The organism is Cobetia amphilecti, from assembly GCF_032923285.1.
Lineage (GTDB): Bacteria > Pseudomonadota > Gammaproteobacteria > Pseudomonadales > Halomonadaceae > Cobetia > Cobetia amphilecti.
In genome coordinates, this window is sequence record NZ_CP136695.1 from 3,168,826 (window position 1) to 3,284,168 (window position 115,343).

The 115,343-nt window shown below is 62.3% G+C and carries 96 protein-coding genes and 7 tRNA genes (2 of these 103 only partly in view); 34 read left to right on the forward strand and 69 right to left on the reverse strand.

Annotated features, from left to right (window positions below):
• Together R1T44_RS13495 and R1T44_RS13500 are read left to right on the forward strand one after the other, a co-directional pair.
• On the forward strand, nucleotides 1-1,463 hold the 3' portion of the coding sequence (locus tag R1T44_RS13495) for a sensor histidine kinase (protein WP_317292220.1). It extends 808 nt beyond the left edge of the window; 1,463 of the gene's 2,271 nt are visible here — the last part of the coding sequence; its start codon lies beyond the left edge, outside the window; it ends in the stop codon at nucleotides 1,461-1,463.
• A 105-nt stretch (nucleotides 1,464-1,568) separates the two neighbouring features.
• The gene (locus R1T44_RS13500; protein ID WP_317292221.1) at nucleotides 1,569-2,315 is read left to right on the forward strand and encodes a helix-turn-helix domain-containing protein; all 747 of its coding nucleotides are present in this window, start codon (nucleotides 1,569-1,571) and stop codon (nucleotides 2,313-2,315) included.
• A 123-nt stretch (nucleotides 2,316-2,438) separates the two neighbouring features.
• Here R1T44_RS13500 and R1T44_RS13505 read toward each other — a convergent pair whose 3' ends face one another.
• From R1T44_RS13505 to R1T44_RS13565, 13 genes are all read right to left on the reverse strand, one after another.
• Complete coding sequence (locus R1T44_RS13505) at nucleotides 2,439-3,662, reverse strand: glycosyltransferase (RefSeq protein ID WP_317292222.1); 1,224 nt, start codon at nucleotides 3,660-3,662, stop codon at nucleotides 2,439-2,441.
• A gap of 190 nt (nucleotides 3,663-3,852) precedes the next feature.
• Entirely contained in the window at nucleotides 3,853-5,139 is a 1,287-nt protein-coding gene (locus R1T44_RS13510) for a uracil-xanthine permease family protein (RefSeq protein WP_216060468.1), read from the reverse strand.
• Nucleotides 5,140-5,260: 121 nt separating this feature from the next.
• Nucleotides 5,261-5,890 carry a uracil phosphoribosyltransferase gene (gene upp, locus R1T44_RS13515; protein WP_043335602.1) on the reverse strand — a complete coding sequence of 210 codons (630 nt, stop codon included), beginning with the start codon at nucleotides 5,888-5,890 and terminating at the stop codon, nucleotides 5,261-5,263.
• A gap of 196 nt (nucleotides 5,891-6,086) precedes the next feature.
• Nucleotides 6,087-6,698 carry a sulfotransferase family 2 domain-containing protein gene (locus R1T44_RS13520; protein WP_317292223.1) on the reverse strand — a complete coding sequence of 204 codons (612 nt, stop codon included), beginning with the start codon at nucleotides 6,696-6,698 and terminating at the stop codon, nucleotides 6,087-6,089.
• Nucleotides 6,699-6,892: 194 nt separating this feature from the next.
• The gene (locus R1T44_RS13525; RefSeq protein WP_317292224.1) at nucleotides 6,893-8,086 is read right to left on the reverse strand and encodes a glycosyltransferase family 4 protein; all 1,194 of its coding nucleotides are present in this window, start codon (nucleotides 8,084-8,086) and stop codon (nucleotides 6,893-6,895) included.
• A gap of 92 nt (nucleotides 8,087-8,178) precedes the next feature.
• The gene (locus R1T44_RS13530; protein ID WP_317292225.1) at nucleotides 8,179-8,787 is read right to left on the reverse strand and encodes a sulfotransferase family 2 domain-containing protein; all 609 of its coding nucleotides are present in this window, start codon (nucleotides 8,785-8,787) and stop codon (nucleotides 8,179-8,181) included.
• A gap of 128 nt (nucleotides 8,788-8,915) precedes the next feature.
• Nucleotides 8,916-9,791, reverse strand: a complete 876-nt coding sequence (locus tag R1T44_RS13535; RefSeq protein WP_317292226.1) for a polysaccharide pyruvyl transferase family protein — start codon at nucleotides 9,789-9,791, stop codon at nucleotides 8,916-8,918.
• Nucleotides 9,775-10,458, reverse strand: a complete 684-nt coding sequence (locus R1T44_RS13540; protein ID WP_317292227.1) for a glycosyltransferase family 25 protein — start codon at nucleotides 10,456-10,458, stop codon at nucleotides 9,775-9,777. Before R1T44_RS13540 ends, R1T44_RS13535 begins: the two co-directional genes overlap by 17 nt.
• A gap of 39 nt (nucleotides 10,459-10,497) precedes the next feature.
• Entirely contained in the window at nucleotides 10,498-11,196 is a 699-nt protein-coding gene (ung, locus tag R1T44_RS13545; RefSeq protein WP_317292228.1) for a uracil-DNA glycosylase, read from the reverse strand.
• A gap of 1 nt (nucleotide 11,197) precedes the next feature.
• Nucleotides 11,198-11,695, reverse strand: coding sequence for a xanthine phosphoribosyltransferase (gene gpt / locus R1T44_RS13550; protein ID WP_043335607.1), 498 nt, complete (start codon nucleotides 11,693-11,695; stop codon nucleotides 11,198-11,200).
• Between the two features lie 171 nt (nucleotides 11,696-11,866).
• Nucleotides 11,867-12,412, reverse strand: coding sequence for an adenine phosphoribosyltransferase (locus R1T44_RS13555; RefSeq protein WP_043335609.1), 546 nt, complete (start codon nucleotides 12,410-12,412; stop codon nucleotides 11,867-11,869).
• The gene (locus tag R1T44_RS13560) at nucleotides 12,412-13,713 is read right to left on the reverse strand and encodes an NCS2 family permease (protein WP_317292229.1); all 1,302 of its coding nucleotides are present in this window, start codon (nucleotides 13,711-13,713) and stop codon (nucleotides 12,412-12,414) included. The genes R1T44_RS13555 and R1T44_RS13560 overlap by 1 nt, the downstream gene beginning before the upstream one ends.
• A gap of 300 nt (nucleotides 13,714-14,013) precedes the next feature.
• Nucleotides 14,014-14,625 (reverse strand): riboflavin synthase subunit alpha, encoded by a 612-nt coding sequence (locus R1T44_RS13565; RefSeq protein WP_317292949.1) that lies wholly within the window; start codon nucleotides 14,623-14,625, stop codon nucleotides 14,014-14,016.
• Between the two features lie 700 nt (nucleotides 14,626-15,325).
• On the opposite strand from R1T44_RS13565, the gene R1T44_RS13570 reads away from it, so the two are divergent.
• The 5 genes from R1T44_RS13570 (at nucleotide 15,326) to R1T44_RS13590 (ending at nucleotide 19,892) form a co-directional block, all read left to right on the forward strand.
• Nucleotides 15,326-16,369, forward strand: coding sequence for a methionine ABC transporter ATP-binding protein (locus tag R1T44_RS13570; RefSeq protein WP_284726837.1), 1,044 nt, complete (start codon nucleotides 15,326-15,328; stop codon nucleotides 16,367-16,369).
• Nucleotides 16,350-17,003: a methionine ABC transporter permease gene (locus tag R1T44_RS13575; RefSeq protein ID WP_107336314.1), complete on the forward strand. Its 654-nt coding sequence runs from the start codon at nucleotides 16,350-16,352 to the stop codon at nucleotides 17,001-17,003. Before R1T44_RS13570 ends, R1T44_RS13575 begins: the two co-directional genes overlap by 20 nt.
• A 160-nt stretch (nucleotides 17,004-17,163) precedes the next feature.
• Nucleotides 17,164-17,982: a MetQ/NlpA family ABC transporter substrate-binding protein gene (locus R1T44_RS13580; protein WP_317292950.1), complete on the forward strand. Its 819-nt coding sequence runs from the start codon at nucleotides 17,164-17,166 to the stop codon at nucleotides 17,980-17,982.
• A gap of 207 nt (nucleotides 17,983-18,189) precedes the next feature.
• Nucleotides 18,190-18,678, forward strand: coding sequence for a GAF domain-containing protein (locus R1T44_RS13585; RefSeq protein WP_131432461.1), 489 nt, complete (start codon nucleotides 18,190-18,192; stop codon nucleotides 18,676-18,678).
• 164 nt (nucleotides 18,679-18,842) lie between these two features.
• The gene (locus R1T44_RS13590) at nucleotides 18,843-19,892 is read left to right on the forward strand and encodes an alpha/beta hydrolase (RefSeq protein ID WP_317292230.1); all 1,050 of its coding nucleotides are present in this window, start codon (nucleotides 18,843-18,845) and stop codon (nucleotides 19,890-19,892) included.
• 84 nt (nucleotides 19,893-19,976) lie between these two features.
• On the opposite strand, the gene R1T44_RS13595 is transcribed toward R1T44_RS13590, so the two are convergent.
• The 6 genes from R1T44_RS13595 to glpK all read right to left on the reverse strand — a co-directional run bounded on the left by R1T44_RS13595 (nucleotide 19,977) and on the right by glpK (nucleotide 23,845).
• Nucleotides 19,977-20,053: transfer RNA gene (locus tag R1T44_RS13595), tRNA-Val, on the reverse strand.
• A 50-nt stretch (nucleotides 20,054-20,103) separates the two neighbouring features.
• Nucleotides 20,104-20,180, reverse strand: a tRNA-Val gene (locus tag R1T44_RS13600).
• A gap of 37 nt (nucleotides 20,181-20,217) precedes the next feature.
• Nucleotides 20,218-20,294 (reverse strand) — tRNA-Val (locus R1T44_RS13605).
• Nucleotides 20,295-20,651: 357 nt separating this feature from the next.
• Entirely contained in the window at nucleotides 20,652-21,254 is a 603-nt protein-coding gene (locus tag R1T44_RS13610) for an MIP/aquaporin family protein (RefSeq protein ID WP_317292951.1), read from the reverse strand.
• 333 nt (nucleotides 21,255-21,587) lie between these two features.
• A complete protein-coding gene (locus R1T44_RS13615) occupies nucleotides 21,588-22,310 on the reverse strand; it encodes an MIP/aquaporin family protein (RefSeq protein WP_052384798.1) in 723 nt (240 codons plus the stop codon).
• 2 nt (nucleotides 22,311-22,312) lie between these two features.
• The gene (gene glpK / locus R1T44_RS13620) at nucleotides 22,313-23,845 is read right to left on the reverse strand and encodes a glycerol kinase GlpK (RefSeq protein ID WP_131432463.1); all 1,533 of its coding nucleotides are present in this window, start codon (nucleotides 23,843-23,845) and stop codon (nucleotides 22,313-22,315) included.
• 471 nt (nucleotides 23,846-24,316) lie between these two features.
• Here glpK and R1T44_RS13625 point away from each other — a divergent pair, with 471 nt between their 5' ends.
• Together R1T44_RS13625 and glpD are read left to right on the forward strand one after the other, a co-directional pair.
• Nucleotides 24,317-25,108: a DeoR/GlpR family transcriptional regulator gene (locus R1T44_RS13625; protein WP_317292231.1), complete on the forward strand. Its 792-nt coding sequence runs from the start codon at nucleotides 24,317-24,319 to the stop codon at nucleotides 25,106-25,108.
• A 610-nt stretch (nucleotides 25,109-25,718) separates the two neighbouring features.
• Entirely contained in the window at nucleotides 25,719-27,221 is a 1,503-nt protein-coding gene (gene glpD, locus R1T44_RS13630; RefSeq protein ID WP_317292232.1) for a glycerol-3-phosphate dehydrogenase, read from the forward strand.
• Nucleotides 27,222-27,326: 105 nt separating this feature from the next.
• On the opposite strand, the gene R1T44_RS13635 is transcribed toward glpD, so the two are convergent.
• Nucleotides 27,327-28,718, reverse strand: a complete 1,392-nt coding sequence (locus tag R1T44_RS13635) for a class II fumarate hydratase (RefSeq protein ID WP_153636255.1) — start codon at nucleotides 28,716-28,718, stop codon at nucleotides 27,327-27,329.
• Nucleotides 28,719-29,365: 647 nt separating this feature from the next.
• On the opposite strand from R1T44_RS13635, the gene R1T44_RS13640 reads away from it, so the two are divergent.
• A complete protein-coding gene (locus R1T44_RS13640) occupies nucleotides 29,366-30,685 on the forward strand; it encodes an FUSC family protein (RefSeq protein WP_317292233.1) in 1,320 nt (439 codons plus the stop codon).
• Nucleotides 30,682-32,388 carry an L-aspartate oxidase gene (gene nadB / locus R1T44_RS13645; RefSeq protein ID WP_317292234.1) on the forward strand — a complete coding sequence of 569 codons (1,707 nt, stop codon included), beginning with the start codon at nucleotides 30,682-30,684 and terminating at the stop codon, nucleotides 32,386-32,388. The genes R1T44_RS13640 and nadB overlap by 4 nt, the downstream gene beginning before the upstream one ends.
• A 53-nt stretch (nucleotides 32,389-32,441) precedes the next feature.
• Here the strand turns inward: nadB and R1T44_RS13650 are convergent, their stop codons facing one another.
• Together R1T44_RS13650 and R1T44_RS13655 are read right to left on the reverse strand one after the other, a co-directional pair.
• Nucleotides 32,442-33,116, reverse strand: coding sequence for a hypothetical protein (locus R1T44_RS13650; RefSeq protein ID WP_317292235.1), 675 nt, complete (start codon nucleotides 33,114-33,116; stop codon nucleotides 32,442-32,444).
• 205 nt (nucleotides 33,117-33,321) lie between these two features.
• Complete coding sequence (locus R1T44_RS13655) at nucleotides 33,322-33,597, reverse strand: FAD assembly factor SdhE (protein ID WP_043335628.1); 276 nt, start codon at nucleotides 33,595-33,597, stop codon at nucleotides 33,322-33,324.
• A gap of 269 nt (nucleotides 33,598-33,866) precedes the next feature.
• Here R1T44_RS13655 and R1T44_RS13660 point away from each other — a divergent pair, with 269 nt between their 5' ends.
• The 3 genes from R1T44_RS13660 (at nucleotide 33,867) to lapB (ending at nucleotide 35,890) form a co-directional block, all read left to right on the forward strand.
• Entirely contained in the window at nucleotides 33,867-34,163 is a 297-nt protein-coding gene (locus tag R1T44_RS13660) for an integration host factor subunit beta (protein ID WP_043335630.1), read from the forward strand.
• A gap of 242 nt (nucleotides 34,164-34,405) precedes the next feature.
• The gene (locus R1T44_RS13665) at nucleotides 34,406-34,711 is read left to right on the forward strand and encodes a lipopolysaccharide assembly protein LapA domain-containing protein (protein ID WP_054555462.1); all 306 of its coding nucleotides are present in this window, start codon (nucleotides 34,406-34,408) and stop codon (nucleotides 34,709-34,711) included.
• Nucleotides 34,712-35,890, forward strand: coding sequence for a lipopolysaccharide assembly protein LapB (gene lapB, locus R1T44_RS13670; RefSeq protein ID WP_043335632.1), 1,179 nt, complete (start codon nucleotides 34,712-34,714; stop codon nucleotides 35,888-35,890). It begins immediately after the preceding gene.
• A gap of 147 nt (nucleotides 35,891-36,037) precedes the next feature.
• Here the strand turns inward: lapB and R1T44_RS13675 are convergent, their stop codons facing one another.
• On the reverse strand, nucleotides 36,038-37,501 hold the full coding sequence (locus R1T44_RS13675; RefSeq protein WP_317292236.1) for a sodium-dependent transporter: 1,464 nt from the start codon (nucleotides 37,499-37,501) through the stop codon (nucleotides 36,038-36,040).
• 448 nt (nucleotides 37,502-37,949) lie between these two features.
• Here R1T44_RS13675 and R1T44_RS13680 point away from each other — a divergent pair, with 448 nt between their 5' ends.
• Together R1T44_RS13680 and R1T44_RS13685 are read left to right on the forward strand one after the other, a co-directional pair.
• The gene (locus R1T44_RS13680) at nucleotides 37,950-38,603 is read left to right on the forward strand and encodes a potassium channel family protein (protein WP_043335637.1); all 654 of its coding nucleotides are present in this window, start codon (nucleotides 37,950-37,952) and stop codon (nucleotides 38,601-38,603) included.
• Nucleotides 38,600-39,994: a TrkH family potassium uptake protein gene (locus R1T44_RS13685; RefSeq protein WP_317292237.1), complete on the forward strand. Its 1,395-nt coding sequence runs from the start codon at nucleotides 38,600-38,602 to the stop codon at nucleotides 39,992-39,994. The genes R1T44_RS13680 and R1T44_RS13685 overlap by 4 nt, the downstream gene beginning before the upstream one ends.
• A gap of 124 nt (nucleotides 39,995-40,118) precedes the next feature.
• Here the strand turns inward: R1T44_RS13685 and ihfA are convergent, their stop codons facing one another.
• The 15 genes from ihfA to galE form a co-directional block, all read right to left on the reverse strand.
• On the reverse strand, nucleotides 40,119-40,484 hold the full coding sequence (gene ihfA, locus R1T44_RS13690; RefSeq protein ID WP_317292238.1) for an integration host factor subunit alpha: 366 nt from the start codon (nucleotides 40,482-40,484) through the stop codon (nucleotides 40,119-40,121).
• A 26-nt stretch (nucleotides 40,485-40,510) separates the two neighbouring features.
• On the reverse strand, nucleotides 40,511-42,895 hold the full coding sequence (pheT, locus tag R1T44_RS13695; RefSeq protein WP_317292239.1) for a phenylalanine--tRNA ligase subunit beta: 2,385 nt from the start codon (nucleotides 42,893-42,895) through the stop codon (nucleotides 40,511-40,513).
• Nucleotides 42,896-42,951: 56 nt separating this feature from the next.
• A complete protein-coding gene (pheS, locus tag R1T44_RS13700; protein ID WP_317292240.1) occupies nucleotides 42,952-43,971 on the reverse strand; it encodes a phenylalanine--tRNA ligase subunit alpha in 1,020 nt (339 codons plus the stop codon).
• 358 nt (nucleotides 43,972-44,329) lie between these two features.
• Nucleotides 44,330-44,683 (reverse strand): 50S ribosomal protein L20, encoded by a 354-nt coding sequence (gene rplT / locus R1T44_RS13705; RefSeq protein WP_043335644.1) that lies wholly within the window; start codon nucleotides 44,681-44,683, stop codon nucleotides 44,330-44,332.
• Nucleotides 44,684-44,728: 45 nt separating this feature from the next.
• Complete coding sequence (rpmI, locus tag R1T44_RS13710) at nucleotides 44,729-44,923, reverse strand: 50S ribosomal protein L35 (protein ID WP_043335648.1); 195 nt, start codon at nucleotides 44,921-44,923, stop codon at nucleotides 44,729-44,731.
• Between the two features lie 100 nt (nucleotides 44,924-45,023).
• Entirely contained in the window at nucleotides 45,024-45,563 is a 540-nt protein-coding gene (gene infC, locus R1T44_RS13715) for a translation initiation factor IF-3 (RefSeq protein ID WP_082388253.1), read from the reverse strand.
• A 34-nt stretch (nucleotides 45,564-45,597) separates the two neighbouring features.
• Nucleotides 45,598-47,496 carry a threonine--tRNA ligase gene (thrS, locus tag R1T44_RS13720; protein ID WP_043335653.1) on the reverse strand — a complete coding sequence of 633 codons (1,899 nt, stop codon included), beginning with the start codon at nucleotides 47,494-47,496 and terminating at the stop codon, nucleotides 45,598-45,600.
• Nucleotides 47,497-47,834: 338 nt separating this feature from the next.
• Complete coding sequence (locus R1T44_RS13725) at nucleotides 47,835-48,710, reverse strand: OmpA family protein (protein ID WP_043335655.1); 876 nt, start codon at nucleotides 48,708-48,710, stop codon at nucleotides 47,835-47,837.
• Between the two features lie 277 nt (nucleotides 48,711-48,987).
• Nucleotides 48,988-50,142 (reverse strand): amidohydrolase, encoded by a 1,155-nt coding sequence (locus R1T44_RS13730; RefSeq protein ID WP_284726848.1) that lies wholly within the window; start codon nucleotides 50,140-50,142, stop codon nucleotides 48,988-48,990.
• Between the two features lie 20 nt (nucleotides 50,143-50,162).
• Entirely contained in the window at nucleotides 50,163-50,675 is a 513-nt protein-coding gene (locus R1T44_RS13735; RefSeq protein ID WP_317292241.1) for a DUF2489 domain-containing protein, read from the reverse strand.
• 231 nt (nucleotides 50,676-50,906) lie between these two features.
• Entirely contained in the window at nucleotides 50,907-52,040 is a 1,134-nt protein-coding gene (locus R1T44_RS13740) for a glycosyltransferase family 4 protein (protein ID WP_284726850.1), read from the reverse strand.
• On the reverse strand, nucleotides 52,037-53,389 hold the full coding sequence (locus R1T44_RS13745; protein WP_153636266.1) for a UDP-glucose dehydrogenase family protein: 1,353 nt from the start codon (nucleotides 53,387-53,389) through the stop codon (nucleotides 52,037-52,039). The genes R1T44_RS13740 and R1T44_RS13745 overlap by 4 nt, the downstream gene beginning before the upstream one ends.
• A gap of 1 nt (nucleotide 53,390) precedes the next feature.
• Nucleotides 53,391-55,241 (reverse strand): phosphoethanolamine transferase, encoded by a 1,851-nt coding sequence (locus R1T44_RS13750; protein WP_284726851.1) that lies wholly within the window; start codon nucleotides 55,239-55,241, stop codon nucleotides 53,391-53,393.
• 79 nt (nucleotides 55,242-55,320) lie between these two features.
• A complete protein-coding gene (gene cysQ, locus R1T44_RS13755) occupies nucleotides 55,321-56,148 on the reverse strand; it encodes a 3'(2'),5'-bisphosphate nucleotidase CysQ (RefSeq protein WP_107336293.1) in 828 nt (275 codons plus the stop codon).
• 215 nt (nucleotides 56,149-56,363) lie between these two features.
• Nucleotides 56,364-57,386 (reverse strand): UDP-glucose 4-epimerase GalE, encoded by a 1,023-nt coding sequence (galE, locus tag R1T44_RS13760; RefSeq protein ID WP_043337279.1) that lies wholly within the window; start codon nucleotides 57,384-57,386, stop codon nucleotides 56,364-56,366.
• Between the two features lie 523 nt (nucleotides 57,387-57,909).
• On the opposite strand from galE, the gene R1T44_RS13765 reads away from it, so the two are divergent.
• On the forward strand, nucleotides 57,910-59,406 hold the full coding sequence (locus R1T44_RS13765; RefSeq protein WP_284726852.1) for an SLC13 family permease: 1,497 nt from the start codon (nucleotides 57,910-57,912) through the stop codon (nucleotides 59,404-59,406).
• Nucleotides 59,407-59,653: 247 nt separating this feature from the next.
• On the opposite strand, the gene gltS is transcribed toward R1T44_RS13765, so the two are convergent.
• Together gltS and R1T44_RS13775 are read right to left on the reverse strand one after the other, a co-directional pair.
• Entirely contained in the window at nucleotides 59,654-60,844 is a 1,191-nt protein-coding gene (gene gltS, locus R1T44_RS13770; protein ID WP_233593315.1) for a sodium/glutamate symporter, read from the reverse strand.
• A gap of 457 nt (nucleotides 60,845-61,301) precedes the next feature.
• Complete coding sequence (locus R1T44_RS13775; RefSeq protein ID WP_043331272.1) at nucleotides 61,302-63,026, reverse strand: 2-isopropylmalate synthase; 1,725 nt, start codon at nucleotides 63,024-63,026, stop codon at nucleotides 61,302-61,304.
• 557 nt (nucleotides 63,027-63,583) lie between these two features.
• Here R1T44_RS13775 and R1T44_RS13780 point away from each other — a divergent pair.
• Nucleotides 63,584-64,072: an Lrp/AsnC family transcriptional regulator gene (locus R1T44_RS13780; protein ID WP_279838497.1), complete on the forward strand. Its 489-nt coding sequence runs from the start codon at nucleotides 63,584-63,586 to the stop codon at nucleotides 64,070-64,072.
• Nucleotides 64,073-64,198: 126 nt separating this feature from the next.
• On the opposite strand, the gene hppD is transcribed toward R1T44_RS13780, so the two are convergent.
• Both hppD and R1T44_RS13790 read right to left on the reverse strand, forming a co-directional pair.
• On the reverse strand, nucleotides 64,199-65,278 hold the full coding sequence (gene hppD, locus R1T44_RS13785) for a 4-hydroxyphenylpyruvate dioxygenase (RefSeq protein WP_107336292.1): 1,080 nt from the start codon (nucleotides 65,276-65,278) through the stop codon (nucleotides 64,199-64,201).
• A 356-nt stretch (nucleotides 65,279-65,634) separates the two neighbouring features.
• Nucleotides 65,635-66,240, reverse strand: coding sequence for a LysE/ArgO family amino acid transporter (locus R1T44_RS13790; RefSeq protein WP_043331275.1), 606 nt, complete (start codon nucleotides 66,238-66,240; stop codon nucleotides 65,635-65,637).
• A gap of 135 nt (nucleotides 66,241-66,375) precedes the next feature.
• Between R1T44_RS13790 and R1T44_RS13795 the strand changes: the two genes are divergently transcribed.
• Entirely contained in the window at nucleotides 66,376-67,314 is a 939-nt protein-coding gene (locus R1T44_RS13795) for a LysR family transcriptional regulator ArgP (protein WP_284726853.1), read from the forward strand.
• Nucleotides 67,315-67,356: 42 nt separating this feature from the next.
• On the opposite strand, the gene argE is transcribed toward R1T44_RS13795, so the two are convergent.
• Together argE and fdhA are read right to left on the reverse strand one after the other, a co-directional pair.
• A complete protein-coding gene (gene argE / locus R1T44_RS13800) occupies nucleotides 67,357-68,595 on the reverse strand; it encodes an acetylornithine deacetylase (RefSeq protein ID WP_317292242.1) in 1,239 nt (412 codons plus the stop codon).
• A 231-nt stretch (nucleotides 68,596-68,826) separates the two neighbouring features.
• Nucleotides 68,827-70,035 (reverse strand): formaldehyde dehydrogenase, glutathione-independent, encoded by a 1,209-nt coding sequence (fdhA, locus tag R1T44_RS13805; RefSeq protein WP_054555477.1) that lies wholly within the window; start codon nucleotides 70,033-70,035, stop codon nucleotides 68,827-68,829.
• Between the two features lie 441 nt (nucleotides 70,036-70,476).
• Here fdhA and R1T44_RS13810 point away from each other — a divergent pair, with 441 nt between their 5' ends.
• Nucleotides 70,477-70,854, forward strand: coding sequence for a hypothetical protein (locus tag R1T44_RS13810; protein WP_043331278.1), 378 nt, complete (start codon nucleotides 70,477-70,479; stop codon nucleotides 70,852-70,854).
• A 540-nt stretch (nucleotides 70,855-71,394) separates the two neighbouring features.
• Nucleotides 71,395-72,573, forward strand: a complete 1,179-nt coding sequence (gene cfa / locus R1T44_RS13815; RefSeq protein ID WP_317292243.1) for a cyclopropane fatty acyl phospholipid synthase — start codon at nucleotides 71,395-71,397, stop codon at nucleotides 72,571-72,573.
• Nucleotides 72,574-72,619: 46 nt separating this feature from the next.
• On the opposite strand, the gene R1T44_RS13820 is transcribed toward cfa, so the two are convergent.
• The 4 genes from R1T44_RS13820 to R1T44_RS13835 form a co-directional block, all read right to left on the reverse strand.
• Entirely contained in the window at nucleotides 72,620-73,723 is a 1,104-nt protein-coding gene (locus R1T44_RS13820) for a DUF2955 domain-containing protein (RefSeq protein WP_284726856.1), read from the reverse strand.
• 9 nt (nucleotides 73,724-73,732) lie between these two features.
• Nucleotides 73,733-74,800, reverse strand: a complete 1,068-nt coding sequence (locus R1T44_RS13825; RefSeq protein ID WP_317292244.1) for an HlyD family secretion protein — start codon at nucleotides 74,798-74,800, stop codon at nucleotides 73,733-73,735.
• A complete protein-coding gene (locus R1T44_RS13830; protein WP_052384225.1) occupies nucleotides 74,797-75,318 on the reverse strand; it encodes a MarR family winged helix-turn-helix transcriptional regulator in 522 nt (173 codons plus the stop codon). Before R1T44_RS13830 ends, R1T44_RS13825 begins: the two co-directional genes overlap by 4 nt.
• 335 nt (nucleotides 75,319-75,653) lie before the next feature.
• Complete coding sequence (locus R1T44_RS13835; protein ID WP_043331281.1) at nucleotides 75,654-77,207, reverse strand: sigma-54-dependent transcriptional regulator; 1,554 nt, start codon at nucleotides 77,205-77,207, stop codon at nucleotides 75,654-75,656.
• A gap of 412 nt (nucleotides 77,208-77,619) precedes the next feature.
• On the opposite strand from R1T44_RS13835, the gene phhA reads away from it, so the two are divergent.
• The 3 genes from phhA (at nucleotide 77,620) to R1T44_RS13850 (ending at nucleotide 80,124) form a co-directional block, all read left to right on the forward strand.
• Complete coding sequence (gene phhA, locus R1T44_RS13840) at nucleotides 77,620-78,501, forward strand: phenylalanine 4-monooxygenase (protein WP_284726858.1); 882 nt, start codon at nucleotides 77,620-77,622, stop codon at nucleotides 78,499-78,501.
• Between the two features lie 89 nt (nucleotides 78,502-78,590).
• Nucleotides 78,591-78,929 carry a 4a-hydroxytetrahydrobiopterin dehydratase gene (locus R1T44_RS13845; protein ID WP_054555480.1) on the forward strand — a complete coding sequence of 113 codons (339 nt, stop codon included), beginning with the start codon at nucleotides 78,591-78,593 and terminating at the stop codon, nucleotides 78,927-78,929.
• Nucleotide 78,930: 1 nt separating this feature from the next.
• The gene (locus R1T44_RS13850; protein WP_284726859.1) at nucleotides 78,931-80,124 is read left to right on the forward strand and encodes an amino acid aminotransferase; all 1,194 of its coding nucleotides are present in this window, start codon (nucleotides 78,931-78,933) and stop codon (nucleotides 80,122-80,124) included.
• Nucleotides 80,125-80,261: 137 nt separating this feature from the next.
• On the opposite strand, the gene R1T44_RS13855 is transcribed toward R1T44_RS13850, so the two are convergent.
• The 4 genes from R1T44_RS13855 to R1T44_RS13870 all read right to left on the reverse strand — a co-directional run bounded on the left by R1T44_RS13855 (nucleotide 80,262) and on the right by R1T44_RS13870 (nucleotide 85,295).
• Nucleotides 80,262-81,488, reverse strand: a complete 1,227-nt coding sequence (locus R1T44_RS13855) for a LysR family transcriptional regulator (protein ID WP_284726860.1) — start codon at nucleotides 81,486-81,488, stop codon at nucleotides 80,262-80,264.
• 265 nt (nucleotides 81,489-81,753) lie between these two features.
• Nucleotides 81,754-82,137: a RidA family protein gene (locus R1T44_RS13860; protein WP_043331285.1), complete on the reverse strand. Its 384-nt coding sequence runs from the start codon at nucleotides 82,135-82,137 to the stop codon at nucleotides 81,754-81,756.
• 156 nt (nucleotides 82,138-82,293) lie between these two features.
• Nucleotides 82,294-83,553, reverse strand: coding sequence for a D-amino acid dehydrogenase (locus R1T44_RS13865; RefSeq protein WP_043331286.1), 1,260 nt, complete (start codon nucleotides 83,551-83,553; stop codon nucleotides 82,294-82,296).
• A gap of 410 nt (nucleotides 83,554-83,963) precedes the next feature.
• Entirely contained in the window at nucleotides 83,964-85,295 is a 1,332-nt protein-coding gene (locus R1T44_RS13870) for an MATE family efflux transporter (RefSeq protein ID WP_284726874.1), read from the reverse strand.
• A gap of 452 nt (nucleotides 85,296-85,747) precedes the next feature.
• On the opposite strand from R1T44_RS13870, the gene R1T44_RS13875 reads away from it, so the two are divergent.
• Nucleotides 85,748-86,710, forward strand: a complete 963-nt coding sequence (locus R1T44_RS13875) for a LysR family transcriptional regulator (RefSeq protein ID WP_317292245.1) — start codon at nucleotides 85,748-85,750, stop codon at nucleotides 86,708-86,710.
• A gap of 188 nt (nucleotides 86,711-86,898) precedes the next feature.
• On the opposite strand, the gene R1T44_RS13880 is transcribed toward R1T44_RS13875, so the two are convergent.
• Nucleotides 86,899-88,626 carry a putative bifunctional diguanylate cyclase/phosphodiesterase gene (locus tag R1T44_RS13880; protein WP_284726862.1) on the reverse strand — a complete coding sequence of 576 codons (1,728 nt, stop codon included), beginning with the start codon at nucleotides 88,624-88,626 and terminating at the stop codon, nucleotides 86,899-86,901.
• A 731-nt stretch (nucleotides 88,627-89,357) separates the two neighbouring features.
• Here R1T44_RS13880 and queC point away from each other — a divergent pair.
• Genes queC through R1T44_RS13900 form a run of 4 tightly spaced genes read left to right on the forward strand, consistent with a single transcriptional unit; the run spans nucleotide 89,358 to nucleotide 91,985 of the window.
• The gene (gene queC, locus R1T44_RS13885) at nucleotides 89,358-90,101 is read left to right on the forward strand and encodes a 7-cyano-7-deazaguanine synthase QueC (protein ID WP_284726863.1); all 744 of its coding nucleotides are present in this window, start codon (nucleotides 89,358-89,360) and stop codon (nucleotides 90,099-90,101) included.
• On the forward strand, nucleotides 90,101-90,793 hold the full coding sequence (queE, locus tag R1T44_RS13890; protein ID WP_284726864.1) for a 7-carboxy-7-deazaguanine synthase: 693 nt from the start codon (nucleotides 90,101-90,103) through the stop codon (nucleotides 90,791-90,793). Before queC ends, queE begins: the two co-directional genes overlap by 1 nt.
• Before the next feature lie 8 nt (nucleotides 90,794-90,801).
• On the forward strand, nucleotides 90,802-91,701 hold the full coding sequence (locus tag R1T44_RS13895; RefSeq protein WP_279832544.1) for a 6-carboxytetrahydropterin synthase: 900 nt from the start codon (nucleotides 90,802-90,804) through the stop codon (nucleotides 91,699-91,701).
• Nucleotides 91,698-91,985 carry a YkgJ family cysteine cluster protein gene (locus R1T44_RS13900; RefSeq protein WP_052384229.1) on the forward strand — a complete coding sequence of 96 codons (288 nt, stop codon included), beginning with the start codon at nucleotides 91,698-91,700 and terminating at the stop codon, nucleotides 91,983-91,985. Before R1T44_RS13895 ends, R1T44_RS13900 begins: the two co-directional genes overlap by 4 nt.
• A gap of 28 nt (nucleotides 91,986-92,013) precedes the next feature.
• Here the strand turns inward: R1T44_RS13900 and R1T44_RS13905 are convergent, their stop codons facing one another.
• The 3 genes from R1T44_RS13905 to R1T44_RS13915 form a co-directional block, all read right to left on the reverse strand.
• Nucleotides 92,014-93,258, reverse strand: a complete 1,245-nt coding sequence (locus tag R1T44_RS13905) for a CobW family GTP-binding protein (RefSeq protein ID WP_284726865.1) — start codon at nucleotides 93,256-93,258, stop codon at nucleotides 92,014-92,016.
• 224 nt (nucleotides 93,259-93,482) lie between these two features.
• The gene (locus R1T44_RS13910) at nucleotides 93,483-94,634 is read right to left on the reverse strand and encodes an iron-containing alcohol dehydrogenase (RefSeq protein ID WP_284726866.1); all 1,152 of its coding nucleotides are present in this window, start codon (nucleotides 94,632-94,634) and stop codon (nucleotides 93,483-93,485) included.
• A 405-nt stretch (nucleotides 94,635-95,039) separates the two neighbouring features.
• On the reverse strand, nucleotides 95,040-96,038 hold the full coding sequence (locus tag R1T44_RS13915; RefSeq protein ID WP_043331293.1) for an NADP-dependent oxidoreductase: 999 nt from the start codon (nucleotides 96,036-96,038) through the stop codon (nucleotides 95,040-95,042).
• A 264-nt stretch (nucleotides 96,039-96,302) separates the two neighbouring features.
• Here R1T44_RS13915 and R1T44_RS13920 point away from each other — a divergent pair, with 264 nt between their 5' ends.
• Nucleotides 96,303-97,259 carry a LysR family transcriptional regulator gene (locus R1T44_RS13920; RefSeq protein WP_284726867.1) on the forward strand — a complete coding sequence of 319 codons (957 nt, stop codon included), beginning with the start codon at nucleotides 96,303-96,305 and terminating at the stop codon, nucleotides 97,257-97,259.
• A 246-nt stretch (nucleotides 97,260-97,505) separates the two neighbouring features.
• Here the strand turns inward: R1T44_RS13920 and R1T44_RS13925 are convergent, their stop codons facing one another.
• The 10 genes from R1T44_RS13925 to R1T44_RS13970 form a co-directional block, all read right to left on the reverse strand.
• Nucleotides 97,506-99,320 carry a SurA N-terminal domain-containing protein gene (locus R1T44_RS13925; RefSeq protein WP_284726868.1) on the reverse strand — a complete coding sequence of 605 codons (1,815 nt, stop codon included), beginning with the start codon at nucleotides 99,318-99,320 and terminating at the stop codon, nucleotides 97,506-97,508.
• Nucleotides 99,321-99,597: 277 nt separating this feature from the next.
• A complete protein-coding gene (locus R1T44_RS13930; RefSeq protein ID WP_043331296.1) occupies nucleotides 99,598-99,870 on the reverse strand; it encodes an HU family DNA-binding protein in 273 nt (90 codons plus the stop codon).
• A 177-nt stretch (nucleotides 99,871-100,047) separates the two neighbouring features.
• Nucleotides 100,048-102,456, reverse strand: coding sequence for an endopeptidase La (gene lon, locus R1T44_RS13935; protein WP_107336273.1), 2,409 nt, complete (start codon nucleotides 102,454-102,456; stop codon nucleotides 100,048-100,050).
• A 232-nt stretch (nucleotides 102,457-102,688) separates the two neighbouring features.
• Nucleotides 102,689-103,978, reverse strand: a complete 1,290-nt coding sequence (gene clpX, locus R1T44_RS13940; RefSeq protein ID WP_043331299.1) for an ATP-dependent Clp protease ATP-binding subunit ClpX — start codon at nucleotides 103,976-103,978, stop codon at nucleotides 102,689-102,691.
• An 84-nt stretch (nucleotides 103,979-104,062) separates the two neighbouring features.
• Nucleotides 104,063-104,683, reverse strand: coding sequence for an ATP-dependent Clp endopeptidase proteolytic subunit ClpP (clpP, locus tag R1T44_RS13945; RefSeq protein WP_043331300.1), 621 nt, complete (start codon nucleotides 104,681-104,683; stop codon nucleotides 104,063-104,065).
• Between the two features lie 123 nt (nucleotides 104,684-104,806).
• Nucleotides 104,807-106,159, reverse strand: coding sequence for a trigger factor (gene tig, locus R1T44_RS13950; RefSeq protein ID WP_284726869.1), 1,353 nt, complete (start codon nucleotides 106,157-106,159; stop codon nucleotides 104,807-104,809).
• Between the two features lie 315 nt (nucleotides 106,160-106,474).
• Nucleotides 106,475-106,549 (reverse strand) — tRNA-His (locus R1T44_RS13955).
• Between the two features lie 68 nt (nucleotides 106,550-106,617).
• Nucleotides 106,618-106,692 (reverse strand) — tRNA-His (locus tag R1T44_RS13960).
• A gap of 94 nt (nucleotides 106,693-106,786) precedes the next feature.
• Nucleotides 106,787-106,863 (reverse strand) — tRNA-Arg (locus R1T44_RS13965).
• 86 nt (nucleotides 106,864-106,949) lie between these two features.
• Nucleotides 106,950-107,026 (reverse strand) — tRNA-Pro (locus R1T44_RS13970).
• A 642-nt stretch (nucleotides 107,027-107,668) separates the two neighbouring features.
• Between R1T44_RS13970 and folD the strand changes: the two genes are divergently transcribed.
• The gene (folD, locus tag R1T44_RS13975; protein WP_054555494.1) at nucleotides 107,669-108,538 is read left to right on the forward strand and encodes a bifunctional methylenetetrahydrofolate dehydrogenase/methenyltetrahydrofolate cyclohydrolase FolD; all 870 of its coding nucleotides are present in this window, start codon (nucleotides 107,669-107,671) and stop codon (nucleotides 108,536-108,538) included.
• 85 nt (nucleotides 108,539-108,623) lie between these two features.
• Complete coding sequence (mtnN, locus tag R1T44_RS13980; RefSeq protein ID WP_043331304.1) at nucleotides 108,624-109,334, forward strand: 5'-methylthioadenosine/S-adenosylhomocysteine nucleosidase; 711 nt, start codon at nucleotides 108,624-108,626, stop codon at nucleotides 109,332-109,334.
• A 120-nt stretch (nucleotides 109,335-109,454) separates the two neighbouring features.
• On the opposite strand, the gene cysS is transcribed toward mtnN, so the two are convergent.
• Both cysS and R1T44_RS13990 read right to left on the reverse strand, forming a co-directional pair.
• Complete coding sequence (gene cysS, locus R1T44_RS13985; protein WP_284726697.1) at nucleotides 109,455-110,837, reverse strand: cysteine--tRNA ligase; 1,383 nt, start codon at nucleotides 110,835-110,837, stop codon at nucleotides 109,455-109,457.
• A gap of 202 nt (nucleotides 110,838-111,039) precedes the next feature.
• The gene (locus tag R1T44_RS13990; protein ID WP_279839363.1) at nucleotides 111,040-112,719 is read right to left on the reverse strand and encodes a glutamine--tRNA ligase/YqeY domain fusion protein; all 1,680 of its coding nucleotides are present in this window, start codon (nucleotides 112,717-112,719) and stop codon (nucleotides 111,040-111,042) included.
• A gap of 238 nt (nucleotides 112,720-112,957) precedes the next feature.
• Here R1T44_RS13990 and R1T44_RS13995 point away from each other — a divergent pair, with 238 nt between their 5' ends.
• Nucleotides 112,958-113,452, forward strand: coding sequence for a peptidylprolyl isomerase (locus tag R1T44_RS13995; protein ID WP_043331309.1), 495 nt, complete (start codon nucleotides 112,958-112,960; stop codon nucleotides 113,450-113,452).
• Between the two features lie 152 nt (nucleotides 113,453-113,604).
• Nucleotides 113,605-114,378, forward strand: a complete 774-nt coding sequence (locus tag R1T44_RS14000) for a UDP-2,3-diacylglucosamine diphosphatase (RefSeq protein ID WP_054555497.1) — start codon at nucleotides 113,605-113,607, stop codon at nucleotides 114,376-114,378.
• A 101-nt stretch (nucleotides 114,379-114,479) separates the two neighbouring features.
• On the opposite strand, the gene R1T44_RS14005 is transcribed toward R1T44_RS14000, so the two are convergent.
• Nucleotides 114,480-115,343: the 3' portion of an ATP-binding protein gene (locus R1T44_RS14005; protein WP_317292246.1), read on the reverse strand. 375 nt of this gene lie beyond the right edge of the window; only the last 864 of its 1,239 coding nucleotides appear in the window; the start codon falls outside the window, past its right edge; its stop codon occupies nucleotides 114,480-114,482.

Genomic DNA, 115,343 nt, shown 5'->3' on the forward strand with positions numbered 1-115,343 from the left:
GTCAGGTGATCGGCAATGGCGAGCGCTATATCAATCGTGCCTTCGTGGTTCGTGACTGGTTCGTGGCCGCCTATGCCCCGCTGGATTCTCTGGATGGCCAGCGGATCGGCATGATCTACGCAGGCTACCCGCAGGCGCCCTACGCACGGCTCTATCGCGAGACGCTGACGCATATCAGCCTGGTGCTGATCGCGGTCAGTCTGTTGGGGGTACTGCTGGTGTGGAGCAGCATCGAGCGTCTGATGCAGCCGATCCGCCAGATACGCCGTGTGGTGCATGCAGTGCGTGATACCCCGTCCCAGGAGGGCTTGCGCATAGGCCCGCTGTCCTCTCTTGGGCCGGCGCAGCGGCACGGTGATGAGCTGGATGAACTGGCCGAGGAATTCGACGCCATGCTGGCGCGACTGGAAGCGCACCGCCACGAGATACAGCTCGCGGCCCAGACGCTGGAAGCCCAGGTGGAGGATCGCACCCGCGACCTGAGCGCCCAGACCGCCACGCTGCGCGAACGCAGTCAGGCGCTGGAAGAGCACGTCCGCCTGCTGCGCGAAGCGCGTGCGCGCCTGCTGACCCGCGAGAAACTGGCGGCGTTGGGCGAACTGACGGCGGGTATCGGCCACGAGATCAACAACCCCGCCGCGGTGATTCTCGGTCATGTCGAGTTGATCGAGGTGATACTCGGTGAGCAGGCCGAGCCGGTGCGCGAGGAAATCGCCACCATCATCCATCAGGTCGAGCGCATTCGCGCGCTGGTCGACAACCTGCGTCAGTACGCACGCGACCCGCTCGCCTCCAACGACATTGGCGACGGCAACTCACTGACGCCGTCACTCGGCGCGCCTCACCTCAGCCAGATTCATCCCGACGAGGCGATCCACAGTGTCGAGGTGCTGGTCAGGCACGCGCTGGATCATCACGGCCATCAATTGCAGCATGAGCTGGCGGCGACCCGCTTGATCGAGGCCGACCGCGCGCAACTGACTCAGGTGCTGGTCAACCTGCTGATCAACGCCATCGAGATGGCGCCTGTGCCGGATACGCTGTGCATCACCAGCCGTGATCGCGATGCGGCGCTGGCCGTAATGAATGGTGAGCCAAACCGCCGTCCGGATACGTCAGTCTCAGTGCCAGCAGCAGTGTCAGCGCCAATAGCGGAGCTCGCCCCCGTGGCGGGAGTCGAGATACGCGTCATCGATCACGGCGCTGGCGTGCCCGAGCACCTGAAGTCGCGCATCTTCACGCCCTTCTTCACCACGCGCGCCAATGGCTCGGGCATCGGGCTATCCGTCTCATCGGGCTTGATCACCCAGCTGGGGGGCAGGCTATGGCTGGAAGATACCCCCGGTGGCGGCGCCACCTTCTGCCTGTGGCTGCCGTGCATCGCACGCCGGCATCACGAGGATGATCAAGGGCGCCATCTGCTCGAGACGCTCAGCGCCGGGGGCAGCAGTCGCTCGCCTTGAGCAACACGCGGCTGATGAACACACCTGGGCGCGGCGAGGCGCACTGCCACGCACTCCCACCCGCGTGCTAGCCTGCGCGCATGCTCACTCAATCAGGCACCACTGATGTCGCACGATAGCTCCCCTACTGCCCCCGAACCTCTCACTGCCGGCAAGGCAGCGCAGTCCACTAACGGCCAGGAAATGGCAGACGAGGAAATGGCAGCGTCTCGCACGCTGGGCAAGCGGCTGCGCGAACTGCGCACGCGTCATGGCCTCTCGCAGCGTGAACTGGCCAAGCGCGCCCAGGTGACCAATTCGACCATCTCGCAGGTCGAGCAGGACGCGGTCAGCCCTTCCGTCAGCTCGCTGAACAAGATTCTCGAGGTATTTCCGATCTCGCTGAGCGACTTCTTCAGCGATGAGGTGCCCGTCGAACCCCCACGCATCCTGCGTGACAGCGAGCATGAACCGGTCGCGGGCTGTGGACCGGGACTCACGCTGCGGCGCATTGATCAATCCCTGCAGACATCGCCACAGCCCCAGATCGAGCTGGGCAGCCTCGCACCGGGGTGCAGCGCCTATCTGCAGGCCGCGCATGACAGCCTGGTGCTGGTGACGCACGGCGCACTGTGTATCGAGTTCCCCGCGACGGCGGCCTGCCAGGAGGCACTTCTCGAATGCGGTGATGCTGCGCGACTGCATGCCGGGGAGCGCTATCAACTGCACTGGCGCAAGCCGGCGGCGTCGCAAGCCGCCAGCCATGACCTCGTGCCCTCTGAAGTTATAAGCCGTGAAGTCACCCACCACGAGACCTCCGACGCTGCCGAGGCCCGAGACTGCCAGTGGCTATGCATCGCACAGAGTCGCTAGGCAGGCATTCGCTCGAGAGCTGCTCGACCCTCCAGCTCAACCCTGGCCAGCATTCCCCTGACCAGTAGGGCCTTGACCAGTAAGCCCCTGGCCAGCTCGGCCGAGTGGGCGTGAAGCGCGTCGCTAGCCTCTTGCAGCGCGGGAGTGAGACTGGCCCGCAGCATCAGGCGACTGCTCGCGCGCCTCATCCCAAGGGTCATTGGTGGCCGGCTCGGCCAGGAAACGCTCCACCATGGTGTGCGGGCAGAAATCTGCCAACCATTCCTCGCGAACCGGATAGCCCTCCTCTGCCAACAACTCGTTCATGCGTCGCGCGAGGCCTTCGGCGGAATGCGGCGCGATGGCGTGTTCCAGCTCGCCCTTGAGGATCTCGCGTATCCCGCCACGGCAATCCACCGAGACTACCGGTGTGCCGCAGGCCAGCGCCTCCATCAGCACGATACCCATGCCCTCGACACGCGAGCTGAGCACAAATAGCTTGGCGGCACGCATCCAGGCATAGGGGTTGTCACGCTGACCAGCGAAGATCACCCGCTCGGCGATGCCAAGCCTCTCAGCCTGGGCTTCCAGGGCTTCCCGGCAATTGCCCGCCCCCACGATCACCAGCGACTCCTTCGGATTGGCCAGGGCATAAGCCTCGAGCAACAGGGCGTGGTCTTTCTGCGGCACCAGACGCGCCACATTGAGAATGAAGGGCTCAGCGGGGATATCCGGCTCATCCATGGCGGCCTGCTTGCGGATCCGAGTGATCGGACAGGCATTGACGATCGTCTCGATATGCGCCGGCGTCACCCCATGCTGGCGAGCAATGTCACGAGCCCCTTGCGCCACATCCTCGGACACCGCCACCAGATGCTTGCCGTCCAGCAGGCAACGGGCAAACATGCGCTGCTTCCACTGCGGGCCGCTAAAGTTGACGCGATTTTCCAGCACGTAACGTGCACGGGAATCCTTGAAGCCCCACACCTGCTCGAAGGTTCCCAGGCCACGGAAGATGATGCGGTCAACCTTGCCGTGTTTCTGCTCGAATTCCTTGAGCCAAGCGGCGAATTCCTCGCCACCGGCCTTGCCGACCCACACGAAATTGGAGCGGCGGATGACGGGATTGAGCACCAGACGTGACGCCAGTGTCGTCAGGGCGCCGCCGACGGAACGCTGGACGCGCTGCTGAATCGGCACGATGTGCTGCTGGACGCTGGCATCCTGCGGTTCAAGCACCTGATCACGACCGCGCCAGATGACCATATGCGTCTCGTGGTCATTCGCGGCCAGACTGTCGGCAAGATTGACCGCCACTCGCTCCATGCCGCCCATTTTCAGGCTTCTCACTACGACCAGGGTACGCAAGCATCACTCCTTCGAATGTCCGCCAGTACCGCTTTGTGTCGCGTGCAAGGCATGCGAAAACGATAGCTGGCGTCTGGTGGGAAAACGAAAAATGCAACTCACATGTGCCAGTCACTCAGCACAGGAGAGTTGCATTTATCTGAACCGTCATTCGCGGAAATGTTCCCTGCGACCACTCATCAAATGGTAATCATTCTCCCTCTTTCGCCGGCGGCAGAATCAGGTTGAGCACGATGCCCAGAATGGCGGCCAGGCTCACGCCCTGCAGCGTGAACTGACCACCACCGACCTGCATGCCACCGATCCCGAATACCAGGATCAAGGAGGCGATCACCAGATTGCGCGGTGCGGTCAGTGAATCCCCCGCGCGCACCAGCGTGTTCATGCCGACTACGGCGATCGAGCCGAACAGCAGGCACATGATGCCGCCCATCACCGGCGTGGGAATCGTCTGCAGCACGGCGCCGACCTTGCCGATGAAGGCCAGCGAGATCGCGACACAGGCCGCGACCGTCATTACGCGCGGATTGAAATTGCGGGTCAGCATGACCGCACCGGTCACTTCGGAATAGGTGGTATTGGGCGGACCACCGAACAGTGACGCCGCCGACGTCGCCAGGCCGTCACCGAGCAGCGTGCGATGCAGTCCCGGCTTCTTCAGGTAATCGCGCCGTGTCACCGAGCCGATCGCCACCATGTCGCCGATGTGCTCGACGGCAGGCGCGATGGCGACGGGAATCATGAACAGAATGGCGGAAAATTCGAAGGTCGGCGCAGTGAAGCTAGGCAGCGCCAGCCACTCAGCGGCATGCACCGGCGAGAGGTCGATCACTCCCATCAGCAACCCCAGCACATATCCCGTCAGGATACCGCCGAGGATCGGCACCAGACGCAACATGCCACGCCCGAAGATCGACAGCACCAGCGTCACGCCAAGACTGGCCAATGACAATGTCAGCGCCTGAGCATGCGAGATGTTGTCGCTGAATTCGCCGGTGGCCATCTGCACCGCCGTCGGTGCCAGTGCCAGACCGATGACCATGATCACCGGACCGACCACGACGGCCGGCAGCAGGCGATGCACGATGCCGACCCCCTTGAGGCGAATGCATTGCGCCAGCAGCACATAGACCAGGCCCGCGACGAACAAACCGCCCATGGTGGCAGGAATGCCGAAGTTCGCGACCGAGCTCTGGATGGGCGCAATGAAGGCAAACGATGAGGCGAGGAAAACCGGCACGCTGGCCTTGGTCACGCACTGGAAGACCAGGGTGCCGACACCGGCCGTGAACAGGGCGACGTTGGGGTCAAGCCCGGTCAGCAACGGGACCAGCACCAGCGCACCAAAGGCGACAAACAGCATCTGCGCGCCGGTGACGAGAGTCGTCAGCGAGAACCCTTCCTGTTCCGGCAAGGGCACATGAGCAGACGACGCATGGGGAGAGGAGGTATCAGAGGACGGTGATGAAGACGACATGGCAGCACTTCTTTTCACGGGCGGAGGGGTCAACCGCCTGATCCTGACTGCTCAGACAGGTCAGACAGATACAAAAACGCCCCGCGCGGATGCGCAGGGCGTTGTCATCTCTGGCGGGCGCTCAGCGCGTGCCGAAGATCTTGTCACCGGCATCGCCGAGACCCGGCACGATGTAACCGTTCTCGTCGAGGCGGTCATCGACGGAGGCGGTGTAGATCTCGATGTCCGGGTAGGATTCCTGCACCTTGGCGATCCCCTCAGGCGCCGCGACCAGCACGATGACCTTGATCTGCTGGCAGCCCTTGGCCTTGAGCATGTCCAGCGTAGCGATCATGGAACCGCCGGTCGCCAGCATCGGGTCGATCACGATGGCCAGACGCTCGTCGAGATCTGACACGAACTTCTCGAAATACGGTACCGGCTCCAGCGTCTCTTCATCACGGTACAGACCCACGACGCTGATGCGTGCCGGGGGAATCAGGTCCGTCACGCCATCCAGCATGCCCAAGCCGGCGCGCAGGATCGGGACGATGGTCACTTTCTTGCCCTTGATGGTCTGGACATCCAGCTCGTTGCCGCTCCAGGCATCAATGGTGGTAGTTTCCAGCTCCAGGTCCTGGGTTGCCTCATAGGTCAACAGCTTGGCGACCTCACTGGCCAGCTCACGGAAGCTCTTGGTGCTGATGCCTGCTGCACGCATCAGGCCGAGCTTGTGCTGGACCAGTGGATGATTGATGGCATGGACGCTCATGGAAATACCTCTTGGGACAGAAGATGGTGCAAACGATACGCAGCACTACCCCCGCCGGCTCGGACGATAGCAGCGGGAAGGCTGGTAAATTGAGCGCATTCTAGCGGAAGCAGGCTTACAAGTTAAGGCTCTCGCCTTCAGGTTACAGCGGAGGAAGCGCCGCAAATGGACTGGCGACCTCCCGCCTGCCACTCATTCAAGGCGTGTAACCGAAGTTGACGAAATCCTGTGCATAGAGAATGGCCAGCTTCTCGCGGGTCGCCGCTGTCATGCCGGCCCCCGCCTCGACACTTCCCTTGTTGCGATGTGCAATCTCGCCGCTGATGCCCAGCTTGTTGGCAACCTGCTGGAAATCCTTGTCTAGGGTTTCGAAATGCCCCAGAAAATCCACCATCAAGGTCTCGTTTCCATCCATGACAAAAGAGGACTGCGAGAGAAACAGGAGGTGACTACGAAAAGCGCCTTGCCACAAACCACGTGCGACAAAATCATCAAAATCTGAATACTCTGCCATCTCCTTGGCAATGGCGAGATCCTGCTTGCCTTGATTGCCACCACTTAATATATAGCGATACGCTGACAGGGCACGATCGTAGGGATTTCTGACAAAAGAGAATTTGTAATAACGGGCGAATTTTCTGGAACTGGCTTTCTTGTAAACCTGCCAAGAGACATGATCTCGCCCTTTTTCCTTCGTCTTCCCCAAGGCGGCGAGGACCGATGTTCCGGCAGCCTTGGGAATATGAATGAAGATGCACTTGTTACGTGTAAAGTGTTTGCGATAAGGAAAGTCATTGCTTCGCCACATGATATCAACCCTGTTCTTGTGGTTCGTCACCTGCCACTGATGACAGCCCCCCAATGTACGAAAAATCCATTGTGGCTTCAGCTTACCGGAATAAAGTGCAAGGAAACTTCAGTACGCTCGTCAAAGGGCAATGGCGAGGCAAGACAGGCCGGCCATGAAGGTGGCTGACCTGTGGCCAATATCGCCAGCAATGGTTACCCAGCCACCACTTCAGCAATGAAGTCGCCTATACCCTGACAGTATTTCTGCTGGCAGAAATCTTGCGCAATGATCGCGCGCGCAGCTGCGCCCATCTCTCTGCGCTGCTGCGGACTTGCTGCCCATTGCTTAAGCACCTGAGCGATTTCACTCGGTTCGAGCACCTGTGCGACCACGATGGCGTCTTGCTCCGGGCTATAGACTCTGTCCGGGCCGGTAATGAAATCCTCGCCATAGACAGCCAGCGATTCGCGGGGCCTGCTTGGCGACAGAATTTCACCATTGACTCCCGAGGAGATCTGCTCCGGCAATCCATCCACATTACCGACGATGGCGGGCACACCATGCGCCAGCGCTTCCTGCACCACATTACCGAAGGGTTCACGCCAGGAAGGACACACGAAGGCATCAAGGGAGGAATAGAAGTCGCTCATGTCACTCAACAGACCACAGAAGTGAACACTCTCCTCGAGCCCCCATTTCACGACCAGTGACTTCAAGGCATCTTCCAATATCCCCTCGCCAGCGATCCAAAGCTCCGCATGGGGGACACTCGCCTTGAGCTCTCGCAATGCCTCGATGGCGATCACCGGTGCCTTGAGCCCGGTCAAACGACCTGCGAACCCGACCCTGAACCGCTCGTCCGGATGAGCGGAGGACACCTGCGGCAGCACGATGGAATTGCGCACCACCCGACATGGCAAGGACTCACTGATGCCAAGCGACAACTGCAACATGCGACTGGCCGCAAAGGAGTTGCAGATGATGCCATCGAGGCGCGAGAGATAGTCCGTGATATCAGAGGTGGGCTCCACGAACCAGGCAGAGCCATGCTCGTAGTGAATGAGGCTGATGTGATCAGGGAAATGCAGCGGATGGTTACGCAGCTTGTTCCACACCACGATTGCCTGCACCTCTTCGTCATCGAGCATGCGCGCCTGGCAGGTATCGCGGAGCCAGGGCAGCTGCCGCGGGAGCTTGATGCCGCAGTAACGCTTTATGTCGTGCACCCGACCTGTAAAGTCCGCATATTCAGGCTGCAGCATCAGATGAATTTCAGGCGTCTGCAGCAGCACATGATGGTCTCGCTCGCGTGCGGCCATACGAAAGAAATTGGTAAAGGTCTGCTCAGCCCCGCCCAGATTCTTGAGGCTGATGAGATGCCCCGCACGAGGCCCTTGCAATGTCATGGACACAGAAACTTCACTCATATTAAGATTAAAACATATTATCCTGCAATGAATAGCGCTGGCAGATTCATCATCGACGGTATTGATTCTAGCTATTCATAATTGAAATTATCAAAATCTCTTGAATAATGCTTACGAATGACATTGACAGTACTCTCATCACACTTTACTGAACGGCTAGTCAGCCATCGCTTGTTGTGCACTCGACCTTGTTTGATGCCGAGATGACTGAGAACATGACTTAAATTTTCCTCAAAATTCTCAAACCTACCCACATAGTCCATTATCACTCTATCATTATCATCAACAATGAAATATGACTGAGGAGTAAAAAGTGAATGAGATTTGAATTTTTCTTCAGTCAAGCCATTCAAGACGAATGCATCGAAAGTTGGATATTGCCGCAGCCCTTCAGATAACACTTTGTGACTCTGACTATGGTCACCAGTATGCCTTAAATACTGGTAAGCCGAAAACAATCTATCCAGTGGGTGACGAACGAAAGCGAACTTAAAATATTGATCGAAACGAGAAGGATCTATTTTCTGATAAAACCGGTAATCATGATACTTCCTCTTCTTAATGTACTCATCCCCCAGAGCCAAAAAGATAGATTCACTTCCTACCCTTGGCACTCCGACAAAGATACACTTATTCTTATTGAAACACCTTCGAAATTCACCACCTACTTTATCGCGCATTCCTCCCTCCTCATACCCGAGAAGAATATTCTCGCCTACAAAAAAGGAGGAATATTGCATAGAGCATGCAAGTACATACACATTACATTTCTAGCGAGAACAGTAAAGCATGATTGATCAATGCAAGCTTAGATTTGTTGCAAGGCTTTCTCAAAACTCTTGACTATATCCGACTGCAAGCTGCAGATGACATTAGGATCGATTTTATCCGCGTACCTATTGATATCGCCAGCATTTAACTCATTGAAAGAACAAAACCTCAGAGAAAAACTACGACCAACAGAGGAGAAATAATCATAGAACTTAAACTTCCCCCCAGAATGAAGAGGACCATCATAGAACCAGCAATTCGGGATTCCATAGGCATCCGCTATGATCAAGCCATGTAGACTCTGACTTACAATGATCTCACAGGATTTCATCTGAGTAACAATGGACTCCAGATTATCCGTACGAAAATCTATTATTATACTATTGCCTACACGTGCACACACATTTTTCCATTCCGGATTATCAATAGTGGAGATATGTGGAATAAATCCTATTTTATAAATCTTGTCTGGATCTGTGTCATAAATCAAAGGGAGCATGAGCCCTGGATCACCGACAGGGTATTCTTTTTCTCCCAATGAAGTGAGCACCTGCTGAGTCATATACCCACGTACAGAATGAATAACAACAGATTTGCCAAATGTCCTGCCCATTGGTTTCATTCGCTTGAATAAAGAGGCATGTTTGACATATGGAGAAATAAGCCCAGACCCTACAACATGGATCTTCCTATTTCGTAAGGAAATCGCTTTATTGTTGACGAGCTTATTTAAAATACTGCCAACAGAGATCAAGTCTGCCTCATCGACATTCGAGATAGAATGAGCGACATGAAACTTTCTATTCAAAATGATAGATGTGATTTCATCACCAAAATTACATCCACCATTCGCCGATCGCCACCAGTATGCTTTCAATTGACCATCTCCTGAAACATTAAAGCCATCGTCCACATAAGGTTCTCCACATATCCCTACGCAACGCTACTTCCTGCTTTCTTGAATTGAGATTCCAATACTCACCATCTTTGTAGCTGCCTCCCCCTTTCGTTTCAATTCGATAATCAGCGATATCACTTTTGACATCCGATTCGGGAAGCTGATCGCAAAAAAGAGGGTAAACAGCATAAGCCTTGAATTCAGTAGCGTAGAAACTATCCACCGCTTTTTTTGAATAAGGTTTATCAATGATCTTCTTCATGCCTTTACGAGACAGCATATAGGCATGGCCTCCCGTCAGCTTGGCTCTAACCACGCCCGCAAAAGGAATCAACCACATCCTTCCCAGCATGCCACCAAGATAAAAAATCTCCGGGTTTCGTATTTTCAAGAAACAATTGATACGTGCTATTACACTTTCAGTCGGCATAGTAAGAGTAGCATCATCTTCAAGGATCAAGACTCGTTGATACCCTCTTTCCATAGCCATTGCTGCACAGGCACGATGTGACTCGTAACATCCACGCTCAGGATTATCCACATCACGCTCGGCAAGATAAAACTCAATATCCAAGCCTAACGGCAAAAACTCTTTCTGTAGATGTTCCCGGCGGTCTTCCCGCTCTTTGAGGCTGATACAAAATACCCCATCCACCTCGAGTGTTTGTTGACTCTTGTTCATCCTTGGCGGCATTCCCTAGAAGCTTGTCACAATCAGATATTATAACTGCCAGTCGATCGGCTTTTTCCCACGCGCTTCCAGCCAGGCATTGGCCTGTGAGAAGTGGCGAGAGCCGAAGAAACCGCGGTGCGCTGCGAGGGGGGATGGGTGCGGCGCGTGGAGCACCAGGTGCTTCCGGGTGTCCACAGCGCGGGCCTTCTTCTGGGCATGACTGCCCCAGAGCAGAAAGACGACACCCTGACAGTGCTGGTTGATCACGTCGATGGCGCGGTCGGTGAATTGCTCCCACCCCTGCTTCTGATGCGAGGCGGCCTTTCCCTGCTCGACGGTCAGCACGCTGTTGAGTAGCAAGACGCCCTGCTTCGCCCAGCTTTCTAGGAAGCCGTGATCGACGGGTTCGACGCCGACATCGGTAGCCAGTTCCTTGTAGATGTTCTTCAGCGAAGGCGGCGGGCGCACACCGGGACGTACCGAGAAGCACAGTCCGTGCGCCTGGCCCGGGCCGTGATACGGGTCCTGCCCGAGGATCACGACCTTGACGTTGGAGAGCGGCGTCAGCCAGAAGGCACGGAACCAGTCATCGGAATGCGGATAGATGACCTTGCCGGCATCTTTCTCGGCGCGCAGAAAGTCGCGCAGACGCTGCATGTAGCCAGCCTGAAACTCTTGGCCAAGATGCGCCTGCCAATCGGCAGGCAGCACCTCGGAGCGGCCAGTCGCGGCAGTCTCCAACGGCATGTCAGCTATCGCTCTCTTGCTTCTTGAGCTGCTCGGCGATCGGCTCGACGTAGGCGATACCCATGTCCCACGGGAACTGGATCCAGCAGTTCTGCGGCACTTCGGTGATGAAGCCATCGACCAGCGGACGACCTTCCGGCTTGGCATAGACAGTCACGAAGTGCGCCTTGGGCAGCATGTCACGCACCGCACGTGCGGTATTGCCGGTGTCGACCAGGTCATCGACCAGCAGCCAGCCGTCACCGTCGTGGTCGACGCCCTTGACCACTTCCAGACCACCCTGCTCCATGTGGTCGTGATAGCTCTTGATGCACACGGTATCGATGTGGCGGATACCCAGCTCGCGGGCGATCAGGCCGGCCGGAATCAGGCCACCGCGGGTGATGGCGATGATGCCCTTGAAATCGCGACCGCTGAGGTCGTGACACAGCGCGCGCACATCACGGTGCAGCTGGTCCCAGGAGACGATGAAGTGGTCGTGGTAGCGTTCGGAAGACATGTGGGTCACTCGCAATGACGAAACAGAAGGAAAGCATGGTGGCTGGCGCGCCACCGCACAAGGGGAAGATCCACTCAGCCACGCCAGAACGCGGACAAGGGCCTCAGATTCGCTGCCCGCAGCAACGACGATGGCCCTGCCAGAAGACAGGGCCATCGCGTCAAGCCGGCATTACTCGGATTCGGTGAAGCTGCACGCCGCGAAGACACTGTGGCCTTCTTCACGAATGCGCGCGGAGCCGCCGATTTCCGGCAGGTCGATGATGGCTGCCGTCTCGACGACCACACCACCGGTGCGCTCGATCAGCTTGCAGGCCGCCAGCATGGTGCCGCCGGTGGCGATCAGGTCATCCATCACCAGGATGCGATCGCCTTCACGGAAGGCATCGGAGTGCAGCTCGACGGTGGACTCACCATATTCCAGCGAGTAGGTCTCGCTGATGGTCTTGAACGGCAGCTTGCCCTTCTTGCGCACCGGCACGAAGCTGCAGCCCAGCTCGTAGGCCAGCGGAGCACCGATAATGAAGCCACGCGCATCGATGGCGGCGATGGCGTCGATTTCCATCTCCTGATAGCGGTGCACGAAGGAGTCGATCAGCTTGCGGAACGCGGCGGAGTTCTGCAGCACCGGCGTGATGTCACGGAAGTTGACGCCTTCCTGGGGCCAGTCCGGCACGGTGCGGATGACAGACTTGATGTAGTCGCTGTAGATGCTCATTAGAGGGCTCCGTCGAGGAACAGGTATTTGCAGGCGAACAGGATGGCGAGAATCACCAGCCCCGGGCTCAGATCACGATAACGGCCGGAGAACAGCTTGATCACGGCGTAGCTGATGAAGCCCAGCGCGATCCCGTTGGCAATCGAGTAGGTCAGCGGCATCACCAGGGTGGCGATCACCACCGGTGCCGCTTCAGTAATGTCGTTCCAGTCGATGCGTGCCAGGCCGCCCGTCATCAGGCAGGCGACGTACAGCAGCGCACCGGCAGTGGCGAAGGCCGGAATCGAGGTCGCCAGCGGCGACAGGAACAGGCTGACGAGGAACAGGCCGGCTACGACTACAGCCGTCAGGCCGGTACGTCCGCCGGCGGCCACGCCGGTGGCGGATTCGATGTAGCTGGTCACGTTCGAGGTGCCCATGACAGAGCCGACCATGGTGGCGCTGGAGTCGGCCATCAAGGCCCGTCCCAGGCGCGGCAGGTGGCCACGCTCATTGGTCAGGCCAGCCTGCTGGGAGACAGCGATCAGCGTGCCCGAGGTGTCGAACAGATCGACGAACAGGAAGGCGAAGATGATCGACACCATGCCCAGATTGGAGGCGCCGGCGATATCGAGCTCTGCCAATGTCGGCAGCATGCTCGGCGGCATCGAGGCAAAGCCGTGGAAATCGTTGTTGCCGGTCAAGGTCGCCAGCAGCGTGACGAGCAGTATGCCGATCATCACCGCACCGATCACCTTGCGGTAGGACAGTGCGACGATCAAAAAGAACGAGAGCAATGCATACATGGCCGCCGGCGAGGACAGATCACCCAGCGTGACCAGCGTGCCCGGGGCGTCGACGACGATGCCACTGCCCTGCAGGGCGATGATCGCCATGAACAGGCCGATGCCCGCGGCGATACCGGTCTTCAGCGAGGCGGGAATGGCATTGATGATCCACTCGCGAATCTTGAAGGCGGACAGCAGGAAGAAGCTCACCCCGGACAGGAAGACCGCGCCCAGCGCGACCTGCCAGGGCACGCCCATCTGACCGGCGACCGTATAGGTGAAGAAGGCCGTCAGCCCCATGCCCGGCGCCAGCGCGATCGGGTAGTTGGCGTAGAGGCCCATGACCAGACAGCCGATGGCGGCCGCCAGACAGGTCGCGACGAACACGGCGCCGTGATCCATGCCGGTGGAGGCCAGCATCGAGGGAGCCACGAAGATGATATAGGCCATCGCGAGGAAGGAGGTAAATCCTGCGATGACTTCGGTACGCACATTGGTACCGTGCTCGGAGAGCTTGAAAAGACGTTCCAGCATTGAGGTAGCCCCTATCCTTGAGCAGTGCCTGTCCGGCAAGGCGCAGTGGTCGGTGATTGTCAGAATCAGCAGATCAAGACGAACTCGCTCGGACAGGTATGCCGCACAGGGCGTCGGATGAAGCTTTTCCCCTGTTCAGCCTGCCTGAACCACGATGCCCCGCCAGCGGCAGGGCATCGAAAGGCGCAACATGGTACCCAAAGGTCTGCAGCGAATCGAGCATTCCCGGCATATTTCCTGACCAGTCAGACGAGTTCTGGCGTCCTGCCAGTGAGTTGATCCGCTGCAGACCTGCAAGCCTCATGCCAGACGGGAGGCCATGACCCGCTCGACGGTCTCGACAATGGCCTGGGTCTGCGGGTCGACTTCAAGGTTGACCTGATCACCGACGGCGCGCACGCCCATCAGGGTGCGCTCGAGCGTCTCGGGAATCAGATTGACGCAGAAGCGTGTGCCCTGCACCTCACCGATCGTCAGGCTGACACCGTCAAGTCCCACATAGCCCTTGTCGAACAGAAAACGCATCAGCTCGGCCGGTGCCTGGAACCAGATACGACGATTGTCGGCGGTGGCCTCGATGGCATCGATGGTCACCATCGCCATCACGTGCCCGGACATCGAGTGCCCGCCGATCTCGTCGCCGAAGCGTGCCGCTCGCTCCACGTTCACGATGCTGCCCACCTCGAGTTCGCCCAGATTGGTCAGACGCAGCGTCTCGCGCATCAGGTCAAAGCTGGCCAGTTGACCCTCAAGTGCGGTCACGGTCAGACAGCAACCGTTATGGGCCACCGAGGCCCCCAGCTCCAGCCCCGCCTCAAACCCCGCCGGCAACCAGACCTGATGCGTGCGAAAGTCAGTGCGTTCTTCAATGGCCACCACTTCCGCCATGCCTTGTACGATACCCGTGAACATGCGTGATCTTTCCTTGCACTGCTGCTTCTTGCTGTCGAGAAGCCGTGAATAAGGGACGGCATGCAGCAGCGAGATGACCGGCATGCCCAGCCGAAATCCTAGCATGGTGGACTAGCCGTCGACATGCTGGCGTTGTCTGCCGTGGGAGTGCGCGGCGCTGCCGCCTTTGCCACCCGCTTCCCGTCTCCCGTATCCCGTATCCCACAACAGACGAGCACGGCTGCCACCGCGAACGTAGAGTAGCCAGAGCGGGCCACAACTCATGCCCGACTGACCGTCAAGACAGGCAAGCCGTCGATGCCTGTTGAAACCCGCGTCACGACAAGAGCCTTGTAAGAAATGGCTTACAGAGCGTATCGCCAAATTGCCATATTGAACGACAGTTCGAATAAACGTCCAGCGCAAGACCAAAGTCGTTGACACCCCCAAGGTGACTGATAGAATGCGCCTCAAATCTGTTTGGCGCCGATTTGTACCCGGATTGCGGGCGCCCACCACGAGAGCTGGTCTCACGGGGTGCAAGTTCTGCTAAAAGGGTGTGTCCAGCGTTGATGGCCACCCGTCTTGGGTGGTCTTTTTTCTCCCCACTGGATCGCTCCCCTCTTCGCTGTCTGCCATGTGCGCAGACGCCGGCAGAACGTTCTGTCCTCTACAGACCTTCGCCCGCAATCCGGTTGGTGCCTTAACCACTCGGACCCCCATGATCACACTCAAGAACGTCTCCAAGACTTACGGCAGTGGTGACAAGGCCGTGGTCGCGCTCAAGGATGCCAGCCTCACGGTTCCTCAGGGCGCCATTACCGGTGTCATCGGCCTGTCCGGTGCCGGCAAGTCGACCCTCATTCGCTGCGTCAATCTGCTCGAACGCCCCACTGCCGGTAGCGTCGTCGTCGATGGCCAGGAACTGACCGAGCTCGACGAGTCCGCCCTGCGCAGCGCTCGTCACCAGATCGGCATGATCTTCCAGCATTTCAATCTGCTCTCCTCACGCACAGTCTTCGCCAATGTGGCGCTGCCGCTGGAGCTGGCTGGCATCTCGAAGGACGAGATCAAAAAGCGCGTCGAGCCATTGCTGGAGCTGACCGGCCTGAGCGACAAGGCCGGCCAGTATCCTGCCCAGCTGTCCGGCGGCCAGAAACAGCGTGTGGCCATCGCCCGTGCGCTGGCCAGCCGTCCCAAGGTGCTGCTGTGCGACGAGGCCACCTCGGCCCTCGACCCGCAGACCACCGCCTCCATCCTTGAGCTGCTCAAGGACATCAACACCAAACTGGGCCTTACGATCCTGCTGATCACCCACGAGATGGAAGTGGTCAAGAGCATCTGTGATCAGGTCGCCCTGATCAGCGGCGGTGAACTGGTGGAAGTGGCCTCGGTAGGCGATTTCTTCACCGCACCGCAGACCCGCCTGGGCCGCGAGTTCCTCAACGACTTCCTGGAACTTGAGCCGCCACGCGCGCTGGTCGAGCGCCTCGAAGCCACCGCCGGCCCGCACACCCACCCGGTGGTGCGCCTGGCCTTCAGCGGCGACGCCGTCTCCACTCCGCTGATCTCGCGCCTGGCGCGTGAATGCCAGGTGGATGTCAGCATCCTGCAGGCCAAGGTGGAATCCATTCAGGACCGCACCCTGGGCCTGATGATCGCCGAACTGATGGGCGACAGCCGCCAGACCCGGCAAGCGCTCGATTATCTCGAATCCCACGACCTGAAAGTGGAGGTGCTCGGTCATGTCACCCGCACTGCTTGAACTCGTCCTGTCCTCCACCCTCGAGACGCTGTACATGGTCGCGGTGGCAGGCCTGATCTCCGCGGCACTCGGCATTCCCCTGGGCGTGGCACTCTACACCTCGCGCCCCGGCCAGATTCTCGCGCGCCCGGCACTCAACAGCGTGCTGAGCATCATCACCAACATCGGTCGCTCGGTGCCGTTCATCATCCTGATGGTGGCGATCATCCCGCTGACACGCCTGATCGCGGGCAGCTCGATCGGCACCAACGCCGCCATCGTGCCGCTGACCATCGCCTCGATTCCCTTCGTCGCCCGCCTGATCGAAGGCGCGCTGAATGAAGTCGGCCCCGGGCTGGTCGAAGCCGCACAGGCCATGGGCGCCACGCCGATGCAGATCATCACCAAGGTACTGCTACCGGAAGCACGCGGCGGCATCATCAATGGCCTGACCATCACCGTGGTGACGCTGATCAGCTATTCCGCCATGGCCGGCACCGTCGGTGGCGGCGGCCTGGGGGATCTCGGCATTCGCTACGGCTACAACCGCTTCGACCCGATGGTGATGCTGGTGACCGTGGTCATCCTCGTCGTCATGGTGCAGGGCTTCCAGAGCCTGGGCGACCATCTGGTGCGCAAGTCGAACCACAAGTAAGCGTCGCTCCATGAGCAGCGACAGATCTACAAGTGGCGTTCGATCTACAAATCACACGGCTTTCGGTATCGTGACGGCTCATCACCATGAGCCGTCACTCATAACATCCCGCGGACCCCGCCGGTCACGTCGGATCACAAGGAGAACATCGATGCGCAACATGCTGACCACGCTTTCTTCCCCGCTGCGCCTTGCCGGTGCCGCCACCCTGCTCGGCGCCACCCTGCTGGCAGGCTGCGGCAACGACGCGTCCGACGAGAATACCCTCAAGATGGGTACCGTCGCAGGCCCGGAAACCGAAGTGATGAAGGTCGCGGCCGAGATCGCCAAGGAAAAGTACGACCTGAACGTCGAGATCACCGAGTTCACCGACTACGTGTCTCCCAACGCCGCACTGGCCGATGGCTCTCTGGATGCCAACGCCTACCAGCACCAGCCGTACATGGAATCCATGGTGCGTGAGCGTGGCTACAAGTTCGCCAGCGCCGGCAAGACCTTCGTGTACCCGATCGGTGCCTACTCCGAGAAGTACGCAGACATCAGCGAACTGCCGGACGGCGCGACCATCGCCCTGCCGAACGATCCGTCCAACGAAGGCCGCTCCCTGATCCTGATGCACGACCTGGGCATGATTGAGCTGACCGACAAGGACAACCTCGAAGCGACCCCGATCGATGTCGCCAAGAACCCGCATGACTACCAGTTCAAGGAAATCGAGGCTGCCCAGCTGCCGCGCATCCTGCCGGACGTCGACCTGGCCTTCATCAACAACACCTTCGCCCAGCCGGCTGGCTTGAAGCCGGAAGACGCGCTGATCCGTGAAGGCGCCGAGTCTCCGTACGTCAACCTGATCGTCGTGCGTCAGGGCGATGAAGACAGCGAGAAGGTACAGAAGCTGGTCAAGGCCTACCAGACGCCGGAAGTCGAAGCCAAGGCCGAAGAGCTGTTCAAGGGCGCGGCGGTACCGGGCTGGAAGTAAGCCTCACCCCACGTCACTGACAGACGCCTGAACGCAAAGCGCCGACCACTGGTCGGCGCTTTTGCATCCAGTGGATGCACGCATCTCATCACGCCCAGCAGCCGGCGTAGTGCGAGAAGACACACGCGCAGGACACGCTTGAAACAGGCGACCCGCGACCGCATTCTTGCGCCATCTCGCCACCTTACCTATCCCTCAGGAGCCCTCATGGCCACTCGCCCCGACTATTCACTGCTGGCCCGCCAGCTGGATGCCATCCTCGATACCCGCGACTGGCTGACCAACGCCTCCCAGACGGCTGCCTTCGTCAACATGACGGTGGAGAACCTCAACTGGGCAGGCTTCTATGTACAACGTCAGCCGCAGATCCTGCACCTAGGGCCGTTCCAGGGTCAGCCGGCCTGCCACCCGATTCCCTTCACCAAGGGCGTGTGTGGCGCCGCCGCCACCGAGCGCACCACCCAGCGTGTCGCGGATGTACACGCCTTCCCGGGCCATATCGCCTGTGACGCCGCCTCGCGCAGCGAGCTGGTCATCCCGGTGCTCATCGAGCAGGACGGCCAGCAAGTGCTGTGGGGCGTGCTGGACCTGGACAGCCCTAGCCCCGAGCGCTTCGACGAAGAGGATCAGGCCGGCATCGAGCGCCTGGTCGAGATCTTCATCGCCTCCAGCGACTTCGACAGCGTTCCTGCCTGACAAACTGAGCGCCCGCCTGACAGACAGCCAGAACGTCAGCATCACGCTCTGCCGCCCGCCGTGCCACTCGCACGGCGGGCGGTTTGCGTTGTGGCCTTTCTGGCCTTGCACAGCCCCGTGCGAGATGACAGGTTAAGAGCTCTCGCCCCCGACAGGAGCCAAACATGTCATCCCGGTCGCCATCTCATCCCTCGCCGCACTCTACTTCGCCCTCCACATCATCCTCCACATCGCCCTCCTCCCCGGATTCGCCGCCCCCACACGCGGAGGCCTCGCTGCAAAATCACGACGAAGCGCATGCCGGCCTTGAGCGAGTCATCAAGCATCTTGAGCGTATCAAGGCCTTCACGGCGCGCACCGGCAATGACCTCGGTGCCAAGCGCACCCTGCTTGAGGCTTACTTCGCCGCCGACGCCAGCATTCTCGACACCGGCGTGACACCGCGTCTCGCGATGGTGCCGGGTGGCGAGGGAGAGCGTGTCTGTGAGGTATTGCCGGCACCCGATGACGCACCAGCGCGCCCGCGTCGCCTGCTGTATGTGCATGGCGGCAGCTGGATCGCAGGCTCGCCTGCCGGCCACCGTCCTCTGGCAAGCCGTCTGGGGCGAGCGGCACGCGCCGAGACCTACACCCTGGATTATCGCCTCGCGCCCGAGGCCGCCTTCCCGGCCGGCCTGCAGGACGTGCTGGCCGCGTGGCGCTGGCTGTGTGACGAATACCCGCAGGACCACCTGCTGCTGGCCGGTGACAGCGCGGGCGGCAACCTCACGCTGGCGGCCGTGAATGCGCTCAAGAGCGCAGGCGAGCGGCTGCCGGATGCGGTGATCGCCTTCTCGCCCGCCACGGACCTCAGCTGGGGCAGCGCCTCGCTGTCGCGCAAGGCCGAGGTGGACCCGATCCTCGATCCCAACCTGCTGCCCTTCGTGAGCATGGCCTATGTGCAGGACGGCACCGACATGAGCGATCCGCGCATCTCACCACTGGAGGGAAACCTGTTTGACCTGCCTCCGACGCTGATCCAGTGCGGCGAGGCGGAGATCCTGCTCGACGACAGCCGTCGCTACGCCACTCAGGCGCAGGACTGCGGCTCGCCCGTCACATTGAGTCTGTGGCCGGACATGCCACATGTGTTCGTCGGCTTCGCCCCGCTGCTGAGCGCTGCCAATGCCGCCCTCAAGGAAGCACGCGAATTCCTCGACGAGACGCTTGCCTGAGCGGCGCGCGCCAATCCCGCGGCAGATTTTCATGACACGCACACGAAAACGCCCGACTCGATGAGCCGGGCGTTTTCTGGAATCTGGTAGGACCAGGCGGATTTGAACCGCCGACCTCCACGATGTCAACGTGGCGCTCTAACCAACTGAGCTATGGTCCTGAAGTGTGGCAGATGACACAGGAACACTTGAAACATACCGTGGAACGGCTTGGTAGGACCAGGCGGATTTGAACCGCCGACCTCCACGATGTCAACGTGGCGCTCTAACCAACTGAGCTATGGTCCTGAATCAAGTGGCGTGATGTTGCCATCAGTGCCGATGCTGGTAGGACCAGGCGGATTTGAACCGCCGACCTCCACGATGTCAACGTGGCGCTCTAACCAACTGAGCTATGGTCCTATGTCAGCATGCTGAAATGCGAAGCAGTATGATGCGAAGTGCTTTGCCCTGTCAGCGAGGACGTATTCTACGCAACTCCCGTTATGATGCAACCCCCTGATGATAAAAAATTTTCTCGCCATTCCGCCTTGCCGTGATCAGGTAAAAAGAACGGACACAGAGCGGGCACAGATCGGCCGCGCGTGCAGCACGCAAGCGAGGCACGTCATCGCGGCCAGGCCTGAAAAGAACTCACCCGGTCTGATCTGATCTGATCTGCCCTGCTCTGCCCTACGCCGCCAGCCACTCTTGTCGAATGGCACAAGGTTGGCTGGCAGCGCACGGACACGACAATGACTGGCCGCAGCGCCTCGACGGCTAGAGGAAGACCCGACGCAGCACAGCTGCCAACACGGCCCCCAGCAAGGGTCCGGCGATCGGCACCCAGGCATACTGCCAGCCCGAACTGCCCTTGCCGGCAATCGGCAACACCCAATGCGCGATGCGCGGCGCCAGGTCACGCGCCGGATTCATCGCGTTGCCGGTCGGCCCACCCAGCGACAGGCCGATCGCCCAGACCAGCACACCAATCAGATACGGCAGCGCCTGATCGGTGATCAGCGCGCTGTCGACCATGCTGCCGATGGCGAAGATGAGCACCACCGTCGCGATCGCTTCACTGATGACATTGGCCGTCTTGTTGGCCACTGCCGGATCAGTACAGAAGACCGCGCGTTTGCGCAGCGGGTCTCGGGTCACCTCCCAATGCGGGTAATAGGCCGCCCACACCAGTCCCGCCCCCATGAAGCAGCCGAGCAGCTCCGCCAGCATCATCCTGGCGACCTTGAGCTCGTCGGTATGCACGCCCAGCAGGTATTTCGCGATCGTCACCGCCGGATTGAGATCGCCGTAGGGCGACCCTGTCGAGGTCGAGACCAGCACCCCGACCATCACGGCAAATCCCCAGCCGGCATTGATCATCAACCAGCTGGAACCCGCTCCCTTGGTGCCCCGAGCATCGCATTGGCGACCACGCCACCTCCCAGCAGAATCATGAAGGTAGTGCCCAGAAACTCGCCCGTCATGACGTCAGTCCACATCTTGATGACCTCCGCCACTTGCCCCCTGTCAGTCGTCTACCGCCACCTCTCGCCCACACGAACGCGCCCCATGACAATGGGTGACGCTATCGCCGGGTGATGGCAAAAAAAGCGGAGACCCGAAATGACTTCGCCCCGTCGAGGGACGGGGCGAAGTCAGGCTACAGTGCCACAGGAGCAGGGGGCTCCTCCAGCGGATTGCGGCAAGGATTTGTTACAGCAGCAGATGCCACATCGAGGCCGCGATCAAGGCACCCGCCAGGGGACCGGCGATCGGCACCCAGGCATACCCCCAGCCGGAGGCGCCCTTGCCGTGGATCGGCAACAAGGAGTGCGCGATACGCGGGCCCAGATCACGTGCCGGGTTGATGGCATAACCGGTCGCACCACCCAGCGAGAGGCCGATGGCCCACACCAGCATGCCGACCAGATACGGCAGCAGGCCAGCGCTGATGGTGCCGGAGCCGACGATGGCACCGATACCGAAGATCAGCACCACGGTCCCGATCACTTCGCTGAGCATGTTGCCCAGACGACACTCGACTGCCGGGTCCGTGCAGAACACCGCCCGCTTGAGGCCAGCATCGCTGGTGCGCTTCCAGTGCGGCAGATAGGCCAGCCACACCATCACGGCACCGGCGAAACAACCGAGCATCTGCGCGATGACATGCCGCGCCACATCCATGAGGGTGGCATGTACCCCGAGCAGATACTTGGCCAGCGTCACCGCCGGATTGAGGTCTGCCTGGGGCGAGCCGGTCGAGACGGCCACGAATACGCCGATCATCACGGCAAAGCCCCAGCCGGTGGTGATCACGATCCAGCCGGAACCATTGCCCTTGGTGTCAGACAACACCACATTGGCGACCACGCCACCGCCGAACAGGATAAGGAACAGACAGCCGAGAAACTCGCCTGTCATGACATCGGTCCACATGCTCAGTGGCCTCCGTCGCTTTTCACTCTTTCCACCGCTTCCAGCCAGCCGGCGTAGAGGCGCTCACGCTGCTCTTCCGCCATTTCCGGCGCGAAGGTACGCTCGCAATGCCACAGCTCGCTGATCTCATCCAGGCTTTCATACCAGCCGATATGCAGGCCAGCCAGATACGCGACGCCCAGCGCCGTGGTTTCCAGCACGCGCGGACGATCCACCTTCACGCCCAGCATGTCAGACAGGAACTGCATCACCCAATTGTTGCTGACCATGCCGCCATCCACGCGCAGATTCGCGCAGTTGATGGCCACGTCATCCAGCATGCACTCCTGCAGGTCACGCGTCTGATAGCACACCGACTGCAGGCCGGCCGCCACGATATCGGTGATGCCGGTGCCACGGGTCAGCCCCAGAATCGCGCCACGCGCCTGCGGGTCCCAGTGCGGTGCCCCCAGGCCAGTGAAGGCCGGCACCATGTAGACGCCGTGGTCGGCCTTGGCCGCACGCGCCAGCGGTTCGGTCTCGGAGGCATCGGAAAACAGCTTCAGGCCATCACGCAGCCACTGTACGGTTGCGCCCGCCACGAAGATGCTGCCTTCCATGGCATAGGTCGGCTTGCCATTGAGGCGATAGCCCACCGTGGTCAGCAGACGATTGCGGGACAGCTCCATCTTCTCGCCGGTGTTCATGATCATGAAGCAGCCAGTGCCGTAGGTGCTCTTGCTCATGCCGGGCGTGAAACAGGCCTGACCGACCAGCGCCGCCTGCTGATCGCCGGCCACGCCGCGAATCGGCATCGCCGCACCGAACAGCTGCGGGTCGGTGGTGCCGAAATCATCACTGGAATCCAGCACTTGCGGCAGCAGGCTTTCCGGGATACCGAACAGCTCCAGCAGCTCGCTGTCCCAGCACTGATCGACGATGTTGAAGAGGCAGGTACGCGAGGCGTTGGTGGCATCGGTGACGTGACGCTTGCCAGCGGTCAGCTTCCAGATCAGGTAGCTGTCGACGGTACCGAAGGCCAGCTCGCCCTTCTCGGCGCGTGCGCGAACGCCTTCGACATTCTCGAGAATCCAGCGCAGCTTGGTCGCGGAGAAATACGGGTCGATCAGCAGACCGGTCTTCTGCTGGATCATGTCACCATGACCGGCATCGGAAAGCTCACGACAGTACTCGTGGGTGCGGCGGTCCTGCCAGACGATGGCGTTGTAGACCGGCACGCCGGTCTCGCGGTCCCAGACGATGGTGGTCTCACGCTGGTTGGTGATCCCGATGGCGGCCACCTGCTCGGCGCCGACATTGGTGTTGATCAGCGACTGACGCACGGTGCGCTTCACCGACCCCCAGATATCATCGACGTTGTGCTCGACCCACCCGCTGTCCGGGAAATGCTGCGGGAATTCTTCCTGGGCCAGACCTGTCACCGTCCCTTCACGATCGAACAGGATGGCGCGGGAGCTGGTGGTACCCTGGTCGATCGCGAGAATGCGCGTGGGTCCATCGACGCGAGAGTCTTTCTCTGGCTTGGGGCTAGACATTATGACTGTCCTTGGCTTCGAGGCTGCTTCTGAGAGTACACGTCAGCGGAGACTGCGGTACTTCACTATATTGGCTCGGGTATCATGTGAGGGCGACAGGAGAAAGCGGGTTGGCTTTGTCCTCATCGCGCTTGGCAGGCGCAGCGAGAACACTTCCTCTTGAACCATCACAACCGAACACGAAATGTTCGTCTTCGAATATCGCTGCAAACGTTAGCGCCAAATGCGCGCTATCACAAACGTATTACCAATCAATATCATTGTACCTTGGTCTCATGCCCAATGCGCCGACATGGGCTGTTGCAGCTTGGCAACACCTTGACGCCATTCGTCAAATTGCACTGACGCCCCCCTGTTGGATTAGGATGTACCCTCACTGGACGACCCCACCCCCCAACGGCAACCGTGATGCGCGCTTCCTGACATGAAGTGAACTCACGATCCGCAAGCCGCTGACAACAAGAGAGCAGGATGATGCAGCCAAAGCGCCATCGCGCCATTGTCGAACTGATCACGCGTCAGGGATATGCCTCCATCGAGCAGCTGGCCAGTCACTTCGAGGTCACGCCGCAGACCATTCGTCGCGACCTCAATCAGCTGTCCGAGGCCGGCGCGCTCAAGCGCGTGCACGGGGGCGCGGGGCTTGAGTCCAGTACCGTCAGCACCGCCTACAGCACCCGCAAGACATTGAACCTGGGCGCCAAGCGGCGCATGGCGGCCGCCCTGGCCAGGCAGATTCCTGACCACGCCTCGCTGTTCATCAACATCGGCACCAGCAACGAGATGGTGGCCGAGGCGCTGTGTGATCACCACGGGCTTGAGGTCATCACCAACAACCTGAACGTGGCGGCCACCCTCCAGCACAAGGAGGATTTCAATGTCATCGTGGCCGGCGGCATGGTGCGTTCCCGCGATGGCGGCATCATCGGCGAGGCAACCATCGACTTCATCAACCAGTTCAAGGTCGACTTCGGGATCATCGGCATCAGCGGCATCGATGAAGATGGCTCGCTGCTGGAATTCGACTATCAGGAAGTGCGTGTCGCCCAGGCGATCATCCACAACTCACGCCAGGTCTTCCTGATCGCGGATCACTCCAAGTTCCAGCGCAATGCGGTCGTGCGCCAGGGCAACCTGAGTCAGCTCGATGCGCTCTTCACCGACATCCAGCCCCCGGAAAGCATCCTGACCCTGATGCGTCAGCACGAGGTCGCGCTGCATGTCGCCGGTGACGAGTCGCCGGGTGAGACTGGCGACGCTTGAGCTCCAGGCCGCGCCACCCAACCCACTAGTCGCCTCACCAACAAGTCATCGCGCAATCAGGTCATCGCGCAATCAGGGCCAGGCAATACGCCGTCGTGCAGCCTGGCCCGGCTCTCATCCCTTATCCCTCGCCCCCTTTTCCTTCTTGCCCCCTTTCCTTCTTTCCCCCTCGCCCCTTTTCCCCCTTTTGCCCCCTTTGCACCGATGAACCTCGCATATCACGAAAGCTGCCCAGCTGCTGACTGTGCGCTGCCCAGCGGCACCGCTTCGTCTCCGTATAACCTGTCAGGACGCTTGATCAGTCACTGCGGGCATCGTCTGCGCCGCCCGCGCGGCAACATGACAGCCAGACGCTTCATGAAAATGTCACGCCATGATCAGAGACTGAGAAAAAACACCGGCAAGACAACAGGTTGAATATCAGGCAATCCTCGGTTGCCAGACACTCGCCCAAATGATCACTTCCGAAAGCCATCAGCGCATAAGAATCCCCTTGATGTTCGACTTTTGCTAAGCTATGTTCACTTTCGAAAACCTAATTATCGCGCACCTTGCCGGTGCAGACTCATTCGCCCCACCCGGTAGCGCCGGGCACGAGCAGGAGCAGCCCATGTCCCGCGACAACGATGCACTTCTTGACCTCTTCATCATCGGCGGCGGCATCAATGGCGCCGGTATCGCCAACGATGCCAGCGGCCGCGGCCTGAGCGTGGCCCTGTGCGAGCAGAACGACCTCGCCAGTGCGACCTCCTCCGCCAGCAGCAAGCTGATCCATGGCGGCCTGCGCTACCTGGAGCACTACGAATTCCGTCTGGTGCGCGAAGCCCTGCAGGAGCGCGAGGTACTGCTCAAGAAGGCGCCGCATATCATCTGGCCGCTGCGCTTCATCCTGCCGCACCAGCCGCACCTACGTCCGGCGTGGATGATTCGCGCGGGTCTGTTCCTGTATGACCACATCGGCAAGCGCGAGACCCTGCCAGCCTCCAAGGGCCTCAAGTTCGGCGAGCAGAGCCCGCTGGTCAGCGAGATCAATCAGGGCTTCGAATACTCGGATTGCTGGGTCGATGATGCCCGCCTGGTCATCACCAATGCACTGCAGGCGCGCGAGCAGGGCGCCGAGATCATGACGGGCACCCGCTGTGTCGGCGCCCGCGATGTCGAAGGCCACTGGGAGCTGACGCTTGAAGATATCAGCAGCGGCGAGACCTTCATCCGCCGCGCACGCACCCTGGTGAATGCGGCAGGCCCGTGGGTGGAGTCCTTCATCAAGGGCGCCACCGAACGCACGCCGCGCTACGGCATCCGCATGATCCAGGGCAGCCACCTGATCGTGCCGCGCATCAACACCGACGACCGCGCCTTCATCCTGCAGAACAAGGACAAGCGCATCGTCTTCGTGCTGCCCTATCAGGAAGACTTCAGCCTGATCGGCACCACTGACGTGCGCTACAAGGGCGACCCCTCCGAGGTGGCCTGCTCCAGCGATGAGACCGACTACATGCTCGAGGTGGTCAACCATCACTTCAAGCGCAAGCTGAGTCGCGATGACGTGGTCTCGACCTTCTCCGGCGTGCGCCCGCTGTGTGACGACGAGTCGGCAGACCCGTCCGCGATGACGCGTGATTACACCCTGCACCTGGATGACAGCGGCGCACCGATGCTGTCCATCTTCGGCGGCAAGATCACCACCTATCGCAAGCTGGCCGAGTCGGCACTCGAAGACCTCAAGCCGCTGCTGCCGAGCATGGGCGAGCCGTGGACCCACGAGAAGGCCCTGCCCGGTGGCGATATCGAGAGCCGCGCAGCCTTCACCCGCCAGCTGCAGCGCGACTACCCGTTCCTCGGCGATGCACGCGCCCGACGCTTCGCCTCAAGCTACGGCAGCCTGTGCCTGCACTTCCTCGACGGCAAGAAGAGCGAGGCGGAGCTGGGCGAGGACTTCGGCGCCGGCCTGAGCGCCGCCGAGATCGACTACCTGGTCGAGCACGAATGGGCGCGTGAGGTGCAGGATGTCGTCTGGCGCCGCACCAAGCTGACGCTGCGCCTGAGCGATGAGCAGAAGACGCGCATCGGCGACTACCTCAAGGAACGCCTGCTGGCACGCGCCGCCTGATGAAAACCGGCTGAGCCAGCAGCAAAAGAAAGCCCGCCCCTCCGGCAAGGAGGGGTGGGCTTTTCGTTCAGGGACAGGCGGAAGTTTAGGTCATGTATTGACGACTTACTGGATACCGCCCGCCGTCAGCTTGGCCGGATCGAGCAGACGCTCCAGCTCCTCGCGTGACAGCTCAGTCTCTTCCTCGGCCACATCCAGAATCGGACGCCCGGCCTGATAGGCCACCTTGGCCACTCGCGCCGCCTCGTTGTAACCGATCACCGGATTGAGCGCCGTGACCAGAATCGGGTTCTTGGCCAGCGGTGCCTCGATGTTGTCCTGACGCACGTTGAAGGTAGCAATGGCCTTGTCCGCCAGCAGGCGGCTGACATTGGCACTCAGCGTGATCGAGGACAGCAGGTTGTTGGCGATCAGCGGCAGCATGACATTGAGCTGGAAGTTGCCGCTCTGCCCGGCGATGCCGATGGTGGCGTCATTGCCCATCACCTGCGCCGCCACCTGGGCGGCCGCCTCGGGAATCACCGGATTGACCTTGCCCGGCATGATGGAGCTGCCCGGCTGCAGGGCCTCAAGCTCGATCTCGCCCAGCCCTGCCAGCGGGCCGGAATTCATCCAGCGCAGGTCGTTGCTGATCTTCATCATCGCCACGGCGTAGGTACGCAGATGGCCGGAGAGCTCGACTGCCGTGTCCTGGGAGGACAGCGCCGCGAAGAAGCTCTCGGCGGGACGGAAGGCATGGCCGGTCTGGTGCGAGAGGCGGTCGGCGATGCGCTCGGCGAATTCCGGATGCGCGTTGATGCCACTGCCGACGGCGGTGCCACCCTGGGCGAGGCGCTCGAGGCGCGGCAGCACCTGCTCGATACGCTCGATGGCCTGCCCGACCTGCGCCTGCCAGGCGCCCAGCTCCTGACTCATGCGAATCGGCATTGCATCCATCAGGTGAGTGCGACCGGTCTTGACGACGTCGTCCACTTCAGAGGCCTTGCGGGAGATCACCTCATGCAGGTGGCGCAGCGCCGGCAACAGGGTGTCCGCGACTGCGATGACGGCGGACAGATGAATGGCCGTCGGGATGACATCATTGCTCGATTGGCCCATGTTGACGTGGTCGTTGGCGCCGACGGTCACGTCCTTGTCACCCAGATGCTGATTGGCAAGCTGCGTCAGCACCTCGTTGACGTTCATGTTGGTCGAGGTACCGGAACCGGTCTGGAAGACATCGACCGGGAATTGGTCGGCATGTTCGCCGTCGATGATCTGACGTGCCGCCTTGATGATCGCCTCGGCACGCACGTCATCCAGCAGCTCTAGGTCACGGTTGACCTCGGCCGCGGCCAGCTTGATACGCGCCACGGCACGAATGAAGGCAGCAGGCAACGGCTGGCCACTGACGGGGAAGTTGTCGACCGCTCGCTGAGTCTGGGCGCCATAGAGTGCGCTGGCCGGCACTTCGAGTTCACCCATGCTGTCGCGTTCACGGCGGGTCTGGCTGCTCATGCTTGTCTCCCTGTGCTGTTGCATATGACGTCGCACCTGGCTGGCGTCACTGATGGGCGGCTGGCAATAACGTGATCGATGACCTGATCGCCAGCTTCGATCCCCTGATGATCACTTGGGGACGTACAGGATACCAATCAAGCCACTTCATGAGAGTGATTATCAATAACAATCGCCATTTTTCGATCTTTCCCCTTGATGGTGCGCTCGAGTCAGTACTCACGCCTGCTTGCCCCTCATGCCTGCTTCCCACCCAAGGCCCTCTTACCAAGACCTCTTTCTGCGCTCTCTGTACGCATCTCTCGTTGCCTGCTCCTATTTGCCTATCCCTCTTGCCCCTTCTCTTGACCGGCCTTTCTTGCCCGCCATCCGGTCTCTGCCCTGAGCGCCATCAGTACATTCGCAGAGCAAGGGCGCAGCGCCACAGTGCGCCGCAAGGGCCTGAAAGCCTCTGGGACGACCTTGAGGGGTCGGTTACACTGTGCAGCGCTTCCACCATGGTCATGGCCCCCTTGGCCACGCCTCTTGAATCCTGTCGACGGAATGACCGCGAACCTGATGTCCACCTCTTCGCTGCTGAAACCCGCCGTGTGTGCGGTGCGCACCAACCCTCACTTCCTCGTGCCTGCCGGAGGGGAGATCGCATCATGAAATGGTTCTCGCACAACCCTTACTTCACCTATCTGCACCGCCAGCGCCTGCATATCCTGCGCGTGACCGTCGCCCTGACGCTGTGCTTTTCCATCATCGAACTGTTCAGCCTGCCGCACAGTTCCTGGGCATTGGTCAGCACCGTGATGGTCATGGGTAACCTGCCCCACGTCGGCGGTGTCATCGACAAGGGCTGGCAACGTCTGGTCGGCACCCTGCTTGGCGGCCTGTGGGGCCTGATATTGATTCTGGTCGCCGAGCCTCTGCCCGGCGTGGTGCCCTTCTGGAGCATCGTCGGCATCGCCCTGGCGCTGAATGCCACCTTCAGCAATCGCTATGGCTACAGCTCACTGCTGTTCTGCGTCACGCTGCTGATGGTGATCGGTGATGGCAATCATGATCTCGGCATCGGGCTATGGCGCGTCTTCAATGTGGTGCTGGGCACCCTGATCAGCATCGTGGTCAGCATGGTGCTGCTGCCCCAGAAGGCGACGGATGTCTTCCGCTTCCTGCTGGCCGACAACCTCGACAAGCTGGCACGTCTCTACCACGGCCATACCAAGGCCGAGCGTGAGGGCGTCAATGAAGGTCTCGCGCTGGTGCGTGCCACCTCGGCACAGCTGGTCAAGCAGCGCGGGCTGGTCGATGCCGTCGCTCAGGAAGGCCGTATCAATCGTGCCGACATCGAGGAAATCCTGTCCTTCGAGCGCCGCATGATCTCGACCATCGAGCTGCTGCAGGAAACCCACTGGAACACCCGCGAGGGGCATGAATTCATCGAGGGGCTGGATGGCCTGCGCGATGCCCAGCATCGTCTGGCCCGCGCCCTGGGGACCCTTGCCTTCCAGGTGCGCACCGGCCAGAGCATCGAACTGACGGTGACGCCCTTCGACCTGCAACGCTATGCCGATGTTCGCAATGTCGAGAGCCGCAACGGCCGCGCGCTGTTCAGTCCGGCAGGCTACCTGTGGCTCAACCGCGAACTGGCACGCTTGACCGAAGCGCTGGGCGAGCGTCTTGCCTTGCTGGAGCGCCTGCCGAGCCAGCGCCTGCAACGCCGCCTGCCGGGCCATGGCCTGATCAGTGATGCACGCCGTCTGTTCCTGCCGGAAGATCCGACACCGGGCGATACGGCAGCCCCCACCAGGCGCGAGAACAGCGCTGGCAAGCAACACTCTTCGGTCAGCGAAGCACCGGCCAGCAAAGCGCCGGCGAGTGATGACAGCAACAGTGACAACAGCAGCGATGAGCCAGACCGCCACGACAGGCACCAGCCGGACTCGGCCGGCAATGAGACTGCCAGGAAAGACACATGAACTCAGTATCCGGAGTGACTCCCGCAAGCCAGCATGACGTGCTGATCGTCGGTGGCGGCGCGGCAGGTTTGACCCTGGCACTCAGCCTCGCCAATCGCCTGCCCCCTAGCCCGCGCACCCGCCGCGTCACGCTGTTGCGTCCGGCGCGTGAGGCCCAGGGCGCCAGCCGCTGGGCACAGGGCGGTATCGCGGCAGTGCTGGCGCCCGAGGACGATGTGGAATCCCATGTCGCCGACACCCTGATTGCCGGCGATGGCCTGTGCAACGAGCGTGCGGTGCGCTTCACCGTCGGCCACTCGCGGGAGGCCATCGAATGGCTGATCGCGCTCGGCGTACCCTTCACCCCGGCCGACGCCGACGCCAGCTACCCCTTCCACCTCACCCGTGAAGGCGGGCATGGTCGCCGCCGCATCATCCACGCCGCCGACGCCACCGGGCGAGCGCTGCTCGATACGCTCAGCGCCCACGTCGAAGCCCACCCGAACATCGAGATTCTCGAAGACCTGCTGGCGGTCGACATCGCGGTCAATGCGGGTCGCGCCAGCGGTCTGTGGGTGATGGACGGCACGGGCCAGCGCCAATGGCTGGCAGCCAATGACCTGGTGCTGGCCACCGGCGGTGCCAGCGGCCTGTTCGCCCACGCCACCAGCCCGAGCGCCAGCGTCGGTGATGGCATGGCGATGGCGACCCGCGCCGGCGCCAGCCTGATGAACCTGGAGTTCCAGCAGTTTCATCCCACCTGCCTGTATGACCCCGATGGCACGCCCTTTTTGATCTCCGAGGCGGTACGGGGCGAAGGGGGACTGCTGCTGCGCCCGGATGGGCATCGCTTCATGGCCGATCATGATCCGCGCCTGGAGCTGGCGCCGCGTGATGTCGTGGCACGCGCCATCCTCGCCGAGATGCGCACGCACGGTCTCGAGCATGTCTGTCTGGATATCAGCGCGCTGGGGGCCGAGGCGATCGAACACCACTTCCCGACCATCGCCGAGCACTGCCTGGCACGCGGAATCGATATTCGTCATGCACCGATTCCCGTCGTCCCTGCCGCCCACTACAGCTGCGGCGGCATCGCCACCGGACTGGATGGCGCCAGCGACCTGCCCGGGCTATGGGCCATCGGCGAAGTCGCCTGCACGGGCCTGCACGGCGCCAATCGCATGGCCAGCAACTCGTTGCTCGAGTGCCTGGTGCAGGCGCGCGCCTGTGGTGAAGCACTTGGGCAGCCGCGCCGCGCAGACGAGCCACGCCTGATGAGCACGCTCGACTCGCTGATGCCGCAACACGCTGCCCTGCTCACACAGCTTGCCGACAATGGTCAGGTCTGGCGCTGCGTGATGCGCCTGAGCGCCGACGAGGCGCGCACGCGCCTGCACAGCTTGCGCCAGCTGATGAGTCTGCAAGCGGGGATCGAGCGCAGCCAGCACGGCCTGAGGGAGGCGTTGCAGCAGATAGCGCAGTGGGTCTCGCTGGAGGCGGGGCAAACGGTGGAGGCCGAGCAGCACAGGCAAGCTTCAGCGCCGTGTGCAGGGCTCGATCACCTTGCGCTCTATCAGGCCCTGACGCTGGCACCGCTGCTGCTGCTCAGCGCCCATCAACGTCATGAGTCACGCGGCCTGCACTTCATCCGCGACTTCCCGATGCCGGCGCCGCGTGCCCGCGATAGCGTCATTCGGCTCTCGGCCTTCGCTGCCGCAAGCTGAGCGGCTCTTGAGAAGGCTTATGCGAAGCCCCATGAAAAGGCCCATGAGCAGGCTTAGCGTGGGCGGGAGTCCTGGGCAGCGACGCGCCGCAGGGTCTCCAATGGCGGCGGCTGACGCGGCAAACCATGCGGCAAGGGCGGCCACAGCAACCACGGGCGCAGCTGGTGAAGGTCTTCGCTGGAGGCGCTATCCGGCCACAGCCATACCCGCTGCGTTTTCAGGTACTGCTGGCCCGCGCCCTGCGCTCTCAAGCCCTGTAGCCCCATCCCCTGTGGCCCCATCCCCTGTGGCCCCACCCTCTGTGGTCCCACCCCCTGTGGCCCGAAACCCTGCGGCGAGATCTCGAGCCCCAGCAGACGTGGTGAGCACCACAGACAGCGCACGTTGACGGGCTGCCAGCTGCGTGAGGCACCATCGGCCCACCACCAGCAGAGCTGCATCTCCGGGTGACGGTGGCGCGCCTCTGACGCAGGCGGGGTGTCGCTGACTTCGGTCTCGACTTCGCTCTCTGCTGCAGTCTCTGCTTCGCTCTCGGCTTCAGCCTCGTTCTCCGGCACTAGCGCCTGGCCACCGCTGGCAAGCGCCGCATCGGCGCAGAGGCTACCCCCAAGGGCCAGCCAGACTCGCGCATCGGGGTCCGTGAGGCGCCGCCGAGCCTGGCGCCACCATGACGCCAGCTCTGCGGCCTGCAGCAGCCAGCCCAGCCCCATCACGCTCAGCAGCGCCATGACGCCATCCGACAGCTGAGCGAGCCCCTCAAACGCACAATGCCCCGCCTCGAAAGGCAGGGCATTGCGTAGAAATTGCCACTGACAGGTCCACCACGTACTGACAAGGAACTGGCCAGTCGCCAGCTCGGCAAGCCAGACCCACAAGGCGAGACTCGCCACCAACAGCCCGACACGCAGGCTGGCGTGGGTCGCGAACGCCTGCCTAGAGGCCCTTGAACTGATCGCGCTCGCCATTCTCGGCATTGGCGATCACCATGTTGATCAGGCGCTGGTACTCGGCATTGCCGCACGGGTCGCGCTTCATCAGCCACACGAAGAGGTCCTGGTCCTCTTCGGCCAGCAGCTGCACATAGAGTGCCTTGTCATCTTCGCTCAAGGCGTCGAAACGCTGCTCCAGAAACGGCAGCAGCAGCAGATCGAGCTCCCACATGCCGCGACGCGAATGCCAATGAAGCCGCTTGCGAATCACATCTTCCATTGCCTGAACCTCAGTCGTCACATCAATGCGCGCAGTATACCCGAGGGGGGCGTCAGCGGCATCCGTTGACCCGTTGCTCGGGCAGGAATTGGCAATCCGTGCCGTGATCGGCAATGATGTCCCTAGTGCGTTGTTTTCTCAGGATTTGCCCATTATGCTGAGGAGATAACAATCACAAGGATGCGTGTGCCTGTCCGGTGACAAGAGGTCGCCCGGCTGCCGCATCACGAACGCCTTTCGCGAGAAAGGTGCAGGCATGGAGAGATCCGATGACCAAGTCCGAGCTGATCGAACAGATAGCCATGCGACAGCCTGAGTTGTCGCTCAAGGATGTAGAGGCCGCGGTTCGCATCATCCTCGATGATGTGACAGACGCCCTGGCCCACGGCGGTCGCGTCGAAATTCGCGGTTTCGGCAGCTTCTCGCTGCACTACCGTGAGCCACGACTGGGGCGCAACCCCAAGACCGGTGAGCCGGTGGACCTGGATGGCAAGTTCGTCCCCCACTTCAAGCCCGGCAAGGAGCTGCGCGAGCAGGTCGATGCCAGTCGCGCCCTGGGGTATTGACGACAGCGCGACTGATGACAGTGCCAAAGACGACGGCGCGGCTGACTGACAGCGTTGCCCGCAGAGGAAGACCCGGCGTGACGGGGCCGGCTGGCTCAGCGCCGGCCGACATCTGCTCAAGCCGTCATGCCAGAGACGACAGCCACCCACCTCACGGCGTCGCCGCCAAGACTCGCGCGATGGGCAGTGATACACTCGCTCCCAGATGATTCACGACTGCATTTCATGACAAGGAAACCGTTATGCGTTGGCTAAAAGGTCTCGTTCTGGCCGTGATCCTGCTGATCGTCCTGCTGGTCGGTATTCTCTTTGCCGTTCACAACCAGCAAGCCGTGCCCCTCGACCTCATCTGGGTAGAGCTGCCTGCTGCGTCCCTTTCCATGTGGCTGCTGTTCTCGCTGGCCGTCGGCGTCGTGCTTGGCATGGTCGCGATGACCGGCATGTACCTGCGCCTGCGCACGCTGTTGACCCGTGCCCAGCGCCGCAACCAGCAGCAACGCAAGGAACTGGACCAACTGCGCATCCAGGAGATCAAGGAAGTGGCATAAATGCCTGATCTGATATTGCTGGGATTGCTGATGGCGGCCATCGCCATCGGATTCTGGCTGGGGCGGCGTGATCGTCGCCCCGATGAACAAGCACCGGCTCCTGCCACCCTGTCCCGCGACTACTTCGTCGGCCTCAATCATCTGCTCAACGAGCAGCCTGATCGTGCCATCGAAACCTTCGTTCAGGCCCTGGAAGTCAACAGCGACACCGTCGATACCCACATCGCGCTGGGCAATCTCTATCGCAGTCGCGGCGAAGTCGATCGTGCCGTCAAGATTCACCAGAACCTGCTGGCCCGCCCTGCCCTGGATAGCGAACAGGGCGAGCGTGTCCAGCTGGAACTGGCCCGCGACTTCATGCGCAGCGGTGTCTATGACCGCGCCGAGAAGCTGCTGGAAACCCTCCTCAAGCAAGCGCAGCACGACAGCCATCGGCGTGCCGGCCGCCGCCTGTTGATCGACCTCCTCGAGCGGGAACGCGAATGGGAGGCCGCACTCGAAGTCGCCCACGCCATTCTGCGCCAGGAAGGCGGCATCCGCCGCGCGGCGGCCCACTGGCACTGCGAACTGGCCGCGCTGGATATCGCCGAAGGCAGCCAGGCGATGGCCCGCAAGCGCCTCAAGCAGGCGCTCTCCACCGATGAGAAATGCGTCCGCGCCAACTGGATGCTGGCCGAGATCGAATTCGATCATGCCAACTACAAGCAGTGCATCCGCCTGCTGCAGCGCATTCCACGTCAGGATACCGGCTTCACCCCCATCATCCTCGAGCCACTGGGCAACGCCTTTCGCATGCTGGATGACGAGAGTGGCCTGGTGCGCCTGTTGCATCAGGAAGTCGAGCGCGCGCCCTACACCACGACGGTCATCAGCCTTGCGCAATTGATCGAGCGCCGCGAGGGCGTCGAGGCAGCTGCCAGCTTCGCCAGCGAGCAACTGCATCGTCACCCCAGCCTGCGCGGCGTCGACTACCTGCTCGATCTCTACCTGCTGGATGCCGATGAGCGCGAGACCGAGCGTTTCAATCTGCTCAAGCGTCATACCCAGCAACTGATCCAGGCGCGTCCTCGCCATCGCTGTCATCGCTGCGGCTTCGAAGCCTCGATGCTGCTCTGGCAATGTCCGAAGTGTCGTCACTGGGGCACGGTCAAGCCGATCACCGGTCTGGAAGGCGAGTAACGGCGCCAGCTGGCAGACAGATACCAGCAGACAGACAGACCACAGATACCATAACGAAAAGCCCCCTGCAGCTCGCTGCAGGGGGCTTTTTCATGCCGCATTGATGACTACCAGGCTGACGCTATCGAACTGATGCCAGCGATCATATCAGCCCTGCTCGGCGGCACGCTCGCGCAGGCGTGGCGAGAGCAGCTCACCCACGAGACAGGCAGCCAGGATGACGGCCACGAAATACGGCCAGTCGCCGAATGACAGCTCTGCGACACCCAGGGCATCGACGAAGATCGCCAGGATGCAGACCGGGCTGACATAGCGAATCATGAACAGCCACAGACGATAGCCGGCATCGCTCAGATTCAGCTCATCGCGCAGCATGCTGCTCTTGAAGACGAACCCGGCCAGCAGCGCCATGGCGATGCCACCGATCGGCATCATCCAGCGCGAGGTCAGGTAATCGAGCCAGTCGAAGAAGTGCTTGCCGGCCAGTGTCCAATCCGCGCCGCGATTGAACGACAGCATCGCGAACATCGCCACCAGCCACAGCACGCTGCCAGCCAGCCATGAGGCCTTGATGCGGCTCATGTTGCGGTTCTCGCTCAGCCAGGCCACAGTCGCCTCGATCATCGAGATGGCGGAGGTCAGGGCGGCGATCGAGAGCATGGCGAAGAACAGCACCCCGAACAGCTGCCCGAAGGGCATCTGATTGAAGGCCACCGGCAGACTCATGAAGATCAGCCCCGGCCCGGAGGACGGGTCCATGCCATTGGCGAAGATGATCGGGAAGATCGCCAGTCCCGCCATCAGCGCCACCAGGGTATCGGCGATCGCCACCGTGAAGGTGGTGCGGGCGATGGAAGTGCCCGACGGCAGGTAGGAGCCGTAAGTGAGGATGGCACCGGAGGCCAGCGACAGGGTAAAGAAGGCATGCCCCAGCGCGGCCAGCACCCCTTCACTGCTCAAGCGCGTGACATCGAAATCGAACAGGAAGTGGAAGCCTGCCGAGAAGTTGCCCGAGGTCAGGGCATAGCCGATCATGATCAGCAGCATGATCACCATGCCCGGCATCATCCAGCGCACGCTCTTCTCGACGCCTTCCTGCACCCCTCGCCCGACGATCAGCATCGTCACCACCGTCACCAGCGTGGCCCAGCCACCCAGCGCCCAGGGGTTGGCGTTGCCGGCCTCGAAGATGGCGCCCAGCTCCGCGACGCTGTGTCCGGACAACGCGCCACTGGCCATCTTCCACAGGTAACTGAACGACCACCCCGCCACCACGACATAGAACGACAGGATCATGAAGCCGGCCAGCATCGCGATCCAGCCGAAGACCTTCCACAACGGACTGGCCCCCGCCTCACGCGCCAGATTGGCAATCGCCTCGATGGGGCTGCCGCGCCCGCGCCGCCCGAAGGCGATCTCCGCCATCATCACGGGTACGCCCACGGCGAGAATGCAGGCCAGATACACCAGCACGAAGGCGCCTCCGCCGTACTCACCGGTGATATAGGGAAACTTCCAGATATTGCCCAGCCCTACCGCGGAACCGGTAGCTGCAAGGATGAAGCCCCAGCGACTGATCCAGAGATTCTTGGGTTGCTGTCTTGCCGTCATGGAATACCTTACGAGTTATTGTTGTGAGCCAGTGGTGATCGACGCAACGCCTGGCCGCCTTGGGTGCTCACACAGACCATTTTACTGATATGAAGCAGGTTCGTCCGCGATTCCCATCGAAAATCACCACGATTCCCTCAGAATTCCTCTGCGAAAACGCCATCACCACACGACGGCAATCACTCTACATTAGATGCTTCAAATTGGTAACATTTGAAACGATGTCTGCCTCCCAGGCCTGACAAGCAACCTCGCCTGAGACGCACCGCGCCGCAAAAGGACCCGACATCACCGCATCACTGGAGTAGGCTCATTCAAGAGACGCAGACCAGAACGCTCTGGCTAGAGAGGGCTGGGCCAGAGAGTGCTAGGCCTGAGAGTGCCTGGCCAGAGGGCTTCTGGACAAAGAGCGTCTGGTCTCACCCAGCAGCGCAGACAAGGAGTCGTCATGCATCGTCAATTCGCGGTTATCGGACTGGGCTATTTCGGCAGCACCGTCGCGCGGGAGCTCAGGCGCCATGACCATGAAGTGCTCGGCGTGGATGCCGATGAGAAGCGCCTCAATGCCGTGGCAGACCTGCTCAATCAAGCCGTGATCGCGGACCCCACCGATGAACATGCCCTGCAGGAGCTGGGGCTTGAGCAGTACGACGCCGTCTTGATCGATCTGGCCGACTCGATGGAACAGAGCCTGATCTGCGCGCTGCTGGCCAAGGAGCTCGGCGCCAGGGAGCTGTGGGTCAAGGCCACCTCGGATGCACACCACAAGCTACTCAGTCGTCTGGGTGTCGATCACATCGTGCATCCGGAGTACGACCTGGGCGTGCGCGTTGCGGAAAGCCTCGCCTACCATGCCATGGTCGACTTCATCCATCTCGGCGATCACCAGTTCGTGGTCGAGCTGGAGGTCAGCGCACGACTGGGCGATGACTGCCAGCAGCTCGATCAGCTGCCCATCGATGACGACATCAGCGTGATCGCGCTGCGCAAGGGCAAGACTCTCGATCGCCAACCCTCCGGCAGCACGCGATTGGCCGCCGGCGACCACCTGGTCCTGATCGGCGAGCTGAGCGCGCTGCGCAAGCTGGGAGCGCATCTATGAGGCAGCGCTACCGGCGCTATCTCCGCCCCCTGACCCGCAGCCCACGCGGGCCCATCATCCATCTGTCGCCGCCGGAGATTCTGCTGAGCGGCTTTCTGGGCCTCGGCATGCTGGGCGCCTGCCTGCTGAAACTGCCCGGCATGCATCAGCAGGGCTTGAGCTGGCTGTCGGCGCTGTTCACCGCAACCTCTGCCGTCACGGTCACCGGACTCTCCGTCACGCCGCTCAGCGACTTCACCCTCGCGGGCCAGACCGTCGTGCTGATACTGATCCAGCTCGGCGGCCTCGGCTTCATGACCATCGCCGCCCTGTCACTGGTGATGCTGGGTCAGCGCCTGCCGATGCATCAGACCAGCCTGCTGCGCGAAGCGCTCAATCGCAGCAGCTCACGCGAGATAGGCCGCCTGCTCAAGATCATCACCGCCTTTGCGCTGACGCTCGAGCTGGCAGGCGCCTCCTTGCTGGCGTTGGACTGGGTGCCCGAGTACGGCTGGCAGGAGGGCCTCTGGCTGAGCCTCTTCCACTCGGTCTCGGCCTTCAACAATGCCGGCTTCACCCTGTGGCCGGACAGCCTGATGCGCGAGGCGGCCAACCCCCTGACCAGCGGCGTAATCGGCATTCTGTTCATGACCGGCGGCATCGGCTTTGCCGTCATCGGCGAGCTGCGCGAGCGGCGGCGCCAACATGGCTGGCGCGTATTGCTGCAGCCGTCACGCTTCTCGGTGCAGACACGCCTGGTGATCGAAGCCACCGTGGCGCTCAACCTGCTGAGTCTGGTGGTGATACTGGCGCTTGAATGGCGCAACCCCGGCACGCTGGGCGCCATGGCCAGTCACGGCGAACGCCTGCTCGCCGCTGCCTTCATGGCCATCACACCGCGCACCGCCGGGTTCAGCGTCATCGATTCCGCCGAGATGACACAAGCCTCGACCCTGTGGACCATGGCGCTGATGTTCATCGGCGGCGGCAGCGGCTCGACGGCCAGCGGCATCAAGCTGACCACCTTCGTGGTGCTGCTGCTGACCACACGCGCCTTCCTGCGCAGCGAGCCCTCCCCCACCCTGCATGGCCGCCGCATCGGCGATGACACCGTTTTCAAGTCGATCGCCGTGGCACCGGCGGCGATGCTGCTGATCTTCAGCATGCTGTTCGGCCTGACCATCACCGACCCGGACCACGCCTTCCTGTCGCTGGCCTTCGAGACCGTCTCGGCCTTCGGCACCGTCGGCCTGAGCCACGGCCTGACGCCCGAGCTCTCGCCCGGCGGGCAATTGCTGATCATCGCGACCATGCTGCTGGGCCGCACCGGGCCACTCGCCCTCGGCTACCTGCTGGCGACCCGCAGCCGCCCCGGCATCAGCTATGCGCGCACCGAGCTCTCGATCGGCTGAAGACGCACAGCGATAACACAAGAAACGACGCCTCAGAACGACGAAAGCCCCGACGCTGGGCGTCGGGGCTTTCGTGAGCATGGTCACCCGCTCAGGGAGCGGCGGGTGAGGTCAGGCAATGACCTCAGTGATCATCATCATGATCATCGTGGTCATCGTGGTCATCATGCTCTTCAAGACGCTGATGTGCGTGCGTCTCGCCGTCGTACTCATCCACTCGGGCCTTGAGCTTCTGACCTGGGCGGAATGTCACCACGCGACGCGCGGAGATCGGAATCTCCTCGCCTGTCTTGGGATTGCGCCCCGGACGTTCGCGCTTGTCACGTAGATCGAAGTTGCCGAAACCGGACAGCTTCACCTGTTCATTTTCCCGCAGGCAACCGCGAATCTCGTCGAAGAATACCTCTACCATCGACTTGGCTTCGCGCTTGGACATGCCGAGTTCTGCGTGCAGATGCTCGGCAAGTTCCGCCTTGGTCAACGCTCCCATGTCCGCTCCCTCGTTCAAGTGGCGACTCATGCTCTCAGCGCCGCCCCGAAACGTGTGTGGCCATCGGTGACGATCGCATCGACTAACTGATTGATTTCCTCATCATTCAGCGTGCGCGAAGGATGCTGCCAGGTCAAGCCCAGGGCGAGCGACTTGTGACCATCGGCTACCCCCTGCCCCTGATAGACGTCAAACAGGCGCAGGTCCGTCAGCCATTCACCGGCTTGCGAGCGGATGGCGTCGAGCAGCGACTGCACGTGAACGCCCTCTTCGACCACGAAGGCCAGGTCACGACGCACTTCCGGATACTTGGAGAGCGGCGCGAAGCGCGGCAGACGGCCTGCGCAGGCAGAGGCCAGCGTGATCTCGAACACGAACACCTCGACCTTCAGGCCAAGCTCGGCGCGCGCCGCCGGGTGCAGGGCACCCATCCAGCCCGCCGGCTCGCCATTGAAGAACAGCTGAGCGCACTGGCCCGGGTGCAGTGCCGGATGCTCGGCGGCTTCGAAGCGCCAGGCATCCAGATTGCCGCCCAGTGCCAGCAGTGCCTCGACATCGCCCTTGAGATCGAAGAAGTCGACCTTGTCACGACCGCCATTCCAGCCTTCCGGCAGACGTGCACCGGTGATCAGGCCGCCGATCATCGGCGTCTGCTCGAGGGAGTCCAGCTCACCACGGAACACAAGCCCGGTCTCGAACAGGCGCACGCGCGACTGCTGACGATTGAGGTTGTGGCTCAGCGCCTTGACCAGCCCCGGCAGCAGTGAGCTGCGCATCACGGCCATGTCGCTGGAAATCGGGTTGGCCAGTGCCGGCGCCACCCCTTGCGGGTCCAGCGTCTTCTGCAGCTCAGGGGCGACGAAGCTGTAGCTGATCGCTTCCTGATAGCCCCGCGCCACCAGCTGACGACGCAGGCTGGTCAGCGGCTGGGTGGTCTCATTGGCCACGGCCGGCGCCAGACGCGCGTTCGGGCGGCTGACCGGCAGATTGTTGTAGCCATGGATGCGCGCCAGCTCTTCGATCAGGTCAGCCTCGATGCTGACATCGAAACGCCAGCTCGGCACCGTCACCTGCCATTGGCTATCGCCATTCGCGGCGACCTGCATGCCCAGACGCTCGAGAATCTCGACGATCTCGTCATCCGGCAGCGCCATGCCCAGCGTGCGCTCGACACTGGCGCCGCTCAGGCTGACGACGGCGGCCTTGGGCAGCGCTGCGTCGCTGGCGACCTCGATGATCGGACCCGGCTTGCCGCCGGTGATCTCGAGCAGCAGGGCCGTCGCGCGCTCGATGGCATCACGCTGCAGCTGCGCGTCCACACCACGCTCGAAACGATGCGAGCTGTCGGTGTGCAGGCCGTAGCTGCGCGCCTTGCCAGCGACGCTCAACGGCGCGAAGAAGGCCGACTCGAAGAAGATGTCGCGCGTCTCGGCGTTCACGCCACTGCCTTCGCCGCCCATCACGCCAGCGATGGCCAGCGGGCCCTTCTCGTCGGCGATGACCAGGGTGTCGTCACGTAGCGCGACTTCTTGACCGTCGAGCAGCGTCAGCGGCTCTTCAGCGGCTGCCATGCGCACCTCGATGCCACCGTTCAGGCGTGCCAGATCGAAGGCGTGCATCGGCTGGCCGAGTTCGAGCAGCACGTAGTTGGTGACGTCGACGACGGGGTCGATGCTGCGGATGCCACTGCGACGCAGACGCTCCTCGAGCCACAGCGGCGAGGTCGCGGCGACATTGACGTCACGCACGACACGCCCCAGATAGCGCGGGCACGCCTCTGGCGCGCTGACGGTGACCGGGAAGGTATCGTCGATCTGGGCGGCGACCGGCTCGATGCTCGGCGCCGTGACAGCGAGACGGTTGAGCACGCCGACTTCGCGCGCCAGACCCTTGACGCTCAGGCAGTCGCCGCGGTTCGGGGTCAGATCGACCTCGATGGCGTTGTCGTCAAGATTCAGGAAGTCACGTGCATCACGGCCCACCGGCGCGTCCGCGGCCAGCACCATGATGCCGTCGGAGGCTTCGGCTTCCAGGCCCAGCTCGGAGGCACCACAGATCATGCCGCGGGATTCGACACCGCGCAGCTTGGCCTTGCGAATCTTGAAGTCGCCCGGCAGCTTGGCGCCGACCTGAGCGAAGAGCACCTTCTGGCCAGCGGCGACATTCGGCGCGCCACAGACGACCTGCACCAGCGCACCGCTGCCATCATCCACCTGGCAGACATTGAGGCGATCAGCCTCCGGGTGCGGTTGCTTGTCCTTGACCTCGGCCACGACTACACCGGTGAACTCACCGGCGACCGGTTCGATACCATCGACTTCCAGACCGGCCATGGTGACCTGATCGGCAAGCTGCTGGGTGTTCAGTTCCGGCGACACCCACTCACGCAGCCACTGTTCGGAAAATTTCATCTTGCTGTCCTGTTCCGTAAGTTCACGCCCTCAAGGCGCGATACGTGAATGAGTGCCTAGCTGAACTGGCGAAGGAAACGCAGGTCGTTCTCGAAGAACAACCGCAGGTCGTTGACGCCGTAACGCAGCATCGCCAGACGCTCCACGCCCATGCCGAAGGCGAAGCCACGGAAGCGCTCGCTATCGATACCGGAGTGACGGAAGACTTCCGGATGCACCATGCCGCACCCCATCGCCTCGAGCCAGCCGGTGTGGGAGCAGACACGACAGCCGTCACCGGCACACATCACGCACTGGATATCGACTTCAGCGGACGGTTCGGTGAACGGGAAGTAGGACGGACGGAAGCGGACTTCCAGGTCATCACGCTCGAAGAAGGCATGCAGGAATTCTTCGACGGTGCCCTTGAGGTCGGCGAAGCTGACATTCTCGTCGACCAGCAGACCCTCGACCTGATGGAACATCGGGGTATGGGTCAGATCGGAGTCGCAGCGATAGACGCGGCCCGGGCAGACGATGCGCAGCGGCGGCTCACTGGCCTTCATGCTGCGTACCTGCACCGGTGAGGTGTGAGTGCGCAGAAGACGCGTGGCATCGAAATAGAAGGTGTCATGCATCGCGCGCGCCGGGTGGTGCGACGGGATGTTCAGCGCTTCGAAGTTGTGATGGTCATCTTCGATTTCCGGCCCTTCTGCGACACCGTAGCCGATGTGCGAGAAGAAGCTTTCGATACGCTCAAGCGTGCGGGTGACCGGGTGCAGGCCGCCTACCGGCTCACCACGGCCCGGCAGGGTCACATCGACGCGCTCGGCGGCAAGACGCGCATTGAGCGCCGCCGTTTCCAGCGTATTGCGACGTGCATCCAACTCGCCACTCAGCAGCTGCTTGGCTTCGTTGATGGTCTCACCGGCCTTGGGACGCTCGTCGGGGGACAACTTGCCGAGGCCCTTGAGCAGTGCGGTGATCTCGCCCTTCTTGCCGAGAAAACGTACCCGTACCTCGTCGAGGGTCTGGACGTCTTCGGCCGCCTGGATCGCGGTGCGTGCTTCGTCCACCAGGGTGGAAAGATGTTCCATCCGTTCAGCTCCGATCGCTTGAGTCACTGGCGCGGCAATGTCCGCCACCAATGGAAGTCGCGCCGACCCGAAGGTCGGCAGGGAGAGCGCTCCGCCTGCGGTGAGTCACACAGACGATCGCGCCCTTGCCAGAGACCGGCCCACAACGCGGCCAATCCCGTTCATGTCGCTGCTGACCCACCGCCGTTTCTCTGACGGCAGGCCAAACAAAAACAGGGGAAGAGCGGCTGCTCTTCCCCTGTGACGTAACACGTCATCTCGATACCGCCTGAGTTGTCCAATGCAAGCATTCGACAGTCACGGCCCGATTCGCCACCTGAGCGGCTCGCCGGGTCTGGGCGACATCTGATCCGGTCACTTACTGAGCAGCCTTGGCCTTCTCGACGATGGCAGCAAAGGCAGCTTTTTCGTGAACCGCGATATCGGCGAGGACCTTGCGGTCGATCTCGATATTGGCCTTCTTCAGGCCAGCGATGAAGCGGCTGTAGGACATGCCATTGATGCGGGCCGCAGCGTTGATACGCGCGATCCACAGGGCACGGAACTGACGCTTGCGGACACGACGGTCACGGTAAGCGTACTGACCGGCCTTGATGACAGCCTGCTTGGCTACGCGGAAGACGCGTGAACGCGCTCCGTAGTAACCCTTGGCCTGCTTCATGATCTTCTTGTGACGGCGACGTGCGACGACGCCACGCTTGACGCGGGACATAGCGTACTCCTGATATTAAGAAAGTTGGACCGAGGTAAGGACGGCTTACAGGTTCGGCAGCATGCGCTGGATCAGCGCCTTGTCTGCAGCGTGAACCTGCTTCATGCCACGCAGCTGACGCTTACGCTTGGTCGACTTCTTGGTCAGGATGTGGCTACGGAAGGACTGCTTGTGCTTGAAGCCGTTGGCAGTCTTCTTGAAGCGCTTGGCAGCGCCGCGGTTAGTCTTGATCTTCGGCATGAGTATTAACTCCGCTCGGTTTCTTGAGAAAATCCAGGGCCGACAAAAAGAGCCACGCCCGCAGGCGTGCCCCTGATGTGTCCGTTTTACTGCCTATGGATCACTTCTTTTTCGGCGCGAGAATCATGATCATCTGACGGCCTTCCATTTTCGGGAAGGACTCGACGGTCACGAGCTCCGAGAGGTCGCCGGCGATCCGTTCCATCAGCTTGCGGCCGATGTCCTGGTGCGCCATTTCGCGACCACGGAAGCGCAAGGTTACCTTACCCTTGTCTCCGCCTTCGATGAAGCGAGTCAGGTTGCGTAGCTTGACCTGATAATCGCCTTCATCGGTACCAGGACGGAATTTAACTTCCTTGACCTGGATCTGTTTCTGCTTCTTCTTCTGCAGATTCTTCTGTTTCTTCTCGTCGAAAAGAAACTTGCCGTAATCCATGATCTTGCAGACGATGGGGTCGGCATTGGAAATCTGGACGAGGTCGAGCCCTGCCTCTTCGGCCTTGACAAGCGCATCTTTGGTTGACACTACGCCAACCTGCTCGCCATCTGCGTCGATGAGGCGGACTTCGTCCGCACGAATACGGTCATTGATGGGAGCCCGCTTTTCCTGGGGGCGTCCGCGCTGATTATTCCGCTTGATCGTTGCGTCTCCGTTTGGCTGAAATTCGTTACTGTCAGACCTGTTCTTCCTTCAGGCGTTCCATGAATTCTGAAACTTTCATGGTGCCGAGGTCTTCACCGGAGCGGGTTCTGACAGCTACTGCATCAGCTTCCACTTCCTTGTCGCCAACGACGATGAGGTAAGGAACCTTCTGCAGAGTATGCTCACGGATTTTAAAGCCGATCTTCTCGTTCCTCAAGTCTGCTTTGACACGGATGTCATGTTTCTCGAGGCGGGAGACCAGATCCTTGGCATATTCTGCCTGGGAATCCGTGATATTCATTACGACAACCTGCTCCGGGGCGAGCCAGAATGGCATCGCGCCTGCGTGGTGCTCGATCAGGATGCCGAGGAAGCGCTCGAAGGAGCCGAGAATCGCGCGGTGCAACATGACCGGCATGCGACGCTCTCCACTTTCATCGACAAACTGGGCACTGAGACGCTCAGGCAGATTGAAGTCGAGCTGTAGAGTACCACACTGCCAGACACGATTCAGACAATCTCGCAGAGAGAATTCAATCTTTGGTCCATAGAAGGCACCCTCACCCGGCTGCAGCTCCCACGGCAGGCCAGTCGCATCCAGTGCTGCCTGCAGGCCGGCTTCGGCCTTGTCCCACGCTTCCGGCTCACCGATGAAGGATTCCGGACGGGTGGAGAGCTTCAGCTCGACGTCTTCGAAGCCGAACTGACGGTAGACTTCCAGCGTCAGACGGATGAAGTCCTCGGCCTCGGACTCGACCTGATTCTCGGTACAGAAGATGTGGGCGTCATCCTGGGTGAAGCCACGCACGCGCATCAGACCATGCAGAGAGCCGGACGGCTCGTTGCGGTGGCAGGAGCCGAACTCGGCCAGACGCAGCGGCAGGTCACGGTAGCTCTTCAGGCCCTGATTGAAGACCTGGACGTGACACGGGCAGTTCATCGGCTTGACCGCGTACTCACGCTTCTCGGACTCGGTGGTGAACATCAGCTCGTTGTAATGTCCCCAGTGCCCGGACTTCTTCCACAGAGAAAGATCGACCACCTGCGGCGTCTTGATCTCCTGGTAGCCATTGGCACGCTGGATACGACGCATGTACTGCTCGAGCACCTGATACATGGTCCAGCCATTCGGGTGCCAGAACACCATGCCCGGCGCTTCTTCCTGCATATGGAAGAGGTCCAGCTTCTTGGCCAGCTTGCGGTGATCGCGCTTCTCGGCTTCCTCGAGACGCTTGAGGTAGGCCTTGAGCTGCTTCTTGTCCGGCCAGGCGGTGCCATAGATGCGGGTCAGCATCGGCTTGGTGGAATCACCACGCCAGTAGGCACCGGCCAACTTGAGCAGCTGGAAGTGCTTGAGGTGACGGGTATTCGGCACGTGCGGGCCGCGGCACATGTCGGTGTATTCTTCGTGGTGGTAAAGGCGGATGGTGTCGCCTTCGCCGATGCCCTCGATGATCTCCTGCTTGTACGGCTCATCGCGCTTCTCGAAAGCGGCCATGGCCTGGTCACGCGAGACATACTCACGCACCACATCGTACTCGCTGTCGATCAGCTGCTTCATGCGCTTCTCGATGGTCTCGAGATCTTCCGGGGTGACCGAGCGGCCAAAGTCGATGTCGTAGTAGAAACCGTCATCGATGACCGGGCCGATGGCCATCTTGGCCTCCGGGTAGAGCTGCTTGACGGCATGACCGATCAGATGCGCGCAGGAGTGACGAATCACGTCCAGGCCTTCCGCATCACGCGCCGTGAGAATGGCGACGTTGGCGTCTTCGGTGATCATGTCAGCGGCATCGACCTCGACGCCATTGATCTTGCCGGCCACACAGGCCTTGGCAAGACCGGGACCGATGGACTCGGCCAGCTGCATCACGGAAATCGGGGTATCGAAGGTACGCTGGCTGCCGTCAGGCAGAGTAACGATAGGCATGAAGAATTCCTTGCGTTCAGTGGTGGCCCTTACCAAGGGTCACGTGAAGCGAATTTGGCCGAACACGGGGCGTCGGCTCGAAATGGGGGCAATGACGATCACGCCCCTCACGCTACTGACCCCGGCCTACAATGCCTGGGGCGCCGCCCACTGCCCCATGATGATCGAGCGACCAGTCAGGGTGTGGACACATAACGCGGGAACATGAGCGAGGCAAGACCTTAGCAGCCCGTTCAAAAGTCGTAAAGATACGCTTGAGCCACTGAAGACCATGCACGACACGAACGCAGACGGGGCGCCCTGAGGCGCCCCGTCTGATTCAGCTTACCGCGTTCGGCTTACTTGACTTCAGCAAGCTCGACACGACGGTTTTCGGCACGGCCTGCAGCGGTATCGTTGCTGGCGACCGGCTGCTCTTCACCGTAGCCCACAGTCTGGATACGGTTGGCGCCAACACCTTCGGAAGCCAGGTAGGCCTTCACGGAGTCAGCACGCTTCTGGGACAGCTGCTTGTTGTAGGAGTCAGAACCCACGGAGTCAGTGTGACCTTCGACGCGAACGCGGACGTTCTCGTTGGAGACCAGCTTGGCCGCCACACCGTTCAGCACTTTCTCAGCGTTGGCAGTCAGCTTGGCGGAGTCGAACTCGAAGTTCACGTCACGCAGGACGAGGTCAGCGACGCAACCCAGTGCATTGACCTTGGCGCCGGCCGGGGTGTTCGGGCACTGGTCCTGGTAGTCCGGCACGCCGTCACCGTCGGAATCGAGCGGGCAGCCTTTCGCGTCAACAGTGACGCCGGCCGGAGTACCCGGGCACTGGTCCTTGTAGTCAGCAACGCCGTCACCGTCGGTGTCCAGCGGGCAGCCTTTCGCATCGACAGCGACGCCAGCCGGAGTACCCGGGCATTCGTCACGATCGTTCGGCACGCCGTCGCCATCGTCGTCCATGGACTTCGGAGCATCGTCAGCACACAGCAGTGCACCAGCAGTCGCGCCGCCGACAGCACCCAGAGAAGCGCCGGTGTCTTCGTCGCTGTCGCCAGAGACGCCGTAACCAATCCCGCCACCGATCAGGCCACCGGCCAGACCGCAGACGAACGGCTGGCTGTACCAGGGCTTCTCAGCAGATGAAGACTGGGAAGCAGAGCTTGCGCAGCCAGACAGGCCAACAACCAATGCAGAACCCAGAACCAGGCCAGTCGTAGATCTTTTCATGTAAGACTCCTTCTTAACACAGCGCAATATGTAACGAGGGTGTTACGTATCGACTCAGTATAAGAGCCGAACTCGTTACGATGAAAGGAATTTTATTCAAATCTTCCTTTAAGAAGAAAGCACATGCAGGTGCGTCCTTCCAGCTCTGATCGGGTCTGTTTCCCTTGAAAACGGTACCGATCCTCAGGCATACGGTGAAGGAAAACAGTGTTTTTTGCAACGTCGAAAAACTTTGACACTAACTGTATCAGAATGGCGACGCTGTAAAACCCCTGTTTTACTCTCTTTCAAGGTGCTGGCGAACCAGCCCCTCGAAAATCTCGACGCCGGGCGCCAACAGCGTATCAGGAAAATCGTAATCGGGGTGGTGAAGCCCCGGCATTTCCTCACCTGCGCCAAATGTGAACATGGCGGCGTGGCAATCACGTGCCAGCACGCCAAAGTCCTCGGACCAGCGATGTGCCTGAGGAAGTTCCACGCAATCAAGCTCTTGCTGTCGTGCCACGCGACGAATCATGTCGTTCGCTTCAGGCGAATTCCAGGTCGCATCGAAGGTGTCACACCAGTCCACATCGATGCCCAGACGGTCTTCTTCCGCCTCGCTGCGCGCCAGTGACACCGCCGCTTCGGCCAGCGCCTTCATCATGTCATCGCTCTCGGTGCGCAGGGTGACCATCACCTCGGCGTCGCCCGGTGAGGTGCCGAACGCGACCTCGCCCAGGCGCGCATGAATCAGGGTCACCATCGCAAGTCCGGTCTCATCGGCAAATTGCAACGGCAGACGCGACAGGCCTTGCATAATGCGACACATGGCCATCGCCGGGCTGCGACCATTTTCCGGGTGGGCCGCATGTGCACAGAGCCCGGAGAGCCGCACGATCATGCCGCGTGAGGCACAGGTGAAGGCATGGTCGCGCACGCTGACTTCCCCGAGGGGGCGCCCCGGCAGGTTGTGGCACGAATAGAGATAGTCCGGCTTGAGCGCGGCAAAGGCCTTGCTGCGCACGACGGCGCGCGCGCCTTCGCCGGTTTCCTCGGCGGGCTGGAACAGCAACACCACCTCGCCCCTGGCGACCGGAGACGCCGCCAGGCGCTGCGCCACGCCCAGCATCCAGCTCATGTGGCCGTCATGGCCACACAGGTGCCCGACATGCGGGTGACAGGAGGACCAGTCGCCGCGTGGTGCCTCATCGATGGGCAGCGCATCCAGCTCACAGCGCAGCATGACGCGCGGGCCTGGCTCGGCGCCGCGGAAGATGGCGGCCAGACCATGCCCACCCAGCCCGCTGACCACCTCGGCGCCGGCCTCCTCCATCCAGCCGGCGATGCAGGCCGCCGTGGCGGCTTCCTGTCCGGAGAGTTCCGGTGAGCGGTGCAGGGCGTGACGCAGCTCGGCCAGCGGCGTGCCCAGCAAGGAAAGTGTCGTGTTCATGCCTGCCTCGTGAAGACTCATCAGACGGCCTGCCCCAGATCTGCTGGCGAAGCGGGACGCTTGCACCCCAGGTAATGCTGATGCCAGAACTCCATGTTGCTCAGCACGCGACTCGCCGCCAGCTGCAGCGGCTCCGCCAGCGCTTCCTCGACGGCGATGCGCTCCTTGTCTTCGGCAAGGCGCTCACGCGGCGACAGCTCCTTGCGCGCCGAATGGGTGTGCAGGTGTGAGACCCGCCCATGCAGGACACCGAAGACCGAGAGCACGTCATCTTCGGCCAGCCTGGTATCGAGAATCTCGATCAACACCTTGCAGCGCAGACCGCCTTCCACCATGTCGACCTGCCCGGCCTGCATGGCGCGTGCGATGGCTTCGAGGCTTTCCAGGCAGTTGGCGCGCGCCTGGATGAGCTCTTGCTCACGACGCGCCTCACGCACCTTGACCTCGCGGCGCAGCTTGAGGGCATAGAACGCCAATCCCGCGATGATGATGATCGCGATGACGGCCAGAATGATGCTGATAGTCAGGGACATGCCTTTCTCCTGCGGTAAACAAGCCATGAGTATAGGGACTGCGCACGCGACACCCAAGGCGGGGCACTGCGACCGATGACCACGTAGCCCACCCTCGCCCACGCCTTGCGTCAACAAAAGGCCCCGCATCAGGGATACGGGGCCAGTCGTGTCATTCACTCTTGCACGCTTTTCTCTGTCGCACTCATGCTTCGTCCGGCACGCGAGCGATCAATCTGTCAGCGCAGATCTTCACCGCCCCGCCATCAAGGCCTCGAAGCTGGCCTTGAGCTTGAGATTCTGCGCCTGATGCGAGTAATTGCGTGCCAGGCTGGCCAACGCAGTGCTCAGCGCCTGCGTGTCGCTCTCGAGCAGATGGGTGCAGCGCTCGGCCCACTGCTGTGGCGTGGACTCTGCCGCCATGACCAGCTCAGGGTAGTCATCGAGCAGCTCAGCCGAGCCAACCCGCGCATTGAGCAGCACCGGCGCACCACAGGCCATCGCCTCCAGCGCGACACGCCCGAACTCCTCGATATGGGCCGGCATCACGAACAGGTCCAGCGCACCATAGAGCGTCTCGACCTCGGGAATGGTCGAGCGCCAGATCATGCGCTCGGCGATGCCCGCCTCCCTGGCCTGCTGCTGGTAAGGCGCGGCATCATCCTTGCCTACCACCAGGAAGCGATAGCGGCCCGGTGAGGCCTGCTCCATCAGCGCCGCCATCGCCACGAACCCGGCCACGTTGCGCTTGGTGAAGTTGCCGGATGACACCAGACCGACCAGCAGCTCATCTTCGGCCACGCCCAATGCCTCACGCTGGGCGGTGCGCCCTGCGCGCGCACGCTCGACCGTGAATTGCACCGGGTCATAGCCCGGGTAGCTGATCTCGATCCGCTCAGGCACGATACCGTAGCGCGCCATCAGATCCTCGCCCATCATGCGCGAATTGACCGCGACCTGACGGAACTTGCCACCCTTGAGCACGTGATCATGAATCGCCGCCACTTCGTGGTCGCGAGGCAGCTCACGGCCATGGATGCACTGCGAGGCAAGGTGCACGCAATTGTGCAGATAGACGGTATCCGGGCTTTCGCAGTCACCATGACTGATCAGCAGGTCGGGCGCATGACGGCTGGCCCAGGCCTGAACACGGCGATTGAACCAGAAACGTCGATACGCCCCCTTGAAGGGCCACCGCCACAGGCGCACCAGCTCCGCGCCGTGGGCGCGAGCCAGTTCAGGCTTGCCGCGCTCGGCGAGAATCACCACGCGATAGCCCAGCGCGCGCAACGCATCCGCCTGCTCGAAGGCATTGCGGCTGGCACCGGTGTTCTTCTCGACCTGACGAATGGCGATCGCGGCCAGCTTGCCTGCACCAGTGCTCACGACGCCTCCTGCACACGACGCATGGAGTCACCGCGACCGACCGCGTAGTACATCAGGCCGGCGGCCTTCATGGCGGCGGGCTCGAACAGGTTGCGGCCATCGACCACCACCGGGAAACCAAGCTGCGCCTTGAGCCACTCGCCATCCAGGGTACGGAATTCCTTCCACTCGGTGCACACCACCAGTGCATCGGCGCCCTTGACCGCCTGCTGACGATCCGCGACCAGCACCAAGTCGTCGCGCTCGCCGTAGATGCGGCGGCATTCCTTCATCGCTTCCGGGTCATAGGCCTGCACGGTCGCGCCAGCGGCCCACAGCGCTTCCATCAGCGTGCGGCTCGGCGCGTCGCGCATGTCATCGGTGTTGGGCTTGAAGGCCAGACCCCAGACGGCGATGGTCTTGCCCTTGAGGTCGCCATCGAAGGCCCGCGACAGCTTGTCGAACAGCGTGACCTTCTGGCGCTTGTTGACCGACTCGACAGCGGTCAGCAGCTCGGCGTCATAGCCGACCTGACTGGCAGTACGCGCCAATGCCTGGACATCCTTCGGGAAGCAGGAACCGCCATAGCCACAACCGGGATAGATGAAGTGGTAGCCGATACGCGGGTCACTGCCGATGCCACGACGTACTTCCTCGATGTCCGCGCCGAGACGCTCGGCCAGATTGGAAATCTCGTTCATGAAGCTGATCTTGGTCGCCAGCATGGCGTTGGCGGCGTACTTGGTCAGCTCGGCGGCGCGCACATCCATGAACATCAGCTTTTCATGGTTGCGGTTGTAGGGCGCGTAGCATTCGCGCATGCGCTCACGCACCTTCTCGGAATCGGTGCCGACCACGATGCGCGCGCCACGCGTGAAGTCCTCCAGCGCCGCGCCTTCCTTGAGAAATTCCGGGTTGGAACAGACATCGAAGTCGACACTTTCGCCGCGCTCGGCGAGCACTTCGGCGACTCGCGCCGTGACGCGGTCTGCCGTGCCCACCGGCACGGTGGACTTGTCGATGATGACCTTGTAGTCATTCATGTGCTCGCCGATGGTGCCAGCCACCGCAAGCACGTACTTGAGGTCGGCGCTGCCGTCCTCGTCCGGCGGTGTGCCCACGGCGATGAACTGCAGCACGCCATGCTCGACGGCCTGACGGGCGTCAGTGGTGAAGTTGAGACGGCCGGCCTCGACATTGCGCAGCACCATGCTCTCCAGCCCCGGCTCGAAGATGGGGATCTCGCCTTGCTTGAGGCCATCGATCTTGGCCGCATCAACGTCCATGCAGATCACGTCATGGCCGACATCGGCCAGACAGGTGCCAGTCACCAGGCCTACGTAGCCTGTTCCGAAGACAGTGATTTTCATGTCAGTCCTTGAGGGTTTCTGAAGGTAATGAAGCAGGTGACAAGGTGAACGCCGATGAATCCTCTGACGGCGTCACGCGGGAATCCGGTTGTGGGGCTTGCCCGTCGCGTTTCGCGCCCTGCCCGGACATGAACTCCGGGCGCTCCAGCAGCTCGGTGGTCGCCTCGACCGCTTCCTCGAGCTCTTCGGCACCCGGCGCGAGAGGTCGGGAAAGAAAGTCCGACGGCAGGGCTTCATAGAAGTTCAATCGCCCTAGCTGGTCCAGCACCGGATGACGCCCACGCGGCTGATAGCAGACCGCCCAGGGCGACAGGCACGGCTTGTCACCGGAGAAGCGGATACCCAGCCAGTCGCTGGCCAGATAGGGCAGGTCAAAACTGGCGAAAGGCTCATCGGCGTGCGAACGCAGGCGCGTCAGCTCGCGCGCGGGATTGGGCGCCTGCCCCGTCTGCCACAGCCACAGCGGAATACGGTACGGCGCCTGACTGGGGCGATCACCACCATGCACATAGGCGTCACTGAGCGGGTCATGCTCGAGGCCGTGGTCCGATAGATAGAGCACGCCAGCGGGTCGCCCTTCGAGGCGCTGGAAGACGCCCTCGATCACCTGATCCGTGAAGCGGATGCTGTCATCGTAGGCATCGGTCAGCGGTGAGCGGCTGTCCGGGGTCAGGAAATAGCGCAGTGAATCCGGGTACTGCAGGCTGGCCGGCGGGTGACTGCCGTAGAGATGCAGCACGATCAGCCGCGGCCCCTCGACCTCGCGCGCCAACGCCTCATCAAGCGCATCCAGCAAGCCATCGTCATAGTCGGTCATGATGGTGCGAGCGACATCGGCACGCTGGGCGATGGCGGTGATCCAGGTGCGCTCGGAGGTGATATCGAGCCCCTGGCGCGACAGCCACTCGGTATGATAGCCGGCCTGATTGGCCAGCGAGATCAGATTGGCGTCCAGGTAGCGCGGCGAGAAGGTTCGCGGGTCGGTCAGGCTGGCCAGCATCGGTACCGCCAGCACGGTCTGTGGCGCCGGCGCGATGGCCTGATCGAAGACCACCAGCTCGTCGCGACGCGCATCGAGATTCGGCGTCGTGGCGCGGGAATAGCCATACAGCGACAGCTGATCGCGGCGCTGGGATTCGCCGATGATCAGGACGAAGACGGCATCATCCGACACCTCGGGGCTGCGCGAGACGCCACCGAAATCATAGTCATCCGCCATCAGCGCCTTGTAGCGCTCCTTCTCCCACCAGGCATGCGAGGTGGTGGCCAGGTTCCAGCCCGGCGAGACCGACAGCGTCGTGATGGCCAACGGCACGCTGGCCCGCCCCCACTGCCAGCTACCGGCCAGCAGCATCAGCATCCAGAGCACGAAGGCGATTCCGCTGCGCCCACCCAGCCGGGCGCGAGCCAGCCCCGCCCCGAAGCGATTGCCCAGTGACAGCGCCAGCAGGAAGAATCCCAGCGGAACGATCAGGGCCAGCGGGAACTTGAACAGCATCGCCATCGATTCGCTGCGGCTGGTATCCAGCGAGCTGAGCGCAAAGGCCAGCCCATAGCGGGAATCGTAATAGACGGCGCTGACCACACTTGCGGAGAGATTGACGCCCAGCGCCGCCATCAGCCCCAGCGCCGGCCAACGCCAGCGCGGACGATGCAGCGCCGCCAGCAGACACGGCCACAGCAACAGATTGCCGAGCAGGATCAGGCCGCCCTCGAGCAGGCCGTGATAGATCAACGGCACCAGACTCGCCAGCAGGGCCAGCGTGATGGCGGAGATCACCCCGGCCCGCTTGCTCGCCTGATCGCTGCGCGCAAACAGGCGACGGACGAGGCGCTGCAGCAGGCCCTTCATGAACGTCCCCGCAACGGCATGAACGCTTCAGCCCTTAGGCGAGCCAGCAGATGCACGAGCCGTCGAGCCCCGGCCACCCTCAGACGTCCAGCGCCTGGCGCCAGCGACCATCCGCTTGGCCACAGGCGATGAAGAAGGGATTCACCAGCGTATCGCGGGCGTTGTAGTCCAGACGACGCGGCTGTGCGGGCAATGACTCGGCATCGAAGACCTGGCCGCCGGCCGCTTCCAGCACGGCCTGGGCCGCCGCGGTGTCCCACTCGCTGGTCGGCGCGTAGCGCGGATAGAGATCCGCATTGCCTTCCGCGATGCGACAGAACTTGAGCGAGCTGCCACAGCTGACGTTCTCCACCGGTGTCAGTCGCTCGATCAGCGCCGCCGTGCGCGCATCGAGATGCGACTTGCTGGCCACGACTCTCAATACCTCAGGCTCCGGGCTGACCGTGATCGCGACACGCCCGGTGGCGTCTTCCCGGAAGGCCCCCACACCGGCGAGCCCGCTCCAGGTCGTCTCCAGCACCGGCGCATCCACCACGCCCAGCACGCTGCGCGAACCCTGGATCAGTGCCACGTTGACGGTGTATTCACCGCTGCCGGTGACGAATTCACGCGTGCCATCCAGCGGGTCGACCAGCCAGAAGGTCTGCCAGTCACGCCGCGCCGCGATATCGGCCTTGTCGCTCTCCTCCGAGAGCACCGGAATCTGCGGCGTCAGGCGGGCCAGCCCCTCGACCAGCACATGATGCGCCGCCATATCCGCCGCCGTCACGGGGCTGTCATCCGCCTTGGCACGCGTGCCGAGCTCTCCCCCACGGGCAACGGCGAGTATCGCCTGCCCCGCTTCACGGCAAAGCTGTTCAATGGCCGTCAGCAGTTCAAGATCGAGGGTGACATCAGACTGGGTCATGGGGGTCTCGCAGAGAATTCGAAGGAGTCGACACGGGCCCTTCGGCCCGCCGTCATCATACGCAAAAGCGGCCGCGGATGCTGCCCGCGACCGCTTCGAGAGGTCTTCACACAAGCGCCGTCAACTCAAGCTCGGTCAATTCAAGCTTGGTCAACTCAAGCTCGGTAAACTCAAGCTCGGTCAACTCAGGCGCACTGACCCTGCAGCGTCAGTTTTCAGGCACTGCGATAGCCGTTGGGGTTGCGTGACTGCCAACGCCAGCTGTCGGCCATCATGCGGTCGAGACCCAGCTCGGCCTTCCACTTGAGCTCGCTGAAGGCCTTGTCCGGCTCCGCCCAGCACTCGGCGATATCACCGGCACGACGCGGTGCGATGCGATACGGCACCGGACGACCGCTGGCCTTCTCGAACGCCTTGACCATGTCCAGCACGCTGTAGCCGGTCCCGGTGCCCAGGTTGTAGGTGTGAACGCCATCCCGCGCATCACCGGCCAGGTAGTCCAGCGCCTTGAGGTGGCCATCGGCCAGGTCGACGACGTGGATGTAATCGCGCACCCCGGTGCCATCCGGCGTCGGGTAGTCATCACCGAACACGGCCAGTTCCTCGAGGCGGCCCACGGCGACCTGGCTGATATACGGCACCAGGTTGTTGGGGATGCCATTGGGGTCTTCGCCGATGGTGCCGGACTCATGAGCGCCCACCGGATTGAAGTAGCGCAGCAGCGCGATGCGCCAGCTGTCATCCGCGACGGCCAGGTCACGCAGCACTTCCTCCACCATCAGCTTGGAGCGGCCGTAGGGGTTGGTCGCGGAGGTCGGGAAGTCTTCACGGATCGGCGTGGAGGCCGGATCGCCATACACGGTGGCGGAGGAAGAGAACACGATACGCTTGACGCCGGCACGCGCCATGGCATCACACAGCACCAGAGTGCCGTTGACGTTGTTGTCGTAGTAGGCCAGCGGCTTGGCGACGCTCTCGCCGACCGCCTTGAGCCCGGCAAAGTGGACCACGGCCTCGATATCGTGACGCTCGAACAGGCTGTCGAGCAGCGCACCGTTGCGGATATCCCCTTCGACGAACGGCACTTCGCGTCCGGCAAGCGTCGCCACACGCGCAAGAGAGGCTTCACTGGCATTGGACAGGTTGTCCAGCACCAGCACCTGATGGCCGGCCTCCATGAGCGCCAATACCGTATGAGAGCCGATGTAGCCTGCACCACCCGTGACCAGAATCATCAATCATCTTCCTTGTGAAAGTAACGCGACAGTGGGCCACGCAGTTGTCCTGCGCTGGCCCTGTTCATGGCTGCTAACCCTACCTTCCAGCCCTTGCGCTCACAAGTCCACAGCCAACGACAGCGTCTGTCGCCAGACAGCAACCTGACCCGTGCAAGATGGCGTCACGCAGGGCCTGGCCCGAGGTGTGAGCGCCTCGGATCAAGCGTCGCGCTTGCGCGGCGTCAAGGTTTCACTTGCCGGAGTTTCAAAACAGGTAATGAAGGCTATTGAGCCGCGCCGCAATGCTGAGACAATGGCCGCGCCTTGCCGCCTGAGCGCCCGGCTGATCGACTCGCGAGCGGCTTTCTGACAAGGCAGGCAACATGACACGTCGTGCACGTCACCCCGACCGAGGATACATGCGCGACATGTAATGAATAACACCAACACGACAACTCGCCATCACCTACCATGACCCATACCAACAACACGATGACCACCATGATGAGGAAGCCAGTCGCCGACCGGCTTCTCTGGAGTCGACATGCCTGAGCAATCTCCCGATCAAGTCGCTGATCAATCCACTACGCCGCCACAAGCGCCACTCGCGGCGCGCATCGGCCTGATACTCGGACCCCTCCTGTTGCTGCTGACCTGGCTGACACCGGCGCCGGGTGACATGCCGGACAGCGCCTGGCTCTGCGTCGGCCTGGCCCTGCTGATGGCCACCTGGTGGGCCACCGAGGCCCTGCCGATTCCGGTGACCTCGCTGCTGCCCATCGTGCTGGTGCCGGCGCTTGGCATCGACGACATCAAGAGCACCACCGCCGCCTATGCCAACCCGACCATCTACCTGTTCCTCGGTGGCTTCCTGCTCGGGATCGCCATGCAGCGCTGGGACCTGCATCGCCGCGTGGCTCTGCATACGCTGAAGCTTGCCGGCCACTCGCCGCGCCGCCAGATCGCCGGCTTCATGATCGCCACCGGCTTCATCAGCATGTGGGTGTCCAACACCGCCACCAGCATCATGATGCTGCCCATCGGCATGTCAGTGATCAGCCTGATGTCCAGTGGTCAGGACGAGCGCGACAGCAATGACCCGGAACTGAAGCGCTACGCCGCCGCCCTGCTGCTGGGCATCGCCTATTCCGCCAGCCTCGGCGGTATCGCGACCCTGATCGGCACGCCGCCCAATGCCCTGCTGGCAGGCTACCTGTCCAGTGATCAAGGCATCGAGATCGGCTTCGCCCAGTGGATGGTCGTCGGCCTGCCGGTCGCCATCGCGATGTGCGCCATCACCTGGTGGTGGCTGACGCGCACGCCCTTCTCCTTCAAGTCCGAGACGGCAGACAGCGGCGAGATGATCAGCCGTGAGCTCAAGGCACTGGGCGCCATGAGCAGCGCCGAGAAACGTGTCGGCGTCGCCTTCCTGGTGGCTGCCCTGCTGTGGATGTTCCGTCCGCTGATCAACCAGATGGGCCTTGCCTGGCTGTCGGACACCGGCATCGCCATGGCCATCGGCGTGGGCCTGTTCGCCATTCCCTCCGGCACCTCACGCGGCCGCCGCCTGCTGGTGTGGGAAGACGCGCGTGATCTGCCGTGGGGCGTGTTGCTGCTGTTCGGGGGTGGTCTGGCACTGGCGGGCGTGATCAAGAGCTCGGGTCTCGCCGAGTGGATCGCCGGCCAGCTGTCGATGTTCAGCGTGCTGCCGCTCATCGGCCTGGTCGCCATCGTGGTCGTGGTGATCATCTTCCTGACCGAGGTCACCTCCAATACCGCGACGGCAGCCGCCTTCCTGCCGCTGCTGGGGGCACTGGCGCTGTCACTGGACATCGATCCGCTGCTGATCACCGTGCCGGCGGCCATCGCGGCCAGCTGTGCCTTCATGATGCCGGTGGCGACGCCGCCCAACGCCATCGTGTTCGCCACCGGCCACCTCAAGATCCAGACCATGATGCGCGCCGGCTTCTTCCTGAACCTGGCCGGTACCGTGGTCGTCACCCTGCTGGCCTATGGCCTGATCGTGGCACTGTGGGTGTAGAGGCAAGTGCTGACGCGGGGCCTGGAAGAGAGCGAAGGTGAAAGCGAAGGTGAGAACGAGGGCGAGAGCACAAGCGCCTGACGAGCTTCTCACCGCCCTTGAAGCCTGAGCCCTGGAAACCCGAGCCCTGGAAACCTGCAAGCCTCAGCCCCCCCGAAACGACAACGCCGGACTCCAATGGAGTCCGGCGTTGTCGTTCATGCCAGGCAGATTCTGCGGCTTCTCATCATGACACCTGCGGTCATGTTCAGAAGAAGCCGAGGAAGCCCTTGATGATCAGCGAGTTGGCGATATCGATCAGGAAACCACCCACCACCGGCACGATGATGAAGGCCAGACGCGACGGCCCGTGGTGCTGCGTGACCGCCTGCATGTTGGCGATCGCCGTCGGCGTGGCGCCCATGCCGAAACCACAGTTACCCGCGACCAGGACTGCTGCGTCGTAGTTCTTGCCCATCAGGCGGAAGGTGACCTGGGTGGTGTAGAGGAACACCAGCGCGACCTGTGCCAGCAGGATGGCCAGAATCGGCAATGCCAGATTGGCCAGATCCCAGAGCTTGAGCGTCATCAGCGCCAGCGCCAGGAAGATGGACAGGCTGATGTTGCCCAGCACATCCACGGCGTGGGTATTGAGGTGCTTGTCGCCGAAGGCGCGCACCACATTACCGATGACGATACAGCTGAACAGCACCCACACGAAGGTCGGCAGCGAGAAGGCGGTGCCCGAGGTGAGTGACTGCAGCTGCTGGCCACAGACGACCCCGAGCAGCAGCATGAAGAGTGTCTTCAGGGCATTGGCCGTATTCAGCGGGTGCTGGACTTCCGTCTCGTCATATTCGGAATCGCTGACCTGGGCGTTGATGTCCTGCCCTTCGCGCTTCATGCGATTGATCAGGAAACGCGCCGTCGGCCCACCGATCAGGGAACCGAACACCAGCCCGAAGGTGGCACAGGCCATCGCGACTTCCATCGCGCCATTGATGCCATATTCGTCGGCGAAGACGTTGGCCCATGCCGCGCCGGTACCGTGGCCACCGGACATGGTGATGGAACCGCCGAGCAGACCCAGTACCGGATCAAGACCGAACAGACTGGCAACACCGACACCCAGCAGGTTCTGCAGGATGAGCAGACCGATGACCAGCGCGAGGAACAGCACCAGCTTGCTGCCGCCGGCACGAATCATGCGAACGTCGGCCGACAGGCCAACGGAGCCGAAGAACAGCAACATGAAGGGAGTCTGGAGACCGCCGAAGAACTGGAACTCGTAACCCAGGCCACGCAGGCCGGTGACGATGATGGTAGCGATGAGGCCGCCGACCACAGGCTCGGGGATATTGAATTCGCGCAGCACGCGCACGCGCTCGACGATCAGATGGCCAACGACGAGGACAAGCGCCGCCAGCAACAGGGTGGTGATAGCATCAAGTTGAATCATGCGATACCGATGAGTAGTTGTGGATTGTTCTAGCGGACCTCCTGAACGAGAGGTGCACTGGCGATGCCCGATCAGAGCAGGGATGGGGACGCATCCATTATCTCTTCAATCAGGGGGTTTGCCTTTGCACCGCTTGGAATTGTTGTGTTCTCGAATCCGGTCTGCCACCAGATCGTTATCATTATGCGGGTGCAGCGATGATACGCAGGGTGGGCACCGGTGCAAGCCCGGATGTTGACTGAGTCGTCAACATCAGACAAAAGTCTATAGCGGCCTGGCGAGCATGACACGTATTTTCCACGCAAGCCTGCCCGCGTCAGCCCAGCAACGGCGGGCGTGAGCGCCAGCCGGGCAACTTCTGCCCTGCCACAGAACGCAAAGACCCCCGCTCTGATGAGCGAGGGTCTCGAGAGAGGCAAAAAAGCCCCTGATCAGTCACGCATGAGGCGTGTTGTCGTCAGACAGCGACCGGACCAGCTTCCTCGGCACGTTCCGCTTCGCTGCGTGCACTGCTTTCCAGGCCGCGATTGACCGCCGACAGCACGGCCTTGAGCGATGCGCTCACGGTATCGCCATCCTCGGCCATGCCGCAGACACGCTTGCCATCCAGGTTGAGCATCACGAAGGCCACCGCGACGGCATCGCTGCCTTCGCCGAGGGCGTGCTCACCGTAGTCCACCACGCTGACGGTGGAACCGGTGTGACGCTGCCAGGCATCCATGAAGGCGGAGATGGCACCGTTGCCTTCGCCGGCCAGCGCGATCTGCTCGCCCTTGTCATCTACCAGCGTCGCGGTGAGCTGCTCGGCCCCTTCACGATCCAGACGATAGCCCTTGAGACTCAGCGGCGCCTCACGCTTGAAGCTGGCATCGAGAATCGCGCGAATCTGGTCGCTGGACAGCTCACCACTGACCTGCTCGCTGGCCTTCTGCACGTGCGGCGCAAGCTCGAGGCTCATCCAGCGCGGCAGGCTGATGCCATGATCGCGCTCGAGCAGGAAGGCCATGCCACCCTTGCCGGACTGACTGTTGACGCGGATCACCGCCTGGAAGTCGCGGCCCAGATCCTGCGGGTCGATGGGCAGATAGGCGACCTGCCACGGCTCATCAGGCTGCTGCTTCTTGAGGCACTTGCGGATGGCGTCCTGGTGGCTGCCGGAGAAGGCGGTGTAGACCAGCTCGCCGACCCACGGGTGGCGCGGGTGAACCGGCAGATTGGTGCACTCGGTGTAGACCTGGATGATCTCGTCCGGGTTGGAGAGATCCAGCTCCGGATCGATGCCCTGGCTGTAGAGGTTCATCGCCAGGGTGATCAGGTCCATGTTGCCGGTGCGCTCACCGTTGCCCAGCAGGGTGCCTTCGATGCGGTCAGCCCCGGCCAGCAGGCCAAGTTCGGCGGCGGCAGCGGCGCCGCCGCGGTCGTTGTGGGTGTGCAGCGAGATGATCGCGCAGTCACGACGGCTCAGGTGCTTGATGAAGTACTCGACCTGGTCGGCGAAGTGATTGGCCGGGCCCACTTCCACCGTGGCCGGCAGGTTGAGGATGCAGCGTTTTTCCGGCGTCGGCTGCCAGACATCCATCACCGCTTCACATACCTCGACGGCGTAATCCATCTCGGTGGAGGTGAAGCTCTCCGGCGAGTACTGGAACACCCAGTTGGTGTCCGGGTAGCGCTCGGCGTAGTCCTTGACCAGCTGTGCACCCTCGACGGCGATGGCCTTGATGCCGTCACGGTCCATCTCGAACACCCGCTCACGCTGCACGGTGGAGGTGGAGTTGTAGACGTGAACGACGGCATCACGCGCGCCGACCAGTGATTCGAAGGTACGCGCGATCAGATGCTCACGCGCCTGCACCAGCACCTGGATGCTGACGCCTTCCGGGACCTGATCTTCCTCGATCAACCAGCGCACGAAGTCGAAATCGAGCTGACTGGCGGAGGGGAAACCGACTTCGATCTCCTTGAGACCGATCTTGACCAGCAGCTTCCACATCAGCTTCTTCTGCTCGACCGTCATCGGCTCAAGCAGCGCCTGATTGCCATCACGCAGGTCGACACTCGCCCATAGCGGCGCCTGGGTCACGGTACGCGACGGCCACTGGCGGTCGGTCAGTGCGACAGGGGTCACGGGGCGATATTTGGTGTGGTCGAAGGCAGCACTTGGCGTGGATGCAGCAGTCATGGTCGTGTCCTTGGCGGTCTGGGTGCGAAAAACCGACAATCGAGGCCCGATACGGGAGATCGATGGCACCTTTCGCACTCAACAGTGTCCCAATCGGGGCGCCTGAGTAAATGTGAGATGACGAAGGCGTGAAGGCCTTGCATCCGAAAGCTTGCCGTCAGCAGGGCAAGCAAGCAAGTCGGGGGCAGCGTAACGTCACTGCCCGCCGCAAGCTCCGGGACCGGATCACGGTCTCCAGCGCGGAGAGAAGGACGGTGGGATCACCACCAGAGCCCTTTCGGCAGCCTCGCTTCGATCAGAAGCCGACTGCGTTCCGCGTTCACCGGTTGCAAGAGGCGTGTCGCCAGCGCCGGTGGCTCATCCTGCTCAGGTCTGTCGTTCGCGTCGTGCGTCGTGTCATGCGACAGCCACGACCCGAGCGGGCGTCTTCATCGCTGAGCAGTGATTACAGTATATGCCGCATATCAGGGCGGACGATTGCGAAAACCACATGACATCGCCATCTTAAAAGCAGATTATTTCACCATTCACATCTTCACCGCTAATGGATTGCGAAAATGAGCCAGAATATTCCTCTCCCGACACTGGACCGCTTCGACCGTCGCATTCTTGACGAGCTTCAGCACTCGGGTCGCATCAGCAATCAGGAACTCGCGGAGCGCATCGGCCTGTCCCCGTCGCCTTGCCTGCGCCGAGTCCGTGCGCTGGAAGAAAGCGGCATGATCACCGGCTACCGCGCCCAGATAGATGCCCGCAAGCTGGGACTCAGCCTGATGGCGTTGCTGCATATCTCGATGGACCGCCACACCCCGGAGCGCTTCACCAACTTCGAGGACACCATCGCCGCGCTGCCCCAGGTGATGGAATGCCTGCTGATCACCGGCCAGGAAGCCGACTACCAGCTCAAGGTGGTGGTCAAGGACATGGATGACTATCACGACCTGCTGCTCAAGCAGATCACGCGGATCGAGGGGGTGACCGGCGTGCATTCAAGCTTCGTGCTGCGTCAGGTGATCGATCACCAGCGCGTCCCGACGACCTCCTGAGCCTGACTGCCTGAATCAAGACTTCAGCAACACGAAAGCCCCGTCGGCTATCACCGGCGGGGCTTTCATGTTGATGAGGATGCCATCGTGATCACGCGGTGATCAGGGCGTGCCGGAATGGGTGGATCACTCGGCGCTGATGATGCCGCGGCGGATCTGGTCTTCCTCGATGGATTCGAACAGCGCCTTGAAGTTGCCCTCGCCGAAACCATCGTTGCCCTTGCGCTGGATGATCTCGAAGAAGATCGGCCCGATCACCGTCTCGGTGAAGATCTGCAACAGAATGCCCTCCCCCGGCGCGCCATCGACCAGCAGGTTCAATGCCTTGAGGTCCTCGACATTCTCTTCGTGGTTGGGCACCCGCGCATCGACCTTCTCATAATAGGTGGCCGGCGTGGTCAGGAAGGTGACGCCATTGGCCTTGAGCGCCTTGACGGTGGCATGGATATCATCCGTCGCCATCGCCAGATGCTGGATACCCTCGCCATGGTATTCGCGGATGAATTCCGCGATCTGGGAGTCATCATCCGCTGACTCGTTGATGGGAATGTGCATCTTGCCGCACGGTGCCGTCATCGCGCGCGAGAAGAGCCCGGTCATCTTGCCTTCGATATCGAAATAGCGGATCTCGCGGAAGTTGGCGATACGCGCATAGAAGTCGGCCCACACATCCATCTGGCCACGCCCGACATTGTGGGTCAGGTGATCCAGCGTATGCAGGCCGACACTGTTGGCATTCTCGATTGCGCCGTCGATGGCGACGAAGTCGGTATCGTAGATCGAGCGCTCGCGGTGATGGTCCACGAAGTACAGCACCGAACCGCCGATGCCTTGCACCGCGGGGATGCCTACCTCGCCCGGCCCGACCGGATGCTCGACGCTGCGCGCACCGTGCGCCAGGGCGTAGCGATGCGCCTGCTCGGCATCCGCCACGCGCCAGGCCATCGCACAGGCACTCGGGCCGTGGATCGCCGCGAATTCCGCCGCCGGGCTGTTCGGCTCGGCGTTGAGCACCACATTGATGCCGTGCTGCTGGAACAGGAACACCTGCTTGGAGCGATGGCGACGGGTCTCGGTAAATCCGAGCTGGTTGAACAACTTGCGCAGGGCATCGATGCCGGCCGCATCCGGGGCCGTGAATTCGACGAACTCGAAGCCGTCCGTGCCGATGGGATTGTGCTGTTCGATACGCGCCGGTGCGTTCATGAGGGGCTCCTGAGTCAGGCTGCCGACAGGGCAGGCAAGGTAGAGAAAAGGCGGGCAACATCTTTCACGACAGGCGAACTCATCGCGCCTCGCCTGTCGTGTCCCGATTCCGTTATCGGAAATCTATGCCTTGCCTGCCGCCCTGCCCATGCGCCTTGCGCCCTCATTGGTGCCGTGTCCGGCCTCCCCTCACGCCAGACATGTAACGAAACCCTGCCATGGCGCTGACGGCCATCTCGACACTGCCCCCTCGGGGCGCTCCCTCTGCCGCCAGCGCCTGACACTGCGTCATGCTTTCTTTACACCTATCGGCGCGTCACGCCTGCTGTTGCCTCTTGCCCGTCTTGCGTTGGCCGCTAGAGCCAGGCACCGCTGCCCAGCTGCCAGGCCACCCACAGCAGAATCGTGGCGATGAAGGCCTCGATGACCTGCCAGGCACGCGGACTGGTCAGACGTGGTGCCAGCCAACCGGCACATGCCACCAGACCGAAAAACCAGCCGAAGGAGGCCAGGCTCGCCCCGACGATGAAGCTTTGCGGGGACGGCTGCTGCGCGCCGATCGCGCCCAGCATCACCAGCGTATCCAGATAGACCTGCGGGTTGAGCAGCGTGACGGCCAAGGTTGCCGCCAGCACCTTGCCGAGGTTGGCCTTGAGGGCGTTGCTGGCCGTCAGCTGGCCGCCAGTGCGCATGCGCCCCAACGCCTTGAGTGCCTGCCAGAGCAGAAACGCCACCCCGCCCCAGCGGGCAATGCTCATCAACAGCGGCGATTGCTGCATCAGCGCGCCCAGCCCGAGCACGCCGGCGATGATCAGCACGCCATCGCACAGCGCGCAGAGCCCCGCCACCCACCATTGATGCTCGCGCTTGAGACCCTGTCCCAACACGAAGGCGTTCTGCGCCCCGATGGCGATGATCAAGCCTGCGCCTACCCCTGCCCCATTGAAGAATGACCACCACATATCGCCTGTCCTTTCGTCGTGTCGTTGCCGTGACTGACGAGGTCTGCCACGGCTGTCAGTGCTGAGGCAGGCAGAGTACGCTAGGATGAATCCATCAAGGAAATTGATTCAGGGAATGGATCATAAGGAATACTGATGCTGGACTATAAACTGCTGGAGGCGCTGGCGGCCGTCATCGATCAGGCGGGCTTTGAACGCGGGGCGCGAGCACTGGGGCTGACGCAGTCAGCGGTCTCGCAGCGCATCAAGTTGCTGGAGGCACGGCTGGGGCAGCCGGTACTGGTGCGTACACCGCGGCTGGGGCCGACACCGCTCGGGCGGCGCCTGCTCAATCATGTCCAGCAGGTGCGTCTGCTGGAGCATGATCTGCTCGACCAGATTCCCGCCCTCGGCGAGAGCGAGCAGCGACTGCGCATCGCCATCAATGCCGATTCGCTGGCCACCTGGTGGCCGACCGTCACCGGCAGTTTCTGTCGCGAGCGTGACCTGTTGCTGGACATGCTGGTGGAGGATCAGGAAGTGGCGCTCAGGCGCATGCGCGATGGAGAAGTCGCGGGCTGCATCTGTGCCACGCCGCGCCCGGTGCAGGGTGCGCGCTCCCACCCGCTGGGCAGCATGCGCTATCGGGCGCTGGCCAGCCCGGACTTCGTGCAGCGCCATATCGCGAAGAAAGGCCACGCCATCCCGCCCCTTATGCCGGCCGAGACCCTGCGCAGCATGCCCGCCATCGTCTATGGCCGTGATGACCGCCTGCAGCACCGGCTGTTGTCGACCATGGGCTTCGATGAGCCCTTCCCCCACCACCTCTGCCCGTCGTCGGAGGGTTTCGTGCGTCTGGCCTTGAGCGGCATGGGCTACGGCATGATTCCCGAGCAGCAGGCGGCGCATCTGCTGGCCAGTGGTGAGCTGGTGGATATCGCGCCGAACCATGCCCTGGATGTGCCGCTTTACTGGCATCACTGGCGCCACGGTGGCAGCACGCTGGACAAGCTCACCGACCATCTGCTGCGGGAATGTGCCACGGTATTGCGCCCGATGCCGGAGCAGGAGACACCCCGCCCCGGCATGCTGTGAGAGCGCGTGTCAGTCATGCATCAGGCCCGGCAAAAAGGGGGCTCAGCCGCCCTGTTGCTCACGCACCAGCTGGGCCAGGAAGCGATCACAGGCCGCCAGCTGGCTGAGCTCGATGTACTCGTTGGCCTGATGCGCGACCCCGATGGAGCCTGGTCCGCAGACCACCGTCGGCCAGCCTTCGCTCTGGAACTGTCCCGCCTCCGTGGTGTACGCCACGGCCTCGCTGGGCCGCTCATCGCCCAGCAGACGCTGGCAGAGGCGAATGGCCGGATCCCGATCGCCATGCCCGAGTGACGGCACCGTTTCCACCGTGCGTTCGCTACGAATCGCCACTTCTGGCGCCCGCTCCCGATAGGGAGCGACCAGACGCTCGGCGTGGGCATCGATCTCCGCCAGCATCGCCTCGACATCCTCGCCCGGCAGATGGCGCAGCTCCCAGTCGAAGATGCACTCCCCGGCGGTGATGTTGACCGCCGTGCTCCCCTCGATGCGCCCGACGTGCAGGCTGGCGTGGGGCACATCGAAACGCTCGTCCAGATGACCGCAGTCGATGCGCGCCTGCATGCGATCCTCGATGAAGGTCACCATGCGCGCCGCCAGATGGATGGCGCTCACCCCCTGATAGACCAGGCTGGAATGCGACGGCTTGCCGGTCACCGTGGTGCGCAGATCGGTAATGCCCTTGTGGGCATCGACGATGGCCATCATGGTCGGCTCGCCCACCAGCACCGCCGCCGGACGCGGCAGGCGGTCACGCAGGCGCGCGATCATGCGCGGCGCGCCCAGACACCCGATCTCCTCGTCATAGGAAAAGGCAAGAATCACCGGCCTTTTCAGCGTGCCCGCACGCTGGGCATTCACCAGCGCCGGCACCGCCGCCATGCAGCAGGCGATGAAGCCCTTCATGTCGGCGGAACCGCGCCCATGAAGGCGACCCTCGTCCTCACGCAGCGTGAAGGGATCGCTGTCCCAGGCCTGACCCTCCACCGGCACCACATCGGTGTGCCCGGAGAGCACCACGCCGCCCTCGACCTCCGGCCCGATCACCGCCAGCAGATTGGCCTTGTCGCCGCCATCATTGTGGATGACCTCGGCACTGACACCGACCACTTCCAGGGCGTCGCGCAGGCAATGGATCAACGCCAGATTCGACTCGCGCGACACGGTATTGAAGCTGACCAGATGCGCCAGCCAGTCGCGGCTATTGGGCCAGTCGGAAAAATCGGCATGCTGTGGCATCAGGCTGGCGGTATTGGCGATGGGGGACGCTGAAGCGGACATGGGCATTCCTGTGCAGATACATCAGAGCGGAGAGCACCACGCGCAGCGCGCTGGCCTCATATGCCCACCGGTATAGCGCAGCGCCTCTTCGACAACAAGGGCCTGGCTGCAACATCCGCCTGGCAGGCACGCTTCAAAAAAGACGACGCTGCCACACCCGATGAAAGGGCGTGGCAGCGTCGTCTGTGGCGACAGAACTCCGCTACGGGCGGGAGTCAGCCCGTGATGGCATCAGGCGGCACGGCCGTTGCGCACCATGGCGTGGGGGTCGATGACGAATTTCTTGGCAGCGCCGCCATCGAAGTCCGCATAGCCCTGCGGCGCTTCTTCCAGACTGATGACCTGCACATTGACCGCATCGGCGATATTGACGCGCCCGAACAGGATCGCCTGCATCAGCGGGCGGTGATACTTCATCACCGGGCACTGGCCCGTGTGCAGCGAGTGGGACTTGGCCCAGCCCAGCCCGAAGCGCATCGACAGCGCCCCGACCTTGGCGGCCTCATCCTCGGCGCCCGGGTCTTCGGTGACATAGAGACCGGGGATACCGATCTGGCCGCCGGCACGCGTCAGCGCCATCGCCGAGTTGAGCACCGTGGCCGGCTGCTCGCGGCCGTGATCACAACCACAGCCATGCGCCTCGAAGCCGACGCAGTCGACGAAGCAATCCACTTCGCGCTCGCCGAGAATCACCTCGACCTTGTCTTCCATCGAACCTTCCTGACGCAGATCGATGGTCTCGCAGCCGAAGCTCTCGGCCTGCTGCAAACGCTCGGGGATCATGTCGCCGACGATGACACAGGCCGCACCCAGCAGCTGGGCGGACACGGCCGCCGCCAGCCCGACCGGCCCGGCACCCGCGATATACACCGTGGAGCCCGGCCCGACACCCGCGGTCACACAGCCGTGGAAGCCGGTGGGGAAGATATCGGACAGCAGCGTCAGATCACGGATCTTCTCCATCGCCTGGTCGGCATCCGGGAACTTGAGCAGGTTGAAGTCGGCATAGGGCACCATGACGTAATCTGTCTGACCGCCAGTCCAGCCACCCATGTCGACATAGCCGTAGGCCGCGCCGGGACGCGCCGGATTGACGTTCAGACAGATCCCCGTCTTGCCTTCCTTGCAGTTGCGGCAGCGGCCGCAGGCGATGTTGAAGGGGACCGAGACGATGTCACCGACCTTGATGAATTCCACATCGCGCCCGGCCTCGACGACCAGACCGGTGATCTCGTGGCCCAGTACCAGACCCTGAGGCGCCGTGGTGCGGCCACGCACCATGTGCTGATCACTGCCGCAGATATTGGTCGAGACGACCTTGAGAATGACCCCGTGTTCACATTTGCGATTTCCCAGCGCCAGGGTCGGATAGTCCAGTGATTCGACACTCACCTTCCCCGCTCCCTGGTATACGACTCCGCGATTGGCATTGGCTGACATGACGTGCTCCTGGCTGGCATGGGGTTTGGCAGGTGGCCAGCGTCAGGCAGACAAGCTGGCTTGCGCCGCCCGTCACTTTTCCTGCACCGGCCACCAGCCCCCGGTCGGTGGCGTCCAACCGGTAGGGCTTATGCAGACTAGGTCAGTTGTCACAGGTTGGCTGTCCAGATGAGGCATCGACATGCCTAAATGAGACAGTTCACGACCAAAGTGTCACTTCGGTTGCCCGCAAGCCCACGCGCCAGTGCCCCCGTGCCTCTGCTGTTGGCGGCAGGCGACAGCCAGCGTCGATGCATCTCGACACTTGAAGCACGCGCCCATACCCCCCAGTACTGATGTCAGCGTCATCTTGACGACAGATATTGCGACCCGAGCCCGTTTACGACGGCTCTGGAAGACAGCTTTGAACGACAGCTCTGAAAGACACTTCAAGGAGAGATCATGACCCTGACATCCAACGCCCTGCGCAATTCCTGCATGACCCTGGCCCTCGTCGGTTCCGCCTTCATCGCCGGTTGCGGCAACACCAGCGTGATCGAGAAGCAGGACACGCGCTACGAAGTCAGCGCCGTCGATGAAGACCGCGATGATGCCATCGCACAGGTCAAGGAACGCGCGCTCGAGGTGTGTGAAGAACAGGACCGCGACAAGTACGATGTGCTCGACTCGCGCGTCTTCGGCCCGCACGACGCCACCGCCAAGGCCGCCGATGGCAATGACCAGCTGGAAGGTGGCACCGTCAATGAAGACACCGAAATGGCTGCCGCCACCCATGAAGGCGAAGGCTACAAGGTCGTCTGGACCGTGCGCTGCCGCTGAGGCGTTCAGTCGTCAGGTAGCGTGACCTGACAGCGCGACCGAACGCGAAAGCGAAAGTCGCAACGACGGCGAAAGCGCAGCATCCGGCAGAAAGCCGCCCCCAGGGGCGGCTTTCTTGCGTTCCGACACCAGGCGAGGACCCAGGGAAACCGACACTGCGGCACTTGAGTTCCAAGGCCGCAACCATCGGTTGCCCCAGAAATCAGTCAATTGCGTCACCGCATTAGACGACTCTTGACTATGCTGAGATGAAAGCTGTCCCAGCGCCGCCCCTGATCGCCGCGTATATCTGGTGAAAAAAGTTGTTACCAGCCACCCGGCTTGCACGCTGGGGCGACTCGGACGCTAAACCTGCATGAGCCTGGTTGCATGAGGCACGCGACATGAACCTCGCTGCATGAACATCGCTGCATAAAGCTCGCGCATTGCCATGCGAGACGTTCGACAGCCCTATCGCCCGGGGACTGTCGATCACTGCCATACGCCATGACGAACCCATCAGGACTCTCTGCGCCCGCGCGCCGTCAAGGAGGCTTTTCCATGAGCATCGAACAACGCCTGGCCCCCGTTGCACTCCCCGACACCCGTCATCGACGCACCGTCGAACATCTGCTGGCAGGTTCCGGCGTCAGGCTCAACGGGCCCGATCCCTGGGACATTCGCGTTCGCCATCCGGACCTCTTCCGGCGGGTGCTGCAGCAAGGCAGCCTGGGACTGGGCGAGGCTTACATGGAAGGCTGGTGGGACTGCGAGCAGATCGACGAGATGATCTGTCGCCTGCTGCGACATGGCCTGGGCAGCCGCGCCCACACCACCAGCGAGCGCATCGCCTATCGGCTGCAGGCCGGGGTGATCAACCTGCAGAGCCGCCGCCGCGCCGGCGTGGTCGGCAAGGTGCATTATGACTTCGGCAATGACCTCTTCACGCGCATGCTGGATGACACCCTGTGCTACAGCTGCGGCTACTGGAAAGACCTGCCGGTGAGCGCGGAGAACCTGGGCAAGGCGCAACAGGCCAAGCTGGATCTGGTGTGTCGCAAGCTGGGGCTCACGCCCGGCATGCGCCTGCTGGATATCGGCTGTGGCTGGGGGAGCCTTGCCGCCTACGCCGCACGCCATTACGGCGTGGAGGTCGTCGGTATCACCATCTCCGCCGAACAGGCCGCGCTGGCGCGTGAGCATTGCGCAGGGCTACCGGTGGAAATCCTGCTCAAGGACTATCGCGACCCTGACTTCCGGCGCACGATTGGTAGCTTTGATGCCATCGCCTCGATTGGCATGTTCGAACACGTCGGCCACAAGAACTACGCCACCTACTTTGCCCATGCCGCGCACCTGCTGCGTCCCGGCGGACGCTTCGTGCTGCATACCATCGGCTCCAACCAGAGTGATATCTCGGCCGACCCCTGGGTCAACCGCTATATCTTCCCCAATGGCGTGCTGCCCAGCGCCAGTCAGCTGGTACGCGCCAGCGAAGCGCATCTGGTGATGGAGGACTGGCACAACTTCGGCGCCGACTACGATCCGACATTGATGGCGTGGCGCGCCAATCTCGACCAGCACTGGCATGAGCTGGCCGATACCTATTCACCGCGCGACAAGCGCATGTTCGAGTACTATCTCGGCGCCTGCGCAGGCGCCTTCCGCGCCCGCCAGCTGCAGCTGTGGCAGGTGGTGTTCACCCACGGCACCGCAGGGCGCTACGACGCGCCACGCTGATTTGCCGCTCGCGGGGCGCCGGCAGTCTCGACCGGCGACAACTGTCTCAAGCGGCGGAGCGAATCAGACGCGTCGCCGCGAAACGATTGAGCAGCGCATGCATCAGGTAGATCAGCAGCATCGCGCTGCAGACCGCGACCAGCACGGAGCTGGTCCGGTAGAGCGAGCTGTAGATCAGGTCCTTGTCGGGCGACATGTACTGGCCAAACAGGATCGCCATGGTGGTCATGGCGCCCAGACCCGCACCGGAGCCCACCCGCTCCATAACATGGTGGCGCGCGAACAGCATCAGGCTCAGCCAGAGCCCCAGCGCTACCAGCCACAGCAACGAATAGTGCGTCATCAACACCAGCTGGAGTGCCACCGCCACGTTGCAGCCCACCAACGTACCCGCGGCGCGCCGAATGCTGGCCTGAATGGCACCGAACCAGTTCATCGGAAAGAGAATCAGGATCGAGGCGATCTGCGCCGACAGCGAATCGCTCAGATCGAGCACCTGGAACATCACGTAGACCACCATCGCCACCGCGGTGGTCAACAGCACCTCGTGACGGCGATTGGATGGCGGCTTGGCGGGGCGTGACGGCGGCTGGCGCGGCGCCTTGTCCGGGAAGCAGTAATGCATCATGGCCACGATCGAAAGCGTGGTACCGCCACCGACGAAGTTGCACCACACCAGATCACTGATATCCGTGCTCGGGTAGCTGGCGAAATTCAGCTGCACATGCATGCCGACCACACTCAGGGCACCGAACAGGAACAATGGCCCGCGGCTCATGCAGTTGAACAGCACCAGCTGCATGCCAAGCACCAGCAGCAACATGATCGCCGGGTTGTCACCGAACAGGCCCTGCACGACGAGGGTGAAGGCGTTGTTGAGAAAGACGCTGGCCAGAAACTGCCGCGCGATGGAGGCGTTCAGTACCGGCACCAGGGCCAGCAGCAGAATCGGGTTGACCACGAAGAAGGTGCCGTAGGTCCAATCCATCCACTTGAGCAGCACGAAGCCCAGGGTGCCGCCGAAGGCGATCCGCAGGCACTGCTGGACATCGTTCTCGCTCAGGCGTGGCTCACTACCCTCGACGCGCGGCAAGGTCTCGCCACGTGTCCACAGACGGGACAGCCGGTCTCGCAATGCATTCGCCAACATGCCGCCGCCTCAATAGATGTAATGCAGCAGGCTGACCGCACGCGCCTGGGCATGCGCCAGCCAGCTGGCTGGTCCGGCCACGGGGAACAGCTGTACGGTGGCACGCGAGCCGGTCGGCAGCTGGCTGAGCGAGAGGCCATGAGCCCTCGGCATCACGAGATGGACGCGCATGCGCTGGGCATCACGCACCCAGCGATCGCTGTCCTCGGGGGCGGCCAGATAGCCATCGGCGTTGAGCTGACCCGCCTGTACGCCTGAATCCCGCGATGAAAGCGTTGCCGCGAAGACCCGCCCCGGCTGCGCATCGAAGATGATGCTTGCCTGATCGCCGATCGCGACGCGTGACAGAGACTTCTCGCGAAAGTCGGCAATGACATCGGCACGATCGGCCACGATGGCCAGCCGCGCCTGACCGGTGCTGGCGTAGGCACCGGCCACCAGTTGCATGTTGGACACCGTCCCGGCCTCGCGGGCGCGCACCTCGGTATAGGCCAGATCGAGACGCGCCTGCTCCAGCGCATTGCGCGCCTGACGCAGGCTCAGGTTATCGTCTCCCGTCAGGCCCCGCTGCACCTTGAGCGCTGCCAGATCGGCCTGATCGGCCCTGACCGTCGCCTGCGCGCCCTGATAGCTGGCACGTGTCTGATCGTACTGCTGACGCGAGATGCTGTGCGACTTGATCAACTGCGTGACGCGCGCCATCTCCAGCCGCTGCTCTTCCTCGCTGACACGGCTCTGCTCGAGCTGCGCCTTGGCCGCCAGAATCGAGGCATCCAGCTGTTGGTTGGCCTGAATGGCGGCTTCCAGCGCCAACTCCGCCTGCTGCACGGCCAGCTGATAGGGCTTTGCATCAATACGAAACAGCACATCGCCCGCCTCGACATGCTGGTTGTCGTGGACCAGCACCTCATCGATACGACCACTGACCCGCGATGCCACACTGACCACCGGGTGCATCACGCGCGCCTGGGACGTCATCGGCATCCACAGGTCCGCGATCAGGAAATACACGAAACTGAATACGGCGATCAGCAAGGCTCCCCGCACCCAGCGCCGAAAGCGCTGATCGGATGTCACCCCTGACGACTCCGCTGATATTCGGCCTGCGAGCGCGCGATGCTGGCGCTGGCATTGTCTTCGAACTGGAGCAGAGTGCGGGCGAAGGCATTGAGCGCTTCGTCATCGAAACCGACGTACAGCTCGGCACGCACTCGCTCGATGCGCTCCGTCAACTGGGTCAGGCACTGGCGGCCTTGCTCGGTGAACCACAGGCAACGCGCCCGCTTGTCGGTCTCGTGTGGCACGCGCGCGATCAGCTGCTGAGCCTCGAGCTGGTTGAGGGTGCGCGTCAGCGACGGCATCTCGATACCCAGCTCACTGGCCAGCATCTGTTGGGTACAGCCCTCGCCGAGCTTTTCCAGATGGACCATGACCGTCCAGCGCGATTCCGTCATGTCCAGGCTACGCACCGCGCTGGTGATGGCGGTGCGCCATAGACGGTGGACCCGGCCGACCTGGCCACCCAGCGAGGGCTTGATCTGCTCGTGAAACGGGATTTCCTGTGTCGAATCCGTCCCCGGAGAATGTGCGTTCATGTATCATCTCTCGACATGAAGGCTCCCATGACACTCCCCCTCATCGGTACTGAGCGGAAGACCCACGAGAGCCTTGATTGGTGCGGCGTCAGGGCGGCTGTTGCCGCCGATATCAGACGTCATCTATGTTAGCTTGCTAACAATATGAGAATCATACCCTTTATTAGCGAGCAAAACAATTCACCAATTCCGATATTCAAACACGCATTTAAGCGCCTCTCCGCTTCTGTCTTCTGACTTGTCTTCTTCCCCTTCTCCTCTTTCTACTTTTGCGGCTCGCCTGCTTTCCTCTCGCCCTGTTGCCTCTTCTGTCCCGCCATCACCTGCGCCGCGGCTCATTCCTGTGCGATGCCGTGACGCTTGAGCTTGTTGGCAATGGTGGTATGCGAGACCCCCAGACGCTTGGCCAGCAATCGGCTGGACGGATACTCGGGGTAGAGATGCGCCAGGATGCGCCGTTCGACCTCGTCATGGATATCGCCCAGGCTGCCGGTGAGGTCGATGTTGTCCAGCCCCTCATCACGCGCCTCGCCGGTCAGACGCAGATGCTGCGCCTCGATCACCTCGCCATCGCACAGCGAGACAGCCTGGAACAGCACGTTCTCCAGCTGACGCACGTTGCCCGGCCAGTGATAGCCCTGCAGGCGCGCCATGGCCTCGGGCGAGATATCCCGCACGCGAGCGCCGATCTGACGCACTGCGCGCTCGAGAAAATGCCGCGCCAGCTCCTCGAGCCCATCCAGACATTCCCTGAGCGGCGGTATCTGCACACACAGCACATTGAGGCGATGGAAGAGATCGTGGCGGAAGCGCCCTTCGCTGCACAGTGCCGGCAGGTCCTGTTGAGTGGCGCAGATCACGCGCACATCGAGGAAGGTTTCCTCATCGCTGCCGACGCGCCGGAAACCGCCGTCCTGCAAAAAGCGCAGCAGCTTGACCTGCATGCGCGGACTCATCTCGCCGACCTCATCCAGGAAGATGGTGCCGCCGCTGGTCAACTCCAGCAGGCCCAGCTTGCCCTCCGGCCGTGCGCCCTCGAAGGCGCCCGGGGCGTAACCGAACAGCTCCGTCTCGGCCATCGATTCCGGCAGCCCCGCGCAATTGAGTGCCATGAAGGGGGCCTGGCCACGGGGGCTAGCCAGGTGGCAGGCCCGCGCCAGCAGCTCCTTGCCGGTGCCGGTCTCGCCCTCGATCAGGAGCGGCGCATCCAGCGGTGCCATGCGGCGAGCCTCCTTGACCACCGCCGACAGCTGACGGCTCGCCTGGAATATCGCTTCGAAGCCACGCACCTCGGTGCGCTGGATCTGATAGATACGCGAGCCCAGGCGGTCTGCACGATGCAGGGTGACCACGGCGCCCGCCAGCGAGGCGACATCCTCGTTCTCGGTATGCAGTGGCGCGATATCGGCGAGGAAGGTCTCCTCCCCTACCCGCAGGCGCAGGCCATTGACGCGGGCATTGTTGCGCCTGATCAGCTCCGGCAGGTCGACATCCTGGACGTGACGCGTCAGCGCCAGCCCCGGCACCTCATCGATGCGCACCCCGAGCAACTTGCCCGCCGCGCGATTGGCCGCCACCACGCGCCCATCCATATCGATGGACATCACCGGGTCTGACAGCGATGACAGCAGTGCATTGAGCTCCAGATGGCGTCGCTCGGTGGGCATCAGGCTGACGCGACTGACCTTGAAGACCCCGGGAATCTCCTCGAGGGTCGGCTTCAGGGTCGAGAGCTGCATGCGCAGCATGTTGGGCACATGCAGATAGATGGAGTTGTTGGCCTCCCCGCCGACCTCGCCGCGCAGCACGTTGAGGCCGTAATCGGCAAAGGGGGCCAGGATGTCGCGCAGAATCCCGATTCGATTCTGGCAGGTCAGTTTGAGGCGCATGGCGTTCTCGGCATTGTCGTTGGAATTCTTGTTGGCATTGTCATCGAAATGGTGTCGCCGGCCTGGCGTCGCCGCTCGAGTGACGGACAGCTTGGCGACGGGCGGCTGAGTGACGTTAACGTAAGCGTTATCAAAAACGTCGTAAAGCATTCCTTACAAAAGACGGCGACACAGCAGTGCACGAGCGCCCGAATGGCACCGGATGCGCCCGATTACCGCTCCAGTGTCACAATTATGTGACAAGAACCGCGCCAACGCAGCGTTCTCTGCGGCGCAGAGCCACGCCTGACCACTGGTCAACGCCACCCGACAAGGCCTAGCGTTGTCATCGACATGCAAGGACTGGCATGTACGCCATAATGACAACACGGCAGCCTGCTCGGCAGCGCCGCCATCTGGTTGGGGAGGTTGCATGAACGCACCGCAGGGTCGTCATTGGCCACAGACATCCCAGGAAGCTCAGCCCGGCTCGCAAGCCAAGACCAAGGGCACCCGCTACGTGGCCCATGAGCCGGATGCCCGGGGCCGGATCCATTACAGCGATCAGGAAAACGCCACCTGGCAGACACTGATGGCGCGCCAGATGGCGCTGGTCGAGGGACGCGTCTGTCGCGAGTATCGGCAAGGGCTCGAGCGCCTTGCCCTGCCGGAGGACCGCATCCCCCAGCTTGGCGAGATCGATCGTGTCCTCGAGGCCACCACCGGCTGGCGAACCGCTCGCGTGCCGGCCTTGATCCCCTTCACGCGCTTCTTCGAGCTGCTCGCCGAGCGGCGCTTCCCGGTCGCCACCTTCATCCGCTCCCCGGAAGAACTCGACTATCTGCAGGAGCCGGACATCTTCCACGAGATCTTCGGCCACTGCCCGATGCTCACCCACCCCGCCTTCGCCGAGTTCACCGCCACCTACGGACGCCTCGGTCTCGCCGCCAGCAAGGAAGAGCGCGTCTATCTGGCCCGTCTCTACTGGATGACGGTGGAATTCGGCATGCTGCGCGAGACTCAACCCGATGGCAGTCGTGCGCTACGCCTCTACGGCGGTGGCATCATCTCCTCGCCGCGCGAGACCCGCTATGCCCTGGGCGAGCTTGCAGACAGTCTCGAGTGCCCCGTGCATCTGCCCTTCGATGCCGTCGAGGCACTGCGCACCCCGTATCGCATCGACATCCTGCAGCCGCTCTACTATGTCCTTGAGTCACTGGACGACCTGCATGAACTCGCCAGTCGCGACATCATGGCGCTGGTGCACGAAGCCATGGCACTCGGCCTCAAGGCGCCGCGCTTCGCACCACGTTGATCGCACCGTCGCTGATCGCACCGACGCCCTTGCCCCAAGGGGTACGCCTTTTCACCAGTCCCCTCTTTCCTCAAGCCGGAGATAGTGACATGACCGAACTCGCCAGACAGTCCTGTGAAGCCTGCAGCTTCGATGCGCCCAAGGTCAGCGATAGCGACATCGAGACGCTCAAGACCGCCATTCCCGAGTGGCAGTTGCTCAATCGCGATGGCATCATGCAACTGGAACGGTGCTTCACGTTCCGCAATTTCAAGCAGGCACTGGCATTCACCAATCGCGTAGGCGAGATTGCCGAGGAAGTCGGGCACCACCCGGCACTTCTCACCGAGTGGGGCAAGGTCACCGTGACCTGGTGGTCCCACGAGATGAAGGGTCTGCACAAGAACGATTTCATCATGGCCGCCAGAACCGACGAGGTAGCGAAATAAGATGTTCGAGCAGATTGCGCGTGTACCCGGGGATGCCATCCTCGGCCTGATCGAAGCCTTCAACAACGACACCAACCCGCAGAAGGTCGACCTCGGCGTGGGCGTCTATCGCGATGCCAACGGCAATACGCCGGTCATGCGTGCGGTCAAGCAGGCCGAGAACCGCCTGGTCGAGAATGAAGTCACCAAGACCTACATCGGCTCCCACGGCGACCCGCGCTTCGGCAAGGTCGTGCTGCCGATGGTGCTGGGCGCCGAGTCGCCGGTGCTGGCCGCCAATCGCGCCAGCGCCACCCAGGCGCCCGGCGGTACCGGTGCCCTGCGTCTGGCTGCGGACTTCATCGCCAGCAACCTCAAGGGCCGCGACATCTGGCTGTCCACCCCGACCTGGCCGAACCACCTGGGCATCTTCGACGCCGCTGGCGTCACGCGCCACAACTACCCCTACGTCGACGAGAACAACCGCCTCGACTTCGACGGCATGCTGGCGACGCTCAAGACCATCCCGGAAGGTGACGTGGTGCTGCTGCACGCCTGCTGCCACAACCCGACCGGTTTCGATCTGAGCCGCGAGCAGTGGGACCAGGTGCTGGAAGTCGTCCAGGCGCGCAAGCTGCTGCCGCTGATCGACTTCGCCTACCAGGGCTTCGGTGACGGCCTGGAAGAAGACGCCTACGGCGTGCGCCTGCTGGCCGAGAATGTCGATGACGCCATCATCACCAGCTCCTGCTCCAAGAACTTCGGCATCTACTGCGAGCGCACCGGCTGCCTGATCCTGATCGCCAAGGACGAGGAGAGCATGCTCGACGTGCGCTCCCAGGCCGCGATCACCGCGCGCGAGAACTACTCCAATCCGCCGGCACATGGCGGTGCGGTGGTCATCGACATCCTCGAGGACGACACCCTGCGTGGCGAGTGGAAAAGCGAGCTGACCGAGATGCGTGAGCGCATCAACGGCCTGCGTCGTGACTTCGTCGAGGCACTCAAGCCGTATGGTCTGGATGAGCAGTTCGCCTTCATTGCCGAACAGCGTGGCATGTTCTCCTACACCGGCCTTTCGCCGGAACAGGTCGATCGCCTGCGTGACGAGTTCGGCATCTACATGGTGCGCTCCGGGCGTGCCAACGTGGCTGGCTTCTCCACCGAGAACCTGCCCTACGTGGCCAAGGCCATCGCGACCGTCGTCAAGGGCTGAGCCCGAGCGAGCGCTGTCGTGAAAGACAAGAAAAACCCCGCCAATCGGCGGGGTTTTTCTTGAATGGTCGGTTGTCCGGCCTGTTGTCTGGTCTGCTCTCTACTCTGAGGCAAGGCTTCCGCCAGGCGCCTGCGCCATCAGCCTTCCTCGTCCGCCAGCGGCAAGCGAGCAAGACTCGCCGCCACCTCCTCTTCGAGCAGACTGATCAGCAGGGCCTGTACCACGTGCAGCGACTCCCCTTCCTCGGCCGTCGGCAACTGCCACTTGAGCTCCAGATAGCGCTCGCTGCGCATCGAGAGCGGCAGGCCGATCAGGTCACCTCTGGCATCCTCGAGCACCTGCAGCGCCGACAGCGCATCAATGATGGTGGCGGCACTGCCCGTGCGTGCCAGACGCCCGGCGCTGGCCGGAGTGGCGACTTCCAGCAGACTCGCCGGTGTCACACGCTCACGCTTGAGCAGACCCCTAATCAAGCGCCCCTGACTGCTGGTTTCCGGCAGGTCGATGAAGGGCCGTTCATTGAGGCGCGCAAGGGTCAGCGGCTTGTCCAGCAACGGCCAGCGTGAGGGCCACAGCAGCATCAAGGGCAGCTTCAGCGCGGGCGGTGCCTCGGCTTGCGCCTCGTCACTGGCCTCTTCACTTGTCCCGCTGCGGGAAGCGGTCCCTTCGGCATTGTGCGCATCATCCTCGACGTCAAACGGCAACTCCGGCGTATCCCCCAGCTCGGGCATGACAGCCTTGGCGGTAGGCTTTGCCTCGTCGTCATCGCCTTCGATGAGTGTCGTCTCCTCGCGCGCACGCTGACGCAGGCTGGCCTTGAGCTCGCGGGCGCGTGCCGCCGCGGTCTTGGCACGCTTGCCGCCCTGTGGCTCCGGCGGAGCTTCCAGGCTCACCGCCATCGCGACCCGCCCCTCGCGGATGGCGAGATCATGCTGCGACACCTCGAGCACTTCCAGACTTGGCAGCCACTCACTCAAGGCTTCACTGGCCGCGATGCGTGTCAGCCAACCGGCACTGAAGGCTTCCAAGCCAGGCGTGACCGCCAGCACGAGACGCGGACGCTTGCCGCTGCCCGGCCCGAAGGCCAGTCGCCTGAGCTCGGATTGAGCGCTGAACATCCGGGCGAGTGATGGCGTCAGGCGCTCGGCTTCCGGGGTCGGCACCAGCTTGCCGCCCTCGCGCAGAAACAACGAATAGCCCAGCGTCTGTTCGAGCTGTGCCAAGCCCCGCGAGACCACCGGCACGCTGATTCCCAGTTGCGCGGCACCGCCTTTCATCGAGCCACACTCGATCACCGCCCACAGCATTTCCAGCTGACGCAGCCGTATGCCGGGTTCACGGGTGCCTGTGTCTGACTGCGCCATGGTGTTGCTCCTTGAAGGGTTCGTCCGCGATGCTCCGAGAGTCAGCGCTGGTCGCTGGCTCATTTAGCCTTACGCTAATCATGCTGGCGCCAAATGTCACGCTCAAGCTGCCTGCAGGACGTCACGACCCCCTGAAACGACACTCCCCCCGCTGATGAATCAGCGAGGGGAGTGAGAGACAAGGTATCGATTCGCGCCAGTCGTTCGTTCAGACCGGCCACTGGTTCAGAGCGGCCGCTCGTTCAGTCCGACAATCGACGAGCGATCAGGAGAGTGCCAGTACACCTTCTGCTTCAAACAGCACGCCCTTGGGCAGCTCCTTGACGCCGACGGCCGCGCGCGCCGGATACGGCTGGCTGAAGTACTGCTCCATCAGCGTGTTGACCACGGCGAAGTTGCTGAGATCGGTCAGGAACAGATTGACCTTGACCAGCTGATCCAGGCTGCCACCGGAGGCTTCACACACCGCCTTGAGATTGCGGAACACCTGGTCTGCCTGGGCTTCAAAACCGCCTTCCACCACTTCCATGGTCGCCGGGTCCAGCGGGATCTGGCCGGACAGGAACACCAGATTACCCGTGCGCACCGCCTGGGAATACGGGCCGATGGCAGCCGGTGCGGACTCGGTAGAGATAATCTGCTTGGTCATGCGCAATTCCTTGTTCAATCAGTTGACGGAGAGACACTCGAAAAAAGACGACTACACGGCAGTACGCGCTGCCTGGCAGTCCCTGGCGCAGCCACTGACACTGATACAGACACTGCTCTGAGTATCAGGTCACAGACACAGACACTGCTCTGAGCATCAGGCAGCGTAGCGACCAAGACTGAGACCGTTGGGATCGATGGTGGGCTTGCGACCATCCACCAGGTCCGCCAACAGACTCGCACTGCCGCAGCTCATGGTCCAGCCCAGGGTACCGTGTCCGGTGTTCAACCACAGATTGTCGTACTTGGTGCCACCGATGATCGGCGTGGAATCCGGCGTCATCGGACGCAGGCCGGCCCAGAATTCCGCCCGCGCATAGTCACCGGCTTCCGGGAATACATCACGCACCACCATGTTGATGGTCGCACGGCGCTTCTCGATCAAGGAAAGATCGAACGAGGCCAGCTCGGCGGTGCCACCGACGCGGATACGGTCATCGAAGCGTGTCAGCGCGACCTTGAAGGTCTCGTCCATCACGGTGGACTGCGGCGCGGCATCGGCATTGATGATCGGCACGGTCAGGCTGTAGCCCTTCACCGGATAGATCGGCAGATCCAGATCCAGATCCCGCGCCAGGAACGGCGAGTAGCTGCCCAGACACATCACGTAGCTGTCGGCCGTCATCTCGCCACGGTCGGTGATGACCTTCTCGATGCGGCTGCCGCTGCGCTGGATGCGCTGAATGGTGGTATTGAAGACGAAATTGACGCCCAGGGTGTCGCGGCAGTAATCCGCCAGCCGATTGGTGAACAGATGGCAATCGCCAGTCTGGTCATCCGGCAGGTGCAGGCCGGCGATGAACTTGCCCGGCACGCGGGTCAGTGCAGGCTCCACCGTGGCGCAGGCGTCGGCGTCCAGCAGCTGATGGCGCACGCCACAGCCCGCCAGCACCTTCATGTCGCTCTGCACGGCATCGACCTGCGCCTGGGTACGAAACAGCTGCAACAGCCCCTTCTGGCGGTCTTCGTAGCGCAGTCCGGTCTCTTCGCGCAGGGCGTTGATGCAGGCGCGGCTGTACTCGGAGACCCGTACCATGCGCTCCTTGTTGACGGCATAGCGGTCGGCGTTGCAGTTGGCGAACATCTTGACCATGAACTTGGCCATCTGCGGGTCCATGCGCGGCTGGATCTTGAGCGGCGCATGCTCCTGGAACATCCACTTGACGGCTTTCTGCGGAATGCCCGGCGCCGCCCACGGCGAGGAGAAGCCGAAGGAGACCTGACCGGCGTTGCCGTAGCTGGTTTCCATCGCCGGGCTGGCCTGACGGTCGACGACCGTGACCTCATGCCCCTGACGCGCCAGATAATAGGCACTGGTGACACCGACGACGCCGCTACCGAGTACAAGAATCTTCATGTTGGCCTACCCCATGACTGCAAGCCGCGCCCCACGGCAAATGACAGGCGTATTCGCGCACTCGGCAGCGAATAAAGACGATGAAGGCCAACACCGGTCGACAAGGCGACTCGCAGTGGCTTGGCCTGAATGCATCCAGTATAGAGGCCCAAACCACGGTTAATATTCTGTTATGAGACCCTATATCAGAAAATAAGCAGGTAAATTTCGCATCATGGCAGTGATAAAAAACAAAAAAGCGGCCATTTTTGGAATGGCCGCTTTCGGTGCTTCTCAGCGGGACTGCTGACGGGGCTTCTGGCAAGGTCTATTGGCAGGGCCTCCAGCAGGACCTTCCGGACAGAATCTTCTGAATGGCGCCTGACATCTCAAGGGAGCGCTCGTGCTGGACGCCATGAGGGTCCGGGCGATCAGGTCGTCGCGACATAGGCATGGCGACGCACTGACTTGCCACGGTCGCCCAGGGCCTGACGATAGACGCGCCATGCCGCCACACCCGCCAGCAGGTTGCCGATCGCCGAACCGATGGCGACACCGCGCAGCCCATCCAGATGTGCCCCCAGCCATACCGCCGGCATGAAGCAGATGAAGAGACGCACGAAGGACAACGCCGTGGCACGCAGCGGCCACCCCAGCGCGTTGGCAGCCGACACGACCAGCATGCAGATACCGAGGAAGGAGTAGCTGGGCAACATCCACGGCAGCAGGACCGCCAGTGCCGCCGAGACCTCGTCACTGCCCACCAGCACATAGGCCAGCGGGGTCGCCAGCACTGCCGCGATGATGCCCAGCACCAGCTGCCAGATCACCACCACGCGGGCGGCCAGGTTCATCAGGCGGCGAATTTCCTGCCAACGGCCGGCGCCATAACAGCGCCCCAGCCACGGCGGCAGCGACATGGTCAGGGCCAGCACCACGATCAGCGAGAAGGTTTCCAGGCGTGAGGCGATCCCCCAGGCGGCCACCTCCGTCTGGCCCAGCCCCGCGACGATGGCGGTGACCAGCATCGCGGAGAGTGCCGGCATCATCTGGCACAGAATCGCGGGTATCGCGATTCCCGCCAGCTGGCGGCGCGAGGCCTGCCATTCGGCCCACAGGCCGCGATATTCCATCCAGTCACGGCGTGAGAGCTTGAATGCCGTGATGGCAAGCCCGGCCCCGAAGGAGAGTACGGTCGCCCAGGCAGCCCCCGCCAGACCGAAGCCGGGCAGCGGCCCCGCGCCGAAGATCAGCAGCGGGTCCAGCACCAGGTTGAAGACACTGGTCAGCAGCATCATCTCGCCCGGCAGACGCGTGTCGCCGTGGGCGCGGAACAGGCTGTAGAGCACATAGGCCATGGCCCCCAGCCAGCTGGCGATCAGCGACGGGCCCCAGTAGACCTCGATCAGCGTCATTTCAGTGGCGTTGGCACCCAGCAACTCGAAGGCCGGAACCCTGATGACCCACAACAGCAGCATCAGCAGTGCCATCAACACACCGGACCCCAGCAGCACCACACCGCCCAGGCGCCGGGCACGCGCCTCATCCTCGGCGCCCAGGGTGCGCGAGACGATCGCGGCGATCGCGATGCCCATGCCGACCTGCACCCCGATGATCAGAAAGGTCAGCGGGAAGGTGAAGGATTGCGCGGCCAGTGGCGCGGTGCCCAGGTGAGAAACGAAGGCGGCATCGACCAGGTTGAAGCCCAACAATCCCATGATGCCGAGTGTCATCGGCAAGGTGCTGCGCCACAGGCGTGACATCAGCTCACGCGTCGTCGGCGTTTCCGACGTTGGCGGGGTCGATGTTGCAGAGGCGTCGGTGGACATAGAAGAAGACATGAACTCACTCCCAGCATGTCGAGCATGACTGGTTGGATGAAGGTATAAGGCGTCGGAACACTTCCGTGACGCTGGAGGGATGATTCTAGGGATTTCGCCGGACCCCAGATAGGCTCAGTGGGACATGTCTTTGATGCATTGTCGGCAACAGGAAGAGCGAGAAACGCGTTGATGCGTGGTATTAGAGGAAACAGTGACCGTGATAAACTCACCTTGTCAGGGATTTCCGTCACCTGGATTCGTGATGATGACCCATGCAATGTCACCGATTATCGACTGCTACCGAAGTTGGACCGTCGCTTTATATGCACTGACTGCCTCACGGATGGCTGGCAGAGTGTTCCCCTCCCCATGGCATCACGAGAGGTCAGACCGTGGATAAAGCATCCCGTTTGTTGCTGTTTCTCGATGTGGTAGAAGCACAGAGTTTTTCCAAGGCGGCTGACCATCGTCAGGTCAACCGCTCGGTGGTCTCCAAGCAGATCAGCCGTCTGGAAGAAGAACTGCAGATTCGCCTGTTCAATCGCTCGACTCGCTCACTGGCCCTGACGGATGCGGGGCGCGAGATCCATCAGCACGCACTGCGTCTGCGTGAAGTGCTGGAAGATACCGACGATGTGGCCGGCGCCTATCAGGATGGCCCGCGTGGCATCCTGAAGATCACCAGCCCGAGCCACTTCGGGCGCACCTATGTCGCCCAGGCCGTGCGTCTGTACATGGAGCGCTACCCGGACACCCAGGTGGAAGTGCGCCTGGAAGACCACCTGACCGACCTGATCGGCGGCGGTTATGACCTGGCCATTCGCATGTCGGAGCTGGAAGACTCCAACCTGATCGCGCGTCCGCTGGCTGCACACCGTCACCTGATCTGTGCCTCGCCGGCCTTCATCGAGCGTCACGGCATGCCCCAGACCCCTGCCGATCTGACTGGCCTGCCGGCAGCGGTGTATTCGCGCGATGGCTTCATTCTTGATCGCCTGCGAGTCTGCACCGAGAGCGGTGTCGAGGAAAAGGTGGCGCTGGATTCGCGCCTCAAGGTCAACGATGCCGACGTGCTGATCGGCGCCATCAAGTCGGGCGCCTGCTATGGCATGGTGTCCGCGATCAACATCAAGGACGAGATCCTGAACGGCGAGCTGGTGCCGCTGTTGACCAACGTGCCGATGAAACCACTGCCTTCGATCCACCTGGTCTACCCGCACCGCCAGTACCTGCCGCAGAAGACGCGTCGCTTCAGCGATTGCCTGCAGGAGGTCGTCGGCACGCCGCCCGTCTGGGAGCAACGCATTCCGGGCTTCGAGAACATGTACGGCTACGGTAGCGGTTGCAGCGAATGAGACGTCGCCACGGCTCTCGAGTCTGAACGCAAGCCGCCACCTCCCGCGGCCACTGCCAGACTTGAATGCCCAGCATGAAAACGCCCGCCATGCAGAGTCACTGCGTGGCGGGCGTTTTCATTTCAGGCCCCTTTCATTTCAGGCCCCTTTCATTTCAGCGCCCTTCATCAAGCGCCCTCCAAAAGTACTCAGGGGCAGGGATGGATCGACGGCTTGCGCTTGAGCCACCCGACCAGCTCCGGCAGGCGCTTGGGCCGCGCATAGCGGAAACCCTGCACCAGATGGCAGTCCATCTCGACCAGCAGGCGCTCCTGCTCTGCGGTCTCGACACCCTCCGCCAGCACCTCCATGCCCAGGCTGTCGGCCAGCGAGATCGCGTGGGAGACGATGGCGCGGTCGCGGGCATCATGGTCAAGGCTACCGACGAAGCGCTGATCGACCTTGAGGCGGCAAGCACGCAGGTCGCGCACGTAGAGCAGTGACGCGAAGCCGGTGCCGAAATCATCGATCGCCAGGCGCACGCCGCGTTCGATCAGGCCGGTCAGTCGCTCCACGACGCGATCGAGATCCGGCACGCGTGAGGATTCGGTGATCTCAAGCTCCAGGCGTTCCGGCGCGAAGTCATGGCGCGCCAGAGCCTCCGAGACGCGCTCTGGGAAGCCGGGGTCACGAAACTCCTGAGCCGAGACATTGATCGCCACCGACAATGGCTTGCCGTTCGGCGTCACCAGATCACGCGTCGCCGAGAGGGCCGTGTCCATCACCCGCGCGCCGACGGTGCCGATCAAGCCGTACTGCTCCGCCAGCGGGATGAAGCGACCCGGCCCGATGGTGCCGAGCTCGGGGTGGTCCCAGCGCACCAGCACCTCGACGCCGACGGCCTCGCCACTGGCGAGGTCGAACTGGGGCTGGAAGGCGAGATCCAGCTCTTCGAGATGCTCGCGCAGGTCACTGGTCAGGCGATAGTCGTTGAGGTGCTGCATGTGCGCGCCGGGCGAGAACACATGCAGGGGGCCGCAGACATCGATGTCATCGTATTCCCCGTGCAACATGGCGAGTTCGGCCAGATGCATCAGGCGATGGGCACGCCGCGCGTGCTGTGGCGCCAGACTGATGCCGACCCGCGCCGTGACCGGCAGGGCCTTGCCATCCAGTCGCATCAGCATCACCAGCCGTTCGCACAGCTCGTTGGCACGCGCGATCAGGCTGGCCTCATCCCCGACGAAGAACAGCGCGAAGGCATTGCCCAGCGGGCGGCAGACCAGGGCGTCGCGATACTGCAGGGACATGGCTTCTGCCACCCGCTCCAGCAGCGGATCGATGCGTTCGGCACCGTGCGCCGAGTTGATGATTTCCAGATGGGTCAGCGACAGATAGATGATGCCTCCATCGATGCTGCCGTCGACGCTTTCTTCCAGCAGCAGTTCATCGATCTGGGCATTGAAGCGATCGCGCGACAGCAGGTTGATGGGCTGCAGGCGGCGCAGAGCGATCAAGACCTTGTCATCCACCCCGGCCGCACGGGCCTCCGCCAGCCCCGAGAACGGCGCCTTGAGGCGAACTCGCCGCTCGCTGACCGGCTCGAGACGCGGCCGCTCGGTGCCGAACAGCTCCTGCCAGCCACAGGTGTTGGCCACCAGACACTCGGCATCGAAGATCGCCATGCGCCACGGCAGATTGGCCTTCTGCACCAGCAGCCATTCTCCCAGCTCGCCGGTGATGCCCATCAACCAGAAGCCGGGCTGGCCGCTGATGCCACAAGGCTCCGGCTGCTTGGGCAGCGGGGATGGCAGCTCCGGCACCCTGTCTTCCTGTCGAGCGCGCGGCGACGTCCAGGCGAGTTGGCCGAAGCGGTCATGAATCCACAACGGCTCTTCGATGGACGACAGCAATTTGATCAAGATATCGAGAGGCACGCTCACTCCACCTGCAGTCATAAGGAAAATGGCTTGATGCCCCGCAAGGGCCGCCTGTCGCCAGTGATGCTGGCCGTTGGCTGGCGCAACGCGGGTAACACCGCCGGGACATGACACGTCATTCACGCTTCCGGCTGTTCTCGCGCTTATCTGCTTACACCTGCTTTCATTGTCGCCGCTGGCTGCCGCGAGGCCCGGGCCGCATGGCTAATGCGGCAATGTCCGGGCGCCCATGCTACTCCTCCTATGGACATCACCAGGTGCCAGACTGCTGCACTTTGACTCTTCTGATCGCCCTTTTGAGCACACACTTGAACGCCAGCGCCGCCCCGTCTCGCCTGTCACTTGACGCTGCTCCAGGCGCCATTGCGAGAGCCACTCCAAGCGCCATTCGGCAAGCCACTCAGCCGGCTCCTCAACCCGTCATCCCGAAGTGCGTGCCATCAGGCGAAGCACTAGGTGGACAAGCGTGCAGCACGCAGACGACTCTCTCTACGCTTCGCTAATACTCCGAGTCTATGCCAGCCTGTGGTGCGGGTACCAAGGCTATTTTCTCGCCGACTCAACGCTTGGCTGCCATGGCCGCTTCAGAACCTGGCGACAGGCGGTGTATCCGCGGCCCGCACCAGTGCACGAGTGGCATCAAGGCGTGTGGAAGAGTAGGATAGGCGCCCGTTTCGCCCGGACCGGATCCCGGGCGCCGAATCCATCGGTCAAAGAAATTCTCCGTCATGACTCTCAACGTCCAGAATTCCGCTGTACCCGCTTCTGCCTCCTCTGCAGAGCGCCCCCGCGCCGTCGTCATCTACTCCGGTGGCATGGACTCCTACACTGTCCTGCACCAGGCGCTGAAGGAAGGCTTCGAGGTACATGCCCTCTCCTTCCATTATGGCCAACGTCACTCGCGTGAGCTCGACGTCGCACGCCAGGTCTGCGAGTCGCTGGGCGTCGCCCACGAAGTCGTCGATATTCGCGCCATCCATGGCCTGATCGACAACTCCGCACTGACCAACAGTGACCAGGCGATGCCCAAGGCCGACTACGACGAGGCCTCCATGACCTCGACCGTGGTGCCCAACCGCAACATGATCCTGCTGTCACTGGCCATCGCCAAGGCCGTCAACATCGAGGCCGAGGTCTGCTTCTATGGTGCCCACGGTGGCGATCACGTGCTCTACCCGGATTGCCGTCCGGAGTTCGTCGACAAGATGAATGCCGTCGCCGCCATCGCCAACTTCTCCCCAGTCGAGATTCGCGCGCCCTTCCTGCACGCGAGCAAGGACGAGATTCTGGCCGCCGGCATCGCCATGCAGCTCGATTATGCCCAGACCTGGACCTGCTACGAAGGCCGCGAACTGGCCTGCGGGGAATGCGGCAGCTGCCGTGAGCGTCTCGAGGCCTTCGCCGCCCATGGGCTGAGCGATCCGCTCGGTTACGAAACGACCGACTTGGCCAAGGGCGCAGGCACTCTCTGATGTATACGATAAAGGAAGCGTTCTACACCCTGCAGGGCGAAGGTGCTCGCGCAGGGCGCGCCAGCGTGTTCTGCCGCTTTGCCGGCTGCAATCTGTGGAGTGGCCGCGAGCAGGACCGCGACACCTCGGTCTGCCGCTTCTGCGACACCGATTTCGTCGGCACCAACGGCCAGAATGGCGGCAAGTTCCGCACCGCAAACGCGCTGGCGGACTTTTTGGCCAGCCTGTGGCCGGAACACACCGGCATCGCCACGCCGTATGTGGTCTTCACCGGCGGTGAGCCGCTGTTGCAGCTCGACAGCGAGCTGGTGGACGCGATGCACGCCCGCGGCTTCGAGATCGCGGTGGAGACCAACGGCACCGTCGAGCCGCCTGTCGGCATCGACTGGCTGTGCGTCAGCCCCAAGGGCGCAAGCGAGCTGGTCCTCACCGGCGGCGATGAGCTCAAGCTCGTCTACCCGCAGCCGGAGGCCCTGCCGGAGCGCTTCGTCAGCCTGGACTTCGCGCACTTCTATCTGCAGCCACTGGATACCGCCGCCCTCGATGCCCTGCCCGCGCCTGCCGCAGCCCGCGAGCATTACCGCGAGGTGCTGGCGTCCGACACGCCGATGAACCAGTGCGTCAGCTACTGCATGCGCAATCCCCAGTGGCAGCTCTCGCTGCAGACTCACAAGATCAGTGGTATCGATTGATGACCGCAATGACTCCCAAGACCCTGTTCGTCAGGGCCCTCACCGCGGTGGATGCCTCGGTGTGGAGCAATACCCGCGGCCTGTACGGCATCAGCCAGCATCTGGACCTGGAGCTGGACGGCGCCGTCGGCCATGACGGCATGCTGTTCGACTTCGGCGACGTCAAGCCGTGGGCCAAGCGCATGATCGATCAGGACGCCGATCACACCCTGATCGTGCCCAGCCAGGCCGATGGCGTGAGCGTCACGGACTGCCCGGAAGGACTGTGCCTGCGCTTCACACAGCCCTACGCCATGGAAGTGCGCGGCCCGCGTCAGGCCTTCTGCCTGCTGCCGGTGACCGAGGTCACCACCGAGGTACTGGCCAATCACTTCGAGAAGCTGCTGACTCGCCGCCTGCCGCCGCGCGTCGAGGCGCTGCGTGTGCGTCTGCGAGACGAGACCATCGACGGCGCCGCCTACACCTACAGCCATGGCCTGCGTCATCACAGCGGCAACTGCCAGCGTATCGCGCATGGGCATCGCTCGCCGCTGATCATCGAGCGCAACGGGCTGCGGGACACGGCGCTGGAAGCCGAGTGGGCCGAGAAGCTCAACGACCGCTACCTGGCCGAGGAAGGCGATCTGATCGACCGCCCGGGGCGCGAGCTGGTATTCAGCTATGAAGCGCCGCAGGGGAGGTTCCGCATTCGTCTGCCGCGCAAGCAGGTCTGGCTGCTGCCGACACCGACCACCATCGAGTGGATCGCCGACTGGCTGGCGCGCCAGATCGCCCTCGACAGCGGTGACAGTATCCGTGTCGAAGCCTACGAGGGCATCAACAAGGGTGCCATCGCGCGCCATACCCCGCAGACGGCGCGTGAGCCGCTCGTCCTCCCCGAGCACGAAGACACGTCCGCCACCTCATGACGCAGACTGCCGCCCTTTCTGCAGATGCTGCCGCTCCCGGCTGTCGTGCCGGTTGCGGCGGCTGCTGCATCGCCCCCTCGATCTCGAGCCCGATTCCCGGCATGCCCAATGGCAAGCCGGCGGGGGTGCGCTGCGTGCAGCTGGATGACGACAACCTGTGCAAGCTGTTCGGCACGCCGCAGCGCCCGGCGGTGTGCGGCGACTTCGATTTCGATCACGAGCTGTGTGGCGATTCCCGCGAAGAGGCCCTGCGCCTGATCGGCGAGTGGGAGCGCCTGACGTAAGTAGCGCTTCCTGAGGGAGGTGCTCAGCTCACTCGCCGAAGAAGTTGAAGGGCCTGGCGGCGCCGTCGCTGCGACAGGCCAGCAAGGCCGCATTCAGCTGACGGGAATCCTCAAGCGGCAACGCAGCCATCATCCCTTCCTGCTCCTGCCCCTGCCCGCCCAGCGGTGCAATCAGTTCAAGCCGCGAATCCTCGCGCCAACTGGACGGCGCAAGCTCGGCACGCCCATTGGCGCGGTTATAGCTGCGCCAACCATCCTGGGTGTGAAAGATGCCCTTGATGCGCCACTCGCGCGGCAGGCCATCCAGCCACTGGGTCAGCTGATCGAGGTCGAACACCTCGCTTGCGGCGATTCGCCAGCCCAGACTGGCATGCTCAAGCCCCTCGGCCTGCTCGATCACCGGTGCGCCGGGCAATGGCATCATGTCTGAGGCGGACGGCTCAGCACTGGCCTGCGCCAGATGCGCTCTATCCCGCGCAGCGCGATGGGCGGCCGGCATGCTGATCTCGGGCTGGTCTTCACGCGCTGCGCTTACGTGATGAGCGTCACAGCCATGCCCGCCGCCCTGGCGCTGAGGCACGCGCTCTGCTGACAGCAGCCAATCGATCAGTGCGACCTCCTGACCGGCCATGCGGGCCTGCGGCGACTGGCTTTCGCCGTCGGCTCTGCCCAGCTCACCGACCCAGCGCTTGCGCGGCCACATCCCCGCCAGAAACTCATGCGCGGCCGCCAGCTGCTGCTCAGTCGCCAGATCACGCTTGCTGAGCACCACGCCGCCCGCCAGCGTCAACTGGTCCTGGAAGGTGCCGTGTTCGCGAGTGCGGGTATCGTCCAGTGCACGCGGGTCCAGCAGGGTGATGACTTCCTCAAGCGCAAGCGCCGAGGCCAGCCCTTCGCTGCGCAGCACATCGATCAGTCCCGCCGGATGGCCCAGCCCCGAAGGTTCGATGATCAGACGATCAGGTCGCGTCTGATGGATCAGACTGACCAGCCCCGCCTGCAGCACGAAGGCCAGCTGACAGCACAGACACCCGCCGGGCAGCCCCTTGACGCTGACATCCTCGCGCCCGGCAAACAGCGCCTGATCGATCCCCACCTGACCGAACTCATTGACCAGGATCGCCCAGTGCTCATCCGCAGGCTTGGCCGCGACCAATGCCTGGATGAAACTGCTCTTGCCCGTGCCCAGAAAACCGGTGATCAGATGCACCGGAATCGGAGCTGGTTCCGTCGGGGCGTCGCCGCTCCTGGCGCCGCGTGAAGCCACAGACATGCTGAAATCTCCGCAAGATGAAGGGCGTGCAAAAGGTTATAGAGTAACAAAAACCGGCCGGCGACGAAGTCTCGACAAGCGAATCCGGCTTTCTGGCGTGACGCGATCTGGCGGACGGCAAGCTGCAACAAGGGGGAGACAAGGAGGGAGATACGCAAAACCCCTCGCCACCAAGAGTGACGAGGGGTTTGAGGCTGACACTCGGCCCTGACTGACGCGTGCGATCAGGCAGCGCGGGTCAGGATACGACGCGCCACGTCCGGCGTGATATCGCCGTGCTCACCGATGGCGGTGAAGCCGTGACGGGTCAGGTTGTCGACCAGCTGATCGATGCTGTCGGCACTGATACCGGCTTCGCTCAACGACACCGGCGCACCCAGACGAGTGAAGAAGTCACGGGTCTTGTCGATGGCGGCGCGCGCAACGCTCTCCTCATCGCCCTCCAGCGCCCAGACACGACGACCGTATTGCGCCAGCTTGGCACGCTTGGCCTCGAACAATTCTTCCCACAGCGCCGGCATCACGATGGTCAGGGTGCGACCATGATCGACACCGTGCAGTGCGGTGATCTCGTGACCGATCATGTGGGTGGCCCAGTCCTGCGGCACGCCACGCCCGATCAGGCCGTTGAGGCCCAGATTGGCGGCCCACATGATGTTGGCGCGCACGGCCAGATCATCCGGCTGGCTCAGCACCTTGGGGCCTTCCTCGATCAGCGTCATCAGCAGCCCTTCGGAGAAACGGTCCTGCACCGGCGCATTGACCGGATAGGTCAGGTACTGCTCGCTGACGTGGATGAAGGCATCGACGACGCCATTCACGCTCTGACGCTCCGGCAGGGTCAGGGTGGTGGCCGGGTCCAGCACCGCGAAGCGCGGATAGGCCAGCTCGCTGAACATCGGCAACTTGTCGTGGGTCTCGTAGTTGGTGACCACGGCGTTGCCATTGGACTCGGAGCCCGTGGCCGGCAGTGTCAGCACCACGCCCAGCGGCAGCGCCGTCTCGGGGTGCTTGCCCTCGGCGAGAATCTCCCACGGATCACCGGCATGACAGGCGGCGAGCGCGAGGAACTTGCTGCCATCGGCGACGCTGCCACCTCCGACCGCCAGCAGATAATCGATCTTCTCGCGCTTGATGACTTCCAGGGCTTCGAGCAGGGTGTGATAGCTCGGGTTCGGCTCGATGCCGCCGAAGCTCCACCACTGACGGCCTTCCAGTGCGGCTTCGATCTGATCCATCACGCCGTTGCGCTTGATCGACCCGCCACCGTGGGTGACCAGCACGCGGGCATCCGCCGGAATCTCGTCACGCACCTTGGCGATCTGGCCGACACCGAAGTGCACGCGGGTCGGGTTCTGATAGGTAAAGTCCTGCATGATGCTCTCCTCGCGGAGTCAGGGGCGACACGGCTACATGAGGTGACAGGGCCGTGGTCAGGCGCCACCTGACACAGAGTGATATGTGGGCAAATGACAGATAAACGCGACGATGACGCCACCTGCCCACGAACGATGGTCTGCATTCTAGAGCAGTGACCAAGACCAAAGTAGAGCGCAGGTCGCACGTCTTTGGTTCGTGAGAGTCACCAATCCTGATGACCAGTGATATTTGATGACCAGTAATGCGTGATGAACAACGCCAGGCCACCCACGCAAAAGGCCCGCCGCAGCGAGCCTTTCGTGACTGCCTGAGCAGCGCGCATACGCGCGACGTCAGGTGTTCGGGTCTTCAGTCCGGATCTTCAGCAATGCTGTCGCAGCTCTCAGCACTCAGTTCTCAGATCAGAGACGCACCAGCATCTTGCCCTTGTTGCCACCCGAGAACAGCTTGAGGAAGGCGTCCGGCGTCTGCTCGAGCCCTTCTTCCACCGTCTCTTCGTAGTCGATATCGCCCTTGGCGACCTGCGGCCCTACCTCTTCGAGGAAGCGGCTGTAGTTCTGCCAGTGATCGAAGACGATGAAGCCTTGCATGCGCGCGCGGCGAATCAGGATCATCGAGATATTCGAAGGGCCAGGTGCCGCCTCGGTATCGTTGTAGCTGGAGATCATGCCGCAGACAGCGATGCGTGCGCCGACATTCAGGTTGTTCAGCGCCGCCACCAGGCAATCACCGCCGACATTCTCGTAGTAGACATCGAAGCCATCCGGGCAGGCTTCCTTGAGCGCCTTCGTCAGCTGCTCGGCATCCTTGCCCTTGTAGCTGACCGCCTTGACGCCCCGCGCTTCCAGCCAATCAAGCTTCTCCTGACTGCCGGCGATGCCGACGACAGTGCCGCCCTTGGCCTTGGCCAGCTGCACGGCAAGCGAGCCGACCGCACCGGAGGCCGCGCTGACCAGCACGTTATCGCCCTCTTTCATCTCGGCGATGATGTTGAGACCGGTCCAGGCGGTCATGCCCGGCATGCCCAGCACGCCCAGGTAGGCCTGCTCCGGCACCTCGATGCTCGGCAGCGGCTCGACCTGGTCACCAGAGAGCTGCGCGATGTCACGCCAGCCGCCCATGTGACGTACCTTGTCGCCGCTCTTGAAGCGAGAATCACGTGACTCGATCACTTCACCGACGGCTGCGCCCTGCAGCGGCTCATTGAGCTCGAAGGGGTCGATATAGGTCTTCACGCCGCTCATGCGGCCACGCATGTAGGGATCGACGGACAGCCAGCTGTTGCGAATGCGCACCTCGCCTTCGCCGAGCTCGCTCAGCTCCTCTTCGCGCAACTGGAACAGATCGCGTTCCGGGGTGCCTTTCGGATAGTCGGTGATCGTGTAATAGCGTGTCTGCATGCAATGCTCCTTGCGAATGATCTGGTCAAACGACATGTGATCAGAATCGTCATCAGGCCGCTGGCCCGTGGCCTCAACCCTGTGACGACTGGCCGCCGCAAACGTTGCTCGGCGACGAAGTGCTCCCAGATTACGCGCGCTCCCGATATCACACCAATGATAGAAACTGAATCCCGGTATGCATGAGGCTGATATCATGTGCGGTTGAAACTGCACACTTTCATCCCAGTGACTGGGCCGCCTCGCTACCGGGAACCACTTGCCATGCATCTGGCTGAACTTGCCCGCCATGATCTCAATACGCTGGTCGCGCTGCATGCGCTGCTGGAAACCCGCAGCGTGTCGCGGGCCGCTGAGCGGCTCAACCTGAGCCAGCCTGCGGTGTCTCGCACCCTGGGCCGGCTGCGCGAGGCCTTCGATGACCCCCTGTTCGTGCGCGCACAACGCGGTCTGCGCCCCACCGCCCGCGCAGAGGCCCTCAGACAGCCCCTCGCCCGCCTGCTGCAGGAGCTGGGTGCCCTGCTGGCACCGCCCGAGTTCTCGCCTGAAGATAGCCAGCGTCGCTTTCAGCTGGCCACCACCGATTACGGCATGCACGCCTTCGTGGCGCCCCAGATCGCCCCGCTGCACGAGCAGGCGCCCGGCATCCGTCTGGATATCCAGGCCTATGGCGGCAATGTCGAACAGCAGCTGGAAGAAGGCGGGCCGGAGCTTGCGATGTGCGTGCCCACCGCCAGGGTGCCGGCCGGCGTGCATGGTCGCGAGATCGGGGATGACCAGTTCGTCTGCGTGATGCGCCAGGACCATCCGCTGGCAGCGAAGGAGACCTTGAGCCTGGAGGACTTCCTCGCCGCCAGTCACCAATTGATCAGCATGGGTGGTGATGAGCGAGGCGCGGTGGACCTCAAGCTGGCGGAACTGGGACTGAGTCGTCAGGTCGTCATGCGCCAGCCCCATTTTCTGGCCGCCTTCAGTGTCAGCTGCCACAGCGACCTGCTGCTGTGCGTGCCGGGCTGTCTGGCCATCAGCATGCTCGATCAGCTGCCGCTGGCCCTGCGTCCGCTGCCCATCACCCTCAACCGCTTCTCCTACTGGCTGGTGTGGCACGAACGCCTGCATCATGACGCTGGCCACCGCTGGCTGCGCCAGACGCTCTCCACGGGCATTCAGGCCCGTCACCGCGAACTCTCCCAGCGCCTGCGTCAGCGGCTGGGCTCGTGACTTGATACAAGACTCGTGACCTGACACCAAGCTCGTGACCTGACACCACATCCGCACGTAGCCTCGCGGCCTGAGCTTCGATACCTGAGCCTGCGAGGCTTGAGCCCATTGGCTTGAACCCAATGGCCTGAACCAATGGCTTGAACCAAAAAAAGACCGCCACCCCAAGGGGTGACGGTCTCATTGGCAGGGAAAGCTGCCCACGCCAGCTGCCTGGCTCATTTGCGCTCGATCAGTTGCGCTCGATCAGTTGCGCTCGATCTCGGCACGCTCACGCAGAGATTCCTGCAGGCCCGTGACAGCGGCCTGAGCACGCAGACGCGTGGCCAGACGCGAGAGGAACTGGTCCATCTCGCCCGGCTTGGCCTCGCCGATCTCGGTCAGAGCGATCAGCGCGATGCCACCACTGAGCGACGCCTTGCCGTAGACCGGCTGGCCATCCTGCGGGTGCGCCAGCGTGAAGGCCTGCTTGACCAGACTCTGCGGCAGCTGGGTGCTGGCCTGACGGCTGACGTCATCAGCCTGCTGCCAGTCGATCCCCTCGAGTGATCCACCCTGACGCAGCGTCTCCAGACGCTTCTCGGCCAGTGCTTCGAGTGCCTTGGCAGTCTTGTCGGCCTTGGCTTCGCGCTGAACCTGCTGCTTGACCTCATCCAGCGCCAGCGTAGTGGCCGGACGCTGCTCGAGAACGCGCAGCACCAGACGACGGCTGTCATCCAGTTCGATGACGTCACTGTTGTAGCCCTCTTCCAGCACTTCGTCACCGAAGGCTGCCGCCATCACACCCGGCTCGGACAGCAGTTCGTCATCGTTTTCCTGCGCGACCCAGTCGGTCTTCTTCAGCGGCAGGTCCAGATCCTCGGCGACGCTGGCCAGATCATCCGCCGCGAAGCTCTCGTCCTTCAGCTGCTGCGCCTTCTCGTTGAAGGTATCGCGGGAAGCGGCCTGACGGGCTTGCGTCAGCAGCTCGTCGCGCATGTCCTCGAAGGGCGCGATGTCCAGACCGGTCACCTTGATCAGGTGCAGGCTGTCGCCGGTATCGACGATATCCGAGACCTGACCTTCATCCAGTGCGAAGGCCGCATCATCGAAGTCTTCACCGAAGATACCGCGGGTGATCACGCCAAGCTCACCGCCGTCCTCGGCCGTGGAGCTGTCTTCGGAGACTTCGGCCGCCACCTTGGCGAAGTCTTCGCCGTTGGCGAGTGCGTCACGTGCACCCTCGAGCTTGGCACGTGCCGCCGCATCATCGTCACCCTTCTCGACCATGATGTGCGCGATTTCCCGCGGCGCGTCGGCACGCTTGGCCGCATATTCGGCCTTGAGCGTGTCTTCGCTGATATCGCCACCGCTGGCCAGCTCGTTCTGGTCCAGCAGCACGTAGGCCAGCTTGACCTGTGCCGGGCGGCGGTAGTTGTCCTGGTGGCTGTCATACCAGGCCTTGAGCTCGTCTTCGCTGACCGTCACCGGCGCATCGAGGTCCGCACTGCTCAGCGTGGCATAGCGGAAGGTGCGCGTCTGACGCTGCAGCTGGCTGAGCCTCTCTTCTTCGCCCGGCAGCACGAAGGCACTGGCGGCAAAGCCGTCGGTCAACTGCTGGCGCAGGGTGTCGCTGCTCAGCTGCTGACGGAAGGAGGTGGGCGAATAGCCGGCGCTGGCCAGACGATTGCGGAACAGGTCGGCATCGAAGCGTCCCTTGTCGTCCTGGAAGTCCGGAATGCTCACGATCAGTTGATCGAGCTGCGCATCGGACATGTGCAGGCCGCCTTCCTCGGCGTATTGATCCAGCAGGCGGGAATCGATCATCTGGTTGATGATCTGATTGCGTGCTTCGCGCTCCTGTTCCGGCGCTACCTGGCCAGAACGGATGGCACGCTGGACTTCGGTTTCCACCGCCTGACGGCTGATGGTATCGCCATTGACCGTGGCCACGTCGTCACTGCTGGCAGTGAAGGCGCCAATGATCGACTCAACACCAAAGAAGGCAAAGGTGACGACAATGAAACCAACGATCGTCTTGGCCACCCAGCCATGCGACCGGTCTCGAATTCGTTGCAGCATGCAGGCCTCGAACTACAGGGATTGGAATGGCCACAAGGGCCGCGACTCAGTGACTGATGATTATACGCATGCCGCAGACAGATGCAGGTGACTTTGCACGACTGACTGACTCGCCAGGGTCTTCAAATGCTTGCGCCCTGCCGACATGGCCAGGTTCAGCCACAAAAAAAGCGCATCGCCAGGCGATGCGCTTCGATGTTCTGGTGCCGGTTCGGCAGTCATCAGACCACTCCCGAACCGGTACCGCGCCACCGGGTGCCTGCGAAGCAGGCAGACCTCAGTTGACGGCGTCTTTCAGTGCCTTGCCAGCCTTGAAGCTCGGCACCTTGGCAGCACTGATCTCGATCGGAGCGCCAGTCTGCGGGTTACGGCCAGTACGTGCAGCACGCTCCTTGACAATAAAGGTGCCGAACCCGACCAGTGCCACGGTCTCACCCTTCTTCAGGCTATCAGTGACGGTGTCGACCATCGCATCGAGTGCACGGCTAGCTGCTGCTTTCGGAATATCGGCAGATGCAGCAATGGCTTCGATCAGCTCGGATTTATTCACTCTTCACCCCTTGAATTTGCAAAAATTACCAGAAATCAGCGCGAAAATTACGGGTGCTAAACGCGATCGCGACGAAGCGGAGTTTATAGCAACGCCCTCAAACGACTGTCAAGCAACCTCACGCGCAAAACCGCACCACGCCGCCGTTTCGACAGCGGCATGGCCAAAAAAATCCCGTCAATGTGTACTGATCATTGTCTGACGACCACTGGCATCGTCTGAACGAGAATCGTCCTTCTCAGCAGTAGACTTTTCTGCTAGAGCCACCTCAAGCACTTCGTCGATCCAGCGCACCGGCCGAATATCGAGTGCATCCTTGATGGTGTCCGGCACCTCCTTGAGGTCACGGCGATTTTCCTCGGGAATCAGCACAAGCTTTATACCACCGCGTCGCGCCGCCAGCAATTTCTCCTTGAGGCCACCGATCGGCATGACTTCGCCGCGCAGGTTGACCTCACCGGTCATTGCCACGTCACAGCGCACGGGGCGTCCACAGTAAGCGGATACCATCGCGGTGACCATGGCAGCGCCCGCACTGGGGCCGTCCTTGGGCGTGGCGCCTTCCGGCACGTGAATGTGCAGGTCTTCCTTCTCGAAGCGCTCAGCCTCGATACCGAAGGCCTCGGCACGCGCACGCACCACGGTGTGGGCCGCACTCACCGATTCCTTCATGACGTCGCCCAGTGACCCGGTCTTGCTGACACGGCCCTTGCCCGGCGTGACGACAGACTCGATGGTCAGCAGCTCACCGCCGACGGAGGTCCAGGCCAGGCCAGTGACACGGCCGATCTGGTCCTCGGCATCGGCGAGGCCGAAGCTGTACTTGCGGACACCCGCGTAGTGTTCTACCTGCTCGGCCTCAAGGTGCATGGAAGACAGCGCACCCTCCTTTGCTTCGGCGACCACACGCTCACGCACGATCTTGCGGCAGACCTTGGCGAGCTGGCGCTCAAGTTCACGCACACCGGCTTCACGCGAGTAGTAACGGATCAGCTCGAGCACGGAGGCTTCGCTGAAGGTCAGCTCGCCCGGCTTCAGGCCATTGGCCTTGAGCTGCTTGGGCGCCAGGTAGCGCATGGCGATGGCCAGCTTCTCGTCTTCGGTGTAACCCGGCAGACGGATGATTTCCATGCGATCGCGCAGCGGCCCCGGAATGTTCATCGAGTTGGACGTACAGATGAACAGGGTCTCGGACAGATCGTAATCAAGCTCGAGGTAGTGATCGGCGAACTTGTCGTTCTGCTCCGGGTCCAGCACCTCAAGCAGCGCCGAGGCCGGATCACCGCGGTGGTCCATGCCCAGCTTGTCGATCTCGTCGAGCAGCACCAGCGGATTCTTCACGCCCGTCTTGGCCATGCGCTGGATGATCTTGCCCGGCAGTGCCCCGATATAGGTGCGACGGTGACCGCGGATCTCGGACTCATCGCGCACGCCGCCCAGCGCCATACGGGTGTACTGGCGGTTGGTGGCACGTGCGATGGACTTGCCCAGCGAGGTCTTGCCGACACCCGGCGGACCGACCAGACACAGCACCGGCCCCTTGAGCTTCTTGACGCGCTTCTGCACGGCGAGATACTCGAGGATGCGTTCCTTGACCTCATCCAGACCGTAGTGGTCCTCGTCCAGCACCTTGGCGGCGTGGTCGATGTCATGGCGCACACGCGTGCGCTTCTTCCACGGCACGTCGCACAGCCAGTCCAGATAGGTGCGCACCACGGTCGCCTCGGCGGAAGTCGGCCCCATCATCTTGAGCTTGTTGAGCTCCTGGGTGGCCTTCTCCTCTGCCTCCTTCGGCATGCCGGCGTCCTTGATGCGACGCTCGTACTGCTCGACCTCGTTGGGCACGTCATCCAGCTCACCCATTTCCTTCTGGATGGCCTTCATCTGCTCATTGAGGTAGTACTCGCGCTGCGACTTCTCCATCTGCTCCTTGACGCGGGTACGAATGCGCTTCTCGACCTGCAACAGGTCGATCTCCGCTTCGATCAGCGTCATCAGGTGCTCGATGCGGTCACGCACCTTGTCCATCTCGAGCAGCGCCTGCTTGTCATTGATGCCCAGCGACAGATGCGCGCTGATGGTGTCCACCAGACGGCTCGGGTCTTCAATGCCCTGCAGGCTGCCCAGCACTTCGTTGGGCACCTTCTTGGAGAGCTTCACATACTGCTCGAACTGGTTGAGCAGCACGCGCACCAGGGTTTCCTGCTCCCGCTCGGACAGCGGCTGACTGTCACGCAGGGCGACGTCGGCGATGCTGTGGCCGTCGTCGTGCAGACGAATCGCCTGGATATCGGCGCGCGAGCTGCCCTCGATCAGCACCTTGACGGTGCCATCGGGAAGCTTGAGCAGCTGCATGATGTCGGCAACGGTGCCGATGGCGAACAGGTCTTCCGCCGTCGGGTCGTCCTGGCTGGCTTCACGCTGCGCCGCAAGCAGGATCTTCTTGTCGCCTTCCATGGCCACTTCGAGGGCCTGGATCGACTTTTCCCGGCCGACGAACAGCGGAATCACCATCTGGGGATAGACCACCACATCCCGCAGCGGCAGCAGCGGAAGTGTCAGGGTCTGATCTTCGTTCTGCTCCATGGCAGACGTTCCTCGGTATTCTGTGGGTGGGCCGCCTCACACGGCACTTTGATACTGAGACCATGGGGGCAAGGTCATGATTTTGCAATGATCCCGACACGCCTGGCGGTAACTCAACGCTGAATGAAGCCGTGCGTGACCCGCGAATGCATCACAGTAAGGGTGGCTTGCGAGCGCAAACGCAACGGGGGGCCTTGCGGCCCCCCGTTGGTGCGACTCAGGCCCGGACGTTTCAGCCGTCCTTGCCGGCCACCTTGCCCTGACTCTCTTCGTTCTTGGAGTAGATCAGCAGCGGCTTGCTGTCGCCGGCAATCACCGACTCATCCACCACCACCTTGCTGACACTCTCCTCGGACGGGATGTCATACATGGTGTCGAGCAGCACGGACTCGAGGATCGAGCGCAGACCACGTGCGCCGGTACGACGCTCGATGGCCTTGCGAGCCACGGCACGCAGCGCATCTTCGCGCAGGTCCAGCTCGACATCTTCCATCTCGAACAGGCGCGAGTACTGCTTGACCAGCGAGTTCTTCGGCTCGGTCAGAATCTGCACCAGGGCATCTTCGTCCAGCTCGGTCAGTGTCGCGATGACCGGCAGGCGGCCAACGAACTCGGGGATGAGACCGAACTTGACCAGATCACCCGGCTCGACGTCTGCCAGCACGCGACCCACGGTCTTCTCGTCCTGCTTGCTCTTGACCTCGGCGTTGAAGCCGATGCCACCCTTCTCGGCGCGTTCGCGGATCACCTTGTCCAGCCCGGCGAAAGCACCGCCGACGATGAACAGGATGTTGCCGGTATTCACCTGCAGGAATTCCTGCTGAGGGTGCTTGCGACCGCCCTGCGGCGGCACCGAGGCAGTGGTGCCCTCGATCAGCTTGAGCAGTGCCTGCTGCACGCCTTCACCCGAGACATCACGCGTGATGGAGGGGTTGTCGGACTTGCGTGAGATCTTGTCGATCTCATCGATGTAGACAATGCCACGCTCGGCCTTCTCGACATCGTAATCGCACTTCTGCAGCAGCTTCTGGATGATGTTCTCGACGTCCTCACCGACATAGCCCGCTTCGGTCAGGGTGGTCGCATCCGCGATGGTGAACGGGACGTTCAACAGGCGCGCCAGCGTCTCGGCCAGCAGCGTCTTGCCGCTACCGGTCGGGCCGATGAGCAGGATGTTGGACTTGCCCAGTTCCACTTCATCCGCGGCCTTCTGGCCGGCGCGCAGACGCTTGTAGTGGTTGTACACCGCCACGGACAGCACACGCTTGGCGCGGTCCTGGCCGATCACGTAATCGTCGAGAGTGGAACGAATCTCACGCGGCGCCGGCAGGCGATCATCATCACCTTCGGCGTCGGCTTCGAGGACCTCTTCGCGAATGATGTCATTGCACAGATCGACACATTCGTCGCAGATGTAGACGGAAGGTCCCGCGATCAGCTTGCGCACTTCATTCTGGTTCTTGCCACAGAAGGAGCAGTACAGCAGTTTGCCGTTCTCGTCCTTGCCTTTGCCGTCAGCCATTCGCGTACCTCTCAATGGCGGCGACTCCCCGGGGAGCCGCCGGAAATGCATGTTTGCCGACGTCAGGTCAGCCGTTTACGCGGATCACTCCACGTCGGGACGGCGTTCCAGCACGGCATCGATCAGGCCGTACTCCACTGCCTGATTGGCCGCCATGAAGTTGTCACGGTCGGTATCATTGGCAATGGTGTCGAAGTCCTGGCCAGTGTGGTGCGCGAGAATGCGATTGAGCTTCTCACGGATGGTCAGGATTTCCTTGGTGTGAATCTCGATATCCGTGGCCTGACCCTGATAGCCGCCCAGCGGCTGGTGGATCATGACGCGGGAATTCGGCAGCGCGTAGCGCTTGCCGGCGGCACCGCCTGCCAGCAGCAAGGCACCCATGCTGGCTGCCTGGCCGATGCACACGGTGGACACGTCGGGCTTGATGAACTGCATGGTGTCGTAGATCGCCATCCCTGCAGTCACGGAGCCACCCGGCGAGTTGATGTACAGATGGATGTCCTTGTCCGGGTTTTCAGACTCGAGGAACAACAGCTGAGCCACGACCAGATTGGCCATGTAATCCTCAACCGGACCCACAAGGAAGATCACCCGTTCCTTCAGCAGGCGGGAATAGATGTCATAGGCCCGTTCGCCGCGAGCATTCTGCTCGACAACCATCGGAACCAGACCGCCAGCATTCTTGATGTCGAAGTCGTTCATGGGGGCTTCCTTCATCCGATGACATTGATATCCATTGAGCATGCCACTTTACCCCGCCCACTGACCAGAGACCCGGCCGTAGCCGGGTCTCTGGTCTAGCAAGCACTAGGGGTCAACCAAGCTTCAGGCTTGCTCGCCTTCGGCTTCAGCAGCCTCTTCTTCTGCTTCTTCCTGCTGCTGTGCAGCCTGCAGGGCTTCTTGGTAGGACATGGCAACGTCCTTAACCTGAGCCTGTGCCAGCAGCTTGTCAACGGCCTTCTCTTCAAGCAGCACGGACTTGAGCTGGTTGCGAGCCTGTTCGTTGGAACCATAGTACTCGGTGACCTGAGCCGGGTCCTGGTACTGCTGAGCCATTTCTTCAACGCGAGCATTCAGCTCTTCTTCGCTGACGTCCATCTCGTTGCTGCTGACGACTTCGCTGAGCAGCAGGCCAGTCTTGACGCGCTGGACCGCCTGGTCCTGGAACAGCTCGCCCGGCAGCTGGGAGACGTCGAAGTCTTCGCCCAGACCGAACTGCTGTGCAGCCTGACGCTTCAGACCGTCGATTTCCTGGTCGGCCAGAGCCTGCGGCACGAGAATGTCGTTGGCCTTGGTCAGTTCGGCCAGCACCTGCTGCTTGACGCGATTCTCGATCGCGTTCTTCAGCTCACGCTGCATGTTCTTCTTCACTTCCACCTTGAAGCTTTCGACATCGGCGGCTTCCAGGCCGAACTGGGCGATGAACTCTTCGTTCACTTCCGGCAGTTCCTGAGCCTTGACGGCGTGGACCTTGACCTTGAAGGTCGCTTCCTGACCGGCGAGGTGCTCGGCCTGGTAGTCAGCCGGGAAGGAAACCTTGATTTCCTTGTCGTCGCCGGCAGCAGCGCCGACCAGCTGCTCTTCGAAGCCCGGGATGAAGCTGTTGGAGCCCAGCACCAGCTCGTGACCTTCTGCCTTGCCGCCTTCGAAGGCCTCTTCACCGAGGAAGCCTTCAAAGTCGATCTTGACCTGGTCGCCGTCAGCGGCAGCGCGCTCGACGTCGGTCCAGGAGGCGTTCTGCTTGCGCAGGGTCTCGATCATCTCTTCGACGTCGGCGTCGGTCACTTCAGCCTGCGGACGCTCGATTTCAGCGCCTTCGATCGGCTTCAGTTCGATTTCCGGGTAGATTTCCAGAGTCGCGACGAACTCCAGATCCTTGCCGGCTTCATCGACGGTCGCGTCGATCTTCGGCCAGCCAGCCGGGTTCAGTTCGTTTTCGGTGACGGCGGTCACGTAATGCTGGCGCATGATCTCGCCAACGATTTCGTTGCGCACGTCCTTGCCGTAACGCTGTTGCACCACTGCCATCGGCACGTGGCCCTTGCGGAAGCCGTTCAGACGAACGGTCTTGGCGGTTTCCAGAAGACGGGCGTTGACGGCCTGGTCGACTTCAGAAGCCGGCACCGTGATGGTGACCGTGCGCTCGATCGGAGAAGTCGTTGCGACAGAAGCTTGCATGAAAGTTCCTCTACCCACTGGTGGCGTTCGAATCATAAAGGCGAAGATTGTAGAAACCCCGCCACGCGCTGGCAAGCGCGGATATGACCCTTTCATATGGTGCCTTGGTCCAAGTTATTCAAGGACCCCGGCCATTTTCTGCTCCACCTACCCGCCAGACAGGCACCTGGAGCGCCCGGCAACCCGGAATCGTCATGCATGGAGCAGTGCGAAAAAACCAAAAAAAAGGGGGAGAAAGCCATTGGCCTTCTCCCCCTTTTGCGGCATGCCGCCCGCCCAAGTGGGCCAGGCAGCATCCTGATATTCATCGAGACGTGGGGTGGATGATGGGGTTCGAACCCACGACCACCGGAGTCACAATCCGGGGCTCTACCACTGAGCTACACCCACCACTTCTGGAGGTTGGACAGAAAGCCTGCCGTCTCCATCTCGTTGATACTGCTCAAGCTGACATGCAATGGGGTGGATGATGGGGTTCGAACCCACGACCACCGGAGTCACAATCCGGGGCTCTACCACTGAGCTACACCCACCGCTGCATGAACATCTTCACATCGTCTGGTCGCAGTCATCAGGCTCAATGAAGAGCATTCCGACATCCACTTCGATAACGAATCGCTATCTCGATGGCACGCCCAGCAGGACTCGAACCTGCAACCTACGGCTTAGAAGGCCGTTGCTCTATCCGGTTGAGCTATAGGCGCAGAAACTAATGCTGCGAGTCAACCTCCGGACAAAGCCCTGAATACTGTTTCAGAAGACCGAAGCCTTGCGATACGTTGTATTCAAGTGGTCGGGATAGAGGGATTCGAACCCCCGACATCCTGCTCCCAAAGCAGGCGCGCTACCAGACTGCGCTATATCCCGAAACCGTCTTCAACCGACCGTCGAACCCCGTCGATGCGAGGCGTATTCTACCGAACTTTCGTCTGCGGTCAAGCCCTTACGTGAATTCTTTTCAAAAGAATCGTTTGCCCCTCGCGCTGTCATGCCAATGTCATGTCATGGACTTTCATCCCTGCAGCCTCCAATATCTCTCCTTGCTGATACAAGACACCATGCCTGTCATCGCTTCTGCCACTGACGCAGTGATGACTTGCGACGGCTGAGCGCCGCCGGTGGACTGACGATCGTCTTTACGCCTTCTGCCTCTCTGCCATTCACCCTCTCCCATCCGCCCTCTCCCATCGACCCCAGCCTTCTCCCTACTCCGCTCTCTGCTTCACCCTTTGTCTCTCCCTTTGCTTCTACCTCTGCTTCGACCTTTACCTCTACCTTTCCTTGCGCCTCTACAGAGGGAGCATCAGGGCGACAACCGCGTGGCATGACCCCACTCTCGCCTGTGACTTGGCGCCGTCATCTGACCTGCGAATGCCTGCGAAAGACCTGACGCCCATGACACCTTTCGACCAAGGTCGTCATTCGGCGTTGACTGGAGGGCAAGGCATGCGAAAATTGGCCATCGTTGTCCCTCCTGCATTTATCGCCCACGAGAAGGAATGATCGCTGATGTCAGCACAACTGATAGATGGCAAGGCCATTGCCGAACGCGTACGCCAACAGGTAGGCCGTCAGGTCGATGCGCGTCGTGATGCCGGTGAACGTATTCCGGGGCTTGCCGTCGTGCTGGTCGGTGAAGACGCGGCGTCCGAGGTCTATGTCCGCAACAAGCACCTCGCCTGCGAGAAGGCTGGCATCCTCTCCACCCAGCACCGCCTGTCCGCTGACACCACTCAGCAGGAACTGGAAGCCCTGGTCGACCAGCTGAATGATGACACCAGCATCGACGGCATCCTGGTGCAGCTGCCGCTGCCGGCGCATCTCGATTCACGCCCGATTCTCGAGCGCATTCGTACCGACAAGGACGTGGACGGCTTCCACCCCTACAACCTCGGTCGTCTGGCGCAGCGCCTGCCGGTAATGCGCCCCTGCACCCCCAAGGGCATCATGACGCTGCTGTCCGAGAGCGGCCTGCAGGTGCGCGGCATGGACGCCACCATCGTGGGCGCCTCCAACATCGTCGGTCGCCCGATGTCACTGGAGCTGATGCTGGCCGGCTGCACCACCACCGTCTGCCACCGCTTCACCAAGGACCTGGAGAGCAAGGTCCGCCAGGCAGACCTCGTCGTGGTCGGCGTCGGCAAGCCGGGCCTGGTCAAGGGGGAATGGATCAAGGAAGGCGCCATCGTCATCGATGTGGGCATCAACCGCCTCGACAACGGCTCGCTGGTCGGTGACGTGGAGTTCGCCCCGGCGGCGGAGCGTGCAGGCTGGATCACGCCGGTCCCGGGCGGCGTCGGCCCGATGACCGTTGCCTCGCTGCTGGAGAACACCCTGTTCGCCGCCGAGCTGCACGATGCCCAGCTGGCAGGCAAGTAAGCACGCACCCTCTCGCTGACACCTCCCCTGGCCGCGGGGCATCGCATGACAGGATGCCCCGCAGGCCCTGCTTCAGGATTTCACCATGTCCCTCAAGACACTTGGCATCATCGGCGCCATGGCCGAGGAAGTCGCCATCCTCGCCGAGCTGCTGGAAGACAGCACCACGACTCAACATGCCGGCTCCACCTTCCACGTCGGCCAGCTGCACGGCCTCAAGATCGTGCTGCTGCAGTCCGGCATCGGCAAGGTCAACGCCGCCGTGGGCGCCTGCCAGCTGATCGAGCGCTACCAGCCGGACGCCATCATCAACACCGGTTCCGCCGGGGGCTTCGCCTCTGATCTGGAGATCGGCGACGTGGTCATCTCCAGCGAAGTGCGTCACCACGACGTCGATGCCGTGGTGTTCGGCTACGAATACGGCCAGGTGCCGCAGATGCCGGCCGCCTACCCGTCAGACCCGGCACTGGTAAAGATCGCGCGTGAGTGCGTCGAGGCCCAGGGCGAGATCAAGGCGCGTGAAGGCCTGATCTGCACCGGCGACATCTTCATGGCAGACCCGGAACTGGTCGCGCTGACTCGCTCACGCTTCCCGGACATGCTGGCCGCCGAGATGGAAGCCGCCGCCATCGCCCAGACCTGCTTCGTCTATGAGATGCCGTTCGTGGTCATCCGTGCGCTGTCTGACATCGCCGGCAAGGACAACAACAGCCAGTCCTTCGAGGAATTCCTGCACGTCGCTGCACGTCAGTCCTCGCGCATGGTCGAGGCCATGGTCAAGCGCCTCGCCAGCTGATCAGCCGCTGCCTGAGAGCGATCCCCGCCCGACTGGCCAAAAAAAACCGCCGCCCCTCTCGGGACGGCGGTTTTTTTCGCGGTGACATTTTCGCGGCGACAATGCGTCATGCCAACGGCATCAGCCTTCCAGCACCCAGGTCGTCCCCTCGCGGGAATCCTTGAGGATGATGCCCTGAGCGGCCAGCTCGTCACGGATACGGTCAGCACCCGCGAAATCCCTGGACTTCTTGGCGGCAGCACGCGCCTCGATCTGCGCCTGGATCTCGTCTTCCGACAACGCCAATGCGGCAGTATCGCCCTTGAGGAAGACCGCTGGGTCCTGCCCGAACAGCCCCAGCAGGCCGCCCAACGCGGTCAGCTCGAAGGCCAGCGCCGGCGCCTGCTGCGGTGCCTCCTTCTTGGCACGGTTCAGCTCGCGAGCCAGCTCGAACAACACCGACAGCGCACCGGCCGTATTGAAGTCGTCATCCATGGCAGCCACGAAGCGTGCCCGCCAGTCGCCTGACACCTCGCCCTGCTCGGGCGTGACGTTCTCCAGCGCATTGTAGAAGCGCTCCAGCGAACGACGCGCCTCATCCAGCGAGTTGGCCTCGTAACTGATCGCGCTGCGGTAGTGGCTGGCCACCAGCAGGTAACGCACCACTTCCGGGTTGTGCTGCTCCAGCACATCACGAATCGTGAAGAAGTTGCCCAGCGACTTGGACATCTTGTCCTGCCCGACACGCACCGCGCCGGCGTGCATCCACACGTTGGCATACTGCTGGCCAGTGGCGGCTTCGGACTGGGCGATCTCGTTCTCGTGATGCGGGAAGGTCAGGTCCGGCCCGCCGCCGTGGATATCGAAGGTATTGCCCAGGCAGCAGGACGACATCGCGGAGCACTCGATATGCCAGCCCGGACGGCCCGCGCCCCAGGGAGACGGCCAACTGGCCTCGCCCGGCTTGGCGGCCTTCCACAGCACGAAATCGAGCGGGTCTTCCTTGGCCTCTTCCACTTCCACGCGCGCGCCGGACTGCATGTCATCGAGCTGACGGTTGTTGAGCTTGCCGTAGCCCTCGAAACGACGCACACGGTAGTAGACATCACCGTTGCTGGCCGCGTAGGCAAAGCCCTTGTCGATCAGCGTCTCGGTCATCGCGATGATATCGCCGATGTGCGCGGTCGCCCGTGGCTCGCGATCAGGACGCAGGATCCCCAGACGCCCCTCGTCTTCATGCATCGCCTGGATCATGCGCTCGGTAAGCGCCTCGAAGGCTTCGCCATTCTCGTCGGCACGCTTGAGGATCTTGTCGTCGATATCGGTGATGTTGCGCACATAGGTGACGTCATAGCCACGCGCACGCAGGTAACGCGTGATGATGTCGAAGGCCACCATCACACGCGCATGGCCGATGTGACAGAGGTCATAGACCGTCACGCCACAGACGTACATGCGCACCTTGTTGCCTTCCAATGGCACGAAGGGTGCCTTGGTCCGACTCAGGGTACTGTAGATGGACAGTGTGCTCGCGGCATCTTCGAGTGAAATCATTCAGTCATCGCCCTTGGCTACTTTGCTGACAGTGCGCTGTCAGCCTTGCGAAATGGAGCGGCCCGCAGACCGGTCACGCAGCTTCGTCATCGAAGGTACAGGATCAGCCTGCGGGCCGTGAAGCGGGTCAAAAGTCATGCCAGCAGACCTCCCGCAGGAGGCCTGGCTGCCATCAACCCTTCTTCTGGGCCTTGGCCCAACCGTCCTTCAGGCTGACGGTACGGTTGAAGACCAGCGCGCCATCGACGCAGTCATGGCGGTCGGCGACGAAGTAGCCGATACGCTCGAACTGGTAACGCGTTTCCGGCGCGGCATTGCGCAGGCTCGGCTCACCGAAGCCCTTGACGATGCTCAGCGAGTCCGGATTGAGGTGCTCAAGGAAGTCGACATCCTTGTCACGGTCCGGCTCGGCTTCCAGGAACAGGTTCTCGTACTGACGCACCTCGACCGGCACCGCGTGCTCGGCGCTGACCCAGTGGATGACACCCTTGACCTTGCGGCCTTCCGGGTTCTTGCCGAGGGTATCGAGGTCGACACTGCAACGCAGCTCGACGATCTCGCCGGCCTCATCCTTGATCACTTCATCACAGCGGATGACGTAACCGTTGCGCAGACGCACTTCCTTCTCGGGCGCGAGACGGAAGAACTTCTTCGGCGCATCTTCCATGAAGTCATCGGCGTCGATCCACAGCTCACGGGTCAGCGGAATCTGGCGCGTACCCATGTCGTCACGTGCCGGATGACCGGGCACCTCGAAGACTTCCTCGTGACCTTCCGGCAGGTTGGTCAGCACCACCTTGAGCGGATTGAGCACGCACATGGCCCGCAGCGCGTTGTCTTCCAGGTCGGAACGGATGGCGTGGTGCAGCATGCCGATCTCGACCATGCCACCATCCGCGCGGCTCACGCCGATCATGTCGCAGAACTTGCGAATGGAAGCGGCCGTGTAGCCACGACGACGCATGCCCGAGATGGTCGGCATGCGCGGATCATCCCAGCCATCGACTACGCCTTCGTCCACCAGCAGCTTCAACTTGCGCTTGGAAGTGACGGTGTAATCCAGGTTCAGACGCGCGAACTCGATCTGACGCGGCGTGACCGGTACCGGCAGGTTGGCCAGGAACCACTCATACAGCGGACGATGGTCCTCGAATTCCAGCGTACAGATGGAATGCGTCACGCCTTCCAGCGCATCGGACTGACCATGCGTGAAATCGTAGGACGGGTAGATCTTCCACTTGTCGCCGGTCTGATGATGGCTGGCATGACGGATACGATAGAGGATCGGATCACGCAGATTGATGTTGGGCGCCGCCATGTCGATGCGGGCACGCAGCACCTTCTCGCTCTCGCCGAACTCGCCCTTCTTCATGCGCTCGAGCAGGTCGAGGTTTTCCTCGGGGCTACGCTCACGGTAAGGGCTCGGGCGACCCGGCTCCTTCAGCGTGCCACGATATTCACGAATCTCGTCCGGCGACAGGTCATCGACATAGGCCTTGCCTTCACGCACCAGGTGCTGGGCCCAGGCATAGAGCTGGTCGAAATAATCGGAAGCGAAGCGCACCTTGCCGGCCCACTCGAAGCCCAACCATTCGACATCTTCCTTGATGGCGTCGATATAGGCCTGCTCTTCCTTGGCCGGGTTGGTGTCATCGAAGCGCAGGTGACAATCGCCACCGAGCTGCTGCGCCAGACCGAAGTTCAGACAGATCGACTTGGCGTGCCCGATATGCAGGAAGCCATTGGGCTCCGGCGGGAAACGCGTGACAACCTTATCGGCACGGCCGGCCTCGAGTTCTTCGCGGATCTGGTTAAGCACGAAGTTCGGGGCGCTCTGGGTCTCGGTACTCATGAAGTTTCGCTGCACCTCTGTGTGGTTCCTGGGCGTCGTATTGCGGGTCGTCATGTGGTTGAACGAACGTGCGCAAGGACAACAAGACGGATGATCGGGGCTGCATCCACGCGCCTGCCGCCCGCTCAGGCTTTCGTGTCTGGATGCAAAGCCGCTATTATAGCGCGACGCCCGCAGGCGATGCCATGAAGCCGCGCCTGCCTGACACTTGAGCAAGACAGATGACCGGGAAGCCCGAATGATCGTTCTTCACACCAACTACGGCGATATCACCCTCGAACTCAACCACGAGAAGGCCCCGAAGACCGCGGCCAACTTCGAGCAGTACGTGCGTGAAGGCCACTACAGCAATGTCCTTTTCCACCGCGTCATTCCGGGTTTCATGGTTCAGGGCGGTGGCTTTGACACCGACTTCAACCAGAAGCCGACCAATGGCGTGATCGAGAACGAAGCCGACAACGGCCTCAAGAACGACCGCGGCACCGTGGCCATGGCTCGCACCATGGACCCGCATTCCGCCAGCGCCCAGTTCTTCATCAACGTCAATGACAACGACTTCCTGAACTTCACCAGCAAGACCAGCCAGGGCTGGGGTTACTGCGTGTTCGGCAAGGTCGTCGAAGGCATGGACGTGGTCGAGAAGATCGAAGCGGTCAAGACCACCCGTCGCGACGGCCACGCCGACGTGCCGGCAGAAGACGTGATCATCACCAGCGCTGAAATCACCGAATAAGCGATTTCGCCTGATCACGTCGCAAGGCGTGCCTGCCGCCCGGCCTTGCCTCGTGATCGCGAGTGCCAGGCTGGGCGGTTTGCGTTATGAACTCCCACGGCAGTGCGCCCTTGCGATGCCCTGCTGACCGCCCACCTTCGCGGACCCCGACCATGAACACGACTGCCACCACCCTCTTCATCTCCGACCTGCACCTGCAACCCGACACGCCCGAGATCGCCCAGGGCTTCCTCGACTATCTGGCACGCCTGGCAACCTGCCAGCCTGCCGTCGAGCGTCTGTTCCTGCTGGGTGACATCTTCGAGGTCTGGGTCGGTGATGACTATCGCAACGACTTCACCGACAGCATGAGCGCTGCGCTCAAGCGCATCGCCGAGCGCGGCACCGCGATCTTCTTCATGCACGGCAATCGCGACTTCCTGGTCGGCGAGACCTTCGCGGCCGAGGCCGGCGTGACGCTGCTGCCCGACCCGAGCGTGATCGAGCTGGACGGCGAGCGCGTGTTGCTGATGCACGGCGACAGCATGTGCACCCGCGACGAGGCCTACATGAAGTTCCGCGCCATGACCCGCGACCCTCAGTGGCAGGCGCAGATTCTGGCCATGCCGCTGGAGCAGCGTCTGGCGCTGGCCCAGTCACTGCGCATGCAGTCCGGCGAGACCAACAGCGAGAAGGACGAGGCGATCATGGACGTCACGCCCGAGGAAGTGGTGCGCGAGATGCGTGAACACGACGTGCGCACGCTGATCCATGGCCATACGCATCGCCCGGCGGTGCATGAACTCGAGATCGATGGCGAGCCGGCGCGCCGCATCGTGCTCGGCGACTGGCGCCCGACTCAGGCCTTCGACATCATCGCCCGTGGCCAGGGGCCGGAGCTGCGTGAATTTGCGCTGCCGCTGGTGGATGCGATCACCCACGGCTGATCGCTTGCACACACCAAAAAGCCCCGCTGCCGTGATCGGCAGCGGGGCTTTTTTCTTACGCTCTCACAGTATCAGGCGCTTCGCTGCGCCAGACGCTTCGCTCAGGCCGGTGACGATGCCTTGCGGCGCGCACGCCCCTCGGCGATCTCCACCAGCTGATGCCAGCCCAGTACCGCGGGGGCATCGGCGCTCGGCAACTCTTCCAGCAACACCTTCAGACGCTGACAGCGCTCGGCATCATGGGCATCGACCAGACGCAGCCAGGTGGCAAGCCCCATGGCCTCATGGTGGGTGTTTTCCTGCTCGATGGAGTAGGACAGCCCCTGCTCGATCAGGGAGCGCACCTTCTCCAGCGGCAGGCCCTGAGCACTGCGCAGGCTCGCGACCAGATAGCTGACTTCTGACAGGTAGAAGGAATTGCGCTCCTGGGCGACCAGCAGCACCTTCTCCATGTATTCCTCGGCAGCAGCGTGCTCGCCCAGCGCCATCACGGCGTCCATGTACCACAGGTTGGGACGCTGATGACGCTCGCGTCCGGTCAGCTCCGCGAACTCGTTCATGCTCGACTGCAGCATGGACAGGCCATCGCGGTCGCCGTTCATCGCCCGCGCCCAGCCCAGCACGCCATGCGCAGCCATGTGCCACAGGTGAAGGTCCGCTGAACGCGTCACTTCCAGGGCGCGCTCGGCGCGCTGGGTCGCCAGATGGGTGTGACCCAGCTGGCGATACAGGGAGGTGGAGAACATCAGCGCCATCGCCAGCGAGCCGGGCTGACCGATCTGCTCGGCCATGCGAATCGCCGCCTCGGCCTGCTGCTCGGCCTTCACGTAGTCGCAGCGCAGGCACGATGTCCAGCTCTGCAGACAGGAGGCCGCCACCTGCGGGTGGTCGCTGAACGGCAGCCATTCGAGCACCATCGGATGGTTGACCGGATCGATCTCATCCAGGTGCTCGCCCGCCACACG

Bases quoted from the DNA above. Each gene is read 5' to 3' on its own strand.
- R1T44_RS13510 (WP_216060468.1), bottom strand. From the start codon at position 5,139: ATGTCGTCTTCATCACCGTCCTCTGATACCTCCTCTCCCCATGCGTCG.
- R1T44_RS13675 (WP_317292236.1), bottom strand. From the start codon at position 37,501: ATGACGGCAAGACAGCAACCCAAGAATCTCTGGATCAGTCGCTGGGGC.
- R1T44_RS13585 (WP_131432461.1), top strand. From the start codon at position 18,190: ATGGCCACTCGCCCCGACTATTCACTGCTGGCCCGCCAGCTGGATGCC.
- R1T44_RS13920 (WP_284726867.1), top strand. From the start codon at position 96,303: ATGCATCTGGCTGAACTTGCCCGCCATGATCTCAATACGCTGGTCGCG.
- R1T44_RS13810 (WP_043331278.1), top strand. From the start codon at position 70,477: ATGACCCTGACATCCAACGCCCTGCGCAATTCCTGCATGACCCTGGCC.
- pheS (WP_317292240.1), bottom strand. From the start codon at position 43,971: ATGGAACATCTTTCCACCCTGGTGGACGAAGCACGCACCGCGATCCAG.
- R1T44_RS13820 (WP_284726856.1), bottom strand. From the start codon at position 73,723: ATGTTGGCGAATGCATTGCGAGACCGGCTGTCCCGTCTGTGGACACGT.
- cfa (WP_317292243.1), top strand. From the start codon at position 71,395: ATGAGCATCGAACAACGCCTGGCCCCCGTTGCACTCCCCGACACCCGT.
- R1T44_RS13900 (WP_052384229.1), top strand. From the start codon at position 91,698: ATGACGCAGACTGCCGCCCTTTCTGCAGATGCTGCCGCTCCCGGCTGT.
- queE (WP_284726864.1), top strand. From the start codon at position 90,101: ATGTATACGATAAAGGAAGCGTTCTACACCCTGCAGGGCGAAGGTGCT.
- mtnN (WP_043331304.1), top strand. From the start codon at position 108,624: ATGTCCCTCAAGACACTTGGCATCATCGGCGCCATGGCCGAGGAAGTC.
- R1T44_RS13910 (WP_284726866.1), bottom strand. From the start codon at position 94,634: ATGCAGGACTTTACCTATCAGAACCCGACCCGCGTGCACTTCGGTGTC.
- R1T44_RS13745 (WP_153636266.1), bottom strand. From the start codon at position 53,389: ATGAAAATCACTGTCTTCGGAACAGGCTACGTAGGCCTGGTGACTGGC.
- clpP (WP_043331300.1), bottom strand. From the start codon at position 104,683: ATGAACGACTTCGACATCAAGAATGCTGGCGGTCTGGTTCCGATGGTT.
- R1T44_RS13655 (WP_043335628.1), bottom strand. From the start codon at position 33,597: ATGGAAGATGTGATTCGCAAGCGGCTTCATTGGCATTCGCGTCGCGGC.
- R1T44_RS13540 (WP_317292227.1), bottom strand. From the start codon at position 10,458: ATGAACAAGAGTCAACAAACACTCGAGGTGGATGGGGTATTTTGTATC.
- R1T44_RS13575 (WP_107336314.1), top strand. From the start codon at position 16,350: ATGTCACCCGCACTGCTTGAACTCGTCCTGTCCTCCACCCTCGAGACG.
- R1T44_RS13590 (WP_317292230.1), top strand. From the start codon at position 18,843: ATGTCATCCCGGTCGCCATCTCATCCCTCGCCGCACTCTACTTCGCCC.
- cysQ (WP_107336293.1), bottom strand. From the start codon at position 56,148: ATGACCCAGTCTGATGTCACCCTCGATCTTGAACTGCTGACGGCCATT.
- R1T44_RS13845 (WP_054555480.1), top strand. From the start codon at position 78,591: ATGACCGAACTCGCCAGACAGTCCTGTGAAGCCTGCAGCTTCGATGCG.
- R1T44_RS13870 (WP_284726874.1), bottom strand. From the start codon at position 85,295: ATGTCACGCCTGTGGCGCAGCACCTTGCCGATGACACTCGGCATCATG.
- gltS (WP_233593315.1), bottom strand. From the start codon at position 60,844: ATGATTCAACTTGATGCTATCACCACCCTGTTGCTGGCGGCGCTTGTC.
- R1T44_RS13895 (WP_279832544.1), top strand. From the start codon at position 90,802: ATGACTCCCAAGACCCTGTTCGTCAGGGCCCTCACCGCGGTGGATGCC.
- R1T44_RS13500 (WP_317292221.1), top strand. From the start codon at position 1,569: ATGTCGCACGATAGCTCCCCTACTGCCCCCGAACCTCTCACTGCCGGC.
- R1T44_RS13730 (WP_284726848.1), bottom strand. From the start codon at position 50,142: ATGAACACGACACTTTCCTTGCTGGGCACGCCGCTGGCCGAGCTGCGT.
- lon (WP_107336273.1), bottom strand. From the start codon at position 102,456: ATGGAGCAGAACGAAGATCAGACCCTGACACTTCCGCTGCTGCCGCTG.
- upp (WP_043335602.1), bottom strand. From the start codon at position 5,890: ATGAGCGTCCATGCCATCAATCATCCACTGGTCCAGCACAAGCTCGGC.
- queC (WP_284726863.1), top strand. From the start codon at position 89,358: ATGACTCTCAACGTCCAGAATTCCGCTGTACCCGCTTCTGCCTCCTCT.
- rplT (WP_043335644.1), bottom strand. From the start codon at position 44,683: ATGTCCCGCGTCAAGCGTGGCGTCGTCGCACGTCGCCGTCACAAGAAG.
- R1T44_RS13990 (WP_279839363.1), bottom strand. From the start codon at position 112,719: ATGAGTACCGAGACCCAGAGCGCCCCGAACTTCGTGCTTAACCAGATC.
- thrS (WP_043335653.1), bottom strand. From the start codon at position 47,496: ATGCCTATCGTTACTCTGCCTGACGGCAGCCAGCGTACCTTCGATACC.
- ung (WP_317292228.1), bottom strand. From the start codon at position 11,196: ATGCCGTTGGAGACTGCCGCGACTGGCCGCTCCGAGGTGCTGCCTGCC.
- R1T44_RS13610 (WP_317292951.1), bottom strand. From the start codon at position 21,254: ATGATCAATGCCGGCTGGGGATTTGCCGTGATGGTCGGGGTGCTGGTC.
- phhA (WP_284726858.1), top strand. From the start codon at position 77,620: ATGAACGCACCGCAGGGTCGTCATTGGCCACAGACATCCCAGGAAGCT.
- pheT (WP_317292239.1), bottom strand. From the start codon at position 42,895: ATGAAATTTTCCGAACAGTGGCTGCGTGAGTGGGTGTCGCCGGAACTG.
- R1T44_RS13640 (WP_317292233.1), top strand. From the start codon at position 29,366: ATGAAATGGTTCTCGCACAACCCTTACTTCACCTATCTGCACCGCCAG.
- R1T44_RS13520 (WP_317292223.1), bottom strand. From the start codon at position 6,698: ATGTGGCGAAGCAATGACTTTCCTTATCGCAAACACTTTACACGTAAC.
- R1T44_RS13750 (WP_284726851.1), bottom strand. From the start codon at position 55,241: ATGAAGGGCCTGCTGCAGCGCCTCGTCCGTCGCCTGTTTGCGCGCAGC.
- fdhA (WP_054555477.1), bottom strand. From the start codon at position 70,035: ATGTCAGCCAATGCCAATCGCGGAGTCGTATACCAGGGAGCGGGGAAG.
- R1T44_RS13850 (WP_284726859.1), top strand. From the start codon at position 78,931: ATGTTCGAGCAGATTGCGCGTGTACCCGGGGATGCCATCCTCGGCCTG.
- R1T44_RS14000 (WP_054555497.1), top strand. From the start codon at position 113,605: ATGAACACGACTGCCACCACCCTCTTCATCTCCGACCTGCACCTGCAA.
- R1T44_RS13905 (WP_284726865.1), bottom strand. From the start codon at position 93,258: ATGTCTGTGGCTTCACGCGGCGCCAGGAGCGGCGACGCCCCGACGGAA.
- R1T44_RS13835 (WP_043331281.1), bottom strand. From the start codon at position 77,207: ATGCGCCTCAAACTGACCTGCCAGAATCGAATCGGGATTCTGCGCGAC.
- R1T44_RS13925 (WP_284726868.1), bottom strand. From the start codon at position 99,320: ATGCTGCAACGAATTCGAGACCGGTCGCATGGCTGGGTGGCCAAGACG.
- lapB (WP_043335632.1), top strand. From the start codon at position 34,712: ATGCCTGATCTGATATTGCTGGGATTGCTGATGGCGGCCATCGCCATC.
- R1T44_RS13735 (WP_317292241.1), bottom strand. From the start codon at position 50,675: ATGTCCCTGACTATCAGCATCATTCTGGCCGTCATCGCGATCATCATC.
- argE (WP_317292242.1), bottom strand. From the start codon at position 68,595: ATGTCCGCTTCAGCGTCCCCCATCGCCAATACCGCCAGCCTGATGCCA.
- R1T44_RS13765 (WP_284726852.1), top strand. From the start codon at position 57,910: ATGCCTGAGCAATCTCCCGATCAAGTCGCTGATCAATCCACTACGCCG.
- R1T44_RS13680 (WP_043335637.1), top strand. From the start codon at position 37,950: ATGCATCGTCAATTCGCGGTTATCGGACTGGGCTATTTCGGCAGCACC.
- folD (WP_054555494.1), top strand. From the start codon at position 107,669: ATGTCAGCACAACTGATAGATGGCAAGGCCATTGCCGAACGCGTACGC.
- R1T44_RS13560 (WP_317292229.1), bottom strand. From the start codon at position 13,713: ATGCTGGAACGTCTTTTCAAGCTCTCCGAGCACGGTACCAATGTGCGT.
- R1T44_RS13580 (WP_317292950.1), top strand. From the start codon at position 17,164: ATGCTGACCACGCTTTCTTCCCCGCTGCGCCTTGCCGGTGCCGCCACC.
- R1T44_RS13685 (WP_317292237.1), top strand. From the start codon at position 38,600: ATGAGGCAGCGCTACCGGCGCTATCTCCGCCCCCTGACCCGCAGCCCA.
- R1T44_RS13570 (WP_284726837.1), top strand. From the start codon at position 15,326: ATGATCACACTCAAGAACGTCTCCAAGACTTACGGCAGTGGTGACAAG.
- R1T44_RS13855 (WP_284726860.1), bottom strand. From the start codon at position 81,488: ATGGCGCAGTCAGACACAGGCACCCGTGAACCCGGCATACGGCTGCGT.
- glpD (WP_317292232.1), top strand. From the start codon at position 25,719: ATGTCCCGCGACAACGATGCACTTCTTGACCTCTTCATCATCGGCGGC.
- gpt (WP_043335607.1), bottom strand. From the start codon at position 11,695: ATGTCTTCCGAACGCTACCACGACCACTTCATCGTCTCCTGGGACCAG.
- R1T44_RS13790 (WP_043331275.1), bottom strand. From the start codon at position 66,240: ATGTGGTGGTCATTCTTCAATGGGGCAGGGGTAGGCGCAGGCTTGATC.
- R1T44_RS13625 (WP_317292231.1), top strand. From the start codon at position 24,317: ATGATGCAGCCAAAGCGCCATCGCGCCATTGTCGAACTGATCACGCGT.
- R1T44_RS13650 (WP_317292235.1), bottom strand. From the start codon at position 33,116: ATGGCGCTGCTGAGCGTGATGGGGCTGGGCTGGCTGCTGCAGGCCGCA.
- R1T44_RS13635 (WP_153636255.1), bottom strand. From the start codon at position 28,718: ATGAGCAGCCAGACCCGCCGTGAACGCGACAGCATGGGTGAACTCGAA.
- R1T44_RS13565 (WP_317292949.1), bottom strand. From the start codon at position 14,625: ATGTTCACGGGTATCGTACAAGGCATGGCGGAAGTGGTGGCCATTGAA.
- R1T44_RS13830 (WP_052384225.1), bottom strand. From the start codon at position 75,318: ATGAACGCACATTCTCCGGGGACGGATTCGACACAGGAAATCCCGTTT.
- R1T44_RS13725 (WP_043335655.1), bottom strand. From the start codon at position 48,710: ATGAAAAGATCTACGACTGGCCTGGTTCTGGGTTCTGCATTGGTTGTT.
- R1T44_RS13775 (WP_043331272.1), bottom strand. From the start codon at position 63,026: ATGACTGCTGCATCCACGCCAAGTGCTGCCTTCGACCACACCAAATAT.
- ihfA (WP_317292238.1), bottom strand. From the start codon at position 40,484: ATGGGAGCGTTGACCAAGGCGGAACTTGCCGAGCATCTGCACGCAGAA.
- R1T44_RS13660 (WP_043335630.1), top strand. From the start codon at position 33,867: ATGACCAAGTCCGAGCTGATCGAACAGATAGCCATGCGACAGCCTGAG.
- R1T44_RS13795 (WP_284726853.1), top strand. From the start codon at position 66,376: ATGCTGGACTATAAACTGCTGGAGGCGCTGGCGGCCGTCATCGATCAG.
- R1T44_RS13995 (WP_043331309.1), top strand. From the start codon at position 112,958: ATGATCGTTCTTCACACCAACTACGGCGATATCACCCTCGAACTCAAC.
- R1T44_RS13525 (WP_317292224.1), bottom strand. From the start codon at position 8,086: ATGACATTGCAAGGGCCTCGTGCGGGGCATCTCATCAGCCTCAAGAAT.
- R1T44_RS13860 (WP_043331285.1), bottom strand. From the start codon at position 82,137: ATGACCAAGCAGATTATCTCTACCGAGTCCGCACCGGCTGCCATCGGC.
- nadB (WP_317292234.1), top strand. From the start codon at position 30,682: ATGAACTCAGTATCCGGAGTGACTCCCGCAAGCCAGCATGACGTGCTG.
- tig (WP_284726869.1), bottom strand. From the start codon at position 106,159: ATGCAAGCTTCTGTCGCAACGACTTCTCCGATCGAGCGCACGGTCACC.
- clpX (WP_043331299.1), bottom strand. From the start codon at position 103,978: ATGGCTGACGGCAAAGGCAAGGACGAGAACGGCAAACTGCTGTACTGC.
- R1T44_RS13865 (WP_043331286.1), bottom strand. From the start codon at position 83,553: ATGAAGATTCTTGTACTCGGTAGCGGCGTCGTCGGTGTCACCAGTGCC.
- R1T44_RS13530 (WP_317292225.1), bottom strand. From the start codon at position 8,787: ATGCGCGATAAAGTAGGTGGTGAATTTCGAAGGTGTTTCAATAAGAAT.
- R1T44_RS13615 (WP_052384798.1), bottom strand. From the start codon at position 22,310: ATGTGGACCGATGTCATGACAGGCGAGTTTCTCGGCTGTCTGTTCCTT.
- R1T44_RS13555 (WP_043335609.1), bottom strand. From the start codon at position 12,412: ATGAGCATCTACAGCGACTACATCAAGTCTGTCATCCGCACCGTGCCG.
- R1T44_RS13780 (WP_279838497.1), top strand. From the start codon at position 63,584: ATGAGCCAGAATATTCCTCTCCCGACACTGGACCGCTTCGACCGTCGC.
- R1T44_RS13665 (WP_054555462.1), top strand. From the start codon at position 34,406: ATGCGTTGGCTAAAAGGTCTCGTTCTGGCCGTGATCCTGCTGATCGTC.
- hppD (WP_107336292.1), bottom strand. From the start codon at position 65,278: ATGAACGCACCGGCGCGTATCGAACAGCACAATCCCATCGGCACGGAC.
- rpmI (WP_043335648.1), bottom strand. From the start codon at position 44,923: ATGCCGAAGATCAAGACTAACCGCGGCGCTGCCAAGCGCTTCAAGAAG.
- glpK (WP_131432463.1), bottom strand. From the start codon at position 23,845: ATGTCTAGCCCCAAGCCAGAGAAAGACTCTCGCGTCGATGGACCCACG.
- R1T44_RS13915 (WP_043331293.1), bottom strand. From the start codon at position 96,038: ATGCAGACACGCTATTACACGATCACCGACTATCCGAAAGGCACCCCG.